The sequence below is a fragment of the Kitasatospora saccharophila genome, assembly GCF_039529925.1.
Lineage (GTDB): Bacteria > Actinomycetota > Actinomycetes > Streptomycetales > Streptomycetaceae > Kitasatospora > Kitasatospora saccharophila.
Genome location: NZ_BAAANS010000010.1, coordinates 1 through 109,663 on the forward strand (window position 1 = coordinate 1; position 109,663 = coordinate 109,663).

Annotated in this window: 114 protein-coding genes, 1 pseudogene and 1 riboswitch (1 of these 116 cut by a window edge); of the genes and pseudogenes, 48 read left to right on the forward strand and 67 right to left on the reverse strand. The window is 74.5% G+C overall.

Features of this window, described 5'->3' with window-relative positions:
* The first annotated feature begins 420 nt into the window (after window positions 1-420).
* Window positions 421-1,437, forward strand: a complete 1,017-nt coding sequence (locus ABD345_RS09510; RefSeq protein ID WP_344551505.1) for an ROK family protein — start codon at window positions 421-423, stop codon at window positions 1,435-1,437.
* 94 nt (window positions 1,438-1,531) lie between these two features.
* Here the strand turns inward: ABD345_RS09510 and ABD345_RS09515 are convergent, their stop codons facing one another.
* The 4 genes from ABD345_RS09515 to ABD345_RS09530 all read right to left on the reverse strand — a co-directional run bounded on the left by ABD345_RS09515 (window position 1,532) and on the right by ABD345_RS09530 (window position 3,617).
* Window positions 1,532-2,224 (reverse strand): hypothetical protein, encoded by a 693-nt coding sequence (locus tag ABD345_RS09515; protein ID WP_344551506.1) that lies wholly within the window; start codon window positions 2,222-2,224, stop codon window positions 1,532-1,534.
* A gap of 190 nt (window positions 2,225-2,414) precedes the next feature.
* Complete coding sequence (locus tag ABD345_RS09520; protein WP_344551507.1) at window positions 2,415-2,909, reverse strand: NUDIX domain-containing protein; 495 nt, start codon at window positions 2,907-2,909, stop codon at window positions 2,415-2,417.
* 1 nt (window position 2,910) lies between these two features.
* Window positions 2,911-3,348: a hypothetical protein gene (locus tag ABD345_RS09525; protein ID WP_344551508.1), complete on the reverse strand. Its 438-nt coding sequence runs from the start codon at window positions 3,346-3,348 to the stop codon at window positions 2,911-2,913.
* Window positions 3,345-3,617: a hypothetical protein gene (locus tag ABD345_RS09530; protein WP_344551509.1), complete on the reverse strand. Its 273-nt coding sequence runs from the start codon at window positions 3,615-3,617 to the stop codon at window positions 3,345-3,347. The genes ABD345_RS09525 and ABD345_RS09530 overlap by 4 nt, the downstream gene beginning before the upstream one ends.
* A 217-nt stretch (window positions 3,618-3,834) precedes the next feature.
* Here ABD345_RS09530 and ABD345_RS09535 point away from each other — a divergent pair, with 217 nt between their 5' ends.
* The 5 genes from ABD345_RS09535 to ABD345_RS09555 all read left to right on the forward strand — a co-directional run bounded on the left by ABD345_RS09535 (window position 3,835) and on the right by ABD345_RS09555 (window position 8,313).
* Window positions 3,835-4,626, forward strand: a complete 792-nt coding sequence (locus tag ABD345_RS09535) for a helix-turn-helix domain-containing protein (protein ID WP_344551510.1) — start codon at window positions 3,835-3,837, stop codon at window positions 4,624-4,626.
* A 6-nt stretch (window positions 4,627-4,632) separates the two neighbouring features.
* Window positions 4,633-4,851, forward strand: coding sequence for a DUF397 domain-containing protein (locus ABD345_RS09540; RefSeq protein WP_344551511.1), 219 nt, complete (start codon window positions 4,633-4,635; stop codon window positions 4,849-4,851).
* Between the two features lie 724 nt (window positions 4,852-5,575).
* Window positions 5,576-6,793 (forward strand): chymotrypsin family serine protease, encoded by a 1,218-nt coding sequence (locus tag ABD345_RS09545; RefSeq protein WP_344551512.1) that lies wholly within the window; start codon window positions 5,576-5,578, stop codon window positions 6,791-6,793.
* 104 nt (window positions 6,794-6,897) lie between these two features.
* Window positions 6,898-7,524 carry a hypothetical protein gene (locus ABD345_RS09550; protein WP_344551513.1) on the forward strand — a complete coding sequence of 209 codons (627 nt, stop codon included), beginning with the start codon at window positions 6,898-6,900 and terminating at the stop codon, window positions 7,522-7,524.
* A gap of 501 nt (window positions 7,525-8,025) precedes the next feature.
* Window positions 8,026-8,313, forward strand: coding sequence for a DUF397 domain-containing protein (locus ABD345_RS09555; RefSeq protein WP_344551514.1), 288 nt, complete (start codon window positions 8,026-8,028; stop codon window positions 8,311-8,313).
* Window positions 8,314-8,328: 15 nt separating this feature from the next.
* Here ABD345_RS09555 and ABD345_RS09560 read toward each other — a convergent pair whose 3' ends face one another.
* The 6 genes from ABD345_RS09560 to ABD345_RS09585 all read right to left on the reverse strand — a co-directional run bounded on the left by ABD345_RS09560 (window position 8,329) and on the right by ABD345_RS09585 (window position 13,288).
* Window positions 8,329-8,916, reverse strand: coding sequence for a hypothetical protein (locus tag ABD345_RS09560; protein WP_344551515.1), 588 nt, complete (start codon window positions 8,914-8,916; stop codon window positions 8,329-8,331).
* Between the two features lie 276 nt (window positions 8,917-9,192).
* Window positions 9,193-9,810, reverse strand: a complete 618-nt coding sequence (locus ABD345_RS09565; RefSeq protein WP_344551516.1) for a hypothetical protein — start codon at window positions 9,808-9,810, stop codon at window positions 9,193-9,195.
* Window positions 9,811-9,889: 79 nt separating this feature from the next.
* Complete coding sequence (locus ABD345_RS09570) at window positions 9,890-10,243, reverse strand: VOC family protein (RefSeq protein WP_344551517.1); 354 nt, start codon at window positions 10,241-10,243, stop codon at window positions 9,890-9,892.
* 99 nt (window positions 10,244-10,342) lie between these two features.
* Window positions 10,343-10,897: a nucleotidyltransferase domain-containing protein gene (locus tag ABD345_RS09575; protein ID WP_344551518.1), complete on the reverse strand. Its 555-nt coding sequence runs from the start codon at window positions 10,895-10,897 to the stop codon at window positions 10,343-10,345.
* Between the two features lie 117 nt (window positions 10,898-11,014).
* Window positions 11,015-12,193, reverse strand: a complete 1,179-nt coding sequence (locus ABD345_RS09580) for an ALF repeat-containing protein (protein WP_344551519.1) — start codon at window positions 12,191-12,193, stop codon at window positions 11,015-11,017.
* Between the two features lie 156 nt (window positions 12,194-12,349).
* Window positions 12,350-13,288 carry an AraC family transcriptional regulator gene (locus ABD345_RS09585; RefSeq protein ID WP_344551520.1) on the reverse strand — a complete coding sequence of 313 codons (939 nt, stop codon included), beginning with the start codon at window positions 13,286-13,288 and terminating at the stop codon, window positions 12,350-12,352.
* A 101-nt stretch (window positions 13,289-13,389) separates the two neighbouring features.
* On the opposite strand from ABD345_RS09585, the gene ABD345_RS09590 reads away from it, so the two are divergent.
* Complete coding sequence (locus ABD345_RS09590) at window positions 13,390-14,331, forward strand: NADP-dependent oxidoreductase (RefSeq protein WP_344551521.1); 942 nt, start codon at window positions 13,390-13,392, stop codon at window positions 14,329-14,331.
* 320 nt (window positions 14,332-14,651) lie between these two features.
* On the opposite strand, the gene ABD345_RS09595 is transcribed toward ABD345_RS09590, so the two are convergent.
* Together ABD345_RS09595 and ABD345_RS09600 are read right to left on the reverse strand one after the other, a co-directional pair.
* Window positions 14,652-15,134 carry a GNAT family N-acetyltransferase gene (locus ABD345_RS09595; RefSeq protein ID WP_344551522.1) on the reverse strand — a complete coding sequence of 161 codons (483 nt, stop codon included), beginning with the start codon at window positions 15,132-15,134 and terminating at the stop codon, window positions 14,652-14,654.
* A gap of 101 nt (window positions 15,135-15,235) precedes the next feature.
* Window positions 15,236-15,997, reverse strand: a complete 762-nt coding sequence (locus ABD345_RS09600) for a DeoR/GlpR family DNA-binding transcription regulator (RefSeq protein ID WP_344551523.1) — start codon at window positions 15,995-15,997, stop codon at window positions 15,236-15,238.
* Between the two features lie 89 nt (window positions 15,998-16,086).
* On the opposite strand from ABD345_RS09600, the gene ABD345_RS09605 reads away from it, so the two are divergent.
* The 3 genes from ABD345_RS09605 to ABD345_RS09615 all read left to right on the forward strand — a co-directional run bounded on the left by ABD345_RS09605 (window position 16,087) and on the right by ABD345_RS09615 (window position 20,054).
* Complete coding sequence (locus tag ABD345_RS09605; RefSeq protein WP_344551524.1) at window positions 16,087-17,328, forward strand: MFS transporter; 1,242 nt, start codon at window positions 16,087-16,089, stop codon at window positions 17,326-17,328.
* Window positions 17,329-17,658: 330 nt separating this feature from the next.
* Window positions 17,659-18,057: a DnaJ family domain-containing protein gene (locus ABD345_RS09610; protein ID WP_344551525.1), complete on the forward strand. Its 399-nt coding sequence runs from the start codon at window positions 17,659-17,661 to the stop codon at window positions 18,055-18,057.
* A 164-nt stretch (window positions 18,058-18,221) separates the two neighbouring features.
* The gene (locus tag ABD345_RS09615) at window positions 18,222-20,054 is read left to right on the forward strand and encodes a hypothetical protein (RefSeq protein WP_344551526.1); all 1,833 of its coding nucleotides are present in this window, start codon (window positions 18,222-18,224) and stop codon (window positions 20,052-20,054) included.
* A 21-nt stretch (window positions 20,055-20,075) separates the two neighbouring features.
* On the opposite strand, the gene ABD345_RS09620 is transcribed toward ABD345_RS09615, so the two are convergent.
* Window positions 20,076-20,516 (reverse strand): MerR family transcriptional regulator, encoded by a 441-nt coding sequence (locus ABD345_RS09620; RefSeq protein WP_344551660.1) that lies wholly within the window; start codon window positions 20,514-20,516, stop codon window positions 20,076-20,078.
* A 165-nt stretch (window positions 20,517-20,681) separates the two neighbouring features.
* On the opposite strand from ABD345_RS09620, the gene ABD345_RS09625 reads away from it, so the two are divergent.
* The 4 genes from ABD345_RS09625 to ABD345_RS09640 all read left to right on the forward strand — a co-directional run bounded on the left by ABD345_RS09625 (window position 20,682) and on the right by ABD345_RS09640 (window position 24,863).
* Window positions 20,682-22,160 (forward strand): SulP family inorganic anion transporter, encoded by a 1,479-nt coding sequence (locus ABD345_RS09625; RefSeq protein ID WP_380272250.1) that lies wholly within the window; start codon window positions 20,682-20,684, stop codon window positions 22,158-22,160.
* Between the two features lie 23 nt (window positions 22,161-22,183).
* Window positions 22,184-22,594 (forward strand): DUF6086 family protein, encoded by a 411-nt coding sequence (locus ABD345_RS09630; protein ID WP_344551528.1) that lies wholly within the window; start codon window positions 22,184-22,186, stop codon window positions 22,592-22,594.
* 268 nt (window positions 22,595-22,862) lie between these two features.
* Window positions 22,863-24,005: a Cmx/CmrA family chloramphenicol efflux MFS transporter gene (locus ABD345_RS09635; protein ID WP_344551661.1), complete on the forward strand. Its 1,143-nt coding sequence runs from the start codon at window positions 22,863-22,865 to the stop codon at window positions 24,003-24,005.
* A 129-nt stretch (window positions 24,006-24,134) separates the two neighbouring features.
* Window positions 24,135-24,863, forward strand: coding sequence for a hypothetical protein (locus tag ABD345_RS09640; protein WP_344551529.1), 729 nt, complete (start codon window positions 24,135-24,137; stop codon window positions 24,861-24,863).
* A 38-nt stretch (window positions 24,864-24,901) separates the two neighbouring features.
* Here the strand turns inward: ABD345_RS09640 and ABD345_RS09645 are convergent, their stop codons facing one another.
* From ABD345_RS09645 to ABD345_RS09660, 4 genes are all read right to left on the reverse strand, one after another.
* Window positions 24,902-25,747 carry a hypothetical protein gene (locus ABD345_RS09645; RefSeq protein WP_344551530.1) on the reverse strand — a complete coding sequence of 282 codons (846 nt, stop codon included), beginning with the start codon at window positions 25,745-25,747 and terminating at the stop codon, window positions 24,902-24,904.
* A 132-nt stretch (window positions 25,748-25,879) separates the two neighbouring features.
* Window positions 25,880-26,653 (reverse strand): SDR family oxidoreductase, encoded by a 774-nt coding sequence (locus tag ABD345_RS09650; protein ID WP_344551531.1) that lies wholly within the window; start codon window positions 26,651-26,653, stop codon window positions 25,880-25,882.
* Window positions 26,654-26,760: 107 nt separating this feature from the next.
* The gene (locus ABD345_RS09655; RefSeq protein ID WP_344551532.1) at window positions 26,761-28,041 is read right to left on the reverse strand and encodes a cytochrome P450; all 1,281 of its coding nucleotides are present in this window, start codon (window positions 28,039-28,041) and stop codon (window positions 26,761-26,763) included.
* 186 nt (window positions 28,042-28,227) lie between these two features.
* Entirely contained in the window at window positions 28,228-28,680 is a 453-nt protein-coding gene (locus tag ABD345_RS09660; RefSeq protein ID WP_380272256.1) for a DUF3224 domain-containing protein, read from the reverse strand.
* Between the two features lie 159 nt (window positions 28,681-28,839).
* Here ABD345_RS09660 and ABD345_RS09665 point away from each other — a divergent pair, with 159 nt between their 5' ends.
* Window positions 28,840-29,916 (forward strand): helix-turn-helix transcriptional regulator, encoded by a 1,077-nt coding sequence (locus ABD345_RS09665; protein WP_344551533.1) that lies wholly within the window; start codon window positions 28,840-28,842, stop codon window positions 29,914-29,916.
* On the opposite strand, the gene ABD345_RS09670 is transcribed toward ABD345_RS09665, so the two are convergent.
* Window positions 29,877-31,511: a hypothetical protein gene (locus ABD345_RS09670; protein ID WP_344551534.1), complete on the reverse strand. Its 1,635-nt coding sequence runs from the start codon at window positions 31,509-31,511 to the stop codon at window positions 29,877-29,879. The two genes, ABD345_RS09665 and ABD345_RS09670, sit on opposite strands and share 40 nt — an antisense overlap.
* Before the next feature lie 558 nt (window positions 31,512-32,069).
* Here ABD345_RS09670 and ABD345_RS09675 point away from each other — a divergent pair.
* The 3 genes from ABD345_RS09675 (at window position 32,070) to ABD345_RS09685 (ending at window position 34,297) form a co-directional block, all read left to right on the forward strand.
* Entirely contained in the window at window positions 32,070-32,708 is a 639-nt protein-coding gene (locus ABD345_RS09675) for a hypothetical protein (RefSeq protein WP_344551535.1), read from the forward strand.
* 148 nt (window positions 32,709-32,856) lie between these two features.
* Entirely contained in the window at window positions 32,857-33,690 is an 834-nt protein-coding gene (locus tag ABD345_RS09680) for a DsbA family protein (protein ID WP_344551536.1), read from the forward strand.
* Window positions 33,691-33,694: 4 nt separating this feature from the next.
* Entirely contained in the window at window positions 33,695-34,297 is a 603-nt protein-coding gene (locus tag ABD345_RS09685) for a vitamin K epoxide reductase family protein (RefSeq protein WP_344551537.1), read from the forward strand.
* A gap of 109 nt (window positions 34,298-34,406) precedes the next feature.
* Here ABD345_RS09685 and ABD345_RS09690 read toward each other — a convergent pair whose 3' ends face one another.
* The gene (locus ABD345_RS09690; protein ID WP_344551538.1) at window positions 34,407-35,399 is read right to left on the reverse strand and encodes a 4,5-dihydroxyphthalate decarboxylase; all 993 of its coding nucleotides are present in this window, start codon (window positions 35,397-35,399) and stop codon (window positions 34,407-34,409) included.
* Between the two features lie 123 nt (window positions 35,400-35,522).
* On the opposite strand from ABD345_RS09690, the gene ABD345_RS09695 reads away from it, so the two are divergent.
* The 3 genes from ABD345_RS09695 to ABD345_RS09705 all read left to right on the forward strand — a co-directional run bounded on the left by ABD345_RS09695 (window position 35,523) and on the right by ABD345_RS09705 (window position 37,402).
* On the forward strand, window positions 35,523-36,140 hold the full coding sequence (locus ABD345_RS09695) for a TetR/AcrR family transcriptional regulator (RefSeq protein ID WP_344551539.1): 618 nt from the start codon (window positions 35,523-35,525) through the stop codon (window positions 36,138-36,140).
* Between the two features lie 69 nt (window positions 36,141-36,209).
* Window positions 36,210-36,620, forward strand: coding sequence for a hypothetical protein (locus ABD345_RS09700; protein ID WP_344551540.1), 411 nt, complete (start codon window positions 36,210-36,212; stop codon window positions 36,618-36,620).
* Window positions 36,608-37,402, forward strand: a complete 795-nt coding sequence (locus ABD345_RS09705; protein WP_344551541.1) for a hypothetical protein — start codon at window positions 36,608-36,610, stop codon at window positions 37,400-37,402. The genes ABD345_RS09700 and ABD345_RS09705 overlap by 13 nt, the downstream gene beginning before the upstream one ends.
* A 5-nt stretch (window positions 37,403-37,407) precedes the next feature.
* Here ABD345_RS09705 and ABD345_RS09710 read toward each other — a convergent pair whose 3' ends face one another.
* The gene (locus ABD345_RS09710) at window positions 37,408-38,499 is read right to left on the reverse strand and encodes a polyprenyl synthetase family protein (protein ID WP_344551542.1); all 1,092 of its coding nucleotides are present in this window, start codon (window positions 38,497-38,499) and stop codon (window positions 37,408-37,410) included.
* 12 nt (window positions 38,500-38,511) lie between these two features.
* Entirely contained in the window at window positions 38,512-39,360 is an 849-nt protein-coding gene (locus ABD345_RS09715) for an SDR family NAD(P)-dependent oxidoreductase (RefSeq protein ID WP_344551543.1), read from the reverse strand.
* Window positions 39,361-39,494: 134 nt separating this feature from the next.
* Here ABD345_RS09715 and ABD345_RS09720 point away from each other — a divergent pair, with 134 nt between their 5' ends.
* Both ABD345_RS09720 and ABD345_RS09725 read left to right on the forward strand, forming a co-directional pair.
* Window positions 39,495-39,992 (forward strand): MarR family winged helix-turn-helix transcriptional regulator, encoded by a 498-nt coding sequence (locus tag ABD345_RS09720; protein WP_344551544.1) that lies wholly within the window; start codon window positions 39,495-39,497, stop codon window positions 39,990-39,992.
* Window positions 39,993-40,056: 64 nt separating this feature from the next.
* Window positions 40,057-40,845 carry an alpha/beta fold hydrolase gene (locus tag ABD345_RS09725; protein ID WP_344551545.1) on the forward strand — a complete coding sequence of 263 codons (789 nt, stop codon included), beginning with the start codon at window positions 40,057-40,059 and terminating at the stop codon, window positions 40,843-40,845.
* Between the two features lie 136 nt (window positions 40,846-40,981).
* Here the strand turns inward: ABD345_RS09725 and ABD345_RS09730 are convergent, their stop codons facing one another.
* From ABD345_RS09730 to ABD345_RS09750, 5 genes are all read right to left on the reverse strand, one after another.
* Window positions 40,982-41,206, reverse strand: coding sequence for a hypothetical protein (locus ABD345_RS09730; protein WP_344551546.1), 225 nt, complete (start codon window positions 41,204-41,206; stop codon window positions 40,982-40,984).
* 92 nt (window positions 41,207-41,298) lie between these two features.
* A complete protein-coding gene (locus tag ABD345_RS09735; RefSeq protein ID WP_344551547.1) occupies window positions 41,299-42,159 on the reverse strand; it encodes a nucleotidyltransferase domain-containing protein in 861 nt (286 codons plus the stop codon).
* 250 nt (window positions 42,160-42,409) lie between these two features.
* Window positions 42,410-43,873 carry a glycoside hydrolase family 10 protein gene (locus ABD345_RS09740; protein WP_344551548.1) on the reverse strand — a complete coding sequence of 488 codons (1,464 nt, stop codon included), beginning with the start codon at window positions 43,871-43,873 and terminating at the stop codon, window positions 42,410-42,412.
* Window positions 43,874-44,111: 238 nt separating this feature from the next.
* Complete coding sequence (locus ABD345_RS09745; protein ID WP_344551549.1) at window positions 44,112-44,624, reverse strand: GNAT family N-acetyltransferase; 513 nt, start codon at window positions 44,622-44,624, stop codon at window positions 44,112-44,114.
* A 151-nt stretch (window positions 44,625-44,775) separates the two neighbouring features.
* Entirely contained in the window at window positions 44,776-45,213 is a 438-nt protein-coding gene (locus ABD345_RS09750; protein WP_344551550.1) for an ankyrin repeat domain-containing protein, read from the reverse strand.
* Window positions 45,214-45,560: 347 nt separating this feature from the next.
* On the opposite strand from ABD345_RS09750, the gene ABD345_RS09755 reads away from it, so the two are divergent.
* From ABD345_RS09755 to ABD345_RS09765, 3 genes are all read left to right on the forward strand, one after another.
* Entirely contained in the window at window positions 45,561-45,755 is a 195-nt protein-coding gene (locus ABD345_RS09755) for a hypothetical protein (protein ID WP_014134294.1), read from the forward strand.
* A gap of 125 nt (window positions 45,756-45,880) precedes the next feature.
* Window positions 45,881-47,503: a hypothetical protein gene (locus tag ABD345_RS09760; RefSeq protein ID WP_344551551.1), complete on the forward strand. Its 1,623-nt coding sequence runs from the start codon at window positions 45,881-45,883 to the stop codon at window positions 47,501-47,503.
* 247 nt (window positions 47,504-47,750) lie between these two features.
* Window positions 47,751-48,125, forward strand: coding sequence for an RNA polymerase-binding protein RbpA (locus ABD345_RS09765; RefSeq protein WP_014134296.1), 375 nt, complete (start codon window positions 47,751-47,753; stop codon window positions 48,123-48,125).
* A 164-nt stretch (window positions 48,126-48,289) separates the two neighbouring features.
* On the opposite strand, the gene fxsA is transcribed toward ABD345_RS09765, so the two are convergent.
* The 4 genes from fxsA to ABD345_RS09785 all read right to left on the reverse strand — a co-directional run bounded on the left by fxsA (window position 48,290) and on the right by ABD345_RS09785 (window position 52,905).
* Window positions 48,290-48,868, reverse strand: coding sequence for an FxsA family membrane protein (fxsA, locus tag ABD345_RS09770; protein ID WP_344551552.1), 579 nt, complete (start codon window positions 48,866-48,868; stop codon window positions 48,290-48,292).
* Window positions 48,869-49,033: 165 nt separating this feature from the next.
* A complete protein-coding gene (lnt, locus tag ABD345_RS09775; protein WP_344551553.1) occupies window positions 49,034-50,668 on the reverse strand; it encodes an apolipoprotein N-acyltransferase in 1,635 nt (544 codons plus the stop codon).
* Between the two features lie 132 nt (window positions 50,669-50,800).
* Entirely contained in the window at window positions 50,801-52,414 is a 1,614-nt protein-coding gene (locus ABD345_RS09780; protein WP_344551554.1) for an amidohydrolase, read from the reverse strand.
* A 50-nt stretch (window positions 52,415-52,464) separates the two neighbouring features.
* Window positions 52,465-52,905, reverse strand: a complete 441-nt coding sequence (locus ABD345_RS09785) for an AsnC family transcriptional regulator (RefSeq protein ID WP_030912915.1) — start codon at window positions 52,903-52,905, stop codon at window positions 52,465-52,467.
* A gap of 209 nt (window positions 52,906-53,114) precedes the next feature.
* Between ABD345_RS09785 and ABD345_RS09790 the strand changes: the two genes are divergently transcribed.
* The 4 genes from ABD345_RS09790 (at window position 53,115) to ABD345_RS09805 (ending at window position 57,207) form a co-directional block, all read left to right on the forward strand.
* Window positions 53,115-53,519: a hypothetical protein gene (locus ABD345_RS09790; protein WP_344551555.1), complete on the forward strand. Its 405-nt coding sequence runs from the start codon at window positions 53,115-53,117 to the stop codon at window positions 53,517-53,519.
* A gap of 134 nt (window positions 53,520-53,653) precedes the next feature.
* Window positions 53,654-54,289 (forward strand): uridine kinase family protein, encoded by a 636-nt coding sequence (locus ABD345_RS09795; RefSeq protein WP_344551556.1) that lies wholly within the window; start codon window positions 53,654-53,656, stop codon window positions 54,287-54,289.
* 306 nt (window positions 54,290-54,595) lie between these two features.
* Window positions 54,596-56,434, forward strand: a complete 1,839-nt coding sequence (locus ABD345_RS09800; protein ID WP_344551557.1) for an AAA family ATPase — start codon at window positions 54,596-54,598, stop codon at window positions 56,432-56,434.
* Between the two features lie 143 nt (window positions 56,435-56,577).
* Window positions 56,578-57,207, forward strand: coding sequence for a DUF4230 domain-containing protein (locus ABD345_RS09805; protein ID WP_344551558.1), 630 nt, complete (start codon window positions 56,578-56,580; stop codon window positions 57,205-57,207).
* Between the two features lie 39 nt (window positions 57,208-57,246).
* Here ABD345_RS09805 and ABD345_RS09810 read toward each other — a convergent pair whose 3' ends face one another.
* The 9 genes from ABD345_RS09810 to ABD345_RS09850 all read right to left on the reverse strand — a co-directional run bounded on the left by ABD345_RS09810 (window position 57,247) and on the right by ABD345_RS09850 (window position 64,738).
* Window positions 57,247-58,296 (reverse strand): hemolysin family protein, encoded by a 1,050-nt coding sequence (locus tag ABD345_RS09810; RefSeq protein ID WP_344551559.1) that lies wholly within the window; start codon window positions 58,294-58,296, stop codon window positions 57,247-57,249.
* The gene (locus ABD345_RS09815) at window positions 58,293-59,630 is read right to left on the reverse strand and encodes a hemolysin family protein (protein WP_344551560.1); all 1,338 of its coding nucleotides are present in this window, start codon (window positions 59,628-59,630) and stop codon (window positions 58,293-58,295) included. The genes ABD345_RS09810 and ABD345_RS09815 overlap by 4 nt, the downstream gene beginning before the upstream one ends.
* Before the next feature lie 212 nt (window positions 59,631-59,842).
* Window positions 59,843-60,292, reverse strand: a complete 450-nt coding sequence (locus ABD345_RS09820) for a PH domain-containing protein (protein WP_344551561.1) — start codon at window positions 60,290-60,292, stop codon at window positions 59,843-59,845.
* Between the two features lie 55 nt (window positions 60,293-60,347).
* A complete protein-coding gene (gene hisG, locus ABD345_RS09825) occupies window positions 60,348-61,196 on the reverse strand; it encodes an ATP phosphoribosyltransferase (RefSeq protein ID WP_344551562.1) in 849 nt (282 codons plus the stop codon).
* 41 nt (window positions 61,197-61,237) lie between these two features.
* Window positions 61,238-61,510, reverse strand: coding sequence for a phosphoribosyl-ATP diphosphatase (locus ABD345_RS09830; protein WP_344551563.1), 273 nt, complete (start codon window positions 61,508-61,510; stop codon window positions 61,238-61,240).
* A gap of 115 nt (window positions 61,511-61,625) precedes the next feature.
* Window positions 61,626-62,123, reverse strand: coding sequence for a 6,7-dimethyl-8-ribityllumazine synthase (ribH, locus tag ABD345_RS09835; RefSeq protein WP_344551564.1), 498 nt, complete (start codon window positions 62,121-62,123; stop codon window positions 61,626-61,628).
* 55 nt (window positions 62,124-62,178) lie between these two features.
* A complete protein-coding gene (locus ABD345_RS09840) occupies window positions 62,179-63,444 on the reverse strand; it encodes a bifunctional 3,4-dihydroxy-2-butanone-4-phosphate synthase/GTP cyclohydrolase II (protein ID WP_344551565.1) in 1,266 nt (421 codons plus the stop codon).
* A complete protein-coding gene (locus ABD345_RS09845; protein WP_344551566.1) occupies window positions 63,441-64,082 on the reverse strand; it encodes a nicotinamide mononucleotide transporter family protein in 642 nt (213 codons plus the stop codon). The genes ABD345_RS09840 and ABD345_RS09845 overlap by 4 nt, the downstream gene beginning before the upstream one ends.
* Window positions 64,079-64,738 carry a riboflavin synthase gene (locus tag ABD345_RS09850; protein WP_344551567.1) on the reverse strand — a complete coding sequence of 220 codons (660 nt, stop codon included), beginning with the start codon at window positions 64,736-64,738 and terminating at the stop codon, window positions 64,079-64,081. Before ABD345_RS09850 ends, ABD345_RS09845 begins: the two co-directional genes overlap by 4 nt.
* Window positions 64,739-64,924: 186 nt before the next feature.
* Window positions 64,925-65,052, reverse strand: a riboswitch (FMN riboswitch).
* A gap of 149 nt (window positions 65,053-65,201) precedes the next feature.
* On the opposite strand from ABD345_RS09850, the gene ABD345_RS09855 reads away from it, so the two are divergent.
* Both ABD345_RS09855 and ABD345_RS09860 read left to right on the forward strand, forming a co-directional pair.
* Window positions 65,202-65,450 (forward strand): SCO4226 family nickel-binding protein, encoded by a 249-nt coding sequence (locus tag ABD345_RS09855; protein ID WP_344551568.1) that lies wholly within the window; start codon window positions 65,202-65,204, stop codon window positions 65,448-65,450.
* Between the two features lie 256 nt (window positions 65,451-65,706).
* Window positions 65,707-67,098 carry an FAD-dependent oxidoreductase gene (locus tag ABD345_RS09860; protein ID WP_344551569.1) on the forward strand — a complete coding sequence of 464 codons (1,392 nt, stop codon included), beginning with the start codon at window positions 65,707-65,709 and terminating at the stop codon, window positions 67,096-67,098.
* A 122-nt stretch (window positions 67,099-67,220) separates the two neighbouring features.
* Here the strand turns inward: ABD345_RS09860 and ABD345_RS09865 are convergent, their stop codons facing one another.
* Together ABD345_RS09865 and ABD345_RS09870 are read right to left on the reverse strand one after the other, a co-directional pair.
* Window positions 67,221-67,871: an ABC transporter ATP-binding protein gene (locus tag ABD345_RS09865; RefSeq protein WP_344551570.1), complete on the reverse strand. Its 651-nt coding sequence runs from the start codon at window positions 67,869-67,871 to the stop codon at window positions 67,221-67,223.
* On the reverse strand, window positions 67,868-68,980 hold the full coding sequence (locus tag ABD345_RS09870) for an ABC transporter permease (RefSeq protein WP_344551571.1): 1,113 nt from the start codon (window positions 68,978-68,980) through the stop codon (window positions 67,868-67,870). The genes ABD345_RS09865 and ABD345_RS09870 overlap by 4 nt, the downstream gene beginning before the upstream one ends.
* Before the next feature lie 110 nt (window positions 68,981-69,090).
* Here ABD345_RS09870 and ABD345_RS09875 point away from each other — a divergent pair, with 110 nt between their 5' ends.
* Window positions 69,091-69,681 carry a TetR/AcrR family transcriptional regulator gene (locus ABD345_RS09875; RefSeq protein ID WP_344551572.1) on the forward strand — a complete coding sequence of 197 codons (591 nt, stop codon included), beginning with the start codon at window positions 69,091-69,093 and terminating at the stop codon, window positions 69,679-69,681.
* A 59-nt stretch (window positions 69,682-69,740) separates the two neighbouring features.
* Here ABD345_RS09875 and ABD345_RS09880 read toward each other — a convergent pair whose 3' ends face one another.
* Window positions 69,741-70,364, reverse strand: coding sequence for a CGNR zinc finger domain-containing protein (locus ABD345_RS09880; protein ID WP_344551573.1), 624 nt, complete (start codon window positions 70,362-70,364; stop codon window positions 69,741-69,743).
* 127 nt (window positions 70,365-70,491) lie between these two features.
* Between ABD345_RS09880 and ABD345_RS09885 the strand changes: the two genes are divergently transcribed.
* The 5 genes from ABD345_RS09885 (at window position 70,492) to ABD345_RS09905 (ending at window position 73,922) form a co-directional block, all read left to right on the forward strand.
* Complete coding sequence (locus ABD345_RS09885; RefSeq protein ID WP_344551663.1) at window positions 70,492-71,232, forward strand: metallophosphoesterase; 741 nt, start codon at window positions 70,492-70,494, stop codon at window positions 71,230-71,232.
* A 26-nt stretch (window positions 71,233-71,258) separates the two neighbouring features.
* A complete protein-coding gene (locus ABD345_RS09890) occupies window positions 71,259-71,846 on the forward strand; it encodes a LysE family translocator (protein ID WP_344551574.1) in 588 nt (195 codons plus the stop codon).
* A 218-nt stretch (window positions 71,847-72,064) separates the two neighbouring features.
* Window positions 72,065-73,060, forward strand: coding sequence for a cytochrome c oxidase assembly protein (locus tag ABD345_RS09895; protein ID WP_344551575.1), 996 nt, complete (start codon window positions 72,065-72,067; stop codon window positions 73,058-73,060).
* Between the two features lie 180 nt (window positions 73,061-73,240).
* Complete coding sequence (locus ABD345_RS09900) at window positions 73,241-73,633, forward strand: DUF302 domain-containing protein (RefSeq protein ID WP_344551576.1); 393 nt, start codon at window positions 73,241-73,243, stop codon at window positions 73,631-73,633.
* 85 nt (window positions 73,634-73,718) lie between these two features.
* Window positions 73,719-73,922, forward strand: coding sequence for a hypothetical protein (locus ABD345_RS09905; RefSeq protein WP_344551577.1), 204 nt, complete (start codon window positions 73,719-73,721; stop codon window positions 73,920-73,922).
* Window positions 73,923-73,967: 45 nt separating this feature from the next.
* Here the strand turns inward: ABD345_RS09905 and ABD345_RS09910 are convergent, their stop codons facing one another.
* From ABD345_RS09910 to ABD345_RS09920, 3 genes and pseudogenes are all read right to left on the reverse strand, one after another.
* On the reverse strand, window positions 73,968-74,720 hold the full coding sequence (locus tag ABD345_RS09910) for an HAD family hydrolase (protein ID WP_344551578.1): 753 nt from the start codon (window positions 74,718-74,720) through the stop codon (window positions 73,968-73,970).
* 52 nt (window positions 74,721-74,772) lie between these two features.
* On the reverse strand, window positions 74,773-75,603 hold the full coding sequence (locus ABD345_RS09915; protein ID WP_344551579.1) for a DUF1963 domain-containing protein: 831 nt from the start codon (window positions 75,601-75,603) through the stop codon (window positions 74,773-74,775).
* 430 nt (window positions 75,604-76,033) lie between these two features.
* Window positions 76,034-76,915 (reverse strand): annotated as a pseudogene (locus tag ABD345_RS09920) (ADP-ribosylglycohydrolase family protein); the annotation flags it as partial.
* A 204-nt stretch (window positions 76,916-77,119) separates the two neighbouring features.
* Between ABD345_RS09920 and ABD345_RS09925 the strand changes: the two are divergent.
* On the forward strand, window positions 77,120-77,326 hold the full coding sequence (locus ABD345_RS09925) for a hypothetical protein (RefSeq protein WP_344551580.1): 207 nt from the start codon (window positions 77,120-77,122) through the stop codon (window positions 77,324-77,326).
* Between the two features lie 32 nt (window positions 77,327-77,358).
* Here the strand turns inward: ABD345_RS09925 and ABD345_RS09930 are convergent, their stop codons facing one another.
* The 4 genes from ABD345_RS09930 to ABD345_RS09945 form a co-directional block, all read right to left on the reverse strand.
* Window positions 77,359-78,102: an SOS response-associated peptidase gene (locus tag ABD345_RS09930; protein WP_344551581.1), complete on the reverse strand. Its 744-nt coding sequence runs from the start codon at window positions 78,100-78,102 to the stop codon at window positions 77,359-77,361.
* Between the two features lie 60 nt (window positions 78,103-78,162).
* Window positions 78,163-79,134 carry an aldo/keto reductase gene (locus tag ABD345_RS09935; RefSeq protein ID WP_344551582.1) on the reverse strand — a complete coding sequence of 324 codons (972 nt, stop codon included), beginning with the start codon at window positions 79,132-79,134 and terminating at the stop codon, window positions 78,163-78,165.
* A gap of 90 nt (window positions 79,135-79,224) precedes the next feature.
* Window positions 79,225-81,495: a tetratricopeptide repeat protein gene (locus tag ABD345_RS09940; RefSeq protein WP_344551583.1), complete on the reverse strand. Its 2,271-nt coding sequence runs from the start codon at window positions 81,493-81,495 to the stop codon at window positions 79,225-79,227.
* The gene (locus tag ABD345_RS09945) at window positions 81,492-81,902 is read right to left on the reverse strand and encodes a hypothetical protein (protein ID WP_344551584.1); all 411 of its coding nucleotides are present in this window, start codon (window positions 81,900-81,902) and stop codon (window positions 81,492-81,494) included. The genes ABD345_RS09940 and ABD345_RS09945 overlap by 4 nt, the downstream gene beginning before the upstream one ends.
* Before the next feature lie 102 nt (window positions 81,903-82,004).
* Between ABD345_RS09945 and ABD345_RS09950 the strand changes: the two genes are divergently transcribed.
* Window positions 82,005-82,685, forward strand: a complete 681-nt coding sequence (locus tag ABD345_RS09950) for a (2Fe-2S)-binding protein (protein WP_344551585.1) — start codon at window positions 82,005-82,007, stop codon at window positions 82,683-82,685.
* On the opposite strand, the gene dmpG is transcribed toward ABD345_RS09950, so the two are convergent.
* Genes dmpG through ABD345_RS09980 form a run of 6 tightly spaced genes read right to left on the reverse strand, consistent with a single transcriptional unit; the run spans window position 82,686 to window position 88,950 of the window.
* Window positions 82,686-83,696 carry a 4-hydroxy-2-oxovalerate aldolase gene (gene dmpG, locus ABD345_RS09955; RefSeq protein WP_344551586.1) on the reverse strand — a complete coding sequence of 337 codons (1,011 nt, stop codon included), beginning with the start codon at window positions 83,694-83,696 and terminating at the stop codon, window positions 82,686-82,688.
* Window positions 83,693-84,640: an acetaldehyde dehydrogenase (acetylating) gene (locus tag ABD345_RS09960; RefSeq protein ID WP_344551587.1), complete on the reverse strand. Its 948-nt coding sequence runs from the start codon at window positions 84,638-84,640 to the stop codon at window positions 83,693-83,695. Before ABD345_RS09960 ends, dmpG begins: the two co-directional genes overlap by 4 nt.
* Window positions 84,637-85,503 (reverse strand): 2-keto-4-pentenoate hydratase, encoded by an 867-nt coding sequence (locus tag ABD345_RS09965; protein ID WP_344551588.1) that lies wholly within the window; start codon window positions 85,501-85,503, stop codon window positions 84,637-84,639. The genes ABD345_RS09960 and ABD345_RS09965 overlap by 4 nt, the downstream gene beginning before the upstream one ends.
* 17 nt (window positions 85,504-85,520) lie before the next feature.
* Complete coding sequence (locus ABD345_RS09970) at window positions 85,521-86,363, reverse strand: alpha/beta fold hydrolase (RefSeq protein WP_344551589.1); 843 nt, start codon at window positions 86,361-86,363, stop codon at window positions 85,521-85,523.
* Window positions 86,363-87,304 carry a VOC family protein gene (locus tag ABD345_RS09975; RefSeq protein WP_344551590.1) on the reverse strand — a complete coding sequence of 314 codons (942 nt, stop codon included), beginning with the start codon at window positions 87,302-87,304 and terminating at the stop codon, window positions 86,363-86,365. Before ABD345_RS09975 ends, ABD345_RS09970 begins: the two co-directional genes overlap by 1 nt.
* Window positions 87,305-87,330: 26 nt before the next feature.
* Window positions 87,331-88,950 carry a bifunctional 3-(3-hydroxy-phenyl)propionate/3-hydroxycinnamic acid hydroxylase gene (locus tag ABD345_RS09980; protein ID WP_344551591.1) on the reverse strand — a complete coding sequence of 540 codons (1,620 nt, stop codon included), beginning with the start codon at window positions 88,948-88,950 and terminating at the stop codon, window positions 87,331-87,333.
* Window positions 88,951-89,105: 155 nt separating this feature from the next.
* On the opposite strand from ABD345_RS09980, the gene ABD345_RS09985 reads away from it, so the two are divergent.
* Together ABD345_RS09985 and ABD345_RS09990 are read left to right on the forward strand one after the other, a co-directional pair.
* Window positions 89,106-89,798 (forward strand): TetR/AcrR family transcriptional regulator, encoded by a 693-nt coding sequence (locus ABD345_RS09985; RefSeq protein ID WP_344551592.1) that lies wholly within the window; start codon window positions 89,106-89,108, stop codon window positions 89,796-89,798.
* Window positions 89,799-89,886: 88 nt separating this feature from the next.
* Window positions 89,887-90,366, forward strand: a complete 480-nt coding sequence (locus ABD345_RS09990) for a hypothetical protein (RefSeq protein ID WP_344551593.1) — start codon at window positions 89,887-89,889, stop codon at window positions 90,364-90,366.
* An 84-nt stretch (window positions 90,367-90,450) separates the two neighbouring features.
* Here ABD345_RS09990 and ABD345_RS09995 read toward each other — a convergent pair whose 3' ends face one another.
* On the reverse strand, window positions 90,451-91,002 hold the full coding sequence (locus ABD345_RS09995) for a CGNR zinc finger domain-containing protein (protein WP_344551594.1): 552 nt from the start codon (window positions 91,000-91,002) through the stop codon (window positions 90,451-90,453).
* Between the two features lie 124 nt (window positions 91,003-91,126).
* Between ABD345_RS09995 and ABD345_RS10000 the strand changes: the two genes are divergently transcribed.
* Window positions 91,127-91,990, forward strand: a complete 864-nt coding sequence (locus ABD345_RS10000; RefSeq protein ID WP_344551595.1) for an NAD(P)-dependent oxidoreductase — start codon at window positions 91,127-91,129, stop codon at window positions 91,988-91,990.
* Between the two features lie 227 nt (window positions 91,991-92,217).
* Here ABD345_RS10000 and ABD345_RS10005 read toward each other — a convergent pair whose 3' ends face one another.
* Complete coding sequence (locus ABD345_RS10005; RefSeq protein ID WP_344551596.1) at window positions 92,218-95,712, reverse strand: carbohydrate binding domain-containing protein; 3,495 nt, start codon at window positions 95,710-95,712, stop codon at window positions 92,218-92,220.
* 283 nt (window positions 95,713-95,995) lie between these two features.
* Window positions 95,996-97,219 (reverse strand): MFS transporter, encoded by a 1,224-nt coding sequence (locus tag ABD345_RS10010; RefSeq protein WP_344551597.1) that lies wholly within the window; start codon window positions 97,217-97,219, stop codon window positions 95,996-95,998.
* 96 nt (window positions 97,220-97,315) lie between these two features.
* On the opposite strand from ABD345_RS10010, the gene ABD345_RS10015 reads away from it, so the two are divergent.
* The gene (locus ABD345_RS10015) at window positions 97,316-97,789 is read left to right on the forward strand and encodes a hemerythrin domain-containing protein (RefSeq protein WP_344551598.1); all 474 of its coding nucleotides are present in this window, start codon (window positions 97,316-97,318) and stop codon (window positions 97,787-97,789) included.
* A gap of 53 nt (window positions 97,790-97,842) precedes the next feature.
* Here the strand turns inward: ABD345_RS10015 and ABD345_RS10020 are convergent, their stop codons facing one another.
* Window positions 97,843-99,063, reverse strand: a complete 1,221-nt coding sequence (locus ABD345_RS10020; protein ID WP_344551599.1) for a PucR family transcriptional regulator — start codon at window positions 99,061-99,063, stop codon at window positions 97,843-97,845.
* Between the two features lie 316 nt (window positions 99,064-99,379).
* Between ABD345_RS10020 and ABD345_RS10025 the strand changes: the two genes are divergently transcribed.
* Entirely contained in the window at window positions 99,380-99,841 is a 462-nt protein-coding gene (locus ABD345_RS10025) for an SsgA family sporulation/cell division regulator (protein WP_344551600.1), read from the forward strand.
* A 62-nt stretch (window positions 99,842-99,903) separates the two neighbouring features.
* Here the strand turns inward: ABD345_RS10025 and ABD345_RS10030 are convergent, their stop codons facing one another.
* The 5 genes from ABD345_RS10030 to ABD345_RS10050 all read right to left on the reverse strand — a co-directional run bounded on the left by ABD345_RS10030 (window position 99,904) and on the right by ABD345_RS10050 (window position 104,171).
* Complete coding sequence (locus ABD345_RS10030; protein ID WP_344551601.1) at window positions 99,904-100,767, reverse strand: ABC transporter permease; 864 nt, start codon at window positions 100,765-100,767, stop codon at window positions 99,904-99,906.
* A complete protein-coding gene (locus tag ABD345_RS10035) occupies window positions 100,727-101,584 on the reverse strand; it encodes an ABC transporter ATP-binding protein (protein ID WP_344551602.1) in 858 nt (285 codons plus the stop codon). Before ABD345_RS10035 ends, ABD345_RS10030 begins: the two co-directional genes overlap by 41 nt.
* On the reverse strand, window positions 101,581-102,069 hold the full coding sequence (locus tag ABD345_RS10040) for a MarR family winged helix-turn-helix transcriptional regulator (RefSeq protein WP_344551603.1): 489 nt from the start codon (window positions 102,067-102,069) through the stop codon (window positions 101,581-101,583). The genes ABD345_RS10035 and ABD345_RS10040 overlap by 4 nt, the downstream gene beginning before the upstream one ends.
* A gap of 147 nt (window positions 102,070-102,216) precedes the next feature.
* Window positions 102,217-103,026 (reverse strand): hypothetical protein, encoded by an 810-nt coding sequence (locus tag ABD345_RS10045; protein ID WP_344551604.1) that lies wholly within the window; start codon window positions 103,024-103,026, stop codon window positions 102,217-102,219.
* Window positions 103,027-103,169: 143 nt separating this feature from the next.
* Window positions 103,170-104,171: a hypothetical protein gene (locus tag ABD345_RS10050; RefSeq protein WP_344551605.1), complete on the reverse strand. Its 1,002-nt coding sequence runs from the start codon at window positions 104,169-104,171 to the stop codon at window positions 103,170-103,172.
* A 265-nt stretch (window positions 104,172-104,436) separates the two neighbouring features.
* Here ABD345_RS10050 and ABD345_RS10055 point away from each other — a divergent pair, with 265 nt between their 5' ends.
* Complete coding sequence (locus tag ABD345_RS10055; RefSeq protein WP_344551606.1) at window positions 104,437-104,703, forward strand: GlsB/YeaQ/YmgE family stress response membrane protein; 267 nt, start codon at window positions 104,437-104,439, stop codon at window positions 104,701-104,703.
* Between the two features lie 289 nt (window positions 104,704-104,992).
* Window positions 104,993-105,697, forward strand: a complete 705-nt coding sequence (locus ABD345_RS10060; RefSeq protein ID WP_344551607.1) for a hypothetical protein — start codon at window positions 104,993-104,995, stop codon at window positions 105,695-105,697.
* Window positions 105,698-105,866: 169 nt separating this feature from the next.
* On the opposite strand, the gene ABD345_RS10065 is transcribed toward ABD345_RS10060, so the two are convergent.
* The 3 genes from ABD345_RS10065 to ABD345_RS10075 form a co-directional block, all read right to left on the reverse strand.
* A complete protein-coding gene (locus ABD345_RS10065) occupies window positions 105,867-106,925 on the reverse strand; it encodes an EcsC family protein (RefSeq protein WP_344551608.1) in 1,059 nt (352 codons plus the stop codon).
* 306 nt (window positions 106,926-107,231) lie between these two features.
* Window positions 107,232-107,921, reverse strand: a complete 690-nt coding sequence (locus ABD345_RS10070; RefSeq protein ID WP_344551609.1) for a LuxR C-terminal-related transcriptional regulator — start codon at window positions 107,919-107,921, stop codon at window positions 107,232-107,234.
* Window positions 107,918-109,204 carry an ATP-binding protein gene (locus ABD345_RS10075; protein WP_344551610.1) on the reverse strand — a complete coding sequence of 429 codons (1,287 nt, stop codon included), beginning with the start codon at window positions 109,202-109,204 and terminating at the stop codon, window positions 107,918-107,920. The genes ABD345_RS10070 and ABD345_RS10075 overlap by 4 nt, the downstream gene beginning before the upstream one ends.
* A gap of 170 nt (window positions 109,205-109,374) precedes the next feature.
* Between ABD345_RS10075 and ABD345_RS10080 the strand changes: the two genes are divergently transcribed.
* Window positions 109,375-109,663: the 5' portion of a hypothetical protein gene (locus ABD345_RS10080; RefSeq protein ID WP_344551611.1), read on the forward strand. 260 nt of this gene lie beyond the right edge of the window; only the first 289 of its 549 coding nucleotides appear in the window; it begins with the start codon at window positions 109,375-109,377; its stop codon lies off the right edge, out of view.

A 109,663-nucleotide genomic window follows, 5' to 3' on the forward strand; every position in this document is an offset into this window, starting at 1 on the left:
CGTCCCACCGCCGCCACCACTGCTACACGCAGTGAGCACCACCATGGAAGCGGCCGCGACGGCCAGCCATCCTCTGCGCATCTCGCTCATCCTTCACGCTGATCGTTCGTGTGACACGGGGGAAGCGACAGCCGACAGGACGTGACCGACCTTCCAGGCTGCTCGGCTGCTTAACGTAGACGTCACATCCCGGCCATGTCCATAGAGCGGTCAACATTGATATCCATGAGTTTTGTTGCCGAACAAGGCTCTATTTACTAAAACTTTGCTTAACGAGATGGGCGATCAGGTTCGTTATCGGACCGCGACCGAGAATCGCTGGACAACGTTGTCAATGCGAGCCAGAATCACCGGGTACGACCCGGCAGCGCCCTGCCCAGCACCGTGGCGCTCCCCTGCCACACTTGCGGAGACGTCACAATGAGTTACGACATGGTCGGTACCGCCGTCGCATCCGGGCCCCTCGGGTCCGCCCCGGACGGCGCCCCCGGGTCCGGCCCGCTGATCGCCGCCCTCGACATCGGCGGCACCAAGATCGCCGGCGGACTGGTCGACCCCGGCGGCACCCTGCACCACCAGCTCCAGGTGCCCACCCCCGCCGACGGCGACCGGCACGAGCTGATGACCGCCGTCGACCACGTCCTGGACGACCTCGCCCGCCACCCCCGCTGGCAGCAGGTCCGCGCCCTCGGCATCGGCAGCGCCGGGCCCGTCGACACCGCGCGCGGCACGGTCAGCCCGGTCAACATCCCCGGCTGGCGCGAGTTCCCGCTCCGCGACGAGACCGCCCAGCACCCCGCCGTCGCCCGGCTGCCGATCACCCTCGGCGGCGACGCCGTCGCGATGACCGCCGCCGAACACTGGCAGGGCGCCGCCCGCCCCTACCGCAACGCCCTGTGCCTGGTCGTCTCCACCGGCGTCGGCGCCGGACTCGTCCTCGACGGCACCCTGCACACCGGCACCACCGGCAACGCCGGCCACCTCGGCCACATCACCGTCGACTACAACGGCCGCCCCTGCCCCTGCGGCTCACGCGGCTGCCTCGAAGGACTCGCCTCCGGCACCGCCATCGCCCGCACCGCCGCCGAACTCGGCTGGACCCCCGGCCCCGACGGCGACACCACCGCCGGCGCCGTCGCCCGCGCCGCCCGGGACGGCGACCCGCTCGCCCTCACCGCCTTCGACCGGGCCGCCCGCGCCCTCGCCGCCGGCATCGCCGCCACCGCCACCCTGGTCGAACTCGACGCGGCCGTCATCGGCGGCGGCGTCGCCAAGGCCGGACCCGTCCTGTTCGAACCCCTGGCCCGGCACCTCACCGACTACGCCACCCTCTCCTTCACCCGCCACCTCACCCTCCACCCCGCCCGCCTCGGCACCGACGCCGGCCTGATCGGCGCCGCCGCCCTGGCCCGCCACCACCTCCCCGCCCACCACTGACACCCGCCCCGACCCCCGGGCCGCCCACACCCGCCGGACCCTCCCGCCCGCGCGCCGGAGTCCGCCGGGGGCAGGCGGCCCGGCCGCGTTCGCTTCAGCCGGCGGGCGGGTGCTCCGGCGGACCGGGCGGGTGCTCCGGCGGACCGGGCGGGCGTTCCGGCGGACCGGGCGGGCGTTCCGGCGGGCCGGGCGGACGTTCGGGGTCGGGCGCCGGGCGGGTCCAGAGCGTGAGGTCGCTGCTGGTGGCGACGGCGAGGGTGCGCCCCGACGGGGAGAAGCCGGCGGCCCGCAGCTCCGAGTGCTCGGAGTGGAAGACGTGCCACCACTGCTCGCCGTGCGGCCCGTCGTGCGGCAGGCCGCCGTCCACGGACAGCAGGACGCGGTGGTTCGGCCACTCGGGACTGACCACCTCCAGCGTCCAGCCGTCCCGGGTGCTGGTGTGCAGGCCGCCGCCGAAGAGCCCCGCGATGCGCACCCGGGTCCCGGCGAGCGGGCCGAGCCCCGGGCAGGAGAGGTCCGGCTCCGCGTCCGGGGTGCTGCCGTCGGGATCGGGGTCGCGGTCACGGGCGATCTTCTCGCCGGTGGCGGCGTCGAAGAGCCCGTGGCCACCGGCGGAGACCACCATGACGAGGTCGCGGCCGTCGTCGGGAGCGGACGCGAAGCCGATCCCGAGCAGCCCGCCGATCGGGGTGCGCCGGTCCACCACCGGCTGCCAGGGGGCGGGCGGCGCGAGGACGGGAACGGACCGGAAACGCTCCCGCAGGCGCTGCTGGTGGTCGGAGATCAAGGTGGGCTCCTCACCTCGGCGGAACGTCGACCGACCGAAGGCGACGACGGGAATCGTGCCAGACCCGGGCGCGGACGCCGCCGACGCCCCTCACCCACCACCGCCGACGCCCTCCGCACCGCGCTCGCCCTCGTCGAAGGGCTCGCACCGCTCAGCACCGCTCAGCCCCGCCTCGGGCCGACCGCCCCGGTCACGGCGCCCGCCACCACGCACCGTCACCGTCACCGCCGCCGAGCGCCGCCGCGCACCGGTTCTCCCGGTAGTCGGCGCCCCCGGACCACGGCGGACGGGCCCGGACCCGGGCCGCCACGTCCGGGTCCAGCAGGCGCCGGGCCTCCTCCGGGGCGGCCCAGCGCCACTCCGCCCACTCCCCCGCCCGCAGGACGATCCGGTCGGTCTCGGCGCTGCTGAGCATCGGCCCGCTCCACAGGAACACCAGCCCGTCCGGCGCCCCCGGGCGGCGGGCCTGCGCCCACTCCACCCCGAGCAGGTCGTCCAGCAGCAGGTCGAACACCAGCCCCAGCCCCCTCCGGACCCCGCGCCGGACGGCGTCCAGCGGCGACTCCCCCGCCCCCGCCGCACCGCCCGGCAGCTGCCAGTCCCCGGCCCCCGGGCCGCGCACCAGCAGCAGCCGCGAACCCGGGTCGGTGCACAGGACGTACGAGGTGACCGGACGCCCGGGCACGTCACCCACCGAGCGCCCCGGACGCCTCGCCGCCCGGCAGGCCCGCCGCGCCCGCCGCGCCCGAACCGTCCGGGCCGTCCGAGGAGAGCGCGTCCAGGGCGGACCAGTCCGGGAAGGGTCGGCCCGGCCACTCACCGGACGGCTCCTCGCGGAACGGCTCCTCGCGGGGCGGCCGGACCAGCGGCGGGTGCAGCAGCCCCGGGCTGCCGGCCATCAGGTGGTCGAGGTCGCCGCTCGCCAACGCGTCGCGCAGGCCCGCGAGTTCGTCCCGGGTGAGGAAGACGACCTGCCCCCGGTCCTCGATGTGACCGAGCGCGATCCGGCCGTCCTCCGCCTCCGCCAGCACGATCCCGCGGATCTCCTCCTCCGCGTCCACCACGGTCGCCTCCCAGTGCAGGCCGTACACGCCGTGGGGGTAGTACTCCACCAACTCGCTCACCGCAGGCCCCCGTTCAGCACCGACGCGCCGCCGACCTCGGCCCACACGTACTCCCCGTGCTGCGACCGCCGGTGCCCGTACCGGTCCGCCCGCCCCAGCTCCGCCAGCACCGCCATCGCCAACTCCTCGTCGTGCAGCCCCCGCACCCGCACGGACACCCGCACCGCCCCCTCGGACTTGCCCGACGTCACCGAGGGCCGGTCCCCCGTCAGCCGGCCCAGCCGCTCCGCGATCTCGTCCACCCGCTCCGAGTCCGGTCCGGAAATCATCCTCTGATGAAGCGTCATGTTTGGTTCTCCGCACTGCTGTTCGCCCTGGGCGACTGTCACTTTCTGTGCCTCCATCCTCACCATTCGGCGCTACCCTTGGGAAGCGGAAGAGAGTTGGCCGCTGGAGTGGCAATTTCTCCGCAGGTCAGCGCAAGCACCGCGCCCGGGCACGAGACGCCACGGCGGAAGGGGAGACATGGGCTGGCCATCACGCAAGGTGAACCCGCACAAGAGCATGCGGCACTACTACGGCTCCGAAGCGCAGCTGATGCGGACGAAGCGAGGGTGGTCCCTGGCCAAACTCGCGGAGGAAGTCCACTTCTCCACCAGCACGTTGTCGCGGGTGGAGAACGGCGACATCAAGGTGCCCAACGGCCTCTCCGAACTCCTCGACCAGGTCTTCGAGACGGACGGCTTCTTCAGCCGGATCCTCCCGCTGGCCAGGCAGGAAGCGCACCCGGCGAAGTATCAGGAGATTCTGGCAACAGCTGACCAGGCCGTGCTGGATGAGTCCTACAGCCCGATCATTCACGGCCTGCTCCAGACCCCCGCGCATGCTTGGCACCTACTCCGCGCAGGCCACCCGTACCTCTCGGACGAGGAGATCAAGGAACGCGTAAAGGCCCGACTGGGACGGCAGTTGCGGCTGCGCAGCCAGGAGTGCCGGTACTCGTTCATCCTGGACGAGTCCGCCCTTCGTCGTCAGATCGGCACGCGGGAGGAGATGGCGGAGCAACTGCAGGTGCTGCTGGACGTTGCGCGGTTGCCCAACGTGGAACTCCAGGTATTGCCGTTCTCCGCTGGTGCCCACTCCGAGTACGCCTCGCTGTGGCTGCTGACGACGCCGGACGGTGAGCGGCTCGCCTACGAGGAGAGCAGTCGCACCGGCATCGTCTTCGAGGAAACGCACGAGGTCACGGAACGGCAGGCACTCTACAATCGGCTGCGGGCTCAGGCTTTGTCGTACGAGGAGACCGAGCTCTCGATCAGATCCACGCTGGAAGGATAGCCCCCGATGCAGCCCAAGGTTTCCCTCACCTCCACCGACCCGTGCTCGTGGCGGAAGAGCACCCACAGCAATGGTGACGGCGGCGGGTGTGTCGAAGTGGACGACGCCCACCCGGGCCACGTCCGCGACTCCAAAGACCCCAGCGGGCCCGTCCTCACGTTCGCCCCGGCCGCCTGGGCCGCCTTCGTCGCCGCCACCAGCACCGGCGAGTTCGGCACCGTCTGACCTTCCGCAGGCTGCTCCGGCCCCGCCCCGCCCTCACCGGCGGGCCGGGGCCGCTGTCGTCCCCGGCCCGCCCGCCCCGGCTCAACATCGGCAGAAGGCGCCCCCGAACGCTCCCGCGCACCCTACGATCTGATGGCGGCTCAGGGAGTATTGCCGCAACGCGCCCTGGCCTCCCGTCCGCTCCCGCGGGCGAAGCACGTGATTTCGCTGGTCCTTGCGGAAACACTGAGCTGGGTGACGGTCCGGCCGTCGCCGGCGCAGACCAGGCCGATGACCCGCCGGATCGTGGCGGCGCTCGGCGCGACACGTACGCCAGGTGCGCCCACGACGCGCGCCGAGGCGGGCCGGCGACCACCGCGGAGGCGGCGATCCCGCAATACCGTCCAGAACGGACGACTTGGCAAGATCACCCCGTTCAACCGGAGCTTCGATGCATTCGTGACGGCCCGGCCCGAACTCCTCGCACCGCCACGACCAGCGGACTCACATACTGATGGCAAATTTTAAACAGCCTTTGCACATCGAACCCGATATATCCGTTGACGACCATTCTGGTCCACAGTAAGGTCTGAATTATCGACTTTCTGTGCACCCTCGGCGCGCTGGGGAATAATTCAACGGGGGATGAAGCGTGAGAATTAGGCGTTCCATAACGGCGTTAACGTTCTTGGCAATGGCCGGTAGCGCGATGACAGCAGGGGCGCCTGTCGCAACTGCCAAAACCATGACCGTTGAAGAGTTTTCCAAGCTTTCGCTCGCGCAGCAAACGAAAATCCTCACTCCGTTGCGGGCTATCGCTAACGCCCTCGGCGACCAGGGGCGCGGCAAGCATGCAGACACCTATGGGAGCCTTGTGATCGACGCGCCGGCTGGATCGGTGACGCTCTTCGCTACGGACGACAGCAAGGCATCCAGCCTTATCGCCGATGCAAAGCAGGAGCACCCCGAAATCAATACCGGACTCATCAAGGTCGCCAAGGCCGCTCATACCCGAACCGAGCTGGAGTCGGCCCGCAACAAGATCCTCACCGATATCGACGCGAAGAAGATCACCTTCCCGATCTACTCGATCTCGCTCAGCGGGGATGCAAGTGGCCTGGAGGTCACTACGGGCAAGTCGAGCGCCTCCGGTTCAGGAGCGGCCGCCCTGGCCCCGAACGCCCAGACCACCTCGGCGGACCAGGTGAAGACGGCTCTTGGTGGCAGTGTCAACGTCAACCTCGTTGAAGGTGCCCCCCTGCACACCAACGAATGGCGGTGGAACGACTCCGCGCCGTACGTAGCAGGTGACTACGTCGGCGACACCTCCGGCCACCGCTGCACCACCGGTGCCGCCGTCTACAACGGCACCGGAGACTGGATCCTCACCGCATCTCACTGCTTCCCCCCAAACGACGCAGCTTGGGGGAACAGCGACCAGGACCCCAACCACGACCTGCGTTACTGGTCCCAAGGGAACTACGTGGGCCAGGTCACCAACGTGAACACCTGGTGGGACATGGAAGCACTCTGGACTCAAAAGTCCGGCGGTCAGGGCGCAGTCTCCCTGGAGGCTGACCAGCCATGGGGGCGGTACTACCCCGTAACCAGTGTCCAGTACTCCTACAAGGGCGACTGGGTCTGTCAGGACGGCGTCACCGCATACTTCACCGGTCAGGGCGTCCCCTGTGGAATCCAGGTCACCGATGACGACACCACCTGGACGCCCGATGCACCGTTCTGGTGGGACAACACCCGCCATACCTCACGAGGTGTCTGCGGCTACGCCTCCGGCTACGGAGCAGACCACGGCGACTCCGGGGCACTCGTGTTCACCGTCGAGGGCGACAACCGCCAGGCCCGCGGCAGTGTCTCCGCCGGAAGCGACGTCCATCACGTCTGTTGGACCGAGACGAAGGACTATCTCCAGGCCGTTGGCGTGTTCCTGTCCCCCTACGTCTGAACCGGCTCCACCGGCTGACCAGTGATACCCGCGGGGCCTCCACGCCGGAACCGGTGGAGGCCCGCCCGCGTCCAATCGCCCACCTGGGCACGGAGGAGCTACCCGTGAACCGCTACCGCACCGCGTTCGCCGCAGCGACCTGCATCGTCGTGCTGAGCGTACTGACCGCCTGCGCGTCCACCGGCAAGGCCGCGGGAACGGCCGCAAGCGCCACCACGGCTACAGGCCGAGTCGACGCCGTCACCTACACCACCCTTCAGAACCTCGAATCCGCTCTCGGCGAGCAGGGGCGCGGATCGTACAAGGACGTCTTCGGCGACCTCGAACTGGACGATCACGGTGGTGTCGTCAAGCTCTACGCCACCGACGATGTGCGGGCTCGCGGCATGGTCAAGGCAGCGGCGGATGCCCATCCCGGAATCGATGCCGCCAAGGTCGTCATCATCAAGTCCAAGTACGCACGGAAGGACGTCGACCCTGTCATCAAGAAGATCGGCGACGCCGCCCAGGCCAAGACCCTTCCCTACGTCGTCTACACCGCGCAGATGGCGCCCCGAGCATCCGGGATCGAGGTCACCACCGACAAGGGCGGAGCTGCGTCTACCGCACTGAAGGATGCGCTTGCTGCACTCGCCGATGGCATTCCAGTCACCGTAGCCGAAGGACCGGAGCTCCAGAACTTGCCGGCCACGACCGAGCCGCTGCCTGCCACCATGTCACCGCATAACTGAGCCATTTCAGAGCAGTCGCCGATTGGGTGACGTCCCGGCGGTCGAGATGAGGGCAGAACGAACGAGGCTCCCGGGCGGTTGAACGAGATGCCTCACGCCTCAACCAACCAGCCAGGAAGCCTCGTTGGTAACCCATCCGGACCCGTGGGCCGAGGGCTACGGCAGCGAGCCACCCTTTTGATGTTCTCCATCCTGGAAGGCGCCAAATTCGGGCCCGTCCGGCCGCACCGTGGCCCTGTCTGGCTGCCCGGCTATTCAGGCCAACGAACGCGCATGTCCCAAAGCGGCTTCCTGTCGAGCACCTGTACATGCAGGGGCGTCTCAAAGTCCCGGTGATCATGTGAGTCCGCTGGTCGTGGCGGTGCGAGGAGTTCGGGCCGGGCCGTCACGAATGCATCGAAGCTCCGGTTGAACGGGGCGACCTTCCCAAGTCGCCCGTTCTGGACGGTATTGCGGCATCGCCGCCTCCGCGGTGGTCGCCGGCCCGCCTCGGCGCGCGTCGTGGGCACACCGGGCGTACATGTCGCGCCGAGCGCCGCCACGATCCGGCGGGTCATCGGCCTGGTCTGCCCCGGCGGCCTGGCCGACCTGACCGCACCCGACCCCGCCCGTTGGCGCAAGAGCTCGTACAGCAACGGCAACGGCGGCGACTGCGTCGAGGTGGACGACGCCTGCCCCGGCCGCGTCCACGACTCCAAGGACCCCGGCGGGCCCGTCCTCACCTTCGCCCCCGCCACCTGGGCCGCCTTCGTCACCGCCACCAGCAGCGGCCGGTTCGATACCCCCTGAGCTGCCCGCGGGGCGCTACGCCCCGGCGCGCGCCAGCACATCGGTGACGACGAAGCCGGCCACGCCCAGCAGGGGCAGTGCGGTAGCGAGGAGCAGGCTCCCGCTGAGGCGGTGGAGGATCCGTCGGCGCGGCCGCGGGCCGGGGGCCAGTCCGAGGCGGGTCCGCGCGTGTTCGGTGACCTCGACCGCGAGGTGGTCGGGTCGCGACGGGGCGCTCTCGACGGCCTGGCGCACCGCGCGGTCGATCTCCTGCTGCGCTTTCCCCACCACCAGGCGCACGCCGTACGCGTCCTGCAGGCGCAGTTCGTCGATGATCCCGCCCCAGCGGTCCCTGGCCTCCAGGCGGCGGACCCTGGTCAGCCGGTTCAGGTCCAGCGTGCGCGTGCCGCTCAGCGTGCGGCTGGTCAGCGACCGTCCTTCCGGCCCGGTGGCGAGGTGGACCCGTCCGCTCGGCCCGACCCCGTACCCGTAGTGGAGGGGCAGGAGGACCGCACTCGCGAGGACCCCGACGACCAGCGACACGAACAGGTAGGACTCACCCAGCAGGTGGGTCCGCAGCAGCAGCCCGTCGGCGACCACGACGGCGGCCCACAGGCCCACCACGGTCGCGGCCGCCCGCCGCGCGCGCCGGGCACAGACCGCCGGCTCCACCAGGGCCGGTGGCCACCCGCGCCGCCGACCGCCCAGCAGCCGGCCCGGCCGTCCGCGCCCCCGCGCCGACGCCCGCCCCGCCCGTTCCCCCGCCACCCTCGATTTCGGCACGCCCGGAGGCTACTCCTGTCCGGCTCCCCGCTGAAGGGGCTACGGCCGTGACGCAGCGAACGGCCCGCGCGGCCCCGGCCGGGAGGCCCCGGCCGGCGGGGCGTCGACCGTGCGCCGCTACCGGAGGCTCTTCGCCCAGTCGCCCTTGAAGAGGTAGGCCCGGCCGTCCTCGAACCGCTTGATCCCGCCGGGAACGACGTCCCCGTGGTACGGGTACTGCTGCGTCACCGCCGCCAGCAGGAACTGCAGGAAGCCGCCCTCGAACACGTCCCACTCCCGCATCGAGTGGTACTTGGCGACGACCGGCCAGCGGTCCGGGTCCGGGCCGCGCATCAGCCAGAAGAAGTGGTCGGAGTTGTAGTTGTTGCCCCAGTACAGCAGCCCGCCCTCGGCCGGGAACAGCGGGTACGGGCACTCCTCGTGGTCCCCCTCCCGGTAGCACTCGGCCAACCAGGCGCAGTACCCGTAGGGCGTCGTCGTGCCGTACAGGAAGCCCTCGAAGCCGGGCGGTACCGAGGCGCGGAGATCGGGCGGTTCGGCCGGGGTGAAGACGTGCAGCTCGTCGCTGATGCTGACCGCCCCGTACCGGTCGACGAACGCCCGGAAGTCGGCGGGCAGTTGGAACCCGATCGCCCCGGGGCAGAGCTCCCACGGAACCGGCACCACGCCGCCCGCCGGCGGCGGCCCGATCACCGCGCCGAGCCGGTCCAGCAACTCCTCGACGCCCACGTCCACGTCCGCTCCCCTCGGTCCGTCCGTACCCGCCGGAGGGTAGCCGCCCGCAGTGACACCGCAGGCGGCCGGGCGGCCCCGCTCAGCCCTTCGGCTCGCTCAGGACGCAGAACTCGTTGCCCTCCGGGTCGAGGAGGGTCACCCAGTGCTGCCCGTCCTGCACCCCGTCGACCCGCCGGGCCCCCAGGGCGAGCAGCCGGGCGACCTCGGCCGCCTGGTCGTCGGGCCGGAAGTCGGGGTGGAGCCGGTTCTTCACCGTCTTGCCCTCGGGAACGCCCACGAAGAGCAGCCCCGGCAGCCGGTCCGGCTCGGGCCGGATCTCGATGATCTCCTCGTTCTCGTCGACCACCACCCAGCCGAGCGCCTCGGCCCACCAGTGCCCGAGCGCGATGGGGTCGGCGGAGTCGACCATGATCTGTTCCCATTCGAGTGCCATGGGCACGAGCATAAACAGCGCCGACCAGCCGCCCGACCTGGGCCGACGCCCCGGAACACCCCGCAGCAGGCGACCGGCCCCGGACCGGAACGGCGACCCTCAAGGCGATGGCAGGTAGCCCGGGGGAAGCTCGACTCCCGTGCCGGCGCGCAGCCGTTCCATGTCCCGGCGGTCCTTGTCCGTGGCCTGGTAGCCGAGATGGCACCGCACCTGCGTGGCCGCGTCGACACACAGGACCCGGCGCCCGCCGATGGTCCCGGTCACCGGCGCCGGGTAGTGGAACCGTTCACCGCCCGGGAGTTGCTGCTGTCCGCCTTCGCGGAGCGAGCCGAGCACGGGGTGCAGGTCGATCTCCCGACCCGCCCCGTCCGCGACGGCCAGCGCGGTGGGAAGCCGGTCCCGCAGCACCTCCGTGAACCCGGCTCCGGCCAGCGCGTCCCGCACCACGTCGAGCTGGTCCGACAGGACCACCAGATCGAGATCCGAATGCATCCGGGTCGTCTCCCCGACCAGGGCGTCCACACCCCAGCCGCCGTCCACCCAAGCCGCCGCCCCCGCACCCTTGAGCAGGTCCAGCACTTCGAGCACATCGGATTCATTCAGCACCAGAACATTCTGGCAGCCTGCCGGTGGCTCATGGCCGAGCAGTGCCACGGCTGGCTCCGGCGTTCTCCCGGACGATCTCGACCGGGCGCTCTACACCCCTGCTCGGTCGGGCGCGCGGCGGGGTGCCGCGCGGCCGTTCCGGGGTCCGGTGGAGGTGCCGGGGTGTCAGGACTCCTGGCGACGGCGGCGGGTGACCACCAGGGCTCCGGCGCCGAGGGCGATGGCCGCCGCGCCGGTGGCGGTGACGCCGGCGAGCGGGGTGCCGGGGCCGGTGAAGGCCAGCTGCGTGTCGGTCTCGGTGCCGGTGGTGGTGGCGGTGGTGGTGCTCGTCGTCGTACCGGACGTGGTGGTGGTCGTGGTGGTCAGACCGGCCTGGCTGACGTCGCCGCCGTCCGGGCCCGTCCCGGCGTTGCCGCCCGTACCCGCGTCCGTGCCGCCGTCCTTGCCATGGTCCGTCCCGCCGCCCGTGCCGTTCTCCTGCGCGGCCGCCCGGTCCCGCTCCTGGGCCTCCTTGAGACCCGTGGTCAGGAACGCGCGCAGTTCCTCCAGGGTGCCGTCGGTCAGCAGCTGGTTCACGACCTTGCGGACCTCGGGGCCGTTGACCGCCATCGCCTGGGTGGCCTGGATCCGGAAGTCGTCCATCAGGCGCCAGTGCGTCTCGCCCAGGAACCCGGCGATCGCCTCGTCGTCGCCGCCGTCCAGCACCGAGAGCGCCAGGGTGCGCAGCCCGCCGCTGATGAGCGGGTCCTCGGCGAACTGGGAGAGCTTGACGCGGTTGTTGTCGGCGGTCAGCGCCGGGACGGTGACGTTCAGGAAGTGCTCGATCGCCTCCGGGCTGCCGTCGTTGAGCGCCTCCTGGGCCGCCTTCCGGATCGGGCCGTCCCCGGACTCGCTCATGATCTGGGTGGCCCGGAGGTTGTCGTCGTGGATGACCACGGTCAGCTCGACGTCGAGGAAGTGCTGGATCTGCTCGGCGGTGCCGGCCTGCGCCTTCTTCACCGTCTCGTAGTAGTGGGCGTAGTGGCCCGACTCGGCGAGCGCCGCCGCCAGGCGGGCCCGCAGCGCGGCCTCGTCCAGCACCGGCGCGGCGGGGGCCTCCGGCGCGGCGGGGCTCTCCGGCGCGGCGGGGCTCTCCGGCGCGGCGGGCTGCTCGGCGGGCGCGGCGGGCTGCTCGGCGGGCGCGGCGGGGGCAACGGGCTGTTCGGCGGGCGCAGCGTCCGGCGCGGACTGGCCGGTCGGGGTGGTCGGGGCGGTCTCGGCCATCGCCTGTGCGGTGCCGAGGACGGTGGGTGCGGAGACGGCTGCGACGAAGACGGCAGCAGCGATCGACCGGCGAATGCTCAAAACTCCCCCAGAGAAGGTGGTACGCGCGGGAGCCGCCACCGTGGTCAAGCGGTCACACGGCAGCGGCGGGCGGAAGGGATCGTACCGGAACCTTACGTACAGTCATAACGTCTTGTTTTCAAACTCTTTGTCAACGAATTCCCGGTACGGAACCCGTCAGTCGACGGTCCGCCGGTAGCCGCCGGGAGGTAGCCCGTACGCGCGCTTGAACGCGTGGGCGAAGGCGAACTCGGAGGCGTGGCCGACCCGGGCGGCGACGGACCGCAGGGGTGCTTCGGTCGTCCGCAGCAGGCGGGCCGCCGTGGCCATCCGCCACCAGGTCAGGTAGCCGAGGGGCGGCCGGCCGACCGTCGCGGTGAAGCGCCGGGCGAACGCGGTCCGGGACAGGCCCGCCCGCGCGGCGAGTTCGGCCACCGTCCAGGGGGCGGCCGGGTCGCGGTGGAGGGCGTGCAGGGCGGCGGCGACCGCCGGGTCGTTCAGGGCCGCGGCCCAGCCGGGGGTGCTGCCGTCGGCGGGCTGCTCGGCGAGCCAGACCCGCAGGACGTACACCAGGAGCGCGTCGAGGAGCGCGGGGACGAGCGTGCCCGAGCCCGACCGCCGATCACCCGTCTCGGCCGCCAGGAGCCGTACCGCCGCGTGCAGTTCGGGGCGGCGGCCCGGCTCCGCCCGCAGGTGGATCAGGTCGGGCAGGGTGCGCAGCAGGGGGTGGACGCGGGTCGGGTCGAGCCGGTAGGCGCCGCAGAGCAGCACGGTGGCCGGGGAGTCGGACGTCGAGGGATCGGACGGCGGTGGGTCGGGCGGCCGGGGCGGGTGGGGGCCGTCGGGGTCGCAGGCGGGGGCGGCGGGCGCGGTCCCGGGGCTGTCGGCCAGCGTGTGCCCGGTGCCGTGCGGGAGGAACAGCACGTCGCCCGCGCCCAGTTCGACCGGTTCCGCGTGAGGGGACAGCAGCTGGCAACTGCCCGCCAGGACCACCTGGAAGCCCGCCGATCCCGGCACCGAGGCGAACTGCTGCCGCCACGGGGCGTGCAGGCGCAGCTGCGCCGACCGGGGGTCGCCGGTCCGCGCCACCGTGATCACCTCGCTGAGCACGTCCACGGGAGGAGGCTACGGGAGGAGGCCACGGGCGGGACGACCGCGCATGAACGGGGTGCTGCGGCGCATGAATCGTCCCCCCGGGCAGCCGTAGTTTTCCCGGCATGACGAAGACGACGACGATGAGAGCCGCCCGCCTGCACGCGTTCGGCGACGCCTCCGTGATCCGCCACGACGAGGTGCCGCGCCCGCGCCCCGGCGCCGGGGAGGTGCTGCTCCGGGTCGCGGCGACCTCGTTCAACCCCACCGAGGCCGCACTGCGCGCCGGACTGCTGCAGTCCTTCCTGCCCGTGCGGCTGCCGTACTCGCCGGGCTGGGACGTGGCCGGCACGGTCGAGGAACTCGGTCAGGAGGCACGGGGGTTCGCCGTCGGCGACCGGGTCGTCGGCTGGCTGGAGGAGGCCGGGGCGGCGGCCGAGTACGTCCGGGCGCCGGCGGCGCGGCTGGTCCCGGCGCCGCGGTCGGTTCCGCTCGCGCACGCCGCGGCCCTCCCGCTGGCGGGCCTGACGGCCTGGCAGGCGGTGGTCGAGCACGGGCGGGTCGCCGCCGGGCAGCGGGTGCTGGTCAACGGCGCGGGCGGCGGGATCGGCGGTTTCGTCACCCGGCTCGCCAAGCACGCCGGGGCCGAGGTGTTCGCCACGGCCTCGGCCCGCAGCGCGCGGGCCGTGCGGCGGCAGGGCGCGGACCACCTGATCGACCACACCGCCGGGCCGGTCGCCGCGGCGCTCGACCACCCGGTGGACACCCTGTTCAACCTCGTTCCGCTCGCCCCGCCCGCTGCCGCCGCGCTGACCCCCGCGGTGCGGCCGGGCGGACTGGTCGTCTCGGTCACCGGCCCGATCGAACCGCCCGCCACCACCGGAATCCGCTCGGTGCACGTCACCGCCCGCAACGACCCGGCCCAACTGGCGGCCCTGGTCCGCCTCGTCGACGCGGGCACCCTCGTCCTCGACATCAGCGCCTCGTACCCGCTGTCCGACCTCGCGGAGGTCCACCGCCGCAGCGAGGCCGGCCGCCTCCGCGGCAAGGTCCTCGTCGTCCCCTGAGCCCCGTCCCCTGAGACCGCCCGCGCCGCCGGTGCCGCCGGGACCGCCCGCGCCGCCTGGCACGGGTTCAGCTGAGGCCGGGTGCGTTCCTCCGGTCCGCCCGGCTGAGCACCTGGGGCGCACCCGCACGAACGGCGCTGGTGCTCGCCGCGAACGAGGTTCCGGGCGCCAGGCCGGAGACCAACTCGTCGAGCTCCCTGGAGGAGCGCCGGGCGAGCGCCTCGATCTTCTTGTGCAGGGCTCACCCCACCCCCTCGCGGTCGGCTCCCAGCTGCCCAACAGCCCACCGCCTCCAGCGTGTTGGCGATGCGGAACGGCACCTACAGCGCGAGCTTGAACCCTTCGTGGCTGCGCGCGAAGCCCAGGGCGGCGTAGAAGCGGTGCGCGTCCGCACGCTCCTTGTCGCTGGTCAGCTGCACCAGCGCGCAGCCGCGCGAGCGCGCCCGGGTGACGGCGTGCGCCATCAGGGTCCGGCCGAGTCCGGCGCCGCGCCGGTCCGCGCGGATCCGCACCGCCTCGACCAGGGCCCGTTCGGCGCCGCCCTTGCCCAGCCCCGGGATGTACGTCGCCTGCAGGCAGCCCACCACCGCGCCGGCGCCGTCCAGCAGGACCAGCACCTCGTTGCGCGGGTCCGCGTCGATCGCCGCGAAGGCCCGCTCGTACGCCTCCGTCACCACGACCGTCGTTGGGTCCACCACCGCCTCCTCGTCGGCGAGCAGGGCGAGCACCGCGGGCAGGTCGGCCCGGGTCGCGGGGCGCAGGACGTGGGCGGGCGCGGGCGCGGGACCGGTGGCAGCGGACATGGCACGGACCCTAACCGGCCCCGCACCGGCGGGTTCCGGGACGGTCCGGGCCGGGGTCGGCCGGACGGTCCGGGCCGGGGTCGGCCGGACGGGCGGGCGGGTCAGACGCTCGTGACGGCGGTGCCGGCCGCCTCGAACGCGGCGAGCTCCTCGGCGGGGGCGTCGGTGTCGGTGACCAGGGCGTGCAGGCTCGTGGCGGGGGCGACCCGGGCGAAGGCGGTGCGGCCGAGCTTGCCGCTGTCGGTGGCCACGACGGTGCGGCGGGCGGCGGCGATCGCGGCCTTCTTCACGGTGGCGTCGTCGAGGTCGTAGGCGGTCAGCCCGTCGGCGGCGCTCAGGCCGCAGCAGCCCAGGACGGCGGTGTCGAAGCGCAGGGCGGAGATCGAGGCGAGCGCGAGCGGGCCGGTGAGCGCGCCCTCGGTGGCGCGGGGCTGTCCGCCGGGGACGAGCAGGGTGGCCGGTCCGGGGGCGTCGCCGAGGACGTGGACGGCGGGCAGCGACAGCGGCATCACGGTGACGGGGCGCTCGCGCAGCAGCCGGGCCACCTCCAGGCAGGTGGTGCCGCTGTCGAGCAGCACGCTCTCGCCGTCGGCGATCAGCGCGCAGACCGCGGCGGCGATCCGGCGCTTGGCCTCGACGGCCTCGCGGGCGCGCAGCGCGAAGGGCGGCTCCTCGCCGCGCAGCAGCAGGGTGCTGGCCCCGCCCCGGAAGCGTTCGAGGACGCCCTGGGCGGCCAGGGCGTCCAGGTCGCGCCGGATGGTCATCTCGGAGGCCCCGGTGAGCGCGGCGAGTTCGAGGACGGTGGCGCTGCCCGCGTCCCGGACGGCCTGGGCGATCAGGGTGTGGCGCTGCCGGGTGCTCATACCGAGATTGAACCGCACCGCTCAGCGCACAATCAAGTTGTTCGATAGGCGTCTTTCGCACAACAGAAATGTTCGTTATGGTCGGCGGCATGGAAGGTTCGCTCCGGGCCGCCCGTGTGGCGACCTACGTCTACTTCGTCCTGTGCGGCACCCTGATGGGCGCCTGGGTCGTGCACATCCCCGCCGTCGAGTCCCGCGTCGGCATCGGCCACGCCGCGCTCGGCGGCCTGCTGGTGCTGCTCGGCCTCGGCGCCTTCGCGGGCATGCGGGCGGCCGGGCAGCTCACCGACCGCCTCGGCGCCCGCACCGTCGTCCCCGCCTCCGGCGCGCTGTGCGCGGCCACCCTGGTGCTGCCCGGCCTCGCCCCGAACCCGTGGACGCTGGCCGTGGCGCTGCTGCTGTTCGGCTTCGCGAACGGCTGCCTGGACGTGAGCATGAACGCCCACGCCGTCCACGTGGAGCAGGCGTACGGGCGGCCCGTGATGTCCGGCTTCCACGCCACCTTCTCGGTCGGCGGCGTGATCGCCGCGCTCGCCGCCGCCGCGGCCACCGCCACCGGCCTCGGCCCGACCGCCACCCTCACCGTCCTCGGCGCGCTCGGCCTCGCCACCGCCCTGCTGACCGCCCGCGCCCTGCTGCCCGGTGCCGCGGCCGCCGGCGGCGCCACTGACGGAGCCGCCGACGGGACGGGCGGGAGCGACGGCGCCGACGGGGGGAGCGGCACCGCGGCCACCGGGAGCGGCAGCGCCCGCCGCCGGATCCGGGTGCTCGCCGTCCTCGCGCTGATGGTGATGCTCAGCGAGGGCGCCGCCAACGACTGGAGCGCCCTGCACCTGAAGGACGTCCTCGGCGCGCCCGCGTCCACCGCCGCGTTCGCCTACGGCACCTACGCCGCCGCGATGACCACCGGGCGCCTGCTCGCCGACCGGATCTCCGCCCGGCACGGCTCGACGGCCGTCCTGCGCTACGGCGCCGCCACCGCCGCCGTCGGCATCACGGTCGCCGCGCTGACCCCCTGGGTGTGGGCCGCGTTCCTCGGCTGGGCCCTGTTCGGCCTCGGCCTGTCCGGCTGCGTCCCCCAGCTGTTCAGCGCCGCCGGACACGCCGACCCCGCCGCCGCGGGCGCCAACGTCTCCCGCGTCGCCGGCCTCGGCTACCTCGGCATGCTCGCCGGGCCCGCCGTGATCGGCTGGCTCACCCACCTCACCGCCCTCAACCACACCTTCCTGCTGCTCACCCTGCTCTGCGCCACCACCGCCGCCACCGCCGGAATCCTCCGCACCGCCCCCGCGCCCGCCCCCGCTCCCGCTCCCGCACCGGCGCCCCACTGACCACCCGTGCGGCCCGGGCCGGGGCCGCACGGGTCACCCTCCCCCGGGGAGGGGACCGCCGCGCCCGACCCCGCGCCCGACCCCGCGCCCGGCTCCCGACCGTCCTGGCCCGACCGGACCCGACACCGGACCCGCCGCCGGGAGGGCGCGGCCCGTGCCGCGCGGGTGCGGGGAGCGGCGCGCGCCCTCGGGGCGGGCGGGTGCGCCCCTCGACCTCCGGTGCTCCCCGTCCGGCGGGGCCGGGAGGGCGGGGGGCTCCCGTAGGATCGGGGGGACAGCCCCTGTCGCGCCCTGCGCCGGACGCCCCTTCTGCACGGGAGGACCCACCGCATGACGGAACGCAAGCCCCCCGGTGTGACCTTCGAGAGCTGGGTCGACCGGCAGATCCGCGAGGCCGCCGAGCGCGGCGCCTTCGACGACCTGCCCGGAGCGGGCGAGCCGCTGGCCGGTGAGGGGCAGCCGTACCACGAGACGTGGTGGATCCGGGCGAAGATGGAGCGCGAGGGCCTGTCCTACCTTCCGCCGTCGCTCGCCCTGCGGGCCGAGCTCCGCGAGGCGCTGGACACCGCGCGGCTGGCCCCGACCGAACCGCTGCTGCGCAGCCGCCTCGCCGAGGCCAACGCCCGGATCGAGGCCGCCCTGCGCCGCCCGATCGAGGGCCCGCCGCTGGGCCTGGCCCCGGTGGACGTGGAGACCGCCGCCGCCGAGTGGCGCGACGCCCGCTCCTGAGCCCCGTCCGTCCCGGCCCCCGCCCACTCCTGAGCCCCGCCCGACCGAGCCTCCGCCCGGCCCGGCCCGACCGGCCCGTCACGTTCGGAAAATGGTTCGACACGTGTGGTGACGACGGGTCAGACTGGGCGCATGTCTTCTCGAATCGAGTCCTGTTTCCTCCGGTGAGCGCCGAGTCGCGGCGCGGCGGGCCCGCGCTGTACGAGGTCCTGCTGGAGTTGTCGAGCACCTCGCCCGGTCGGCTGCCGCCGCGTTCCGGGTTCTCGGGGTTGGGTGTTGCCGCGGTCCCGCTTCCCCGGGGTGAGACGGTCCGGGAGCGCCGGGAGTCCGTGGCGGGCGCCGAGCGGGCCGTCCGCGCGGTGCTCGGGTCGTGGTCCGGTGATGTCGGCGCGCTGGTCGGCCAGTTGGAGCGGCTCGTCCTGCCGGCCGAGTGCCACCGCGTGCTCCTGTCCGGCGTCGCCGAACTGCCGGTCGCCGATCCGGTGCGCGTCCTGGCGGCGGCCCGGCGGCTGGCGCGCGGGGGCGGGTCGGTGCCGGCCGTCCTGACGGGCATCGCGCTGCTGGGGCGTTTCGGCACGTCGGCGGACGTGCCGTTGCTGTCGCTGCTCGGCACGGCCGGCGTGCTGCACGGCCCGGCCGTCGCCGCGCTGGACGGGCTGGACCGGCGGGCGGCCGCCGTCCTCGCGCTGTCGGTGCACGGCCGCCGCCCGCTGGTGGAGCCGCTGCTGGCGGCGCTGCGCAGCGCCGACCGGCGGGTGCGCCGCCGGGGCCTGGTCTCGCTCCCCCGGGACTTGTCCGCGCTGGGCCCCGCCGACGCCCGCCGCGTCGTGGAGGCGTTCGAGCTCGCCGAACTGCTGGACGGCTTCCCGCACGACACCTGCCTGGTCGAGGTCGCGGGCCGGCTGTTGACCCGACTGGCGGACTCGAACGCCGATCCGGCCGACCTGCTGGCCTGCCGCGAGGCGCCGGGCCTGTACGAGCGGGTGGTGGGCCGGGCCGGGCAGTTGACGCCCGGCTCGGACCACTACGCGCTGCTGCTCTCGCTGGCGCTCGACCTGAGCAGTGGCGGCGCCGCGCTGCTCGACCGGCCGCCGCGGTGGCGCGCGGCGCTGCTCGACGGGCTGGGCGGGGTGCTGGCCGCGCCCGCCTGGGCGGCGGTGCTCGGCTCGGCCGACCGCCGACCGGGCGCGGCCGCGCGGGTCGCCTGGATCCGCCGCACCGGGCGCCGTCCGTTCGAACTCCCGGCGCCGGCGGGCCGGTTCCGGATCGAGGTGGCGGAGCCGGATCCGCGCTCCCGGGCCTGGACGCAGGTCAGGGTGCTGGTCGACGGCTTGCCGCTGGCCCTCCGGCTGTTCCCGGCCGGGGTGGCGCCCGGCCCGGATCCGCTGCTCGACGGGGGCCTGCTGCGGGCCGGGCCGGAGCCGCACCCCGTGCGGCTGGCCGAGGCGTCCTGCACCGAGGGGTGCTGCGGCGCGCTGTGGGTGGACGTCCGGCGCGCGGCGGGCCCGGACGGGCCGGTGGTGGTGTGGGACGGCTTCCGACCGGGGCGGGACGCCGCACCACTGCCCGGGGTCGGGGCCCTGCGCTTCGACGCCGCCGCCTACGACGCGGAGGTCGCCCGGGCCGAGACGTCCGACCCGGGCCGGAGCCGGGCCCGGGCCGTCGCCCTGCTGCTGGAGCGCGAACTGCGCTCCCGCCCCGAACTGTTGGCCCGGTGGGACGCCGAGGCCGGCCGGATCGGCCCGGCCGACGACCGCCCGGACACCGCGGAGGTGGTCTTCCGGTACGTGCCGGGGCAGTCCTCCGGCGCCCCGGAGCAGCCGGAGCACCCGCTGCTGTTCCGCTGGTCGCTCCCGGACGACGGCCGGCCGCCCGAGGAGCAGGCCGCGGCGGCGCTGCACCGCCTGGCCACCGAGGACCCGACCTCGTACGCCCGGCTCACCGGCGGCAACCGGGCCCGCGCGGCCCAGCTCGGCTTCGCCCGGCCCGAGCCCTAGCCCTAGCCCTGCCTCTGAGCCCTACCCCTGCCCCTGCCCCTGCCCCTGCCCCTGCCCCTGCCCCTGCCCCTCGGCCTCTTCCCCCTCCAGGCGGGTGCGCAGGGTGTGCGCGAAGTCCTCGGCGCGGGCGAGCTGGACGCGCAGCCGGTCGACCTGTTCGGCGGCGGCGCGTTCGTAGGTGCGGACGAGAGCGAGCAGGGCGGGGCGGCCGCCGGCCTCCTGGTCGTAGGGGCCGTCGGCGTCGAGCCGGTCGGTGGCGTCGAGGAGTTCGCGCATCTGGTCGAGGGTGAAGCCGAGCGGTTTCATCCGGCGGATCACCATCAGCCGGGCGACGTCGCGTTCGGTGTAGAGGCGGAAGCCGCCCCGGGAGCGGGCGGAGGGGACGACCAGGCCGGTCTCCTCGTAGTGGCGGATGGTGCGCAGGGAGAGTTCGGTGCGGGCGGCGACCTCTCCGATCTGCATGTGCCCGTCCTCGCGCCCGCCGGTGCCCTCGTCCACGCTGTGCCTTCCCTCCGCTCCCCGGACGAACCCTACCCTCACGTTAGGGTAGAGTTCGGGTCCTCCCTCCATTCTCCCCTGCCCCATCCCCACGTCCTGACGGGTTGCCGCCTCTTGTCCTCCTCCGCCGTGTCCAGGTCCTTCCGGCTGCCCGCTTGGTGCTCCGATCCCAAGGTGTGGCGCACCGAGGTCCTGGCGGGGCTGGTGGTCGCGCTGGCGCTGATCCCGGAGGCGATCTCGTTCTCGGTGATCGCCGGGGTCGACCCGAAGATCGGCCTGTTCGCGTCGGTGACGATGGCCGTGACCATCTCGGTGGTGGGCGGCCGGCGGGCGATGATCTCGGCGGCGACCGGCGCGGTGGCGCTGGTGATCGGCCCGCTGAACCGGGAGCACGGCTTCGGCTACCTGGTCGCGGCGGTGATCCTGGCCGGGGTGTTCCAGATCGTGCTGGGCGCGCTGGGCGTGGCGAAGCTGATGCGGTTCGTGCCGCGCTCGGTGATGGTCGGCTTCGTCAACTCCCTCGCCGTCCTGATCTTCCTGGCCCAGCTGCCGGAGCTGACCCACGTCCCGTGGGCGGTCTACCCGCTGCTGGCGGGCGCCCTCGCGGTGATGGTGGGGTTCCCGAAGCTGACCCGGGCGGTCCCGGCGCCGCTGGTGTCGATCGTGGCGCTGACGCTGCTGACGGTCGGCGCGGGCATCGCGGTGCCGACCGTCGGCGACAAGGGCGAGCTGCCGTCCTCGCTGCCGGTGCCCGGCCTGCCGGACGTGCCGTTCACCCTCGACACCCTGACCACCGTCGCGCCGTACGCGCTGGCGATGGCGCTGGTGGGGCTGATGGAGTCGCTGATGACGGCGAAGCTGGTGGACGAGATCACCGACACCCGCTCCGACAAGCGGCGCGAGGCGGTCGGGCAGGGCGTCGCCAACATCGTGACCGGGTTCTTCGGCGGGATGGGCGGCTGCGCGATGATCGGCCAGACGATGATCAACGTGAAGGTGTCGGGCGCCCGCACCCGGGTGTCGACCTTCCTGGCCGGCGCGTTCCTGCTGCTGCTCTGCCTGGTCTTCGGCCCGGTGGTCTCGCACATCCCGATGGCCGTGCTGGTCGCCGTCATGGTGATGGTCTCCTTCGGCACCTTCGACTGGCACTCGATCGCCCCCGCCACCCTGCGCCGCCTCCCGGCCGGCGAACTCGCCGTCACCGCGGTGACCATGGTCGCGGTCGTCGCCACCAGCAACCTGGCGATCGGCGTCGTGATCGGCTCGCTGCTCGCGATGGCCGTCTTCGCCAAGCGCGTCGCCCACCACGCCGAGGTCACCGCCACCCCCGCCCCGGACGGCACCCGCACCGTCTACACCGTCACCGGCGCGCTCTTCTTCGCCTCCGCCAACGACCTCACCACCCGCTTCGACTACGCCGGCGACCCCGACCTGGTCGTCATCGACCTCACCGCCGCCCACATCTGGGACGCCTCCTCCGTCGCCGCCCTCGACACCGTCCGCGCCAAGTACGCCCAGCGCGGCAAGACCGTCGAGATCACCGGCCTCAACCACCCCAGCGCCACCCTGCACGACCGCCTCAGCGGCGAACTCGCCACCGCCCACTGACCGAACGCCCACGGGGGAACCGCATGAGCCAGTACTACGAACTGAACGGGAAGACCGTCTGGAACCCCTCGATGGGGGCGTCCGGCCTCTTCCTCCGGCAGGTCGAGGTGTTCGAGGAGGTACTCGGCCTCCCGTCCGGGATCCTCCCGATGGAGAACGACGAGACGGACATCGACCCGGCCGCCTTCGACGCCTTCCTGCACGCCCTGCTGACCCGCTACCGGGCGACCGCGCACGACATCATCCGTACCCTCTCCGAGGGCTTCACCGCCACCGCCCTGGCCCTCGCCCTGAAGGCGGGCCTCGACGTCCGCTGGGCCGAGACCGCCCCCACCCCCGTCCCCGCCTGGCCCGCCCTCGCGCCCCCGCACTTCGGCAGCGTGGATGAACTCCTGCGGCACGCACAGGACTTGACCCGTAAGATGCCCTCCTGAGCGGAACCTCCCCGCCCCCGGCGCGGCGGGCCGCTAGGGTGGGGGCGTGGTGAGTCCCGAGTCGGACGAGGTGGGGGCTTTCGGTCATGCCGTCAGCCCCCTGGACGTCCTGAGCGCCTGAGGCCCGGAGTGTGACCGCGCGGCTGTCGTGCCGCCGTGCGGTGGCCGGGTGCGCGCGTCCGGCGGGGTTGGCGTGGTGGCCGAGACGGAGTCCGTTCCCGTTTCCCACTTCGCCCCGGAGTCGCGTCCGATGCCAGTCCCCCCTCCGCTGCCCCTTCCCCTCTACCTGCTCGCCCTGGCCGTGTTCGCCATGGGCACTTCGGAGTTCATGCCCGCCGGCCTGCTGCCGGACCTCGCCGCCGACCTCGGCGTCTCCGTCGGGACGGCGGGCACCCTCGCGTCCGCCTTCGCGCTCGGGATGGCGGCGGGCGCGCCGCTGATGGCGGTCTGGGCCCGGTGGTGGCCGCGCCGGGCCGGGCTGTTCGGGTTCGTCGCGGTGTTCGCGCTGGCGCACGCGGTCGGCGCGCTGACCGGCTCGTTCGCGGTGCTGTTCGCCACCCGGGTGGTGGCGGCACTGGCGAACGCCGGGTTCCTGGCGCTGGCGGTGGCGACCGCGGCCGCGCTGGTGGCGCCGGACCGGAAGGGCCGGGCGCTGGGCGTGCTGCTGTCGGGGACGACGGCGGCGACGGTCGTGGGGGTTCCGGCGGGCGCGCTGCTGGGCCAACTGCTGGACTGGCGGGCCGCGTTCTGGGCGGTGGCGGCGCTCTGCGTCCCGGCCGCGGCCGGGGTGCTGCTGGGCGTCCCGGCGGGGGCGGACGGTTCCGGTGCGCCGCCGCTGCGCGCCGAACTGGCGCAACTCGGCCGCCCACGGCTGTGGTTGACGCTGCTGACGGCGGCGCTGGTGAACGCGGCGACGTTCGGCGCGTTCACCTTCCTCGCCCCGGTGGTGACCGGTCCGGCGGGGCTGGGCCGGGGCTGGGTGCCGGTGGTGCTGGTGCTGTTCGGGGCGGGCACCTTCCTGGGGGTGGGCGTGGCGGGGCGGCTGGCCGACACCCGCTCCCGGCGGGTGCTGGCCGTCGGCGGCCCGCTGCTGCTGCTCGGCTGGCCGGCGCTGGCGGCGGGCGCGGGGCGTCCGGCGGTGCTGCTGCCGCTGGTGCCGCTGCTGGGCGCGTTGTCCTTCGCGGTCGGGGCGACGCTGATCACCCGGGCGCTGTACGAGGCTTCGGGCGCGCCGACGATGGCGGGCGGGTACGCGACGGCCGCGCTGAACCTGGGCGCCGCCGCCGGCCCGCTGCTGGCCGCCGGGACGCTGCCGTCCGCGACCGGGCCGTTCCGTTCGGCGGCGCTGCTGGTCGGGGCGGCACTGCTGCTCGGGGGGCTCGGCCGCGCCTGGGTGCTGCCCCGGAACTGAACTCCCGTCGGCCGCCCGGGCCGGGACGGTTCGTGAACGCCGGGGTCGGTGTCGGCCCCGGCCGGGCCGTCAGTACAGTGCTCGAACGCAACAATCGGAAGAGCTTGTTCCACTACCCGAGGGAGACCGGTGCCGGACACCGCGCAGGAGCAGCAGGAGCAGGAAGCGCAGCCGACGGGGCCGAGAGCGCAGTCGCTGGACAGTCTGCGGTCGATCTGGGCGGCCGGCGACCAACCGCAGCCGATCCTGCCCTGGTACCGGAAGGTGACGCGCAAGCAGGTCGGCGCCGCCTCGGCCTGCCTGGCGGTGCTGCTGGCCGGGTACCTGGCGATCCGGTCGGTGGACTCCGGGGCCGCCCGGCACGAGGTCGCGCTGCCGACCGACTTCGCGGGCCTGACCCGGGTCGCCGACGACCAGGAGCTGGCCACCCTCCGGACCGGGTACGCGCAGCAGAACACCGGGCGCTACGTCCCGTGGCACACCCAGGTGCAGGGGTACGGGCAGCCGGGCGCCACCGGCCTGTGGGACAGCGAACTGGTGGCCGTGGCGATGGACACCGAGGGCTCGGTGCCGGACGCCGCCCAGGCCGCGACCAAGATGCTCGGCGGCTACTCGCCCGACGGCAGCTCGCTGGCGGACGGCACCCCGGTCAACGACATGCAGACCTACCCGCCGGGCCCGCTGAAGGGCGCGCTCGCCTGCGCGACCGTCGGCGAGCCCGGCGAGGAGTACGACGTCTGCGCCTGGGCGGACGGCAACACCATGGGCAACCTGAGCGACCTGGCCGGCACCCTCACCCGCGACCAACTGGTCGACCGCACCCGCGAGTTGCGCGCCCTGACCGAGCGGTCCGCGTAGCACCGGCCCCGCCTTCCCCCAGCCCCCGTCCCGCCCCGTCAGCCGGCGCCGCCGCCGGTCGCCGGCGCGGCTCTCTTCTCCAGGACGGGAGCACGGCCACCGTCCGCTCGGATCTGCGTGACGATCGCGGCGAGCTCGGCGAGGGTGTCCTCGCCGAGCAGGGAAGGATCCTCCTCCAGCATCGCCGCGACGCACTCACCGATGCGCTGGGGCGTGAGATCCCCCACCGCCACCGGCTCCACCTGGCCGTCCTCCCCCACGATCCGGGCGTTGCGCAGCAGCCGCAGCTGCCCGTCGCTGTAGAGCCTGGCCCGCAGGGCCGCGACGAACCGCTCCCGCGCCTCCGTGCCGCTCATGGTGACCCGCCGCTCCGCCGAGACCTCGACGACACCCTGCGGCGGCTCCGCGGCTTCTACCTGCCGTCCCTTCGAGCGGCTTCGCCCGACACTGCTCCACTTCGCCCGCACGGCCGGAAGCGCCCGGTCGTGCCACATCCTCCTCAACGCCGGGGACGCCTGTTCGTGCCACCACTTCTTGACGTGCGGCGCGGCCTTCTCGGCCAGCCTGACGCCTATCTCGAAGAGCACATCGGCGAGGAATTCCGCGTTCTCCCGACGTTCCCGTTCCCGCTCCCGTTCCCGGGCCTCCGACTCGCGGTGGCCGGCGTCGTACCCGCCCGGCGGGTAGGACGCCGCCGGATCCGGCTCCGGCTCCCGCTCCTCCTTCAGGAAGAACTCGGCATGACCCAGCTCGTTGGTCTCGGAGTCACGCGTGATGCCGCGGTAAGCACCGTCGGTCTTCTTCGACCGCACGGGACGCGCGCCCTTCGGCACTCTGACCACAGCGTCGAACTCGTCGTACTCGTCGTCTCCGGTCGCGCTCATGCTCTGCCCTCGCCCTGCTTCTTCCCGCCCTGTGCCCCCGCCCGGCCACTGTAGCCACAGCCGCCGACATCCGGCGCAAGGCGGCTCCCGGTCGGAACGGGATCGGGGAGCGGGCTCCGGCGCGAGCCGCCGCTACTTCAAGCCGCCGCTGCTCTGCAGGAGTTGGCCGTTGACCCACTGGCCCTGCGGCGAGCAGAGGAAGTCGATCAGGTGGGCGGCGTCCTGCGGGGTGCCGATCCGGGCCAGCGGGGTGTGCTCGACCATGTCGGCCTTGTGCTGCTCGCTCATCCAGCCGGTGTCGGTCGGGCCGGGGTCGACCACGTTGGCCGTCACCCCGAGGTGGGCCAGCTCGCGGGCGGCGGCCCGGGTGATCCGGTCCAGCGCGCCCTTGCTGGCCCCGTACGGGAGGTTCCCGGCGGTGTGGTCGCTGGTCAGGGCGACGATCCGGCCGGTGCCGAACGCACCGGTGAAGCGCAGGCCGAACTCGCGGATCAGCAGCCAGCTCGCCCGGGCGTTGACCGCGAAGTGCCGGTCGAAGCTCTCCACCGTGGTGTCCAGCAGCCCGGAGTCGACGGACTCCGCGTGGCTCATCACCAGTGCGCCGACCGGTCCCAGCCCGGCCTCCACCCGGTCGAACAGCCGCGCGGGGGACGCCGGGTCGGCCAGGTCTGCCGACACCGCGAGGTGCCGCGCGCCGTGCCCCTCGATCAGCGCGCCGACCGCCTCCGCCGCCCCCTCCTCCACGCCCCAGGCCATCCGGCCGTCGTACGGCGTCCAGTAGCTGTACGCCACGTCCCACCCCGAGGCGGCGAGGCGCTCGGCGATCGCGGCACCGATGCCGATCGTCCGGCCCACGCCGGTGACCAGGGCGACGGGACGTCCGGAACGGGCCTCTGCTGCGCTCATCGCGCCTGCGTTCATCACGGGCCCCGATCCTGGCGGCCCGTCAGCCCGCTCGACAAACCGTTTTCCGGGCCGCCACGCCTCGCTCCCCGCCCTCGCCTGCCCTCCCCTCACTCCCCCGCGGCGTGCAGCACCGCCCGGATCGGCCCGTCCGGGTGCACCGTGAGCCTGTACGCGGTCTCCGCCGGGGCCTGCCTGACCTGCACCCGGTACGCGGGCAGCAGCTCCTCCAGCAGCAGCACCATCTCGCGGACCGAGAACTGCGCCCCCAGGCAGGCCCGCGGCCCCAGGCCGAACGGGAAGTACGTGCCGGGAGCGGGCCGCCGCTCCGCCTCCAGGAAGCGCTGCGGCCGGAACTCCTCCGGGTCCGGCCACAGTTCGGCGTCCCGGTGGGTCAGGTAGGGGGCGAGCAGCACCGTCGTCCCGGCCTCGATCCGGTGGCCGTCCAGTACGTCGTCCTCGGCCGCGTGCCGGGGCATCAGCCACGCGACGGGGTACAGCCGCAGCGTCTCGTCCACCAGCGCCCGGATCGCGGCCGCCCGCTCCGCGGAACCGGCCGGCCCGGCGGCCAGCGCCCACTCGCGCTGCTCGGGGTGCGCGTCCAGCAGCAGGAACAGCCAGCTCAGCGCGGTGGCGGTGGTCTCGTAGCCGGCCACCACCAGTGTCATCAGCTCGTCGCGCACCAACCGCTCGGTGTAGTCCGGGAGTTCGGCCGCCGCTCGGAGCAGCACCTGCACCAGCCCCGGCTCGCGCGACTCCTCGGCGAGCGCGATGGCGTGCTCGGCGACCCGGTCGACGTGCTCGTTGGCCTCCCGGAAGTCGATCTCGGTGTCTCCGCTCGCGGGCGCGAACGCCGGGATCGCGGCGAAGCCCTCCCCCGCCGCGACCAGCCGCCGGTGCGTCTCCGGGTCGAGCGGGTGCGCGGTGAGCGAGCGCCAGATCACGTCCAGCGAGAAGTGCCGCAGGTCCGCGTCGACCTCCCGGACCTCCCCGGCCGCCGCCGCGACCCGCCACCGCTCGGCGGTGTCCGCCACCGCGGCCCGGATCTGCGGCTCGTACACCTTGATCCCCTGCCCGGTGAACTGCGGCTGCAGCAGCTTGCGTTGGCGCCGCCACGGCTCACCCGCCGCACACAGCAGCCCGCCCCCGAGCAGCGGCTTCACCCGGTGGCCCCGCTTGACGTACACCTCGGTCCGCTTCGCCAGCACCTGCTGCACCGCGCTCGCGCCGGTCACCAGCACGACCCGCCGGTCGCCCAGCCGGAACCCCGCGACCGGACCCAACTCCCGTACCACGGAGAGCAGATCGACCACCCGGCCGCCGCCGGCCCGCCAGCGGGCGAACGCCTCGGCGTCGAGTTCGGGAAGGACACTGGTGGCGGCCGTGGTCAAGGCGGTCTCCTGCCGTGCTGAACTGCGCGGTACGGACACCGACCACCCTAACCACCGCCCCCGCCCCGCTCCCCCGGTTCGCGCGACTTCCGGCCACCGGTCCCCCCGGGCCGCCGGGCCGCCGGAGCCGTTGGAGCCACCGGTCCCCCGGGCCGCCGGAGCCGCCCGGGCCGGACCGTCGCTCCGTCAGAGACGGAACGCGAAGGTGTAGGGGATGGCCGTCGTCCCCGCCCGGCAGGTGTACTCGCCGCTGCCGCTCAGCCCCGCCAGCTCGCCCGTCGCACTGCCGGGCACCACGGTGAAGGTGCAGTGGATGGTGCCGTCCGCCGCGAAGGTGCCGCGCTCCTCCAGGACGAAGGTGCCCGCCCGGCCGTCGACGCTGCCGGTGACCAACTCCATGCCGGTGAAGGCGCCCTGGTGGCCGACGGTGTAGGCGATGCTGTAGTCGCAGGCGGTGCGGGCGGCCTCGATGCCCCCGGTGAAGGTGTTGACGACCGAGGCCCGGGCCAGCCGGGGCCCCGCCTCGCTGCCGCTCACCTCCTGCTCCTCCCAGTTCGCGAAGCCGATGCTGCCGACGACCGTGGTGCTGTCGGTCGCAGCCTCGGTCTCGGTCATGGTCATGGTCATGGTCTCGGTCATGGCGCCGTCCTTCCGTCCGGTGCGCGGCCGGTCCGCGCACTCCCAGGGCGCGCGCCGCCGCCGCGGACGCGCTTCGTGCCGTCACCGAGTCTGGCGGCGATACTTGACACCTCCTGTCAGGTATTGCGGCACGTTCCGGCCGGTCGCGATGATGGGACGGTGCGCGCCGACCGTCTCCTCGCCCTGCTCCTGCTGCTCCAGAACCGGGGGCGCTGCACGGCCCCCGAACTGGCCGCCGCGCTGGAGGTCTCGGTCCGCACCGTCCACCGGGACGTGGAGGCGCTGGGCGCGGCGGGCGTGCCCGTCCTCGCCGAGCGGGGCCGGACCGGCGGCTACCGGCTGGTGGACGGCTACCGCACCCGGCTGACCGGACTGACCGGGGACGAGGCCGGGGCCCTGTTCCTCGCCGGAGTACCGGACGCTGCACGGGAGTTGGGCCTCGGCGCGGTGCTCGCCACCGCCCAGCTGAAGGTCCGGGCCGCGCTGCCCGCCGAACTCGCCGAACGGACCCGGACCCTGCAGGACCGCTTCCACCTCGACCCGGCCTCCTGGTTCCGGGACGCCGAGCCCGTCCCCCGACTGGCCGAGGTCGCCGCGGCGGTCTGGGAGCAGCGGGTGCTGCGGATGCACTACCGGCGCTGGCGCGGCGAGGTGCACCGCGAACTGCGACCGCTGGGGCTCGTGTTGAAGAGCGCCCTCTGGTACCTGGTGGCCCTCCCGGACGACCCCGACCCCGATACCGGCCCCGACACCGCCCCCTCCTCCCCCGCGCCCCGCACCTACCGGGTCTCCCGGATCCTGGCCGCCGAGCCCACCGGCCGGGGCTTCGAGCGGCCGCCGGGCTTCGACCTCGCGGCCCACTGGGCCACGGTCACCCGCGAGTTGACGGACATGCTGCACCAGGACACGGCCGTGCTCCGGGTCTCCCCGGGCGCGCTGGCCCTGCTGCCCGCGCAGTTCGGCGCGGCCGGAGCCGAAGCGGCCCGCCGGGCGGGACCGCCGGACGGGGAGGGCTGGCAGCGGGTCGAACTACCGGTGGAGTCAACGCCGGTGGCGGTGCACGACCTGCTCCGCCTCGGCGCGGGGGCGGAGGTCCTCGGACCGCCCGCACTGCGCCGGGCCCTCGCCGACGAGGTCGCCGCACTGGCCCACCGCTACGCCCACCCCTCCCCGGGTACCCCGCTCTCCCCGGGCGCTCACCCCTCCCCGGACGCCCCGCCCGCCGCCGGACGGTGAGCCGCCGCCCGGCCCAGCACCCCGTCCAGCAGGGCGTGCAGCCGCTCCTCGCCCAACTGCGGGTTGGCGGCGGCCCCTTCGCCCAAATCCGAGTCGGCGAGCAGCGCGGCGACCCGGTCCGGGCCGAGCCGCGGGTTGGCCGCGGCGGCCAGCCGGACGCGCCGTTCCGGGTCGGCCAGCAGTGCCTCCAGGTCGCCTTCGAACTCCGGGTCGGCGGCGGCGAGTTCACGCACCTCGGGGTCGTCGTGGCGGGCGAGCCCGGACGGCAGGCCGGTGCGCGGGAAGGCGGGGCGTGCCCGGAGCCGGTCGCGGTGGTGCGGGTGGCGCAGGTGGGCGTCCAGGAGCAGCGCGGCCGGGGCGCCGGGGTGGTGCAGGGCGAGCAGGTCGCGCACCTCCTCGTCCTCGTCCCCGGCGAGCAGGCGGACCGTCGGTTCGTCGAGGTGCGGGCAGCTGGCGGCGGCGCGGCGCAGCAGGAGCAGGGGCGAGCGGGCGCAGGCGCGGTACCAGGCGGGGTCGGGCGCGTCGAGGAGCTCGTCGGCGATCCCGAAGTCGATCAACCTGAACTGGTGGGACCGCTCCCGGAGGTCGGCCCCGTCGATGGCCCCGGTGCGGGCGCGCTCGCGCGGCGCGGGGTCGGCGGCGGCGCGGGCGGCCACCCCGGGGTCCGGGTCGGCGGCGAGGGCGTCGATCAGGGCGGGGGTGAGGTCGGGGTGCCCGGCCAAGCGGTGGCGGACGACCGGGTCGGGGTCGGCGGCGAGGGCGGCCATCGACTCGGGGGTGAGCGCGGGGTGGCGGGCCATCCGGCGGCGGACGTCCGGGTCGGGGTCGGCGGCGAGGGTGCGGACGGCGTCCGGCGGCAGGTGCCGGTTACCGGCGAGCGCGTCGAGGTGCTCGCGGGCGGTGAGCGCCTCCGCGAGCAGGTCGGGCGGCAGGAGGCGGACCTGGTACAGGTGGTAGCGCGTGCGCGGGAGGTCGGCGGCTGCCAGCTCCTCCGGGGTCAACTGCCTCGGCACGGCCACCCGTCGGGCTTCGGCGCGGACGTCCGGGTCGGGGTCGTCGAGCAGCGCGGCGCGGTCCGCCGGGGGCATCCAGTCGATGAACAGGCATGCCTGGCGGCGCAGTTCGGGTTCGGGGTGGCGGGCCATCCGGCGGCGGAAGGCGTTGCGGACCCTCCCGGGCGCGGTCAGCTCGGAGCGGACCTCGTCCTGGGTGACCAGCTTCGACTCGCGCGGCCAGGTGCCGAGCAGCACCAGTTCGACCGCGGCGTCGGGCATCGGCGTGGGGCGCAGTGGGGCACCGGAGCCCGCGACCGTCTGGAGGGCGACCAGGAGTTCGGGGTCGCGGGCCAGCCGCAGGCAGTGGTCGTCGGAGAGCCAGGGGTTGGCCGCGACGGCGCTGCGGACGCGGCGGACGGGGTGGCCGATCGCGGTGTCGGCGAAGTCGGCGGGAAGCGGGCGGCGGCGCAGGGCGGGCCAGGCGGGGGCGCCCTCGGGAGCGAGCAGCCGGACGAGGACGGCGGTGCCGGCGTTGGGGTTGGCGGCGATGCCGCGCAGCAGGGGGGCGTGCGGTTCTGCCGGGGCGGCGGGGGCGGTCACCGCGTCATGGTGGCACGGCGGCCGCCCCCGGGCCCCGGACATTCGGGTGCCGCCGGGTGCCGGGGCGGCTGCGATGGCGGGCACGAAGCGTGCCGCGACGCCGACGCCGACGCCGACGCCGACGCCGACGCCGACGACGGAGAGTGTCCCGGCGCGCTGACTGCCGTGTACGAGCCCCGGGGCCGAGTGTTCCGGGCCTTTCGCGTGCGCACGCCCCCGCCCACGGCCCCCTGTCGCTGCGGCTGCGGGACGGCCGGCGGCTCGGTCCGCGTCCACCCTGCGAGGTGCTCGCCGATCTCGCCGGGCGGGTCCGGGCGGGTCCGGGCGGGTCCGGGCGCACGCCGTCGAACTGTGGTGAGCGCCACCCGGGTCGGGTGACCCTCCCCACCCCCGGGCCGTCCGCCGCCCCTCCCCCGGCCCGCTCCCGAACCCTCCGCCGCCCGTGTCCCGTCCGCCCCACACCCCCTTTATCCAGGGCTTATTCACAGATCGGGCGTTCGCGGCGGGGGCTGTCCGGCCCTCGTCGCCGGGACGTTCGGCGTGCCATACTCCAACACCATGACCGGCATTCACGCGACCAAGGCCCTGCGGGGCGCGGTGTTCACCGCGCTCGCCGTGCCGCTGGCCGCGTTCGGCCAGGTGGCGATCACCGGGCGCGCCCTGCCGCTCACCCTGGTCGCGGCGGCGAGCGTCGCGGTCTTCCTGCTGGCGGTGGTCCTCGACGGGGCGCGCCGCCGTTTCCTGCTGCTGTCCTCCGTGCTGGTGCCGGTGGAGCTGCTGCTGAACACCGCGTTCAACCTCGGCCAGGACGCCTGTGCGCGCCCCGCCCGGGGCGTGGACCTGCTGGTCTGCGGCGGCGACTCGGTGAGCGGCTCGGAGCTGTTCGCGCAGTGGACGCACAACTCGGCGGGCCTGACCCGCCTGCTGGTGCTGGCCGTGCACCTGGCGCTGGCGCTGGCCGCCGCGGCCTGGCTGCGGTTGGCGGACGCCGCGCTCTGCGGCGTCGCCGAGGCGCTGGACGCCCTGGCCCGCCTGCTGCCCGCGCCGTGGCGCGCCCTGCTGCTGGCCGCCCGCCCGGGCTGCCCGGCCGCGCTGCTGCCGCCCCCGGGCACCGAACCCGCACCGCGCCGTCCGCAGGTGCTCGTCCTCTCCCCGGCTCCGCGCCGCGGTCCCCCGCAGCTGGCCCTCGCCAGCTGACGGACCGTCACCCGGACGCGTTCCGTCCCGGGCGCCCACCGCGCGCCCCTCCCCTTCCTTAGACCAGCACCCCGGGCCGCGCCCTTCCCCCGTACGCCTCGCTACGGGCGGCGGGCCGCCGCCGGGTGCCGAGGAGACGACGGACACCATGACCAGCAAGAACCAGCACCCGAAGACCGGCAAGCACCAGACCCCGAAGCCGGACCGGAGCCCGAACACCACCGCCCGCGCGCGCCTCAAGCAGGCCCGGCAGGCCGAGGCCCGCGCCGCCAAGCGCCGCCGCGGCCTGACCGTCGCCGTCTCGGTCGCCGCCGCGGTGGCCGTGCTCGCCGGCGGCACCGCCCTCGCCGTCTCCACCGCCGCCAAGGACGACGGCAGCGCGACGGCCGCCGTCGCGCCCGCCAACGCCTCGGGCGGCGACGACACCGTGGTCGTCTACGGCAAGGCCGACGCCGCGCACACCCTGTCGGTGTACGAGGACTTCCGCTGCCCGGTCTGCCGGGCGTTCGAGACCTCGGCGGGCCAGGCCGTCCAGCAGCTCGCCGACCAGGGCGACTACAAGATCGAGTACCACCTGGCCACGTTCCTCGACAACAACCTGGGCGGCAAGGGCTCGAAGACCGCGCTGGCCGCGGCGGGCGCCGCGCTGAACGAGGGCGCCGACAAGTTCAAGGCGTTCCACGACGTGCTGTACGCCAACCAGCCGTCCGAATCCGAGGACGGCTTCGGCGACGTCAACCACCTGCTCGACCTGGCCGGCCAGGTCCCCGGCCTGAAGACCGAGGCGTTCACCAAGGCCGTCACCGAGGGCACCTACCAGGGCTGGGCGGCGAAGGTCTCCACCGCCTTCAACAAGAGCGGCGTCTCCGGCACCCCCACCGTCGAGTTGGACGGCAAGACCCTCGCCGTCATCGGCCAGGACGGCAAGCCGGTCACCGGCGAGCAGTTCACCGCCCTGGTCCAGCAGACCATCGGCGGGTGACCCGGTGACCACCGCCCGCACCCCGGTCCCGGCCTCCCGCGGCTACTCCTGGCTGCTCCTGGTCACCGGCCTGATCGGCCTGGCCGCCTCCGCCGTCCTCACCCTCGACAAGCTCAAGCTGATCGAGAACCCGGCGTACCAGCCCAGCTGCAACATCAACCCGATCATCAGCTGCGGCTCGGTCATGCGCACCGCCCAGGCCGAGGCGTTCGGCTTCCCCAACCCGCTGATCGGCCTGGCCGCGTTCGGGGCGCTCGCCGCCATCGGTGCCGGTCTGGTCGCCGGCGCCGCCTACCGCCGCTGGTTCTGGCTCTCCCTCCAGGCGGGCACCCTGCTCGGCCTCGGCTTCGTCGCCTGGCTGATCGACCAGGCCCTGTACGAGATCGGCGCCCTCTGCCCCTACTGCATGGTCGTCTGGGCCGTGGTCATCACCGCCTTCTGGTACACCACCGTCCACAACCTCCGCACCGGCACCCTCCCCGCCCCGGCCGCCCTGCGCCGCCTGGCCGCCCTCCGCTTCCAGTGGCTCGTCCCGACCGCCGCCTACCTGGTGATCCTCCTGCTGATCCTCAACCGCTTCTGGTACTACTGGTCCACCCTGCTCTGACCCGGCACGCACGACGGCCCCCACCTGCGGTTTCGCAGCCGGGGGCCGTCGGCGCAGCGTTCCCCGGCCCCGCGTCGCACGTTGTCCGACCACGCTCCGCGCCCCGCCCTCAGGTGTCGAGGAGTTCCGGCACGAAGATGTCCTCGCACGTCAGCCGGCGCTTCGACAGGCCCTGCTCGTGGTGGTAGCGCAGGAAGGTGTCGACGGCCCTGCGGTTCGCGGCGACCCCGTAGGGCCACCAGTCGTCGCCGAGCAGCCGGCGGTTCTCTTCGAACAGCGCGCTGAACCAGGGCGTGATGAGGCCCATGTGCTGCTTCACGGCACCGTCGAGGTACCTCCGCTCGGCGAGTTCCTTGGCTCGGCCGAAGGCGTCGTAGACGGCGCGCGCGAGGCCCCGGCGGCGTACGAGTTCCCGGCGGATCACGACGACGTGCATCGGGGGGAAGATCCCGGTGCGGCGGTAGTAGTCGCGCTCCACGGCCTCGTAGTCGGGGAACAGCCGGGCGACCCGCGGGGAGCCGTCCAGCACCGCCTGCGGCACGTCGACGGAGATCAGCGCGTCGATCTCGCCGGATTCGAGCATGGCCCCCAGGGTCCGGCCGTCCTCCGCGCGACGCACGTCGACGCCGTCGGGGACGGGCTGCGGGACCCAGTCGAAGGCGGGCAGGGGGTGGTTGGTGCCGCCGATGACCCAGCGGCACTGGTCGGGGGTCACGCCGTACTCGTCGGCGAGGATGCCCTTCGGCCAGATCCCGGCGTCGTGGCCGTAGAGGGCGAACTCGCCCACGGTCCGGCCGGCGAGGTCCTGCGGCCCCTCGATCCCGCTGGCGGTGTTCACGAAGATCGCCGAGTGGCGGAAGTTGCGGTTGGGCAGGACCGGCAGCGCCAGGAACGGCGGATCGTCGAGGTCGAAGGTGCGCAGGAAGTAGGTGAGGCCGAACTCGGCGACGTCGTAGTGCCCCTCGGTGGCGCGACGGAAGACGTCCGACACGAGGGGTGCCGTCTCGAACACCGCGTCGACCCCGTCGACCCCGACCCGGCCGTCGAACAGCGCCTGGGTGTGCTCGTAGGCGTACACACCGACGCTCAGCTCCGTGCTCATCAGCGCCCCCTCCTCGGATGGCTCGCGGGGAGCCCGCTTCCGTAAATGACCGTTCACTTTTATGGTGGTCCCGGACTGGCCGAGCCGTCAAGGTGAATGCTCATTCACGGTGAAAGGAACCCCATGCCGCGTCTCACAGCCGAACGTCGCGAGGCCAAGCGCGCCGAGATCCTCGCGGCGGCCCGCCGCTGCTTCTCCCGCGACGGGTTCCACCAGACCTCGATGTCGGACATCGCCGCCGAGGCAGCCGTCTCGGCCGGCGCCCCCTACCGCTACTTCACGAGCAAGGACGAGATCGTCCTCGCCCTCGCGGGCGAGGCGTTCCGGCTGATCTTCGAACCGGTCGAGCGGCTGGCCGACAGCACGGACGCGCCGACCGTCGCGGGACTGGTGGCCGCCGCGCTCGACACGATCAGCGGTGAGACGGTGCGGGACGCGGCGGGGCGCCCGGTCCCGGTGGACGAGTTGCTGCGCTGCGCCGTGCAGGCGTGGTCGGAGGTGCTCCGCAACGACGAGGTGCGCGGCCCGGCCGCGGAGGGCTTCGAGCGGGTCCGCGCCGGCATCGCCGACGCGCTGCGCCGCGGCCGGGTCGCGGGTGCGGTGCCCGCCGCCGCGGACCCGGACCGCGCAGCCCGCGTGGTGATGGGGCTGCTGCACGGACTCCTGCTCCAGCGCGTGGCCTTCGGACTCACGGACCCGGCCGCCCTCGCGGACGACCTCCGCACCGGGCTGATCCCGTGACGGACGACGACCGCGCCGGGCCGCCCCCGCACGCTCCCGGGCGGGGGCCGGCAGCGGTAACCTGCGGCCGTGAACGGGACTTGGGACGAGGCGCGGCTGGTCGCGGACGGCTTCGAGCGCGTGCTGGTCGAACTGGAGTGGTACGACGGGCCGCGGGCCGGGGTGGTGGGGGTCGGGGGCGCGCCGCACTACTTCGACGGCTTCGGGCAGTACACCGGGGACGGGGCCGGCGGGTACCGGGTCTGGCCGGTGGCCGCGGAGGCGGCGGCGTGGGAGCGCGAGCAGTGGGCGATCCAGGCCCGGTGGGGGGCGCGGCCGGGACCGGACGGGGTGGACCCCCGGTACGACGAGTTGACGGCCCTGCTGGCGGAGCACCGCCGGGAGCCGGAGGACGCCCGCCTGCTGGTGGGCGAGCTGCGCAACACCGGCGCCGGGAACGACGCGGAGGGGACGGGCCACTGGTTCCGGTGGCAACTGTGAGCCGGACCGTCCCGCCCGGGCCCCGCGGGGCGGAGCCGGCCGCGGAGGCGGCGCGGCGTTGGCTGGCCGACCGGGGCGTCAGCCGGGTGCGGGACGGCTGGGTGAGCGACGGGGAGCCGGGCGCGGTGCTCACCGCCGACCAGGTGGCGCACGCCTGGGCCGGCGAGGTGTTCGCCGAGGACCTGGAGCCGGCCGACCGGTTGCGCCTGGCCTTCGGACTGCTGGACCTCCTCGACGCCCACTGGGTCACCTGCGAGATCCGGTTCGCGCACGAGGGCGCGGACGGCCCGCTGCCGGCCGACGTGCTGTGGGACGGCTACCGTCGGCGGCTGGAGGCGGACCGGGACGCCGAGGCCGTCGGCCACTCGCTGTGGGTGGACTGGTTCGAGCACCCCGCCACTTCCGCGACGGCCTTCGCCGAGGTGCTCGGCAACGACCTGGCCCGGCTGCCGGCCGAGCCCCCGCCGGCCCTGCTCCGCCGGGCCCGCCGGGTGCTGGAGTGCTCGGGCCCGGTCCGCTGGCCGGTGAAGGAGCCCGCGTACCGCACCGCCGCCCGGCTCCCCGCCCTGCACCCGGCCCTCTTCCGCGGCCTCCTGACGAGCTTCCACGACATCCACGGCGACCTGGAGCCGGCCGCCGCACTCGCCCTCCTCGACCGGCTGGACCTCCCCGCGACCACCCGGCACCTCCCCGCCCTGCGCCGCGTGCTCGCCGCGGGACACCGGAACCACCACCACAACCCCGGCGCCTGGGAGGACGCGCTCCGCGCCTGCTCGGCCTGAAAGATCTAGTGGTCGCGGGTGACGGACCAGGCCGGGAGGTGGGTGAAGAAGGCGACGGCCCCGGGGCGCCAGCGGGTGTGCCAGGTGGCGGCCAGGGCGGCGGCGCGGTGGGCGTGCCGGAGGGCTTCGGCGTGCAGGGTGCGGTCGAGGCCGTGGGTGCGGGCGAGGTCGCGGACGGGGGCGAGGGCGTCGGGGTCGGGGTTGCCCAGGGCGGCCTCCAGGGTCCGGCGTCCGCTCTCGTCGGCGGCGGTGGCGGCCAGCAGGGCCCGGACGAGGTAGCTGCGGCGGCCCGCGCGGAGGTCGGTGCCGAGCGGTTTGCCGAGGACGGCCGGGTCGCCGAAGAGGTCGAGCCAGTCGTCGTGGATCTGGTTGGCGATGCCGACCGCGGTGGCGTACGCGCGCAGTTCGGCGTCGTGCGGGGCGGGGTCGGCGCCGGCGGCGAGCAGGCCGAGGCGCAGCGGGGCGAGCACCGAGTAGCGGGTGGACTTGTACTCGGTGACGGCGTGCAGGAACGCGGTGTCGGGTTCGGGGTGGAAGTCCCGTTCCAGGTCGAGGAGTTGGCCGTTGACGGCGTCGGCCCCGGCCTCGATCGGGACGGCGGCCATGGCCACGGCGCGGTCGGGCGGCAGGTCGCCGGTGAGCAGGACCCGGACGGCGAGGAAGGCGGCCAGGTCCCCGGCCAGGACGGCGAGCGCGAGGGCGGTGTCGGGCCGGTCGGGGAACTCGTCCCGGTAGGCGTAGTAGGTGGAGGGGCCGCCCCGGCGCACGGGTGCGTCGTCGATGACGTCGTCGTGGATCAGGCCGTGGGTGTGCAGCAGTTCGATGCTGATCGCGGCCTCGTCCAGGCCGGGCACCGGGCGGTCGGTGACCAGGGCGGCGGCCTCGTGCAGCAGCACGACCCGCAGGCGCTTGCCGCCGCGCAGGGACAGCTCCCGCACCAGGTCGAGGGCGCGGGCCGGGAACCTGCCGGGCGGGGGCGGTTGCGGGGCGCCGGCCGCCGGGTCGGCCAGGGCGTCGAAGTAGGCCGCGAAGCGGGTTTCGAACCGGCGCTGGTGGTCGGCGGCGCGGTGCAGGGCCGCGCTGAGGGCGTCGTTCACCCCGTCAGGTTGTCACGCCGGACGGCCGGACGGTCCGGCGGCGGCCGGCAGTTCGGCGAGGAGCCGTTCGGTGGCGGTGTGCAGGCGGAGGGCGGCGGCGGGGTCGAAGGCGGGGGTGTCGGTGCGGACCCGGCGGCCTTCCAGGACGGCGGTGAGCGGGGCGGCGGGCGCGTCGAGGTGCGGGAGGATCTGGGCGACCGCCTCGGTGACGGGTCTGCCCTGGACGCGCAGGCGGTCGACGTGGGCGGCGGTGGCGCGGTCGTACTCGCCGGCGAAGCTGGTGGCGACCACGCCGGGGTGGTTGACCACCTGGGGGACGTCGGGGTGCAGGTGGGCGAGGTGGGCGGCGAGCAGGTCGCACAGGGCCCCGCCGTGGCCGAGCGCGCCGGTGCCGGGGTAGTCGCGGCGCAGTTGGAGGTCGTCCCAGCGGACGGGGCCGGCCAGTCCGGCGCCGCCGAAGTTGAGCACCACGGGGCTTGCGGTGCGCCGCAGTTGGGGCAGCAGGCCGTGCGAGAGCAGGTGGCGGCTGAGGTAGTAGAGGGCGAAGTTGCTCTCCAGGCCGTCGGCGGTCTCGGCCCGGGTGGAGCGGTGGTAGCGGGCGCCCAGCACCAGGACGTCCACCGCCGGGTGGTGGGCGGCGACGTGGGCGATCAGGCGGCGGTTCTCGGCGACCAGGCCGAGGTCGGCGGCGAGGAAGTGCGCCCGTTCGCCCGCGCCGCGCCGGTGGGCGTCGGCCCGGAACGCCTCGCCCTTGGCCGGGTTGGTGCCGACCACCAGGACGTGGTGCCCGCGCTCCAGGTAGGCGGTGGCGAGGGCGCGGCCGATGCCGTCCGTTCCGCCCGTGATCACTGCGGTGGCCATGGTTCGTTCCCCTCCCCGGTCGCGAATGCTTTGGCGCATCAAACCATTCGCGACTGGCAAGGGCAACTGACGAGCTCAGGGCCCGAGTTACCGACCCGTCAGTTGGGGGCGGACCGGCCCGGTAGGCTGGCCGGGTGACCGCGACCCCCACCCCACCGACCGCCGCCACCCCCGAACTGGCCCGGCTGGAACTGGCGTTGTCCGCACTGGTCCGGTGGAGCGAGAGCAAGCACATCCGCACCGAGGTGGCCCGCCGCTCCGGATGCGACATGCCGTCCAGCGCGCTGCGACTGCTGGAGCACTTCGAGGCGGCGGGCCCGATGCGGGTCTCCGACATCGCCGAGTGCCTGCGCATCGACATCTCGACGGCCTCCCTGCAGCTGCGCCGACTGCGCGCCGACGCGCTGGTCAGCCGCCGCACCGACCCGGCCGACGGCCGCTCCGGCCTCATCGCGATCACCCCGGAGGGCAGCCGGGCGCTGGCTAGGGTCCGGGCCGCCCGCTGCGACCTGCTCGCCGAGACCTTCGGCGCCACCCCGCCGGACCAACTCGGCCGCGCGGCAGACGTGTTGGGCCTGGTACAGGAGCACATGCTCGCGGCCGCGGCGCAGTACGCCACCACCCCGGAGTAGCCACCCCGAACACCGCCCCGGCCCCCGCCCCCGCCCCCGCCCCCGCCCGATCGGAGCACGCCGCGTGACGACACGTCAGGTCGAACCCGGACTGACGGTGTTCGGCCCGGACACCGCTCCCCCGCTGGTCCTGGTGCACGGCATCCGGCTGTCCGCGACCATGTGGCGCCCGCACGCCCACCGCCTCGCCCCGGACTTCCGGGTCAGCACGCCGGACCTGCCCTGCCACGGCGCCCTCGCCGCGCAGCGGTTCACCCTGGACGCGGCCGTCGACACCGTCCGCCGGGCCGTCCGGGAGGCCCGCGCGGCGACCGGACGGCGCCCGCTGCTGGTCGGCCTGTCCCTGGGCGGGTACGTCTCGCTGGCGCACACCGCCCGCCACCCCGAGGACGTCGCCGCGGTCCTGCTGCACGGCTGCACCGCCCGCACCACCGGCCCGCTACCGGCCGTGTACGCCGCCGCCGGGCGGCTGGGCGAGCGGCTGGGGCCGGAGCTCGCGGCCCGGCTGCAGGCCCGGGCGATGCGCCGGATGCTCCCGCCGGAGTCCGCCGAGGCGGTCCTGGCGGGGGGCTTCCACCTGCCCGCCCTCACCCGGGGCGTGGCCGAACTGCGCCGGCACGACTTCCTCGCCATGGCGGCCCGGCTGACCACCCCGACCCTCTACCTGAACGGCCGCGCCGACCTGCCGTTCCGGGGCGACGAGCGGCGCTTCCTGGCCGCCACCCGGGCCGCGGGCACGCCCGCCCGGCTCTTCCACACCTCCGGCGGCCACCTGCTCAGCCTCGCCGACCCGGACCGCTTCACCACCCTGCTGCGCCGGGCCCACCGCCAACTCCTGCCGCAGGAAGGCTGATCCGCCCCGGCCCGGCGGGCACGCCCGGGTCGGGGAAGTCCGCCGCCGGGTCGTGCACCACGCCCAGCCGCCGGGCCACGGCCCGCGAGGGCGCGTTCTCCGCCGCGAACACCGCCCCCGGTCGCAACCGCACGATTCAGTCCCCGACGAACAGCAGCCAACTGCCGGACGTGGCCGCGCGGTCGGCGAGCATCCGGCCCAGGTCCCGGACCGCGTCCCGCTGCCCGGGCGATTCGGCCAGCGCCTCCGGCCGGGGCAGTTCGGCGAGCGCCGCGCCCGCGTCCTGCTCGTTCAGCGCGGTGTCCCGGTACGGGTCGATCCGCCCCGACCGGCCTTCCCCGGGCCCCGGTCGGGCCGGCACCGGGGCCGGCGCGCCGCCGTGCCCGTACGGGCCGCGCAGCGGTCGGGACCGGCGGTTCGGGCGCTCCGGGTACGGCTCGGTCTCGATGCCCGTCAGTGGCCCGCCGCCCCGGCCAGCACCTCGGCGGTCAGGGCGTCCGCCGCGTCCAGTGCGGCGGCCAGGCTTACCGGGTCGGTGCCGGCGAACCGGAACAGCTGCTGGGCGCGGCGCTCGAACTCCGGTGGCGCGCAGGGCAGTCGGCCGGCCGAGGCGACCGCGCCCTTCTCGTTGACGACCCACTGCCCGGCCCGGGCGTGCAGCGCGTGCACCAGCAGGCCGACGGCCCGGAACAGGCACCCGGCGACGTAGGCGGCGTCCCCGCGCTTGGCCCCCTTGCGGGCGTTGACCAGCGCGAACGGCGCCTCCCAGGCGGCGTCCGCCTCCAGCCGCCGGGTCAACTCGGCCGGGAAGCAGTGGACTTCGTCCCGCAGCGCGGTCAACTCCCCGGTCGGGTCGGCCAGTACCCGGGCGAGTGCGAGTTCGCCGAGGTAGGAGTAGGAGGGCACGCCGTACGGGTGGCCGGGCTGCTGGCCGCTCTCGTACCGGCCGAGGCGGGCCTCGGCGGCGTAGTGGCGCACCCGCCGGACGTCCCGGTACAGCCAGTCGACCCGGGCGGGGCCGATGTCCAGCCAGGCGCCGCCGTCCACCCAGGGGCCCCAGTCGCCGGGCTCGGCGACCTCGACCGGGGCGCCGCACAGCTCGGCGGCCAGTTCGCGCAGGGCCCCGGTGTCGAGTTCGCCGGGGCGGTAGTACAGGCCGAGGTCGTAGTCGGACTCGGGGGTGTGCGCGCCGCGGGCCCGGCTGCCGCCCAGGCAGACGCCGACGATCCCGCCGATCCGCGCCAACCTCCCGGCGATCCGCCGGAGTCCGTCCGCGTCCAGTTCCGCCGCCGCACCGCTGTCGTGTCCAGTCATCGCCCGCCACGATGCCGCACCGCACGGCCCCCCGCCAACGCTTTTCCCCGACCGGGGAAGCCCCCGCCCGGGGAAGCCCCCGCCCGGCCGGCGGCCCGCCCGGTCCGCGGCCGGACGCGGAAGTGCGCGGTGGGGGCGCCGCACCGCCCCCACCGCGCTACCGGCCGCCACCCGCGAGGCGCCCGGCACGGAGCCGGACGGTCCCGGACCGCCCCCGTTCGACCCGGTCCTGGTCCCGTCCGCCCCTGGATCAACCCGCCGCGCAGGCAACCCCGTTGAGGGTGAAGCCGGTCGCGGCGGCGGCGTTGCCGGTGTGGTTGGCCTGGAAGCCGAAGCTGGTCGAGCCGCCAGCCGGGATCGCCGCGTTGTACGCCAGGTTGCTCGCGCCGACCTGGCCGGTGGCCGGGCTGACGGTCGCGTTCCAGGCGTTGGTGACGCTCTGCCCGCCGGGCAGCGTGAAGGCCAGCGTCCAGCCGTTCACGGCGCTGCCGCCGGTGTTGGTGACCGTCACGTTCTCGGTCAGGCCGGTGTTCCAGGCGCTGACCTGGGTGCTGACCTTGCAGGCCGCCCCGGTCGGCGGCACCGACGGCGAGGAGGAGGCCGAGGGGGACGGCGAGGCCGAGGCGGAGGAGGACGGGGACGGCGAGGAGGTGCTGCCGCCGAGCGCCGTCACCACCGCGTTGTACGCGGCCTTCGGCTGGTAGTTGGCGTCGTACATGGTGGCCGCGCCGTAGCCGGAGAAGAAGTCCGGGATCCAGGAGTCCGGGTCGCCGACGCCCCACTGCGAGACGCCCACGCAACCGGTCACCGCGAGGCAGGAGTTGACCACGTTGGCGTAGTCGGTGGCCTGCTGGGCGAGGTTGGCGGCGCTGGCCGGGACGGGCATCCGGTCGTCCAGCTCGGTGATGGCGACGTTGACGCCGAGCGCGGTGAAGCGCTGGATGTTGGCCTTCAGGGTGCTGGGCACCTGGCCGACGATGAAGTGGCTCTCGAAGCCGACGCCGTCGATCGGCACGCCCTGCTGCTTGAGCGTGGACACCAGCTGGTACATGGCGTCGCTCTTGGCGCCCAGGCCCTCGATGTTGTAGTCGTTCAGGTACAGCTTGGCGTTCGGGTCGGCGGCGTGCGCGGTGCGCAGCGCGTCGGCGATGTAGCCGGAGCCCATGGCGTTGGTGAAGGCGTCGGTGCGCAGCGTGCCGTCCTCGTTGAACGGCTCGTTGACGACGTCCCAGGAGTAGACCTGGCCCTTGTAGTGGGTGGCCTCGGTGGTGATGTGGTTCTCCATCGCGGCCTGCACCTGGGCGGTGGGAAGGCTGCTGACCCAGTTGGGCAGCTGGCTGTGCCAGACCAGGGTGTGGCCGCGCACCCGCATGCTGTGGGCCTTGGCGAAGGAGACGATCTGGTCGCCGGGGCCGAAGTTGAAGTTCCCGGCGGAGGGTTCGGTGGTGTCCCACTTCATCTCGTTGCCGGGGGTGACCATGTCGAACTGGGTGCCCGCGATGGCGGTGATGGTGGAGCTGTTCAGGTTGGACTGGGTCAGGGCGGTGCCGAAGTAGCTGCCTTTGGCCTCGGCGAGGTCGCGCAGCGTGGTGCCCGCGGCGCCGGCCGGGCCGCTGCCGATGGTGGCGGCGGCCAGCAGTCCACCGGCGGCCGCGAGGGCGAGCGCCGCGAGGGCGCGCCCGGGCCGGTGCGCTGCGTGCGACGGTGCAGCCATGGTTCGTCCTTCCGGGGGTGGGTGGGGTGCACGGACCGTACGGCGGCCCGCGCGGCCCCGGCAACGGAGGCCCGGCCGCCCTCCGCCACCCACCGGGGTGCGAAATTTTCGACCCGCGTTCGACTGCCCTTCGACACCCACCGCTCCGACCTGCGGCGGGATCCCGAAACGACACGGCGGCCGCGGTCCCGGCACCCCGGGTCCGCGGCCGCCCCGGTCGGCCGGACGGACGAGAAAGTTACAGCTGGCGCAGGTCGGCGCCCGGTGCCGCGGCGGCGGGGACGAGCTCCTTGCCCATGCACACGCTCTGCTCGTGGTCCTTGTAGTAGCCGAACTTGCGGATCTCGGCGTAGCCCTCGGAGGTGTAGAGCGCGATCGCCTCGGGCTGCAGGGTGCCGGTCTCCAGCACCAGCCGGGTCCGCCCGGCGGCGACGGCGGTGTCCTCCAGGTGGCGCAGCACGGCGCGGGCGTGGCCCTGGCCGCGGGCCTCCGGGACGACGTACATCCGCTTGAGTTCGGCGTCCCCGTCGCGCAGCCCGTCCGCGTCCCGCTCCTTGGCCCGCCATCCGCCGCAGGCCACCGGCCGCCCGTCCTGGTAGCCGATCACGAACAGCCCGGCGGGCGGGTCGAAGTGGTCGGTGCGGATGGCGGTCTGGTCGCCGTCGCCGTACCTGCGGACGTACTCCTGCTGGACGTCGGCGGCGAGCTGCTGGGCGTCGGGGTGTCCGAAGCCGGTGGTGCGGATCTCCATGGCGCCCAGGGTACGGGCCCGCCTCCCGCCCCCGACCCCGCCCCTGGCCCCCGACCCGAACCCGCGGTCCGGGCCCGGCCCGGTCCGGTCCGAGCACCCGGGCCGAGCACCCGGCCCCGGGCGCGAGCGCGCGGGCCGGGCCCGGACCGGCTCAGCCCCGGGTGAGGCGGGCGACCAGCTCGTCCTTGCCGAACATCAGGGCCGCGTCCAGCGCGGAGGGCGTCCCGGCCCGCGGGTCGGCGCCGTGGGCGAGCAGCGCCTCGACGACCTCGGTGGCGCCCTTGAAGACGGCGCCGGCCAGCGGGGTCTGACCCCGGTCGTTGGCCCGGTCGGCTTCGGCGCCGTGCTCCAGCAGCGCGGTGACGGCGGCGGCGTGGCCGTGGTACGCGGCGAGCATCAGCAGGGTGTCGCCGCGGTCGTTGGTCAGATCGGCGGGGGTGCCCGCGGCGAGGTAGGCGGCCAGCAGCGCGGCGTCGCCGGTGCGGGCGGCGTCGAAGAGCCGCCCGGCCAGGGCGATCACCTCGGCGTCCGGCTGCCCGGCGGGTCCGTCGGTCGCGGGGGTGCCGGTCTGCGCGGTGGGGTCGGTCATGGGGTGTTCCGCCTTCCGGGTGGGCGGCCGTGCGGGCCGCGACTCGTCCTGCTGGTGCCACCGCGAACGCTAGCGGACGCCCCGGCGGGCCCGCCGGGGTGCGGTGCGGCAGCGCCGTTCGGGCGAATTCCGGGTGCGCGGGGCGCGGGCGCGCCCCGCGCGGGGACGCCTGACTGCGCCGGTGCGATCCACTGGCCCCGTGCGTCGCCGAACCGCGGGACGTATACCGCCGATCCGGGTGCCCGGGTGAGATCCACCCGTTTGCCGCACCCCATCATCTATTACTTCTTGTCACCATTGAGGCACTTTCCGTCACACCGTCCCCGCCCCTCGTGAGGAGCAATCCCGTGATTCTCTCCATCTCCGGCATCGTCCTGTTCGGCGTCATCGCCTTCCTGTTCTTCCGCCGGGACGGGTTGAAGATCTCGCACGCCCTGGTGTGCGCGCTGTTCGGCTTCTACGTCGCGGGCTCCTCGATCGCCCCGAGCATCCAGGCGGGCGGCGCGAGCCTGGCCAGCCTGATCGGCGGCCTGAAGTTCTGAGCGGTCCCTGCTCCTCACGGCCCGGGCGCGGACATCCCCACCGCCCCGGGCCTTCTGCCAACCTCCCCCGGCCGGTTCCCCGCCGTCCCCCCGCTCCCGTCCCCTCCCTGCCCTCCGGAGCCCGCATGTCCCTCACCCGCCACTTCACCCGGGGCCGCGACCTCGCCCGCAGCGCCGGCGACCACGCCGCCGACGTGTTCGCGCCGCTGGCCCTGATCGGCCGCGGCCTGCGCCGCCACGCCGACTGGGCCAAGGCCCGCTGGGCGGCCACCCCGAAGGAGCGGCGCGGCCCGACGCTGCTGGTCGGCGCGGCCGTGCTGCTCGGCGTCTTCCTGCTGCCGCACGGGCCGCTGCTGGCGATCGTCGCCCTGGTCGCCTCGGCGGCCTGGGTCGGACGCTCCCCCAAGACCCCGTCGGAGCCCGTGCCGGACGCCGCGGACGTCAAGCTGCCCGCCCTGTACGCGGCGCTCACCCCGTACTTCGGCGGCTACGACGACCCGGGCGCGCTGTACCGGGTGGACGGCGAGTGGAAGTCGGCGTTCAGCGAGTGGGCCTTCGACCAGGACGGCCGGCTGGCCGCGCTGGAGATCGCCTACCCGGCGTACTTCACCGACACCGAGCCGGCCGCCCGGGCCCGGATCGAGCAGGTGGTGCAGGGCAAGGCGGGGCGCTCGCGGGAGTACCGCTTCGACTGGGACGAGGAGTCCAACCGGCTGCGGGTGGCGGCGCTGGCCCCGCTGCCCGCCGACGTCGCCGCGCAGCGCTTCGTCACCGCGCCGGGCGAGATCGTGCTCGGCTTCACCGACGAGGCGGGCAGCCACCGCACCATCCCGGTCGAGCAGGGCGGCGTCACCGAGCAGCAGCCGCCGGTGATCTGGCGGGTCGGCCCGCGCTCGGCCGAACCGCACCTGCTGGCGCTGGGCGCGCCCGGCCACGGCACCTCGACGCTGCTGCGCTCGATCGCGCTGCAGGCGCTCCCGCACGGCGACCTGGTGGTGGTGGACGGGGCGAGCACCGGCGAGCACGCCTGCCTGGTGAACCGTCCGGGCGTGCACACCGTGGAGACCAGCCTGCACGGGGCGCTGGCCGCGCTGGAGTGGTGCGCGCGGGAGACCGAGCGGCGGCTGGTGGCGCTGAACGCGGCCCGGCACCACGGGCTGTCGGCGCCGGCCGACGTGACCCGTCCGCTGTGGATCCTGCTGGACCGCCTCACCGAGCTGTCCGAACTGGCCCGCGCCGAGGGCCGCACCGACCCGCAGGAGCTGCTGGAGGTGCCGCTGCGGCACGGCCGGGCGGCCCGGGTGACGGTGGTGTTCGCGGACGTGCTGGAGGCCCGGGAGCGGATCTCCCCGACCGTCCGGACCTGCACCCGCACCCGGGTGGTGCTCGGCCCGGTGAACGCCGAGTCCGGCCCGGCCGCGCTCGGCGGCCCGCTGGACATCGCGCCCGCCGCGCACACCCCGCCCGGGCGCGGCTACGCCCGGATCGGCGCCGCGGCCCCGGTCCGGCTGCAGGTCCCGGTCACCGTCGACCCGCTGGACGAGGACGCCCCGGCCCCGCTGCGGGAGGCGGTGGCGGCGCTGCTGCCGCACCGCGACGCCCGCGCCGGGGCGGCCGCCCCGGCCCCGGTGCTCGCCGAGGTGGTGGCGGAGCCGGCCCCGGCGAACCTGGTGAAGGACCTGACCGGCGAGCCGGTCGGTGAGCCGGCCGGGGGAACCCCGCCGGTGCGCCCCCGTCCGCTCTGGTAAGAAGGTCCGGCGGAAGTGCCGGTCGCCCCGGCGGGCTTCGGCGGACCATAAGTGCACAAAATGTGACACGCCGGGTGATAACACCGCGCAGATGTGACAAAACGGGCCACCATGGGTACAAACAGGGGCGGCACGACAGGCGACGTATGTCCCGGACGGGAATCTTCGTCGGAGGTCGAGCGTTGGACCCAGCGACGAAGACAGCGACCACTAGTCCTGTGGGCAAGAAGCCCGGGAGGCACGATTCATGAGCGAGCGAGCTCTCCGCGGCACGCGACTCGGGGCGACCAGCTACGAGACCGACCGCGGCATTGACCTGGCACCGCGCCAGACCGTCGAGTACGCATGTCAGAACGGACACCGCTTCGAGGTCCCGTTCTCGGTCGAGGCGGAGATCCCCGTGGTGTGGGAGTGCCGCTTCTGCGGCCAGGAGGCCGCCCTCCTCGACGGCGAGGAGCCGGAGGAGAAGAAGACCAAGCCCACCCGCACCCACTGGGACATGCTGATGGAGCGCCGTACCCGTGAGGAGCTGGAGGAGGTCCTGGCCGAGCGCCTGGCCGTCCTGCGCTCCGGCGGGATGAACCTGGCGATCCACCCGCGCGACTCGCGCAAGTCCGCCTGACAGCCGGACGCCGCACCACGCCGAAGGGCCCCCGGTTCCCCCCGGGGGCCCTTCGGCGTTCCCGCCCGTCCTCGGCGTCCGCGACCGTCGGGCGTCAGGCCGGGCTCGTGATCGCGCCGGGCGTCGGGTCGGGACCGCGGTCGCGGCCCGGCCGGGCCGGGCCGTCAGGGCGTGATCGGCGGGCGGTACCCGGTGTCCGGACCGGCCGGGCCGCGCGGGCCGGCCGGCGGGTCGACGACCTCGCCCTGGACGACCTTGCCGTCGGGGCGGTGGATCCGCAGCTGCTCCTGCAGGCGCATCGCGTCGGCGAACCGGTCCGCGCCGACCGGGGAGGTGGAGCGCAGCGCCGAGCCGGTGATCCGGCGGCCGACGGCGCGCCACAGCGCGCGGGTCGGCGGCAGCAGGAGGGTCAGTGCCAGCAGGTCGGACAGGAAGCCGGGGATCATCAGCAGGACGCCCGCCAGCACCGTCATCGAGGTGCCGGTCTGCGGCTGCGCGGACTGCGGGTCCTTGGACAGCTCGACCGCGGCGCGGAAGGCCCGCGCCCCGGCCCGCTTGATCACCGTGCCGCCGAGGAACACCCCGCCGACCAGCAGCACGAGCGTCAGGAACCAGCCGATCCAGCCGGCCACCACCGTGAGCAGCCAGATCTCCAGCACCAGCCAGGCGGCGACCAGCAGCGGCACGGTTCGGGCGAGCCTGCCTCGGCGGGCCGGGCGGGCCGGGGTTGCTTGCTGGGACACGGTACGGATCCACTCCATCGCGGTGCTCTCCGCGGCGGCCGGCCTCTCCGGCCGCGTCCACGGCACCACCCAGCACAACGGCCCCGGGGCCCGCCGTGTTCCTGGTCCGACGGGGTCGGAGGGGTCACGGCGCGGTTCCCGGGGCCGTCGGCGGCCGGCCGCGGCTCAGGCCGCGGCGTCGGCCTCCCGCTCGGCGGCGGCGCGGCCCTGCGCCCTGCGCCGGCGCACCGCGCCGGTCGCCGCGAACGCGCAGACCAGCACGCCGCCCACGGCCAGCACCCACTCGGGCGCCGCGCCGACCCGGTCCGCGACGGTGGTGCCGTCGCGCAGCGGCACCACCGCGTTCAGCACGGCCTGCTCCATCTCGCCGGTGCGCTGCTCCACCGTGCCGTCCGGGGCGATCACCGCGGAGACGCCGCTGGTCGCCGCGATCAGCACCGCCCGGCCGTGCTCGACGGCCCGCAGCCGGGACATCGCGAGCTGCTGCTCGGTCTGCCCGGTCCGGTTGTAGGTGGCGTTGTTGGTCTGCACGACGATGACCCGGCCGCCCTGGTTGACGGCGTCCCGGACGATCTCGTCGTACGCGACCTCGAAGCAGATCACGTCGCCGATCCGGGCCGGGCCGAGCTGCATCACGCCGTTGTGGTCGCCGGGGTAGAAGTCCCGGGCGACCCGCTGCAGGCGGCTGATCACCTTGGACAGCTCGGTGCGGAACGGCACGTACTCGCCGAACGGCACCGGGTGCTGCTTGGTGTAGGAGGCGCCGGGGCCGGTGGCCGGGTCCCAGACGATGCCCTCGTTCTGCACGTGCTGCTCGTCGGGGCCGTCGACCAGGGCGCCGACCAGGGTGGGCACGCCGACCGCCTTGACCGCCTCGTCGATCCGGGCGTACGCGGCCGGGTCGGTGAACGGGTCCAGGTCGGAGGCGTTCTCCGGCCAGATCACCACGTCGGGCCTGGCGGCCCGGCCGGCCGCGATGTCGGCGGCGAGCCGCTCGGTGGCGGTGGCGTGGTTGTCCAGCACCTCCATCGGGCGGCCCAGGAAGTCCATGCCGGGGCGGTCCACGTTGCCCTGGACCAGGGCGACCTTGACGGTGTCGTCGGCCGAGGTGGGCACCGGCACCGCGTAGCCGACCAGCACCAGCGCGAGCGCGCCCACCGCGCCCACCGCGGTGCGCCAGGGCATCTCGGTGTCGGTGCGGCGGGCCCGGGCGGCGCTGAGCACGGCCCAGGCCAGCAGGGTGCCGGCGGCGGCGACCGCGAAGGTCACCAGCGGGGCGCCGCCGAGCGCGGCCAGCGGGGTGAGCGGGCTGGCGGTGTTGGCGAACGCCAGCCGGCCCCACGGGAAGCCGCCGAACGGCAGCCGGTCGCGCATCCACTCCTGGGTGACCCAGAGCACCGCGCCCCACAGCGGCCAGCCGCGCAGCTTCGAGGTGAGCGCCGCGCCGGCGCCCATCAGCGACAGGAACAGCGCCTCGATCAGCGACAGGCCGACCGTGGCGTCCCAGCCGACCGGGCGCAGCCAGGACAGCAGCACCACGAAGAACGGCACGCCGAACGCGAAGCCGATCCAGGCGCCGTGCCGGGCGGTGCGGCCGCGGGTGAGCAGCGCCAGGGCGGCGACCGCGAGGATCGACAGCGGCCACGCGTCGAACGGCGGGAACGCGAACGCCAGCGCCAGGCCGGACAGCGCGGCCAGCCCCGTCCGGGCCCACCACGCCTTGCGGGTGCCCCGCGCGGGCGCCGGCGGCTCCGGGTCCTGCGCGGCCACCGGCTGCTCCTGCGAAACGGGCAGTGCCACCTGTGCGCACCACCTCTCTACCTCGGGATCGTCTCCGCCGGGAGGGGGCGCACACGCGTTCCACCTCGTTCGACGTCCCAGGAAAGGTACCTCACTCCCCCGAGGGCCCCGCGCCGTGCGCCCGACGGCCCGTCAGGCGGTGCGCCGGTGGACGGTGCGGCCGCGGACCACGGTGCGCAGGCAGACCGGGAGCGGCTCGCCGGGGGTGAGGTCGGGCAGGCCGGGGGTGCCGGAGCGGGGGTCGGTGGACCAGCCGGCGACCCGGCTGTCGGGGGCCTGCACGACCAGGTCGCCGGTGGCCCAGACCGCGTAGGAGGCGACCGCGCCGGGGACCAGCACGCCGTCGGCGTCGTGGCCGAGCGCCCGGTGGCCGCCGCGGGTGTGCGCGGTGAAGGCGGCGCGGACCGAGATCCGGTGCTCGGGGGTGCGGTGGAAGGCGGCGGCCCGGACGGTGCCCCACGGGTCGAGCGGGGTGACCGGCGCGTCCGAGCCGAAGGCCAGCGGGACGCCGGTGCGCAGCATCGCCGCGAAGGGGTTGAGGGCGGCGGCGCGGTCGGCGCCGAGGCGCTCGGCGTACATGCCGTCGGGGCCGCCCCAGGCGGCGTCGAAGGCGGGCTGGACGGAGGCGGTGAGGCCGAGTTCGGCGAACGCGGCGAGGGTCTCGTAGTTGAGCGCCTCGGCGTGCTCGACCCGGTGCCGGGCGGCCTTGACCCGGTCGAGGCCGAGCTTGTCGGCGGCGGCCCGGACGCCCTCCACCACGGCGGCGATCGCGGCGTCGCCGATGGCGTGGAACCCGGCCTGCAGGCCGGCCTCGGTGCAGGCGGTGACGTGCTCGGCGATCTCGGCGGCGCTCAGGTAGGCGGTGCCGGTGTGGTCGGCGTCGGTGTAGGGGTCGTGCAGGCAGGCGGTGTGCGAGCCGAGGGCGCCGTCGACGAACAGGTCGCCGCCGGCGCCGACCGCGCCGAGGCGGCGGGCGGTCTCGATGCCCTCGGGGCCGAGTTCGCCCCAGTAGCCGTACACCTCGGGGCCGTCGGTCTCGGCGGCGAGGGCGAGCAGCGCGGCGAGGTCCTCGGCGGAGGAGATCTGCGGGCCGGCGCACTCGTGCAGGGTGCCGATGCCGAGTTCGGCGGCCCGGCGCAGGGTGGCGTGCTGGGCGGCGCGGCGCTGGGCGGGGGTGAGGTGGGCGAGCGCGGCCTGCCGGACGGCGTGGTGGGCGTCCCGGGTGAGCGGGCCGGTGGCGTCGTACCCGGGGAGCGCGTCCAGGCCGGGGACGAGGGCGCGCAGCGCGCTGGTGGCGAGGCCGGAGTGGACGTCGGTGCGGGAGAGGTAGAGCGGGACGTCCCCGGCGGCGGCGTCGAGTTCGGCGAGCGCGGGGGCGCGGTGCTCGGGCCAGCGGGTCTCGTCCCAGCCGTGGCCGATCAGGGCGCCGCCGGCGAAGGAGGCGCCGAACGCGGCGGTGCGGTCCAGGGCTTCGGCGAGCGAGCGGTAGTCGGTGAGGTCGAGGCCGGTGAGGGCGAGGCCGGTGGAGGTGGCGTGCACGTGGGCGTCGACGAAGGCGGGGGTGACCAGGGCGCCGTCCAGTTCGACGATCTCGTCGACGGTGTCGGCGTACGCCTCGGCGGCTCCGTCGCTGCCGACCCAGGCGACGTGCCGGCCCTCGACCAGCATGGCGGTGGCGAAGGGGTCGGCGGGGCTGTAGACGTTGCCGCCGCGCAGCAGCACGGTCCGGTCGGTGCGTTCGGTCATGGCGTCCAGTCTCGCACCGCGGACAGCGGCGGCCGGACCGGGGCGGCGGGTCAGAGCTTGGGCGGGCGGGCCTCGTAGGGGGTGGAGAGGACGACGGTGGTGCGGGTGGAGACGCCGGCGGCGGTGCGGATCCGGGCGAGCAGGTCCTCCAGGTCGCCGGGGCCGGGGACGCGGACCTTGAGGATGTAGTTCTCGTCGCCGGCGACGCTGTGGCACGCCTCGATCTCGGGCAGGCCGACCAGGCGCTCGGGGGTGTCGTCGGGCGCGCTGGGGTCGAAGGGCTTGACCGAGATGAACGCGGTCAGCGCCAGGTCGACCGCCTCGGGGTCGACGATGGCGGTGTAGCCGCGGATCACCCCGCGCTGTTCGAGGCGGCGCACCCGCTGGTGCACGGCCGAGGTGGACAGGCCGGTGGCCTTGCCCAGGTCGGTGTAGCTCATCCGTCCGTCCTGCAGCAGCAGCTGGACGATGCGCTGGTCGAGTTCCTCCACAAGGCGTCAACCTACTCGATCGCGGCCGGGCCCGTGCGGGCAGCTCTCCGGGGGCGCATGTGGGGGGCACATGCCAACGGAATGTGGCGAGGAACACAAGGAATGCATCACCGTGCGCCGGAGTGCAGGGTTATGACGTGCCGTCAATGGGAAGTGCTGCTGGTGGCCCGGACCACGAGAGGCTCCGGCCCGATCCTAGGGGGATCACGATGCGTTCCACCGACCAGCGCCCCGACGTCGAGGACGAACCCGGCGCGCCCGAGGCGTCCTTCGGGACGGACCCGGGCGCGGCCGACACCTGGGAGATCGTCCGGGTGCACTGCCCGGAGTGCGACCGCCCGATCGCGTTGATCGGGGACGAGGAGCGGCTGCCCCAGCACGCGGTGCTGACCTCCGCGTGGAACCCCTTCCAGCCCGCGATCTGCCGGGGCACCGGCGCGCCGACCGCCGACCTGCCGGAGTGCGAGGAGCAGCCCGAGCGCGAGGGCCTGGGCGACCTGGTCATGCTGCCGACCGCGCTGGACTGGCGCACCCAGCCGTTCTCGCACGCCGGGGCCCACCGCGCGGTGCGCGCGTCCGTCCCCGCGCAGCGCGAGCACCGCCGCGCGGCCTGAGTCCGCGCACGACCCGAGAAGCCGGACCGCCCCGGGCGGTCCGACGTCCTGGCGAGGGCGCCGCACGCGGTGCCCTCCGGGATCACCCCGCCTCGCCCTGCGGGCGACGGCCCCGGCCCCCGTACCCTGGCCGGATGGACACCCCCTCCCCCGACGCGTCCGGCCTGTCCGCGCTGGCCGCGGACCTGCTCGCGCTGCCGCCCGTGCCGGGCGGCCCGGTGCGGCTGGTCGCGGTGGACGGGCACGCGGGCTCCGGCAAGACCACTTTCGCCGGGCGGCTGTCGGCCGCGCTCGGCGGCGCCCCGGTGGTGCACCTGGACGACCTGGCGACCCACCGGGAGCCGTTCGGCTGGACGGAGCGGCTGCGCGCGGGCGTGCTGGAGCCGCTGTCCCGCGGCGCGGTGGGCCGGCACCCGGTGTACGACTGGACGGCCCGGGAGTTCGGCGCCGTGCGGGAGGTGCCGGTGGCGCCGGTGGTGCTGCTGGAGGGGGTGGGCGCGGGCCGGCGGGCGGTGCGCCCGCACCTGGCGGCGCTGCTGTGGATGGAGCTGGACCAGGCCGCGGCGCGGGCCCGCGGGGAGCTGCGGGACGGTCCGGAACTGGCCGAGTTCTGGGCGGGCTGGTCGTGTGCGGAACAGGCGCACTTCGCGGCCGACCCGAGCCGTCCGCACGCGGACGCGCTGGTCGACGGGGTCACCGGGCGAATCCTCCGGAGCACCCTGAGTGATTCGCGTAGACCCCTCTTGACCTGCGACGTCAGCAGGATCTAAGTTCTGCGTGTCGCGGAAATCAGTTGAATCCGCAACCACAGACACGGCGTCTCCGGCTTGTTCCCCCGTGAGCCGGAGGCGCCGTCCCGCCCTCCCGCGCGCCCCCCGCCGAGCGATCGTCTCGCGCCATTCGAGCCGCGCGCCACCCTTACGGATCAGCGCCGCGCCGGTACCATGCCACGCAGGCGCGCAGAGGAGCGCCCCGAGGTCTGGCGGGGGGCGTCAGTGACGGTGGAGAGTTCCGGCGGCAAGGGTCCCGCCGCGGCGGGTCCGGATCCGGACGCCGACCGCGCCTGGTCGCGTGCCATGGACGCCTACACGGCCGGCTCGTACGCCCGCGCCGAGGAGGAGTTCCGCGCCGCGGTCTACGTCGACCCCGGCATGGCCGACGCCTGGCTCGGCCTGCACGCGCTGCGCAGCGACACCGCGGGCGCCCTGCTGGCGATGCAGCGGCACCGGGACCGCTTCGGCGAGCAGCGCGAGCGCCACCGCCGCCCGCTCAGCTCCTGGTACTGGCTGGGCTGGTGGGTGCAGCCGGTGCTGGAGACCCCGCGCGACCTCGCCCTGGCGCACGCCTCGCACTGGCTGGACGGCCGTCACCTGGCCGAGCTGGAACAGGCGCTGACCCAGTGTCCGCCGCCCGAGCAGGAGCCCGCGGTGCGCTTCCTGCACGCCTGCCGCTCCTACCTGCTCAAGGACTGGGAGCAGCTGATCCGGGACACCGACCGGCTGCTGGACGACCCGGTGCTGGGCATCGAGGCCGGCCTGTTCGCGGGCATGGCCCGGGTCCGGCTCGACATGTGCGCGCAGGCCCAGCGCCCGCTCGCCGCCTCGCTCACCCGCTGCCGCTCCGAGCAGCCGCAGCGCAAGGAGCTGCGCTACTGGCTGGCCCGGGCGTACGAGGGCGCGGGGCGCAGCGCGGCGGCGCTGCCGCTGTACCGGGCGGTGCACCGGGCCGACCCGGCGTTCATGGACACCGAGCAGCGGCTCGCCGCGATCGCCGCCGAGGACGGGCTGCTGGACGGCGAGGTGTTCGGCGAGTACCGGGGCGCGGCGACCGCCCTGGGCGCCCTGGAGGAGTTGGAGGAGCTGGAGCCGGCGGAGTACCGCGGCGGCTCCGGCGGGGTGAGCGAGGAGGCCTGCGCCGAGGAGGACCCGGCCCCGGCCGAGTCGGGCCGGGCGCAGCTGGCCGAGCGGGCCGTCGGCCCGCCCGCCGCGCCGCCGCGGCCGGGCAACTGGCCCGCCGCGCTGGCGGTCCCGGCCGCCGGGCCGAACCCGGCGCCGGCCGCCCGGCTGGAGCTGGACCAGGCGCTGGCCGAGCTGGAGGCGATGGTCGGGCTGGACCCGGTCAAGCGCCAGGTGCGGGCGCTGTCCGCGCAGTTGCGGATGGCCCGGCTGCGCGCCGACCGCGGGCTGCCGGTGCAGCCGCCCAAGCGGCACTTCGTGTTCTCCGGCCCGTCCGGCACCGGCAAGACCACGGTGGCGCGGATCCTCGGCCGGGTCTTCCACGCCCTCGGGCTGCTCTCCGGCGACCACCTGGTGGAGGCCCAACGGGCCGACCTGGTGGGCGAGTTCCTCGGCCAGACCGCGGTGAAGGCGAACGAGCTGATCGACTCGGCGCTGGACGGCGTGCTGTTCATAGACGAGGCGTACTCGCTGGCCAACTCCGGCTACAGCAAGGGCGACGCGTACGGCGACGAGGCGCTGCAGGTGCTCCTGAAACGGGCGGAGGACAATCGGGACAGGTTGGTTGTCATCCTCGCGGGGTACCCGGACGGCATGAATCGACTACTGGCAACGAACCCGGGCCTGAACTCCCGATTCACCACCCGGGTCGACTTCCCCTCCTACCGGCCCGCCGAACTGACCGACATCGGGCTGAAGTTGGCGCAGACCGACGGTGACGGATGGGACGTGGACGCGACCGAGGAACTGTCCTCGATCTGCGGGCACGTCGTCACCGAGGGCTGGATCGACCAGCTCGGCAACGGCCGCTTCGTCCGCACCCTGTACGAGAAGTCCTGCGCCTACCGCGACCTGCGGCTGTCCGGCCAGCGCGGCGCCCCCTCCCGGGAGGACCTGGCGACGCTGCGCCTGCCGGACCTGCTGCAGGCGTACGGAGAGCTGATCGACGGCTACCGGTGAAGGGCCTGCGCAGGTCCCGGCCGGAGCGGTCGGAGGACGTCCCGGCGCCGAGCGCCGGGGACGGGCGGAAGTCCGGTGTGCAGCGGTCGGGGGACGCTCCCGCGCCGCGCCGGACGGATGAGCGGACGGCCGGGCGCCGCGGGGTGCCCTGGTACGTCTCCCTGCCGGTCACGCTGGCCGTGATCCTGGCACTGTTCCTGGGGATGGCGAACCTCGGCTGGCTGCCCGGGGTGCCCAACCCCTTCGCCGAGAAGACCGTCGACCGCAGCCAGCCGGTGGTGCTCAAGTCCATCCAGAACATGAGCCGTTACAACGCGGCCACCGGCGACTTCCAGGTCATCGTGGACCTCGCCAACGAGGCCAAGTTCCTGCCCTCGGCGATCCTGGGCACCCGCAGCCTGTACGTGGGTGCGGGCAGCGTCGAGGCGTACGTGGACCTCGGCAAGCTCGGGGCGGACTCGGTGAAGGTCTCCGAGGACCGGCGGACGGCGACCATCACCGTCCCGCACGCGCAGCTCGCCGGGGCGGCGCTGGACGTCAAGCGCTCCTACATGTACTCGCACGAGCGCGGCCTGTTCGACCGGCTCGGCGACCTGTTCTCGGACAGCACCGCGGAGGACCAGCACAAGGTGGAGATGCTCGCCGTCGAGAAGATCGACAAGGCGGCGAAGGACACCGAACTGACGGCGACCGCGGAGACCAACACCAAGACGATGCTCACGGGTCTGCTGACCTCGCTGGGCTTCACCCAGGTCACGGTCACCGTGGCCTGACCGGACGGCCGCGACGGCCGGGGCCGACCCCCGAGGCCGTCAGCGCTGGGCGGCGGCGGGGGGCCGGTGGTCGGGGTCGTGCACCTCGCCGACCAGTTCCTCCAGCACGTCCTCCAGGGCGACCAGGCCGAGCTGGCGCCCGTCCGGGTCGACCACGGCCGCCAGGTGGGCGGCGGCGCGGCGCATCGCGGCGAGCGCGTCGTCCAGCGGCAGGCCGGAGCGCAGCACGGTGATCGGCCGCCACAGCCGGGCCGGGATCGGCGCGGTGAGGTCGTCGGCCTCCAGCGAGTCCTTGAGGTGCAGGTAGCCGAGGACGGTGCCGTGCTCGTCGGCGACCGGGAAGCGGGAGAAGCCGGTGCGCACGGCGAGGCGCTGGATCTCCTCGCCGGTGACCTCGCGGCCCACGGTGACCAGCTGCTCGGGGGCGAGCAGCACCTCGGTGACCGGGCGGCTGCCCATCTCCAGGGCGTCCTCCAGGCGTTCGCGGCGGCTGTCGTCGAGCAGTCCGGCCTCGCCGGAGTCGGTGAGCATCAGCAGCAGCTGCTCGCTGGTGGCGACCGAGTCGACCTCGTCCTTGGGCTCGACCCGGAACATCCGCAGCACGCCGTTGGCGAAGGCGTTCAGGAAGGCGATGAACGGGGCGAGCAGGCGGGCCAGCCGGTCCAGCGGCGGGCCGAGCCAGAGCGCGGCCCTCTCCGGTCCGGCCAGCGCGAGGTTCTTCGGGACCATCTCGCCGATCACCATGTGCAGGAAGACCACGAGGCTCAGCGCGATGGCGTAGCTCAGCAGGTGCATCGCCGAGTCGGGCACGCCGAGGGCGTGGAAGGCGGGCTCCAGCAGGTGCGCGATGGTGGGTTCGGCGAGCGCGCCGAGCAGCAGCGAGCAGACGGTGATGCCGAGCTGGGCGGCGGCCAGCATCGCGGAGACGTTGGACAGCGCGTGCAGCACGGTGCGGGCGCGCTTGTCGCCGGCCTCGGCGAGCGGTTCGATCTGGCTGCGGCGCACCGAGATGACGGCGAACTCGGCGCCGACGAAGAAGGCGTTGCCGAGCAGCAGGAGCAGCGAGAAGGCGAGTTGCAGGGCGCTCATCGGGTGCCGTCCTGATCGTGCCGGTCGTCCTCGGGAACCCGGCGGACCTCCACCCGGCTGGTGCGGTGCCGGTCGACGGCGGTCACGGTCAGCTCCCAGCCGGGCAGCTGGGCGCGTTCGCCGACGGCGGGGAGCTTGCCGAGCAGGTCGGCGAGCAGGCCGCCGAGCGTCTCGTACGGGCCGTCGGGGGCGTTCAGGCCGATCTTGGCGAGCTGGTCGAGCCGGGCCCGGCCGTCGGCGTCCCAGACCGGCAGTCCGTCGCGCGGGGCGAGCGGGCGCAGGTCGGGGGTGTCGGCGGGGTCGTGCTCGTCCTGGACCTCGCCGACCACCTCCTCGACGATGTCCTCGATGGTGGCGACGCCGGCGGTGCCGCCGTACTCGTCGACCACCACGGCCATCGGTTCGCGGCCGCGCAGCAGGTCCAGCAGCCGCTCGGCGGGCATGGTCTCGGGGACCAGCAGCGGCGGGGCGCACAGGTGGCGGACCCTGGTGTGGTCGCGCCGGGCGGCGGGGACGGCCAGGGCGTCCTTGAGGGTGACGGTGCCGGTGACCTCGTCGAGGCTGTCGGCGTACACCGGGAAGCGGCTCAGCCCGGTGGCCCGGGTGAGGTTGAGCACGTCGGTGGCGGTGGCGTCCTCCTGGAGGGCGGCCACGTCGATCCGCGGGGTCATCACGGACTCGGCGGTCAGCTCGCGCAGGCCCAGGGTGCGGACGAACAGCGTCGCGGACTGCTCGTCCATCACGCCGGCCTGGAAGGAGTGCCGGGCCAGCGCGACGAGTTCGTCGGCGGTGCGGGCGTGGCCGAGCTCCTCCTGCGGTTCGACGCCGAACATCCGGACGATCCGGTCGGCGGAGCCGTTGAGGAAGGCGATCAGCGGGCGGCAGGCGGCGGAGAACACCCGCTGCGGGCCGACCACGGCGTGCGCGACCTGCATCGGGCGGGAGATCGCCCAGTTCTTCGGGACGAGTTCGCCGATCACCATCTGGATCACGGTGGCCAGCACCAGGCCGACGACCACCGCGGTGCCGCGGGCCGCCGACTCGGGCAGGCCGACGGCGGTGAACACCGGGCCGAGCAGGGTGGAGAGCGCCGGTTCGGCGAGCATGCCGACCACCAGCGAGGTGATGGTGATGCCGAGCTGGGCGCCGGAGAGCTGGAAGGACAGCTGGTGCAGGGCCTTGGACAGGCTCCTGGCCTTGCGGTCGCCCTGGGCCGCGGCGCGTTCCACGGTGCCGCGGTCGGCGGTCACGAACGCGAACTCGGCGGCCACGAACAGGCCGTTGGCGAGGATGAGCAGGAGGGCCGCGAGCAGCATGAGCCAGGCGGTGGTCATCGGGCCGCCCGCCTTTCCCGGCTGGAAACGTGCGCGGCGGCGCGGGTACTACCGGACGGATCGTCCATCGAGGGGAGGTGTCACTCCTCTGGTCGCGGGTGGACGCGGGCGGCCCGGAACTGCGGGGGCTTTGCCGCGGTTTTACCAGCGTAGACGATACCCGAACGCTTCTTTGGGCCCGTTCGACCCGTCCGTCCGGGGGCGTGTCAGGCTCATGCCCGCGCGGCGCCGCGCTGCTCGACCAGGTCGCGCAGCGCGCGGGCGGCGGCGATGGCCTGCTCGCGCCCGCCGCCGGGCTGGATGCCGACGGCGGCCAGCGCGGTGCCGTCCGCGAGGTCGAGCATCACCCAGGGGTCGCCGGCCTTGAAGTTCACCCGGACCACCTCGGCCCAGGACAGCCGGCGGCTGCGGACGAAGTTGACCACCGTCAGGCCCGCCTCGTCGGCGACCACCTTGGGGCGGGCCAGCATCAGGCCGACCGCGGCGAACAGCAGGCCGGAACCGACCATCATCGCCCGGTCGTTGAACTGCCAGCTCTCCGGCAGCGCGACGGCGAGCACCGAGAACAGCACCACCATCACCACGCACAGCGTGTAGAGCACGGCGCGGTTGCGGCGGGGCGCCCAGGTGACGGGCAGGGCGGCGGCGGTGGCGGTGGACACGGGTGGCTCCAGGGGGGACGGGGGCCAGGGGTGGCGGCCCCCGTCCGGTGGCGGGTCAGATGCGGCAGGCGTGGATGTTGGTGACCAGGATGGCGCGGGCGCCGAGCGACCAGAGGTCGTCCATGATCCGCTGGGCCTCCTTGCGGAGCACCATCGAGCGGACCGCGACCCAGCCCTCGGTGTGCAGCGGCGAGACGGTCGGCGACTCCAGGCCCGGGGTGAGGGCGACGGCCTCGCCGACCTTCTCGGCGCGGATGTCGTAGTCCATCAGCACGTAGCGGCGGGCCACCAGCACGCCCTGCAGGCGGCGCAGGAACTGCTCGACCGCGGCGTCCTCGCCGGCGCCCTTGGAGCGGATCACCACGGCGTCGGAGACCAGGATCGGGTCGCCGAACACCTCCAGGCCCGCGTTGCGCAGGCTGGTGCCGGTCTCCACCACGTCGGCGATCACGTCGGCGACGCCCAGGTGCACCGCGGTCTCGACCGCGCCGTCCAGCTTGGTGACGGTGGCCTTCACGCCGTGCTCGGCGAGGTGCTGCTCGACCAGGCCGGTGTACGAGGTGGCGATCCGCAGGCCGTCGAGGTCCTGGACGCCCGCGATCTCGGTGCCGACCGGCTTGGCGAACCGGAAGGTCGAGCCGGCGAAGCCGAGCGCGAGCACCTCCTCGGCCTCGGAGGCCGAGTCCAGCAGCAGGTCGCGGCCGGTGATGCCGACGTCGAGGCGGCCGGAGCCGACGTAGACGGCGATGTCGCGCGGGCGCAGGAAGAAGAACTCGACCTGGTTGTCCGGGTCGACCAGGACGAGTTCCTTGGCCTCCTTGCGCTGCCGGTAACCGGCCTCATGGAGCATCTCCGCCGCGGGACCCGAGAGCGAACCCTTGTTGGGGACGGCGATGCGGAGCATGAGAGGCGAACCCTTCGCGTTGGCGATCAATGTGGTGGGACTCAGAGGTACTTGTAGACGTCTTCGAGCGTCAGCCCGCGGGCGAGCATCATCACCTGGACGTGGTAGAGGAGCTGCGAGATCTCCTCCGCCGCCTCCTCGGGCGACTGGTACTCGGCGGCCATCCAGACCTCGGCGGCCTCCTCGACGACCTTCTTGCCGATCGCGTGGACGCCCTGCTGCACGAGCTGGGCGGTGCGGGAGGTCGCGGGGTCGCCGGTGGCGGCCTTCTGCTGGAGCTCGACGAAGAGCTCCTCGAATGTCTTGGAAGCCATGATGGGCTCACCTTACGGGGTGCGGGCTGACGTACGGTAAACGGTTTCGCACCGTGGACAGTCGGATGGACGACCGGACGGGCGGCCGGGGCCCCGGCCGCCGGTGTCCGTCCGGTCAGTCCCGGGCCTTGGCGAGCGCGCGCAGCGCGGCCGCGGTGGCCACCGCGGCGGTGACCGCCTCGTGGCCCTTGTCCTCGGCGGAGCCGGGCAGCCCGGCCCGGTCGAGCGCCTGCTGCTCGGTGTCGCAGGTGAGCACGCCGAAGCCGACCGGGACGCCGGTGTCCACCGACACCCGGGTCAGGCCGAGGGTGGCGCCCTGGCAGACGTAGTCGAAGTGCGGGGTGCCGCCGCGGATCACCACGCCCAGCGCCACCACCGCGTCGTAGCCCGCGTCGGCCAGCCGCTTGGCGGCGACCGGCAGCTCGAAGGTGCCGGGCACGCGCAGCACGGTGGCGCCGTCGGCCGCGCCGAGCTCCTCCAGGGCGCGCCGGGCGCCGTCCAGCAGGCCGTTCATCACCTGCTCGTGCCACTGCGCGGCGACCACCGCGACCCGCAGGTCGGCGGTGTTCTCCAGGCTCTCCGGGGACAGGACGGGGGCTCCGTGGCCGGCCATGTGCGTCTTCCTCTGTTCGGTTGCTGACGGTGGGTCAGGCTGCTTGCTGGGGCGCTTACTTGCCGTCGTCGTCGAGCCACGGCAGGTCGTGGCCCATCCGGTCGCGCTTGGTGCGCAGGTAGCGCAGGTTGTGCTCGCTCGCGGTGGTGGGCAGCGGGCGGCGGGCGGCGACCTTGAGGCCGTGCTCGGTGAGCGCGGTCTGCTTGGCCGGGTTGTTGCTGAGCAGGGTCAGCGAGCGCACGCCGAGGTCGGTGAGCATCTGCGCGGCGATCGAGTAGTCGCGGGCGTCGGCGGGCAGGCCCTGGTCGAGGTTGGCGTCGACGGTGTCCAGGCCCTGCTCCTGGAGCTGGTAGGCGCGCAGCTTGTGGGCCAGGCCGATGCCGCGGCCCTCGTGGCCGCGCAGGTAGAGCACCACGCCGCGGCCGGCCGCGGCGACGGCGGCCAGCGAGGTCTGCAACTGGGGGCCGCAGTCGCAGCGCAGCGAGCCGAACACGTCGCCGGTCAGGCACTCGGAGTGCAGCCGGACGAGCACGTCCTCGCCGTCGGGGAGCCGGCCGTCCGCGTCCAGGCCGCCGGCCACCAGGGCCAGGTGCTCGGTGCCGTCGATCGTGCCGCGGTAGCCGACGGCGGTGAACTCGCCGTGCTCGGTGGGCAGTTGAGTGACGGCGGCGCGGTCGACGTGCAGTTCGGTGCGGCGGCGGTAGGCGATCAGGTCCTCGATCGAGATGATCGCCAGGCCGTGCGCGCGGGCGAAGGCGTGCAGTTCGGGCAGCCGGGCCATGGTGCCGTCGTCGTTGACCACCTCGGCGATGCCGCCCGCCGGGGCGAGCCCGGCCAGCCGGGCCAGGTCGACGGCGGCCTCGGTGTGGCCGGGGCGGACCAGCACGCCGCCGTCGACGGCGCGCAGCGGGAAGACGTGCCCCGGGCGGGTCAGGTCGGCGGGCTCGGTGCCCGGGCTGGCCAGCAGCTTGACGGTGCGGGCCCGGTCGGCGGCCGAGATGCCGGTGGAGACGCCGTCGCGGGCGTCCACCGAGACGGCGTACGCGGTGCCCTTGCGGTCCTCGTTGACCCGGGTCATCGGGGGCAGCTTGAGCCGGTCGAGCTCCTCGCCGGTCATCGGGACGCAGATCACGCCGGAGGAGTACCGGACGGTGAAGGCCAGCAGCTCGGGGGTGGCCGCGGAGGCGGCGAAGACGATGTCGCCCTCGTTCTCGCGGTCCTCGTCGTCGACCACGATCACGGCGCGGCCGAGGGCGATGTCGGCGACGGCGCGCTCGACCGGGTCGAGGGCGAGCGGCTGTTCGGCGGGCTCGGTGCTCATGCGGCGGCTCCGGTGGGGATCGGGGCGGTGCGGGCCGCCCGGGCCTTCGTCCACCAGCTGGCCAGGCCGGCCACCACCAGGACGAAGTAGACGGTGAAGGTGAGGGCGGAGAAGACGTAGCCGTGGGCGTACGAGTACGGGACGCTGATCAGGTCCACGGCGATCCAGGCGAACCAGAACTCGACCCAGCCGCGGGCCTGGGCGTACATCGCGGCGAGCGTGCCGACGAAGATGTACGCGTCCAGCAGCGGGTTCCAGGACAGCTGCGGGTTGGCGTGGAAGAGCGCGGCGACGGCGGCGGTGCCGGCCGCGGTGGCGGCCACCAGCACGGCCCGCTCGGTCCAGTTCGCGAAGCGGACCTCGACCTCGCCGGTGTCGCGGCGGCCGCGCTGCCACTGCGTCCAGCCCCAGACCGAGGCGACCACGACGATCGCCTGCTTGCCGATCAGGCCGGGCATCTGGCTGTTCCAGAAGGCGGTGATCAGCACCGCGCCGGCCAGCAGCTGGACGGGCCAGGTCAGCACCGAGCGGCGCCAGCCGAGGACCAGGCCGGTCAGGCCTATCAGGTTGCCGACCATGTCGGCGACCTTCACCTGCTCGCCGAAGGCGGTGAAGGTCAGTTCGGCGAAGGAGCTCACTTGGTACCCCCCAGGGTGTCGGGCAGCGCACGGGAGTCGAGCAGCCGCTCGACGTACTTGGCGAGGACGTCCACTTCGAGGTTGACGGGCTCGCCGACCTGCTTGGCGCCCAGCGTGGTGAGGGCGAGGGTGGCGGGGATCAGCGAGACGGTGAACGAGTCGGCGGCCGCCTCGACGACGGTCAGGCTCACTCCGTCCACGGTGATCGACCCCTTCTCCACCAGGTAGCGCGAGATCGGCTGCGGAAGGCTGAAACGCAGTACCTCCCAGCGCGGATTCCCGTCCGCGTCGAGGTCGCCGGGCGCGCGGGAGAGCAGCGTGCCGGTGCCGTCGACGTGCCCCTGCACCAGGTGGCCGCCGAGCCGGGCGCCGAGCGCCATCGCCCTCTCCAGGTTGACCCGGGAGCCGGGGCGCAGCACGCCGAGGCTGGAGCGCCGCAGCGTCTCGCGCATCACGTCGGCGCTGAACTCGCCGTCGCGGTCGGCCAGTTGCTCGTTGCCGTCGAGGACGGTCAGACAGACGCCGTTGACCGCGATCGAGTCGCCGTGCCGGGCGTCGGCCGTCACGACCGGACCGCGCAGGCGGATGCGCGAGGATTCGCCGATCTCCTCGATGGAGACGACCTCGCCGAGCTCTTCGATGATGCCGGTGAACACCCGGGTTCTCCTCGCGCTACTAGGGGCGCGGACTCCGGGGCGGCTCGTGGGAGTTGACTGCGGACGCATGCCGGACGGGGCGCACCCGGGGCGCCTGGGCTTCCTCGCCGAGGCACGGGTTCGCTGCCGTCCTGCTCCTCGCACCCCGGCCTCGGGTGGGCCGCGGTGCTGACACGCTTCGTCCGCCGCGCACGCCTCCCATCCGGACTTTAACCGTCGGTCCAGGAATTTCACCTGGTCAACCGGCCGCTGGCTGCGGACGGGTCGCGGACTGTAACCGCCGGTTCGGATTTTCACCGACCCCGGAGTGCGCTGAACGTCACTGCTACTGCACCCACATTCTTGCACGCGCGGGCGGTCCGGCCGCAAGGACGTGCCCTGTGGCCTGCTTCACGTCGGCGGCGCACCGTGGAAGGGAATAGCCCTCCGCACGGAGGGCTCCCGGCCGAGGAGTTGAGCCGCCATGGCGATGTTCATGGACGTCCACCACGGGATGGCGGGCATCACCGCCGAGCAGTTGAAGGCCGCGCACGAGGCGGACCTCGCGGCGCAGGGCGCCGAGGGCGTCGAGTTCCGGCAGGCCTGGGCCGACCCGGACTCGGGCACCGTGTACTGCCTGTCCTCCGCCCCGTCCCGGGAGGCCGTGCAGCGCGTGCACGAGCGCACCGGGCACCCGGCGGACGAGGTGCACCCGGTGCCGCTGCAGGTCTGAGCCCCCGCCCCTCCCGGCCCCGCCCCCGGCCCCTCCCGACCCGCCCCGCCCCGCTCCCGGCAGTCCGGGGCGGGGGCCGGGAGGGGTTCGGCGCGGGCTGGTGCATGCTGGAGGGCACGGGGTCTCCGCATAGGCGGAACTTTGGGGGGCCATAGCTCCGGCTTATGACGGCATAAGCCGGAGCCCGGTACCGGGCGCGTCCGGCGGCCGTCAGGCTGGGCGGTACGCGCCCCGAGTCGAACAGGAGTACCTGCCCATGCCCCGCCCCGTCCGGGTGGCCATCGTCGGTTCCGGCCCCGCCGGGATCTACGCCGCCGACGCGCTGCTGAAGTCCGAACTGGCCGCCGCCCCCGGCGTCTCGATCGACCTGATCGAGCGCCTGCCCGCCCCCTTCGGCCTGATCCGCTACGGCGTCGCGCCCGACCACCCCCGGATCAAGGGCATCATCACCGCCCTGCACCAGGTCCTCGACAAGCCCCAGGTCCGCCTGCTCGGCAACGTCGACTACCCCGGCGACCTCTCGCTCGACGAGCTCCACCGCTTCTACGACGCCCTGGTCTTCGCCACCGGCGCCGAGGCCGACCGCGACATGGACATCCCCGGCATCGAGCTGGACGGCTCGTACGGCGCCGCCGACTTCGTCTCCTGGTACGACGGCCACCCCGAGGTCCCGCGCAGCTGGCCGCTGGAGGCCGAGCAGGTCGCCGTCCTCGGCGTCGGCAACGTCGCGCTCGACGTCGCCCGGGTGCTCGCCAAGACCGCGGACGAGCTGCTGCCCACCGAGATCCCGCCGAACGTGTACCAGGGCCTGGCCGCGAACCGGGCCGTCGAGGTGCACGTGTTCGGGCGGCGCGGCCCCGCGCAGGCCAAGTTCTCCCCGATGGAACTGCGCGAGCTCGACCACTCCCCCACCATCGAGGTCATCGTCGACCCCGAGGACATCGACTACGACGAGGCCTCGATCGCCACCCGGCGCGCCAACAAGCAGGCCGACATGGTCGCCTCCACGCTGGAGAACTGGGCCATCCGCGACGTCGGCGACCGGCCGCACCGCATCCACCTGCACTTCTTCGAGAACCCGGTCGAGGTGCTCGGCGCGGACGGCAAGGTCGTCGCGCTGCGCACCGAGCGCACCGAACTCGACGGCACCGGCAACACGGTGGGCACCGGCACCTTCCGCGAGTGGCCCGTCCAGGCCGTCTACCGGGCCGTCGGCTACCGCTCCGACGAACTCGCCAAGCTGCCCTTCGACCCCCTCAGCTCGACCGTCCCGCACGAGGCCGGCCGGGTCCAGGAGAACGGCGCCCACCTGCCCTCGGTGTACGTCACCGGCTGGGTCAAGCGCGGCCCGGTCGGCCTGATCGGCCACACCAAGGGCGACGCCAACGAGACGGTCGCCTGCCTGGTCGCCGACCACGGGGCGGGCCTGCTGCGACCCGCCGCCGAGCCGTCCGAGGACGCCGTCGTCGACTTCCTGCGCGGCCGCGGCGTCGACTTCACCACCTGGGAGGGCTGGCACCACCTGGACGCCCACGAGAAGGCCCTCGGCGCGGCCGAGGGCCGCGAGCGGGTGAAGGTCGTCGAGCGGGTCGGGATGCTGGACGCGTCGCGCAGCGAGAGGTCCGCGGAGCGCAACAACCTGCGGTAGCGCGGGTGGACGCACAGCAGGATCGCGGGGCGGTGCAGGTTCGTGTCCTGCTTCGCGATCCTGCCGGCGTGCTCGTACCGCTGCGCGCGGCTTCCCGCGCCCCGGTCGGGGCGTTCGTCGGCCTACATCGCGACGGTCGCTCCGGCGGCCTCCACCACGACCGGGTCGTGGGTGGCCACCAGGGCCGCGCAGTCGCGCTGCCGGGCGGTGGTGGCGATGAGGGTGGTGAGGGCGGCGGCCTGGGTGCGGTCGACGGCGGCGGTGGGTTCGTCGATCAGCAGGAGGTCGGGTTCGAGGAACAGGGCCCGGGCGAGGGCGACGCGTTGGCGCTCGCCGCCGGAGAGCCGGTCGGCGCGGTGGTGCAGGCGGTGGGCGAGGCCGACTTCGGCGAGGGCGGACTCCGCGGCGGCGCGCAGCCGCCGGGCGGGGCGGCCGGCCACCGAGGCGGCGGCGAGGAGCTGCTCGACGGCGGTGAGGCCGCCGAGCAGGTTGCCGCTCTGGAACATGTAGCCGATCCGTTCGCGCCGGGTCCGGGCCCGTTCGGTGTCGTTCAGGGCGGCCAGGTCGGTGTCGCCGAGCAGCACCCGGCCCTCGTCGGGGCGCAGCAGGGCGCCCGCGACGGCGAGCAGGGTGGACTTGCCGGAGCCGGAGGGGCCGACCAGGGCGGTCAGGACGCCTGGGGCGCAGACGGCGTCGACGGCGCGCAGAACGGGGGTGCGGGCGTCGCCGTGGCCGAGGGAGACGCTCACGCCGCGCAGGGTCAGTTCGGTCATCGTCCGGCTCCGAGCATGGTCATCGGGTCGGCCTTGGCGACCCGGCGGAGGGTGAGCGCGGCCCCGGCGAGGGCGGCGAGGGCGACGGTGCCCATGGTGGCGGTGAGGGCCGGCGCGGGGAGGCTGAACGGGACCTCGGTGCCGACCAGGAGTCCGACCGCGGAGGCGAGGGCGGCGCCCGCCAGGGTGCCGCCGAGGACGACGGCGGCGGCCTGGGTCAGGGTGTGGCCGAGCAGGCGGCGGCGGGAGGCGCCCATCGCGCGCAGCAGGGCGAGTTCGGGCTGGCGCTGCACCGTCCAGACGCCGAAGAACGCGCCGACCACCAGCGGGGCGATCAGGTAGAGGAAGAACTGGATCGAGGTCATGGTGACGCGTTCGCCGGTGTAGCCGGGGGCGGCCGCGTAGGCCGCGTCGAGGGTGACCGTCCGGGTGCCGAACTGCTGGTCGGCGTCCGCGAGTCGGGCTCCGCCGGTGCTGCGCAGCGCGATCGCGCTGTACTGCTGGGGGAGTTCGGCGGCGGGGGTGGCCGCGCCCGGGGTGGTGAAGCGGATCCGCTGCCAGGTGGCGGTGGTGACGTACCCGGCGGGGACGTGGCCGTAGGAGGAGCGGGCGGTGATGCCGGTGACCTCCAGGACGATGCCGAGGCGGTCGACGGTGAGGGTGTCGCCGATCCGGACGCCCTCGTCGGCGAGCTTGCGGGAGATCACCAACTGGCCGTCGCCGCCGAGGGGTCGTCCGTCCTCGGCGCCGGGGTCGAGGAAGGAGCCGGGCTCGACGCCGAACGCGGCGAGGTCGACCTCGGTGTGCCGGTCGGTGGTGCCGCGGGTGATGGAGACGCCGAGCGGGGTGGCCCGGACGCCGGGCTGCTGCCGCCAGCGGTCGAGGGTTCCGGCGGGGACGAGGCTGCGGGCGAACTGGTCGGACTTGGCGTCCGGGGAGCACGCCAGGTGGGTGGCGGGCAGGCGGCGCAGGGCGGAGACCGTGTCGTCGCCGAGGCCGGTGGTGAACCCGGAGACGATCCCGACCAGGGCGGCGACCAGCAGGACGACGCAGCCCATGAGCAGGAATCGGCCGCGGGCGGCCTTGAGTTCGAGCAGGGCGAGGTACACCGTGCTCCTTCCAGGATGGGGACGGGGTGTCCTCAACATAGAGCATGGCGACACCACGTCCCCAAACCGGGGGTGGCCGGGGCGGCACCGCGGCCTCCTAGACTGGGCGGGTGCCGAAGATCAGTGCCGCCACCGTCGCCGACCACCGCGCCCAGCAGCACCGGGCGCTGATCGCGGCCGCCCGCGAACTGCTGGAGTCCGAGGGCGACGCCGCCGCCGTGACCTTCACCGCCGTCGCCCGGCGCACCGGCCTGGCCCGCAACAGCGTGTACAAGTACTTCCCGGACCGGTCGGCGCTGCTGGCCGCCGTCGTGCACGACTCCACCCCGGTGTGGACCGAGCGGATCACCACCGCGATGGCCGCCGCCGACGGCCCCGAGCAGCAGGTCGCCGCGTACGTGCGGGCCCAGTGCGAACTGGTGCGCGACGGCGAGCACCGGATCGCCCGCGCGCTGGCCGGCGACCGGGACGCGGCGGCGCTCCGCGAGGCCGCCGGGGAGGCGCACCGCAAGCTGCTGTCCCCCCTGGTCAGCGCCCTGTCCGACCTCGGCGACCGGACGCCGCTGCGCACCGCCCAACTGCTCCAGGGCCTGGTGAACGCCGCCGTCACCGCCCTGGAGTCCGGCGCCCCGTTCCGCCCGACCACCGAACGGGCCGCCGCCCTGGCGGTGGCCTCACTGGCGGCCCTGCGCGAGGCGTAGACCCCCGCCGGCTCGGGCTTCCGCCGGGTCCGGGCCCCGTCGGCCGGGCCCCTACCGGCTCAGGTCTCCGCGCCGGTGCGCTGGCGGTCGTAGTGCCGGGCGACCCGGGCGCGGTTGCCGCAGGAGGTCTTGCACCACTCCTGGCGGCCGTGGGCCTTGACGAAGTACCGGACGCAGCGCGGGGCCTGGCAGGCTCTCAGGTGTTCGCGCTGGGGGCCGGAGAGGAAGTCGATCACGGCGCGGGCCAGGGCGGCGAGCAGGCGGGCCCGGGGGTCGGGGGTCGAGGAGAGCGGGCGGACCAGGGGCGGGGCGTCGGGGGCGGCGGGCCAGTCGAGTTGCGGGGTGACCGGGTCGAGCGCGGCGGCGGCGTTCAGCCGGGCCAGCGCCTCGTCGACGGGCATCAGGCGGTGCGCGTCGGCGCGGCTGGCCGGGCCGGGGCTGACGGCCCGGGCGAACAGGGCGCGGGCGGCGCGGCGCAGCGCGATCACCTCGGCGTGCAGGTCGGCGTCCGGGGCCGGCGGTTCGGCGGGGCCGGTGAAGCGTTCGGCGTGCTCGGCCAGCCAGGCGGCCGTGGCGTCGGGCCCGGCCAGGTCGTCGAGCACGCCGCCGTTGCCGTCGTGCCGGACGGTGCCGACCAAGTCCAGCACGGGCCAGTGCTGTTGCGTGTCGTCCTGGTTCGCCATCGGGTGCTCCTCGTCTCCGCCGCCGGTGGACATTCTCCCTTGCCGAGCGGATCACCCCTACCCTAAAGTCCCTAACGCCAAAGCGGAAGACAACCATTAGGACGATGGCGAAGGAGCCCCCGTGACCCTGCTGCTGGCCCAGATCAGCGACCTGCACCTCGACGGCACCGAGCGCGCCACCGAGCGCGCCGAACGCACCGTGCGCCACCTGCGCGGACTGCTCCGGCCCGTCGACGCGCTGCTGGTCACCGGCGACATCGCCGACCACGGCGCCGAGGACGAGTACCGGGAGGCGGCCGAGCTGCTCGCCGGCCTCCCCTTTCCCGTCCTGTACTGCCCGGGCAACCACGACGCCCGGCCCGCCTACCGCAAGGCCCTGCTCGGCGAGGAGCCCGGCACCGCCCCGGCCAACCGGGCGCACCTGGTCGGCGGCACCGCGATCCTGATGATCGACTCGACCGTCCCGGGCCGGGACGAGGGCCTGCTGGAGCCCGCCACGCTCGGCTGGATCGACCGCACGCTCACCGAACTCCCGCCCGGCACGCCCGCGTTGCTCGCCTTCCACCAGCCGCCGGTGGCCCTGCACCACCCGCTGCCCGACGCGTACAGCCTGCAACGGCCGGAGGAGTTGGCCGAGTTGCTCGACGCCCACCCCGAGGTGGTCGCCGTCCTCACCGGCCACGCCCACACCGCCGCCGCCTCGACCTTCGCCGGACGGCCGCTGATCGTCGGCCCCGCCGTCACCTGGACGCTGCAACTCCCCTGGGAGACCGAGGACTTCATCGGCCGCGACCAGCCGCCCGCGCTCGCCTACCACGTCCTGGACGACGACCGGCGGCTCACCACGCACTACCGCGTCGTGCTCTGACCGCCTCCGCCCAGGAGGCGCCCACCATGGCCACTTCCCGTGCCGTCGCCGGGTTCCTGCTCGCGCTGCTCCCGCTGATCGCCACCCCCGGCGCGAGCCTGGCCCTGCTGGTCCGGCAGATCACCGAGCACGGCCGCCGCCGCGCACTGCCCGTGGTGCTCGGCACCGTCAGCGGCCTGGCCGTCCACGCCGGCCTCGCCCTCGCCGGGCTGGCCGGCCTCACCGCCCACCACCCCGGCGCCCTCACCGCCGTCCGGATCGCCGGCGGGGCCTACCTGATCGGCCTCGCCGCCTGGACCTGGCGCTCCGCCGGCCGCCCTCCGGCCCGCCGCCCGCGCCACGACAGCCCCGCCCTCGTCCAGGCCCTGCTGGCCAACGTCCTCAACCCCAAGGCCGCCTCCATCTACCTCACCGTGGTCCCCCAGTTCCTCGACCCCGCCCGCCCGCTGCCCGCCCAGGTCCTCACCCTCGCCGCCGCGCACGCCGCGCTGCTCGCCGCCTGGCTGCTCGGCTGGACCGTCCTGCTGGCCCGCACCGCCCCCCGCCCCCGGCCGTGGACCACCCGCGCCACCGCCGCGGTCCTGCTCGCCCTGGGCCTGCACGCCCTCGCCTGAGCCCCGCGGCGCCTGAGCCCCGCCACGGCCCTGCCGCCGGCGCCGGGGGCGCGGCCGCCACCGCTCGGGGTGGTGCCGCACGGGGCGGTTTCCCCCCGGGCTCTCCCGGTCGGTAGATTCTACAGCGGTGTAGACGCCGGGGCCGGTCCCGCGGCCCGCGTCCGTCCCTGCGCCGACGCCCGGCCGGGGCCGGGCCCGTTCGAAGGAGATCCGCCGGCATGACCCATCCCGCGGCCGTCGCGCCCTGGCACTGGTCGGCGCTGGCCGACACCTGGACCCTGGAACCGGCGGTCGCCGCGCTGTCCGCCGTGCTCGCGGCCGGCTACCTGCTGGGGGCGCGCCGGTACCGCGCGGGCAGGGGCGGCCGCTGGCCCTGGTACCGCGGCGCGGCGTTCCTGGGCGGGCTGGCGGTCTGGGTCTGGACCACCTGCTCGGGCCTGGGCGTGTACGAGCGGGTGCTGTTCACCGACCGGGCGGTGCAGCTGGTGCTGCTGCTGATGCTGGTCCCGATGCTGCTGGCGCTCGGCGCGCCGGTCTCGCTGCTGGCCGCCGCGCTGCCGGAGGAGGGCCGGGAACGGCTGCGCGCGGCGCTGTCCGGCCGGGTCTCGCGGGTGCTGATGTTCCCGCTGGTGTCGACCGTGCTGCTGGTGGCGCCGCCCTGGCTGCTGTACTTCACGCCCTGGTACGCGCACACCCTGACCGACCCGCTCTGGAACACCGGCTTCCACCTGGTGCTGGTGCTGCTGGGCCTGCTCTACTTCTGGCCGCGGCTGCAGCTGGACCCGGTCGCGCACGAGTACCCGCTGCTGATCGGCGTGGTGATCACCTTCGTCGAGGTGGTCTTCGACGCGGCCCTGGCGCTCGTCCTGCTGTACGGCGGCCACGTGGTCGCCGAGCCGTACTACGCGGAGCTGGGCCGCACCTGGGGGCCGACGCCCGCCCGGGACCAGTTCGTCGGCGGCAACGCGATCTGGATCCTCGGCGACCTGGTCGGCCTGCCCTTCCTGTGCGCGCTGGTCCGGCAGTTGATCGTCACCGGGCGGGCCGAGACGGCGGCGGTCGACGCGGCCCTGGACGCGGCGGCGGAGGTGAAGGCATCGGCGGTGCCGGTCGGGACGGCGGGGACGGACGGGGGCGCCGGGGCGGCGGAACCCGCCGGGGACCGGCCGTGGTGGCTGGACGACCCCCACCTGCGGCACCGCTACGGCGGCTGAGCGGAACGGGGACGGGGACAAACAGGGACGGGGACAGGGACAGGGGCGCGGACGGGACGCGGGTGGGGCGCGGATCACAGCGGGTCGCGCCGCGCCGGGGAATGCGCCTGCGGGCGGCCGGGTTGCACCGGACGTACGGTTGAATACCCAGGGGGGTATGAACGAGAGAGGTTCGACGACATGGCGAACGGCATCACCGCCACGCTGACCGGCACCCCCTTCGCGGAGGCCGCCGACCGGGTCCGCGCGGCCCTGGCCGGGCAGGGCTTCGGCGTGCTCACCGAGATCGACCTGACGGCCACCCTGCGCGCCAAGCTCGGCGTCGAACTGGAGGACTACCTGGTCCTCGGCGCCTGCAACCCCCCGATCGCCCACCGCGCCCTGGAGGCCGACCGCCGGATCGGCCTGCTGCTGCCCTGCAACGTGGTGCTGCGCGCCGTCCCCGAGGGCGTCCTGGTCGAGGCCATGGACCCGCAGTTGATGGTGCGGTTCACCGGACGGCCCGAGCTCGCCGAGGTCGCGGACGAGGCGGCCGTCCGCCTGCGCGCGGCGCTCGCCTCGCTGGGCGACTGACCGGCCGAACGGCCACCCGCCCGGGCCCTTGGACACCCCCGGGGCCTCCCCCGTCCCCGTTCTCCGATCGGAAGGAACCACCACCATGTGTCGTCGCGTCAGCTGCAAGTCCTGCGGCAAGCCGAGTTTCGCCGGGTGCGGCATGCACGTCGAACAGGTCCTGACCGGAGTCCCGAAGGCGCAGCGCTGCTCGTGCGCGGCGGATGCGAAGACGGCGAAGGCGAGCGGGGCCGCGAGGGCGGGCGGGGAGGCCGGGTCCTGGTTCTCCCGGCTGTGGCGCCGGAACTGACGCCGACCGGCGAGGACGCATGAGCGACCGCCGCGACCGGACGGTTCAGCCCTCGCGGAGCAGGGCAGGGAGTTCGGCGAGGGAGCGCACCCGGGGGACGTCGGCGGGGAGTTCGGCGGGCGGTTCGGCGCCCGGGGCGGACGGGCGGTCGAGCCAGATGCCGAGCAGTCCGGCGGCGGTGGCGGCGCGGGCGTCCAGGTCGAGGCGGTCGCCGACGTACGCGGTGCGTTCGGGGGCGGTGCCGAGGGCGCGGCAGGCCAGGTGGAAGATCTCCGGGTCGGGCTTGGCGCGGCCCGCCTCGCCCGAGGCGGTGGTGTGCGGGGCGAGGGCGGCCAGGCCGATGGCGCGCAGTTTGTCGCGCTGGGTGCCGCCCTCGCCGTTGGTGATCACGCCGAGCCGCCGGGAGACACCCAACTCCCTTATCGTGTCGGTCACTTCGGGGTAGGCCCGCCAGGACTCGCGGTAGCGCCGCAGGTAGCCGGCGAACCAGTCGTCGGCCCGTTCGGCGGACCACCGGCCGAGGCCGAGGTACGCGGCCAGCGCGAGCGCCCGGGTGCGGCGCTGCTCCTGGACGGTCAACTCGCCCGCCAGGTAGCGGTCGTACTCGGTGCGCTCGATCCGGCGCCAGAACCGCAGCACCTCGTCCCGGTCGAAGTCCGTTGGGACGGTGGCGGGTTCGCCGTCGGGGGCGGGCCCGGACAGTTCCGCCGCGACCCCGGCCAGGACGGCCGCCTCGGCCGCCGCGTCGTGGTCCATCAGCGTGCCGTCGAGGTCGAAGAGCACCGTGTCGATCACCATCGCCCCAGCCTATGCGGCGCCGCCGCCGGTCGTGACCGGTCGGTCGGTGCGGCTACTCGGTGAACGACGTGAAGGAGAGGGCCTCGTCGAACCTGCGGGCGGCGAGGTGGTCGTTGCGGATCATGAAAGACGTCTCGTAGAGCCCGTCCTGCCTGCTGAACCGGGCGAGCTGCGTCCACTCGCGCCGGTCCACGCCCAGCCTCTGCTCCGGGGTGCCCTCCGGGGAGCCGGCGTCCCTGGTGTATCCGCCGACGGTCAGGTAGGAGAAGCCTCCGGGCGTCGGCCAGAGCTCCGCGACCAGGGCGCGGAGCTCCTCCTTGTGCGGCAGGGCGCACTCCTCGTACTCCTGGCTGTCCGACACCCGGGGCTCGTGCCCGGACCAGGGCAGGACCGGCACCACGGTGGCGAAGAGCTCGGTCCGCTCCGCGGTGAAGGGGGCCTCGGTGGTCCCGACGGGTTCGGCGTCCTCGGGTTCCTCCACCACCACGGTCCCGGCTCCGGCCGGCACGTACACGACCCGCGCGTGCTTCTGCTCCTCGGCGATGTTGGTGGCCTCGTCGTCGGACCAGGAGCTCGCCTCGTACGCCGGCTCGTGGTCCAGGAAGAAGAGCAGCGACCCGTCCGCGGGCAGGGCGAGGCCGTCGACCCGGGGCAGCGCCGCGCAGTCGTACGAGGTGACGAACGGCAGTGGCGCCCACTCGGTGGACGGCCACCGCGTGCCCACCGCCAGCCGGGGCAGCCCGCGGAACTGCCCGACCGGGACGCCGTCGAAGCGCGGGCCCGTCCGGATCTCGAAGCGCAGCAACTCGGCGAACTCGCCGATCTCGTCCGGCGGCAGGCCCCGCTCGATCGCCGCCTGCCGGAACCGTCGTTGGTAGTCCATGGCGCGATGGTGCCAGAGCCCTGCGACACCGCGGCCCCGGTGCTCAGCCGACGGAACGCGCTTGCGGGGGAACGCCGTTCGCCGGGTCTCCGGCGGGGCCCTCCCGGCCCTCGATCTCCAGCAGGACGTCGATCAGGTGCTCGGGGCCGGCCCGGTGGGCGGGGTGGGCCTCGGTGCGGACGGCGACCGGGCGCCAGTGGCCGGCGGGGGCGGGGGCGAAGTCCAGCGCCCAGAGTTCGCGGCCGGTGTCGGCGCGGTGCAGGTGCAGGGTCCCCTCGGCGGTCCGGGTGAGCCAGTGGTCGGTGCGCAGGCCGCGGCGGTAGCGGTGCCACTGCCGGTCGGACCAGCGCAGGTCCGGGACGGGGTGGGGGCGCGGCAGGCTCATCGGGGCGAGGCCGGCGGGGGCGGGGCCCAGCGGCGGCGGGAACGTCCAGTCGGGCAGCGGTTCGCGGGCGGCCAGCCAGTGCGCGGGGATGCCCGCGCCGCCGGTGCGGGCGGCGACCACGCCGCCGGTGATCGCGGCGACCGTGTCGACGTCGCCGCCCGCGCCGATCGCGGCCCACACCGCGGCCGGGTAGTCGGTGAGCCAGTGGGCGGCGCACCACAGCGCGTACGGGACGGTGTCGGCGGCGCTGGTGCGGCTGCCGTTGCCGAGCACGGCGGCCGCCGCGCCCGGGTCGGAGCGGTCGGTGAGTCCGGCGGCCTCGGTCAGGCCCCGGCGGACGGGGCCGGCCGGGGTCAGGTCGGCGACGGCCCGCAAGTAGCCCGCCGGCGTGGTGGGTTCGGTGCGGGCCCGGACGGCGAGGGCGGCGGCGACGGCCACCGCGATCGCGCCGTCCACGGCCTGCGGGTGGGTGTGCGTGGTGACGGCGGTGTCGGCGGCCGGGCGGACGGCGGCGGCCGGGTCGGCGGCGTGGCCGGCGCCGAGCGGGGCCACCCGCATCGCCGCGCCGTTGCCGAACGAGCCCTGGCCGTCGAAGAGTTCGGCGGCCAGTCGGCGGGCGTCGCCGCCCTCCCGGATCAGCCGGAGCATCCGGTTGGCGGCCGGGCCGTAGCCCCGGTCGAAGTCGTGCCGGCGGGCGAAGGCGTGGGTGAGATCGAAGGTGTCGATGCTGCCGCGCTCGCGCAGGGCGGCGTACACCGAGCAGGCCATCTCGGTGTCGTCGGTCCACGGCCACGGGCCGGGCGGTTCGGTGCGGGCGTCGAGGTGGGTGCGGGCGGTGGCGGGCACGAAGAACTGGGCGCCGAGCGCGTCGCCGACAGAGAGGCCCTGGAGGGCGTCGAACGCGGGGTCACGGGAGGAGTCGGTCATACGTACCCCATCGGAGCGCGCGGGCGGGGCGGCTGTCAAGTCCCGGGCCGATCGGGCAGGTTCGGAGGGGTCGGCCCCTGGCCGATCGGGCAGGCTCGGGGCGCTCGGGCAGGTTCGGGGCGCTCGGGCGGGTTCGGGCCGGTTCGGGCGGGCGAGCTGCGATGATCGGTCGGTACGGCCGTCGTACCCGAAAGGTGGTTCCCCGTGGTCGGTGCGGTGCTGATCGTCGTCCTGCTGCTGGTGCTCGGCGGGTGCGGCTGCGTGGTGTGGGCCGAGCGCGGCGGCCCCGGCTGGGTGCGGGGCGTCGCCCGGGTCACCCTCGGCGCGGGCCGGGTGGCCCGCTGGGCGCACCGGAACCGGAACCGGCGGCTGGTCTCCGGAAGCTCCGGCAGCACCGACGGGGATTCCTGACCGTTCGTCGGTTCGCCTGGCGGGACGGGTCGTCAGCCGGTCAGGCCCAGCGGGTCGGGGGCGTCGGCGAGCAGTTCGGGCCCGTTCGCGGAGACCCGGTTGACGGCCGTCGGGACGGCCCGGACCAGCAGGTCGCCGTCGGCCGGGCGGTGCAGCAGTCCGTGCAGGTCGGCCCGGTCGGTGTTCGCCGGGTCGAGCCAGTCGGCGAGTTCCGCGCGGGTGACCAGCATCGGCATCCGGTCGTGCACCCGCCCCGCCCGGTCGGTGGCGTCGGTGGTGAGGATCGTCGCGGTGGCCAGCCAGGCCGCCGGGTCGTCCTCCGGGACGCTCGCGTCCCGCCAGAACTCGTACAGGCCGGCCATCAGCATCACCTCGCCGGTGGCGAGGAAGTACGGCTGCTTGTACGCCTTGCGGCCGTCGGCGGCGGGCACCGGGCGCCACTCGTAGTAGCCGTCGGCCGGGATCACGCAGCGCCGCTTGGCGAACGCCCGGCGGAACGAGGGCTTCTGGTCGGCGGTCTCCGAGCGGGCGTTGATCAGTCGGGCCGCGCCCGAGCGGTCCTTCGCCCAGGACGGCACCAACCCCCAGCGCAGCAACCGCAGTTGGCGCTCCACCTCGCCGGTTTCGGCGTCCACCCGCTCCAGCACGGCGGAGACCGGGTCGGTCGGGGCGACGTTCCAGCTCGGCGCCAGCGCCTCGGTTGGCTCCCAGCTGGTCACGCCGAGCAGCGGGACCAGCTCGGCGGAGGGGGTGGTGGAGACGAAACGGCCGCACATGCGTCCCAGCCTGCCACCGACCCCCGACAACCGCACCCGCCGACACCCGGCGCGGAGGGATCAGGAGTAGAAGTTGCGCTCCCAGCGGTGCCCGGCCAGCACCTTCAGCCGCTCCTCCGCCAGCGGGACGCCGTCGCCGACCGCCGCGTTGCGCTCGACGTTGCGCACCGAGCGCATGCCCGGGATGACCGTCGACACGGCGGGCGCGCCGAGCACGAACCGCAGCGCGGTCTCGGCGAGCTGCTCCTCGGCGATGCCCAGGTCGGCGGTGAGCGCGGCGACCCGGCGGGCCACCTGGGCGGGCCGGTCGCCGCGGAAGTACCGGCGCCGGAAGTCGCCCTCCGGGAAGGTGGTGTCGGCGGTGATCCGGCCGGTCAGGCCGCCCTCGTCCAGCGCGACCCGGACGACCACCCCGACGCCGTGCTCCTGGCAGGCCGGGAACAGCTCGTCCAGCGGCGACTGGTCGAACACGTTGAAGATCACCTGGACCGCGTCCACCTCGCCGCTGCGCACCAACTCGACGGCGGTGTGCGGCTCGTGGTCGTTGATCGAGACGCCGAACAGGCCGATCAGGCCCTCCCGCTTCAGCTCCCGGACGGTCTCCAGCCAGTCGCCGCGCCCCAGCCACTCGTCGCTCCACACGTGGAACTGCAGCAGGTCGAAGCGCTCCAGGCCGCTGGCGGCCAGCGAGGTCTCCAGGCTCGCCCGGATGTGCGCGCCGGGGAAGGTCTCCACCGGGTCGACCCCGCGCCGGGCCGGCCACTGCCCGTTCAGCGGCGGCACCTTGGTCGCCACCAGCACCCGCTCGCCGTTGGCCGCCCGCTCCCGCACCACCCGCCCGACCAGCCGCTCGCTCTCCCCGTAACCCCGGGCCGTGTCAACGAAGTTGACCCCGAGGTCGATCGCCCGGTGCAGCGCCGCCAGCGAGTCCTCCTCCCGCGCCCCCACCCAGCTGGACGCCCCGATCCCCCACGCCCCGTACCCGATCTCCGACACCTCGACGCCACTGCGCCCGAGCGCGCGGTACTTCATCCGTGGTCCTCCTGGTTCGAACCGACCGTTCCGGGAGGTGACCCTAGGCGGCGCAGCGGGCGGCCGCCAGGGGGCGCGGGATAGGGGTCCTCACCACTCGGCGATCCGTGCGAGAACGGCCTCCGCCTCCTCGTGGCGACCCAAGCAGTCCAGTGCACGCGCCTGGTTCCGCAGGGCCCTGGCCAGGCGGGGAGCGTCCCCCAGCTCCTGGAATATCGCAGTGGCCGTACGAGTGGCCTCCAACCCCTCCTCGACACGACCGGACGACACGAGCGTCGCCGCACGGTTCTGCACGGCAATCGCCACGCTCTGCGGGTGACCGTACGCCCGCGCCACTTCGACCGCCCTGTCCGCGTTCTCCAGCGCCTCGATGTACCGGCCCGCATTGCACAGCGTCTCTCCCAGAGCCGACCTCACGTGCGCCAGGAGACCGTCGCTGCCGCTCTCCTGGCAGATCTCCATCGCCTCGTGGTGCAGGGCGAGCGCCCGATCGACCTCGCCGGTCCGACCGAGGTACCCGCCCAACTGGCAGAGGGCCATCACCTGCCCTGGCCGGTCACCTGACTCCGCATAGAGCCGGATGCTCTCCGCGCTCGCCACCATGCCTTCCTGTGTACGCCCGAGACTCATGAGACAAGTCCACTGACGGTGCAGCACCTCCGCCAGACCCGGCCCGTCGTCAACCGCCCGGCAGTCCTCCTCGATACCGCGGAGGGCAGCCAGCACGTCCGCGTGTCTGCCCTTCCCACTCAGCACGGCGACCATCTGATCCGCGATCCCCGAAAACAGTTCGGGTTCTTCGAGCGCCTCCGCATGCTGGAGGGCCTGCTCGGCCTCGTGATACCGCTCGCAGTCGTTCAACAGGCCCCCGAGCGACACCAGCGCCATCGCCTCTCCGGTCCGATCGCCGAGACGGGCAGCAACATCGGCCGCCTTCCTGAGGTCGGCCTCGGCCTTCCCGTAGTACCCGAGGTAGCACAGCAAGGTGCCGCGCACACCGAGCAGGTAGGCCGCTGCCTCGTGGTCCTTCGGTCTCCGTGCCAGGTCGAGCCCCGAGTTCAGTAGGGCCAGGCTGTCGTCGTAATGACCGTCGAACGCCATCAGCGCAGTGAAGCGCAGAGCCAGTTCCATCGTCGTTCCGGGACGCCCGAGCGGCGGTTCGGCGACGGCCAGCGCGACCAGGTTGCGGCGCTCGGGCTGCCACGGGCCGTCCAGCAGGCCCAGGTAGTGGGCGTGCAGGCGGTCCTGCGCCTGCCGGTCGGGTTGCTGTTCGGCGGCGAACAGGCGCATCAGGTCGTGCATCCGCCAGCGGCCCCACTGTTCGCCGGCCTCCACCAGGTGGGCTTGGACGAGTTCTCCCAACAGCTCTTCGGCGTCCGGCTCGTCCGCTTCGACGGCTGCCGCGACGGTCGAAGTGGCCAGGTCCGGGCCGGGGTTGAGGGCGAAGAGGGCGAACACCCGTGCGGCGTCGGGGCTCAGGTGGGCGTGGGAGAGGGCGAAGGCGGCGCGGACGGCGAGTTCGCGGTGGCGCAGGCGCTGGAGGCGGGTGCGTTCGTCGCGGAGGGCGGCGACCAGGGAGGACGGCGGGCGGGTGGGGGTGTCGGCGAGCAGGGCGGCGGCGATCCGCAGGGCGAGCGGGAGGCCCTCGCAGAGGTGGGCCAACTCGGCGGCGTCGGCGGGGTGTCGGGTGAGCCGGTCGTCCTCGGGGCGGGCCGTGCGCAGGACGGAGTCGAGCAGGCGGACGGCGAACGGCTGTTCCAGGACGGCGAGTTCGAGGAGGCGGGCGTCGACGGCGAGGGTGTGCCGGGAGGTGATCAGGGTGCTCGCCCGGGTGCCGCCGGGGAGCAGCGGGGCGACCTGTTCGGCGCTGAACGCGTTGTCGAGCACCACCAGGACGGGCGGGCCGGGTTCGGCGAGCAGGCTGCGGTAGGCGCGGGACTTGTCCTGGGGGGCGGGCGGGACGTCCTCGGGGGGCAGGCCGAGGGCGCGCAGGAAGCCGTCGAGGGCTTCGGCGGGGTCGAGGCGGCGTTCGGGGTCGTAGCCGGCCAGGTCGACGAAGAGCACCTGGCCGGCGGTGCGCCGGGCGGCCTGCACGACCAGTTCGGTCTTGCCGACGCCCGGCGGGCCGACCACGGCGACCACCGTGCCGCCGCCCGGCGCCAACGCGGCGTCCAGCAGCGCGGATTCGGCTTCGCGTCCGACGAACTGCCGTGCGCCGGGCGGGAGTCCGGCGAGCGCGGGGCGCGGGGTGCGCGGGGCGGCGAAGTTGATCGTCCCGGCATGGTTGATCGTCCCGGCCTGGTAGACGGAACTGTGGAACGAACCGCCGCCGATCCCGTTGCGGTTCTGCGACCAGGTCATTCCCGGGGCTGCGCACCGTGGTAGTGGGTGTGGTTGCCGCCGTTGACGGTGCCGGCCTGGAGGGTGACGCCTTGGTGCAGGCCGCCGCTCATCGTGTTGTTGTTGTTGATGATGGTAGTGGTGCCCGCCACTGCCGCCCGGGCCTGGCCGTGCCAGTCCTCCAGCGCGACTTCGAACTCCGGGTCCGCCGCGGCCCGGTTGTCCAGCACCCGTTCGAGCCGGACGGCCAGTTCGGCGTTCTGCGGGTCGGCTTCCAGGGCCGCCAGTTCGGCTTCCCCGCTGCTGCGTCCCGCGCGCTGGAACGGGCGCCGGACGAGGGCGACCAGCGCGTTCCAGCTCTGCTTGCCGAGTTCTCCGCCCGCGCCTGTGGCCATCGCCGCCAGCGATCCCAGCAGAATCGGGTCCATCGTCCGCCCCTCCCCCTCCGGCTGCCGCCCCGGTCGGGCGGGCTGCCAGATTACACTCCGCGTTGTGTCCCTCACCCGTGCTTCGCAAGCTCCCGCCCGCCGATGACGGCCGCCGGTCCGCCGGCCGCGCTCGGCCCGTACTTCGCGGTGCGCTCCGATCCGTCTCCGCCGCCGGGGTTCCGTCCGCTGGCCGAACTGTACGGGGGGCGGGGCCCGTTGGCGGCGCGGGTCGCCGAGGTGGCCCGGGTGCTGGGGACGGCGGAGGTCCGGGTGGCGGCGTCGACGGCGCACCTGGGGCTGGCGGCGCGGCTGTGGTCGGTGGCGCTGGGGGCGGCGGCGGTGACGGGCCGGATGCCGGAGTGGGGCGGGGCGTGGTTCGCGCTGCCGCCGCAGGGGCCGTTCGACCTGTGGATGCCCGCGGGGGCGGCCGGTCCGGCGGCCGGCGTCGAGGTGCTGGAGCGGACCGTGCTGGACGGGCAGTTGGCGCCGTTGGCGGCGGCGGTGCGGGCCGTCGCGCCGCTGGCGCCGGGGCTGCTGGCGGGCAACGCGGCGTCCGCGCTGGTGGGCGCGGCCCGGCAGTTGGGGTCGGTGCCGCGGTTGCGCGGACCGGCCGCCGCGCTGACGAGGGAGTTGCTGGCCCGTCCGGCGCTGGCGGGCGCGGGTGCGGTGACGGCGCCCGGCGGTCCGCTGGGGTTCCGCCGGACGTCGTGCTGCCTGTACTACCGGACGCCGGGCGGCGGCCTGTGCGGTGACTGCGTGTTCACCCGGGCTCCGGGACGGTGATCAGTCGCGGGCGGCCAGGTCGAGCGCGATGTCGATGATCATGTCTTCCTGGCCGCCGACCAGGCGGCGGCGTCCGCACTCCATCAGGATGTCGCGGATGTCGACGCCGTACTGCCCGGCGGCCCGTTCGGCGTGCCGCAGGAAGGAGGAGTAGACGCCGGCGTAGCCGAGGGTGAGGGTCTCCCGGTCGACCCGGACCGGGCGGTCCTGGAGCGGGCGGACCAGGTCGTCGGCGGCGTCCTGGAGCTTGAACAGGTCGCAGCCGTGCTCCAGTTCGGACAGGTCGGCGACGGCGATGAACGCCTCCAGCGGGCAGTTCCCCGCGCCGGCGCCGTGGCCGGCCAGCGAGGCGTCGACCCGGACGGCGCCGTGCTCGACGGCGGTGAGCGAGTTGGCGACCGAGAGCGAGAGGTTCTCGTGGGCGTGGATGCCGATCTCGGTGCCGGGGTCGAGGACGTCCCGGTAGGCGCGGACCCGGGCGGCGACGTCCTTCATGGTGAGCCGGCCGCCGGAGTCGGTGACGTAGACGCAGTGCGCGCCGTAGCCCTCCATCAGCTTGGCCTGCCGGGCGAGTTCCTCGGGCGGCGCCAGGTGGGAGAGCATCAGGAAGCCGGAGACGTCCATGCCGATCTCGCGGGCGGCGGCGATGTGCTGCGCGGAGATGTCGGCCTCGGTGCAGTGGGTGGCGACCCGGACCGAGCGCACGCCCAACTCGTGGGCCCGCTCCAGCTCGTGGATGGTGCCGACGCCGGGCAGCAGCAGGGTGGTCAGCCGGGCCCGCTTGAGCACCGAGGCGGCGGCCTCGATCCACTCCCAGTCGCTGTGCGAGCCGGGCCCGTAGGTGAGCGAGCCGCCCGCGAGGCCGTCGCCGTGCGCGACCTCGACGGCGTCGACGCCCGCCTCGTCGAGCGCGGCGACGATCCGCTTGACGTCGGCGGGGGTGATCCGGTGCCGGACGGCGTGCATGCCGTCGCGCAGGGTGACGTCCTGGACGAAGATCGGGGTGCTCACGGCTGGTCCGCCTTCCGGGCTGCGATGCGCTCGGCCACCCGCAGGGCGGCGGAGGTCATGATGTCGAGGTTGCCCGCGTACGCCGGGAGGTAGTGCGCGGCGCCCTCGACCTCCAGGAACACCGACACCTGGTGGGTGGGGCGCGGGGCGCCGTCGGCCAGCAGGGTGTGCACGGGCTGGTCGGCGTCGACGGGGGTGATCTGCACCCGCTGCTTGAGCCGGTAGCCGGGGACGTAGCCGGCCACCTCGCCGACCATCCGCTCGACGCTGCGCCGGATCTCCCCGTGCTGTTCCCCGTCCGGGGCGTCGACCAGGGCGAAGACGGTGTCGCGCATGATCAGCGGGGGTTCGGCCGGGTTGAGGACGATGATCGCCTTGCCGCGTTCGGCGCCGCCGACCTCGACGATCGCGGCCGAGGTGGTCTCGGTGAACTCGTCGATGTTGGCCCGGGTGCCGGGGCCGGCGGAGCGGCTGGCGATCGAGGCGACGATCTCGGCGTAGCGCACCGGGGCGACCCGGGAGATCGCGGCGACCACCGGGATGGTGGCCTGGCCACCGCAGGTGACCATGTTGACGTCGGGCGCGTCGAGGTGGTCGTCCAGGTTGACGGCGGGGACGACGTACGGGCCGGTGGCGGCCGGGGTGAGGTCGATCAGCCGCTTGCCGTGCGGCAGCAGCCGGGCCGCGTGGTGCTGGTGGGCCTTGGCGGAGGTGGCGTCGAAGACGATGCCGATCTCGTCGAACTCCGGGAGGGCGATGAGTCCTTCGACGCCTTCGGCGGTGGTGGTGAAGCCGAGGCGGCGGGCCCGGGCCAGGCCGTCGGAGTCGGGGTCGATGCCGACCACGGCGCCCATGGCGAGGTGCTGCGAGGTCCGCATCACCTTGATCATCAGGTCGGTGCCGATGTTGCCCGACCCGATGATCGCGACCTTCGTCCTGGTCATCGCTGTGCTCCTTCGGTAGGTCCGCTGAGGGTGAACCGGACGGTGCCGAGCGGGGCGACGACCGCCTCGACGGTGCTGCCGGGTGTGATGGCGCGCATCGGGCCGAGCGCGCCGGAGAGCACGACCTGCCCGGCCCGCAGCGGGTCGCCGAGGTCGCGGGCCTGCCGGGCCAGCCACTGCAGGGCGAGCAGCGGGTCGCCCAGGCAGGCGGCGCCGTCCCCGGTGGAGACCTGCCGGCCGTCGACGCTCATGGTCATCACGGCCTCGCGCGGTTCGAAGGCGTCCGGGCCCTCCAGCCGGCGCCGTTCGGTGCCGAGCACGTAGGCGCCGGCGGAGGCGTTGTCGGCGACGGTGTCGGCGAAGCTGATGTCCCAGCCGGCGATCCGGCTGCCGCAGACCTCGATCGCGGCGACGGCGTGGTCGACGGCGGCGCGGACCTGTTCGAGCGTGAGGTCGCCGTCGGCGAGGTCGGCGCCGAGGACGAAGGCGATCTCCGCCTCGGCGCGCGGCTGGAGGATCGATCCGGCCGGGACGGCGGCCCCGTCCGGGTACTGCATGTCGGCGAACAGGACGCCGAAGTCGGGCCGGTCGACGCCGAGTTGGGCCTGGACGGCGGGCGAGGTGAGGCCGATCTTGCGCCCCGCCACCCGGCCGCCGCCGGCGGTGCGGGCCCGGACGACGCGCTGCTGCACGGCGTAGGCGGCCTGCACGTCGGTGCGGCCGATCAGGTCCCGCACGGGCGGGCACGGGACGCCGGTGGCCTGGGCCGCCAGCAGGCGGTCGGCGGCGGCGGTGACGGCGTCCGGCTCAGTGGCGTCCGGCTCGGTGGCGTCCGGGGCGGCGGCCCGGGGGTCGGTGGTCATCTGGTGCTCCGGTGGCCTCAGTTGTGGGTGACGAAGTCGGTCACCAGGCGGTTGAACTCGTCGGCGTGCTCCAGCTGGGCCCAGTGGCCGCAGCGGTTGATCAGGTGCGCGCGGGAGTTCGGGATGTTGGCGGCCAGGAAGAGCGAGGACTCGAAGGAGACCACCCGGTCGTCGCGGCCGTGGATCAGCAGCGCGGGCGCGGTGATCCCGGAGACCTTCGCCAGGTCGAGCCAGATCGGGATCGGCGCCTTCGGGGCGACGGCGGCGATGTTGGCCAGGTGCTCGGGGCGGCGCAGCGCGGCCTCGGAGCGCAGTTCGCACAGTTCGGGGGTGGCGAACCGGGCCTTGTCGTACACCATGATCTCGACCAGTCGGCGCATGCCCTCGGGGGAGGCGTCCGAGTAGGTCCGGTACATGGTCTTCAGGCCCTCGGTGGGGCCGCCGCCCGCGCCGAACAGGAAGGGCTTCATCTGGATCGGCGGACCCATGGTGATCAGGTGGGAGACCCGTTCGGGGCGCTCGACGGCGAGGCGCAGCGCGGTGTGGCCGCCCATCGAGTTGCCGACGAACGCGGCCCGCTCGACGCCCATCGCGTCGAGCAGCTGGCAGACGGCGTCGACGTGGTCGTAGGTGGCGAAGTCGACCGGGTCGGAGTCGCCCCAGCCGGGCAGGTCGGGGGCGATCACCCGGAAGTGCCGGGACAGCGCCTCGATGTTGGGCGAGTAGTTGCTCCAGCCGGTGGCGCCGGGACCGCCGCCGTGCAGCAGCACCACCGGGTGGCCCTGCCCGGCCTCGTGGACCCGGATGTTCCAGTCCTTCGTGCGGACGTACTTCGCGATGTCGTGCGACTGGAGTGCCATCAGTGCTCGCTCCCGGGGAGGTGGTTGGTGCGGGGGGCCTGGCCGAGGAGCTCGTGGACCAGCTCCGGCGGGCGGTGGCCCCAGCTGTGCAGGCGGTCGAGGGTGGTGACCTGCCAGGTGGCGTCGTCGATCAGCAGGCCGCCCCAGCCGTACTCGACCGAGAAGCCGGACGGGGTGCGGACGTAGAAGCTGAACATGTGGTCGTTGGGGTGCATGCCGAGCGTCATCTCGAACGGCTGCTTGGCGTCCATGCACCGGTCGTAGGCGCGGCCGACGTCGCGGATGTCGGTGACCTCGACCATGAAGTGGTGGGTCTTCCTGGGGTGCGGCATGTCGCCGAACGCGACGCTGTGGTGGCGCGGGTTGCAGTGCAGGAAGATCAGGTCGGCGAAGACGCCGGGGGCCAGCTCCTCGACGATCAGGTCGCTGATCCGGAAGCCGAGCAGGTCCTGGTAGAAGGCCAGGTACTCCGCGCGCTCGACGCCCTTGGAGAGCAGCACGTGGTGGCCCGCGCCGCCGGTGCCGGTGACGAAGGAGCCGAGCAGGGCCTCCGAGCGGAACGGGGTGCCGGCGTCGGCGAGGCCGGTGACCAGCTCGACCGGGTTGCCCATCGGGTCGGTGACCTTGACCAGGCGCTCGACCCGGCGGGCCGCGGCCTCGGCGGCGTTGCCCTCGGCGACCGGGACGCCGGCCGCGGCGAGCCTGCCGACCAGCGCGTCCAGCGCCTCGGCGGACTCGACCTGGTAGCCGCTGGCGACCAGGTCGTCGGCGGGGCCCTCGGTGACGATCCAGCGGTGCGCCTTCTCGTCGGTGCGCAGCGTGAAGCCGTCGGCGGTGCGCTCGCCGATCTGCATGCCGAGCAGCGTCACGCCGAAGTGCTCCCAGTCGGCGAGGTCGCCGACCTCGTAGACGACGTACGCGAGTTCCTGCACTCCGGTCACGGGTGCCTCCTTCTTCGGTGGCCGCGTCACAGCGCGGGGACGGTCAGGTCGGGGACGGTCAGGTCGGGGACGGTCAGGTCGGTGCGGTCGGCGGCGGCGACGAACTTGTCGGGGCGGACGGCGACCGCGCGGGCGCCGTAGCGGGCCAGCCAGGGCAGCAGGGTGTCCTCCAGGTCGACCAGCTCGTCGGGGCCCCGGGTGTGGGCGGTGCGCGGGCGGACGGCGAGGTAGCGGGCACCGAGGGCGTCCCACTGGGCCTTCTGCCCGGGGGTGAGCAGGGTGGCGGGGTCGAGGTCGGCGCCGAGCAGCACGAAGCCGTCGGGCAGCAGGTCGTCCAGCCGGGCCATCCGGCCGACGGTGTCGCCGCAGACGGGCTGCGGGAGCATCCGGCCGACGGCGCTGGCGTCGCCCCGTTCGCCGCGCAGCCAGCCGGCGGCGAGGACGGGCGGGGCGGTCAGCGGGGGCTCCCAGGGGGTGACGGTGTTCGCGGGGACGGCGTTCATCGCCGCCACCTCCTCCTCGGTGGCCTCCTGCTTGATGACCCGGCCGAGGCCGACCGCGAGGTGGGTGTAGAAGTCGGCGCTTGGGCGGCGTTCGGCCTCGTAGGTGTCGAGCCAGCGCTCGTCGAGGGTGCCGTCGACCACCCGGGCGAGCTTCCAGCCCAGGTTGTGGGCGTCGCGCATGCCGGTCTGCATGCCGGCGCCGGCCCACGGCGGCATCAGGTGGCAGGCGTCCCCGGCGAGGAAGACCCGGCCGCGGCGCCAGGTCTCGGCGGCGCGGACGTGGTGGCGGTAGAAGGCGTACTGGTGGATGTCGACGTCCTCGGGGGTGACGCCGAGGGCCCGCAGCAGCGGCCAGACCTGTTCGTCGGTGGCGAAGTCGGCCTCGGTCTCGTCGGCCTTGAGCGGGATCTCCCAGCGGTGGTTGCCCGCGGAGAGCGCGATGTCGACGACGGGGCGCTCGCGGTCGGTCCAGAAGGTGAGGAAGTCGCGGTCGGGCCACCAGCGCTTGACCTTGCAGTCGATGACGATCCACAGCGTCTCGACGGTGTCGCCGAGCATCGGGATGCCGAGCGTCTTGCGGGTGGCGCTGGAGCCGCCGTCGGCGGCGATCGCGTACCGGGCGCGGGTGGTGGTCTCGGCGCCGCTCTCCCGGTCGCGGGCGGTGATCGTCACGCCGTGGGCGTCCTGCTCGACGGCGGTGACCTCGGTGCCGTAGCGCACGTCCAGCCCGGGCAGTTCCTCGCCGCAGCGGCGGAGCTCGGCCTCCATGGCGGGCTGGTAGATGTTGTAGAACCGCGGGCGGGTGTTGCGGGTGCCGAGGGTGGACGGCGGGTGCTCGACCCGCATGACCTCCTGGCCGCCGTAGGTGACCCAGCGCAGGGCGCGCTGCGGCTCGATCACCTTCTCGATCCGCTCGTCGAGGCCGAGCTCCTGGAAGATCCGCATGGTCCAGTCGTTGACGGTCACCGCGCGGGCCCGGGCGTAGATGTCCCGGTCGCGTTCGAAGGCGGTGACGCGGGCGCCCTTGGCGGCCAGGGTGAGTGCGCCGACGAGGCCGGTGGGGCCGTAGCCGATGACTGCCACGTCCGTGTCGCAACCGTGCGGTTCGTCTACGTCGCATCCGGCTGGTCTGTCGTTGGTCATGCCGACCTCCAGTGATCGTGCCGAACTTTTGGACCGATCGTTCCGTCCAGAACTGGAGGCTGGCACGACCCGGGCGGCGCGTCAAGAGGTCGCTCACCTGCCGTTCACCACGGCGGGGGGACCCGGACGCCCGCCGCGGGCCCTAAAATCACCGGGTGAAGAGTGGGACGAAGGCAGGCACCGGGGAATCGCCCGAACCGCCGACCGGCAACCGGCGCGGGCGGCGCTCCAAGGAGGAGATCCTCGACGCGACGGCCCGGGTGATGGCCCTGCGCGGCTACGCGGGCACCACCATCTCGACCATCACCGCCGAGACCGGCCTGCCGCGCAGCGCGATCTACCACCACTTCCACTCCAAGGGCGGCCTGCTCTCCGCCGTGATGGCCCGCGGCGCCGGGGAGTTCTTCGCCGCCATGCGCGCCGCGCACAGCGATCCCCCGGCGGGCGGCACACACCGCGACCGGATGGCCTGGTACCTCGACCGGACCGCCCAAGTGTTCACCGCGAACCCGGAGTTCATGCGGCTGCACTTCCTGCTGATGCTCAGCGACGAGGCCGCCGAGGCCGAAGTCGCCGAGATGAACCGGCAGGTGCGCGACGAGGGCCGGGCCTACATGCGGGTGATGATCGCCTCCGCCTTCGCCGACCAGGGCCCCGAGACCGCCCGGGCCGTCGCCGAGGAACTCGACTACTTCACCATCGCCGGCTTCGACGGCGCCTTCATCGCCTCCCAGGCCGACCCCGGACGCACCATCGCCGCCCAGATGGCCCACCTCACCGACGCCATGGTCGCCCTCGGCGAAGCCGCCGCCGCCCGCCACAAGTCCCCCGGCCCGCAAGCGGGTTGACCTGCGGGAACCGGTCGGGGCCCCGGGCCGTCGAAGCCCCGGAGACCGACCCCGCCGGGGCCGGACCGGGAGCACGAGAGGCACCACCATGCACCGAACGGGCCGGACGCCCCTGCTGGCCGGGGCAGCCCTCGCCCTCGCCGCCGCCGCGACGGGCTGCACGGCGGACGCACCGAAGCAGCAGGCCGCCGAAGTCCGCACCGACGCCCAGCAGTTGGCCAGGTGCGCGACCCTTCCGGCCGAAGCCGACAGCGTCCACTGGACGTACCGCGCCCTCGGCACCCCGGACTCCCGCGTCCCCGGCCCCACCGACTACGGGCTCGACGGCCTCGCCCGGCTGGCCGCCGGCGAGGCCGCCCGCCTGCGCGGGAGCGCCACCTGGACGCCCGCCCCCGACGGCCGGCAGCCGCCCGCCGAACTGGCCGCCCTGCTCGACCACCCGGTCTCCGGCTGGCTCCGCACCCCGGCCCTGGACGACGAGTCCTCCTCCGGCACACCGCACTTCCTGCTGGACCCGGACACCGGCACCCTCTACTTCTGGGCGGTCAACCCGCACTGCCAGAGCTGACCGCGGGGACGGAACCGGGCCGCACGGACGCCGACTGCTGTCTCCGGCACGGGATGTGACGGAACGTCAGTTGGGCGGCGGTTGCTACCGGTCGGCGAGCCGGGCCTTCTTGACCCTGTTGCCGCAGGTGTTCATCGAGCACCAACGGCGGTTCGCGCCACGGCTGGTGTCCAGGAAGAGGCCGGCGCAGCCGGGGCCCTCGCAGGCTTTGACCCGGTCGCGCTCGGAGCCGCCGAGCACCCGGACGGCGTCGGCGGCGAGCACGGCGAGCGCGTCCGCCACCGGGTGCTCCGCGCCCAGGCGCCAGAGCGCGAGCCCGTCCTCGCCGAGGGCGGGCTCCGGCCGCCCGGCGGCCGCGGCCGCGTTCAGGACCGCCGCGTCCCCGGGGTCGGGGCGCCGGGCGGCGGCGACGGCCAGCCCCGCCCGGTAGAGCGCCTCGCGCAGGACGAGCGCGGCGCGGAGCTCGGCGGGCGAGACCCCGGGCACGTCGAGCCCCGCCGCGTGCAGCCAGAGCGCGAGCCGGTCGGGGCCGGTGAGCCGCTCCAGGGGCGCCGCGCCGGCCCGGTCGCTCACCGTGGCGGTGAAGCGGAACGCCAGCACCTCGTTGTCCAGCCGGAACAGCCGACGGGCCTCCACGGCCGCTCCTTCCTGCGGGTACCACCACCGATCCGACTGAACCATCTTAGCCGGTTCGACAAACGGGTCGGCCTGCGCCACCATGTGAACCGTCTCAGCCGGTTCATGTGGAGGAGGTCGTGCGATGGGCGAGGTCGCGGTCATCGGTCTGGGCGGAATGGGGCGGGCGATCGCGCGCAACCTGCTGCGGGCGGGCCACCGGACCGTGGTGTGGAACCGGTCGGAGGGGCCCGCGGAGGAACTCGAACGGGACGGCGCCCACCGGGCCGGCTCCGTGGCGGAGGCCCTGCGGTGCCCGGTGGTGTTCTCGGTGCTGTCCGACGACGCCGCCTTCACCGAGACCTTCCTGGACTCCGGCGTCCTGGCGCAGGCCGGCCCCGGCACGGTCCACGTCAACGTGGCCACGGTCAGCGTCGAACTGTGCCGCCGGGCCGCGGCGGCGCACGCCGGGCACGGGCTCGGCTACGTCGCCGCCCCGGTGTTCGGCCGGGTGGCCGTCGCGGAGGCCGGCACGCTGAACGTCCTGGCGGCGGGCGAGCCCGAACTCGTCGACCGGGCACAGCCGTTCTTCGACGCGATCGGCTCGCGCACCTGGCGCCTGGGCGCGCGGCCCGAGCAGGCCAACACCGTCAAGATCCTGGGCAACTACCTGATCGCCTGCACGATCCAGTCGCTCGGCGAGGCGGTCAGCGTCGCCGACGCGGCCGGCGCCGACCCGGAGCAGTTCGTCGAACTGCTGACCTCGACGCTCTTCCCCGGCCCCGTCCACGCCGGCTACGGATCGATGATCGCCCGGCGGACGTACCGGCCGGCCGGGTTCAGCACCGTGCTCGGCCGCAAGGACCTGCACCTCGCCCTGGACGCGGCGGCCGGCCAGGGCGTCCCGCTGCCGTTCGGCGACCTGCTCGCGGGCGTGTTCGACCGGGCGATCGCCGACGGCCGCGCGGCGGACGACTGGGCCGTGATCGCCGAACAGCAACCGCGATGAGCGGCCCGGCCCCCCTCGCCGCCACCCGGCACCCGGCACCTGGGCGGGCGGTCCGGGCGCGGGCCGGAGCGAGAGTCGAGGCGGAGGCTGGCGCGCGAGCGAAGGTGGGGGCCGGGGCGCGGGCCTCAGCGGCGGCCGGCGCCCCGGGGGACGCCGACCGCCGCTGACGCGTACTGCCGTGGTACTTCCTAGGTACTGCCTTGGTGCAGCCGCCTCCTGACGGTGCGTTACTTCAGGTACGGGCCGTCGGTGCCGATCTTGCCCGGGGCGGCGTTCTTGCCGCCCAGGTCGAGGACGTAGACCCGCAGGTTGCCCTTGCCGGGGGCGGCGACGGACAGGGTGCCGTTGGTGACGGTGCGGACGTCGCCGGAGACGGCGTCCTTGTAGGTGCCGTTCGGGACGCCGGTGAAGGTGGCGGCGTCCGTGACGGTGACCAGGGCGAAGGAGTCGACGCCGCTGGCGGCGTCGGTGTAGCGGCGCTTGAAGGACATGCCGCCAGTGACGCCCTCGGTGGAGTACTGGCCCATCTGCAGGGCGGGGATCGCCCGGCGGATCTGGTTGAGCCGCTGCACCTGCTTGACCAGCGGCTGCTGGAGCGTGGTGGCGACGGCCCCGCTGGCGGAGGAGACCACCGAGAAGTCGGAGGCGGTGACGGTGCCCTCGACGTGGTCGCCGTAGTAGGCGCGGCCGGTGGTGGCGAGCGGGCAGGACGGGCCGCAGTCGATCTGCTTCCCGGCCTGGAACTCGATCTCGGAGCCGTAGTACAGGGTGGGGATGCCGCGGAAGGTCCACATCAGGGCCATGTTCTCGGCCCAGGCGTCGGTGCCGCCGGTGTAGCGGACGCTGGACTTGTTGGGCCCGTAGTCGTGGCTGTCCACGTACACCACGTTGTAGGTGGCGTCGTTGGTGGAGTCGTCGGAGTCCTTGCCGTTGTTGTACGCGTTGTGGGCGTCACCGAAGTTCATGTGCATCCGCATGTCGATGATGTTCATGCCGGAGAACTTCGAGTGGTCGGGCGCGTGGTAGGTGTTGCCGTCGAGGAAGGCGTTGGTGGACGTCGGCTGGTTGCCGGTGCCCAGCTGCTCCTCGTAGTTGTACTGGTCGAGGGCGGCCTGCACGTCGTCGGCGGTGTAGTCCTTGCGCTCCTTCCAGGTGTAGAACTGCGCCGAGTGGTTGACCGAGCCGCGGTTCCACTTGTCGTTGACGAACGCGGCGACCTCGCCGAAGACGAAGAAGTTCTGCGCCTTGGCCGGCCCCCAGTCCTGGGTGACCCGCTGCTGGATCGCGGGCAGGAAGCGCCGGTTCCAGGTGACCCGCGGGACGTGCACGGCGGTGTCGACCCGGAAGCCGTCCACGCCCATGTCGATGTACTTGTTGTAGGCGCCGATCAGGTAGTTCTGCACCTCGGCGTTCTCGGTGTTGAAGTCGGCCAGGTCGTCGGCCAGCCAGCAGGAGCGCGAGTCCTCGCCCTCCCAGTTCCCGATCCAGCACTGGTGGTAGTACTTGGACGGGAACATGCCCGAAGTGGGGCTCGGCCACTGGCAGTTGTAGATGGTGTAGCCCTCTGGGCTCTTGTACTGGGTCGGGGTGCCCCAGCCGACGCAGGTCTGGCCGGTGGGCTGGGTGGTCGACCACAGGTCGCCGTTGTAGTACGACTTGCCGCTCTTCGGCTCGACGGTCAGGCCGTCGTACTCGAAGCCGGGCTGCTTCTCGTCGTAGTACCAGGACCACTGGGCGTCCCGGACGCCGTACACGGTGGGCACGTACAGACCCTTGGCGCCCCAGCGGGAGCTGTGGTTGTAGACCACGTCCTGGTAGATCTTGATGCCCTTGGCGTGGGCGGCGTTGATCAGGTCCTGGTAGGAGGCGCCGGCCGACTCCAGCCGCGGGTCGACCTTGTAGAAGTCGTAGCCGTGGTAGCCGTGGTAGTCGTAGTCGGAGCGGTTCAGCACCACCGGGGTGATCCAGATCGCCGAGAAGCCCAGGCCCTTGATGTAGTCGAGCTTCTGCACCAGGCCCTTGAAGTCGCCGCGGAACATCGGGTCGTTGTTGGCCGCGTTGCCGGACTTCACGTCCTGGTTGCCGCCCCGGTCGTTGGACGTGTCGCCGTCGTAGAACCGGGCGGTGAGCACGAAGTAGATCGGGTCCTTGCGCGGGTCGGTGCCGATCATCTCGCCGGGCTTGGCGGCCGGCGGGGCGTCACCGGTGGTGGCGACCGCGGCGGCGGAGGCCGCGGAGACGTTCCCGGCCGCGTCCAGCGCCTTCACGGTGTAGGTGTAGACGGTGCGCGTCTCCAGGCCGCTGTCCGAGTACACCGTCGAGCCGACGTTGATCACCGAGGTGCCCTTGGTGCCGCCGCTGCGGGTGACCTGGTAGCCCGTCACCCCGGTGTCGTCGGTGGACGGCTCCCAGGTCAGCACGATCGAGGTGTCGGTCGCGTTGGCCGCCACCCCGCCCGGCACGCTCGGCGCGGTGGTGTCGGGGACGACCGCCGCGCACGGGTCGGCGGCGTTCGCGGTGACCTTGCCGTTCTGCACGGTGCTGACGCCCGCCGGGACGACGTAGTTGGCGCCGTTGTTGTTGTCCCAGGTGCCGTTGCCGTTGTTGAACGTCGCCGCCATGGTGGCCGCGGAGCCCAGGTCGACGGTCCGCTTGTACCAACCGGGGCAGGCGAGTTGCATGCCGATGCCCGGCACCGCCGTCCACGACCCGCCCGCCGGGGCGTAGTGCAGGTTGACGATGCTCCAGCCGACCACCGCGGTCGAGTAGAACACCGTGGCGCTCTTCCCGGCCGGGGTGCTGCCGCTCGCGGACGGCGACGGACTGGCGGACGCGGACGCGGACGCACTCGCACTCGCGCTCGCCGATGCGGACGCGCTCGCCGATGCGGACGGGGACGCGGACGGGGATGCGGAGGCGCTCGGGCTCGGGCTGGTGGTCGTGGCGCACGGGGCGGTGCTGCCGAGCACGCCGTCCTTGACCGTCACCACGCCCGTCCCGAGGGCGTAGTTCTTGCCGCCGTTGTTGTCCCAGGTGCCGGAGCCGTTGTTGAACGTCGCCTGCAGCCCGGTGGCCGTGCCCAGGTCGACGGTCTTCTTCACCCAGTCCGTGCAGGCCGCCTCCATCGCGACGCCCGGCGCGGTGGTCCAGGCGCCGCCGTTGGGGGCGTAGTGCAGGTCGTAGGCCGACCAGTTGCGGGTCTTCGTGTAGTAGTAGACGGTCGCGCTCGCGCCGGTCGAGGACTGGCTCGGGCTGGGGCTCGAACTCGGGCTGGCGGTACCGCCGTTGTCGGTGCCGCACGGGTCGCTGTGGGCGATCACGCCGTCCTTGACCACCACGGTGCCGGTGCCCAGGGCGTAGTTCTTTCCGCCGTTGTTGTCCCAGGTGCCGGAGCCGTTGTTGAACGTCGCCTGCAGCCCGGTCGCGCTGCCCAGGTCGACGGTCTTCTTCACCCAGTCCGTGCAGGCCGCCTCCATCGCGACGCCCGGCGCGGTGGTCCAGGCGCCGCCGTCCGGGGCCCAGTGGAGGTCGTACGAGGACCAGTTGCGGGTCTTGGTGTAGTAGAAGACGGTGGCCGTGTTGCTGCCGCTCGCCGTGGTACCGGTCGCCGCGCTGGCGGTGACGCCGAGCGGGGCGCTGGAGAGCAGACCGGCGGTGAGTGCCGCCGCCGCTGTCAGCACGGCGGCAGTGGGGCGCCGCCGGTGCCGGGTTCGTCTGGTCAAGGGGGTGTCCCTCGGTGCTGGGCCGCGGGCCTGGGGAACTGCCTCGCGGCAGGGGGTGGGTGGGGGAGCTTGCGCAAGAACTTGCAAGAGCTTCCAGGAGGTTACTGAGGCATGACCTGCCTGTAAAGACTCCTTGACGCTGCTCATTGACGGACGATCCGGCCGAAATCCACCCCACTCACCGAAAGATCTTTCCGCAACCACCAGCGGCAGGACGGGAACTGGCACCCCCCTCGGCCCCTCGACGACGCGGACCTCCGCCACGGGCTCCCCGGCCCCGCCCTCACCGCCGCCCGACCGCCGCCAGCACCGCCGCCCCGCCCGCGACCCCCGTCAGCAGCGCGCACCCCAGCAGCGCCACCGGCGCACCGGCCCGGGTCGCGAGGGCGCCCCAGGCCGGGTTCGCCAGCGCCAGGGCCGCGCTCTGCCCGAGCGTCAACAGTGCCTGGACGCGCGCCAGGTGGGTCGCCGGGGCCCCACCCAGCACGACCGGTCCCAGGTGCACGGCGAAGGCGCTCGAACCGGCCCCGACCGCGACGGCCGCCGTGGCCGCCCCGACGGGGGTGCCCGCGACCGCGAGCCCGGCCGTGCCGAGGGCAGCGGCGAGCAGACCCGCTCCCGCGCCCAGCGCCGGACGGGACAGCGTGCCGCGGCGGGCGGCGCACAGCGCCGCGGCCAGCATCCCGACCGCCTGACCGGCCGCGGTCAGCCCGGCCGCCCCGGCGTCCCAGCCCCGCTCGCGCACCAGCAGCGGGCCGAGCAGCGCGACCACCGGCAGCACCCCCGCCGCCGCGACCGCGGCCAGCGCCAGCGCGGACCGCAGCGCCCGGCCCCGCCAGGCCACCCGCAGCCCGTCGACCGCCCCCGCGAACAGCCCGCCCGGACCGGGGCCGGGGCCGTCGTCGGCGGCGGGCGGGCACCGCACCGCGGCCGCGGTGCGGATCCGGAGCGTCACGGCCAGCACGGCGGCGAAGGTCACCGCGTCGGCCAGCGCGGTGGCGGCCAGTCCGGCCGCCCCGACCAGCACCGCCCCCAGCGGCGCCCCGAGCAGGACCGCCGCCTGGCCGCCCGCCTGCCGGAGCGCCAGCGCCCGCGGCAACTGGGCGGGGGCCACCAGCAGGCGCGGCAGGGCGCCGCTCGCGGGCAGTTGGAAGGCGTCGACGGTGCCGATCAACAGGGCGAAGCCCAGCAGCGTCCACGCGGTGCTGCCCGCGGTGCGGTCGACCACGGCCAGCGCCAGGACGACGGCCAGCATCGCCCCGTCCCCGGCCAGCGCCGTCCGCCGGGCCCCGAACCGGTCGGCGACCGCCCCGCCGAACAGCAGCAGCACGGTGCGCGGCACGGTGACCGCGGTCAGCACCAGCCCGGCGGTCGTCCCGCCCAGCCCGGCGGCGGTCCAGCCGAGGGCGGTGGCGAGGGCGGCGTCCCCGACGGTGGAGGCGCGGGTGCCCGCGAGCCACCAGAGGTACGTGCGGGGCAGCGGGGCGGGAGCGGCGAGGGTGTTCACGGCGGCCGACGCTAGGGGCCTCGACCGGGTCGAGGGCAAGGCCGGTCCCGGCGTGCCGCCGGGGTGGGGGCGGGGGGCGGCGGCGAGACTGGCGGGATGTGCCACTACTGCGGGTGCCGCGAGATTCCGTTGATCAAGGACTTCATCCGGGAGCACGAGGCGGCCACCGACCTGACCGGGGAGATCGCCCGGCTGCTGGCGGCGGGCGACCTGGCGGCGGCGGGGGCGCTGCTGCCGCCGCTGGCGGCCGAGTTGGCCTCGCACTGGCGGGGCGAGGAGGACGGGCTGTTCCGGGTGATGCGCGGGGATCCGGAGTTCGCGGCGTACATCGACGCGCTGGAGGCCGAGCACCGCGAACTGGCCGCGCTGCTCGCCACCGTGGACCTCGCCTCGCCGGCCGACCGGGCGGTGCTGCTGACCGCGTTCCAGGAACTGCACGAGCACATCGCCAAGGAGGAGGACGGCCTGTTCCCGGCCTCGCTGATCGCGCTGACCGCCGCCGACTGGAACGACTCGATGGCGGCCTGGCAGCGGGCCCACCCGGGGCGGCAGCCCTCCCGACCGGGCTGAGCGGCCGGGCCGGGTGGCCGTCGCGGGGCGACTCCAGCGGGGCGTCCGGCGGGTCACTCCAGCGGATCGCGGACCACGCCGGGCAGGTGCAGCACCGCCTGCAGCGCGATGTACAACTCGGCGGAGTCCAGGCGGCGTTCGAAGGACCGGCCGGAGAGCTGCTCGATCCGGCGCAGCCGGTAGCGGATGGTGTTGGGGTGGCAGTACAGCAGCTTGGCGGCCTTGTCGGCGGAGCCGTCCACGGCGAACCAGGTGGACAGGGTGGTGAGCAGCTGTTCGCGCTGGCCGTCGGGGAGTTCCATGACGGGGCCGAGCACCTGGTTGCCGATCCGGGAGGCGGTGGAGGGGGCGGAGGCGACCAGCATCGGCAGCGGGTTGGCGTCGAACAGGGTGACCGTCTCGTCCGGGCGGGCCGAGCTGGCGAGGGCGACCTGGGCCAGGTGCAGGGCCTGCGGGGTCTGGTCGAGGCGGGTGTAGCAGGGGCTGACCCCGGCCCGGCGGACGGTCTGGCTGCGCAGGGTGTCGACCAGCAGGTCGATGGCGGCGGCGGCGCGCATCGAGACGATGCCGATGTGCGCGTCGGGGGTGAGCCGCCAGGCGGAGCCCATGTCGTGCTCGCGCAGGGTGGGTTCGATGTCGGGCAGGGCCTGCCGGGCGAGTCCGGGGGCGTGCGCGACGACCACCGCGAAGGTGCCGTCGTACGGGAGGGTGAGCATGTCGGCGGCCTCCAGGACGGAGCCGGGGTTGCCCATGCCGCCGCGCAGCACCACGTCGACCAGGGCGGAGCGCTCCTGGTCGCGGCGGACCATCAGCAGCGCGGTGGTCTCGTTGAAGGCGTTCATCATGGCGGTGGTGGACTCCTCGTTGAACCGCCAGACGTCGGTGGCCATCTGCACCAGCTCCGCGCTGGTGGCCAGGCCGTGGCGCAGCGACTCGGCGGCCATGGTCTCCCACAGGTGGGCGAAGCCGATCCGGAACGCGGACTGCACGGTGGCGACGGGGACGCCCTGTTCGGCGCGGAGCCGTCCGGTGCGGCGGGGGGCCTCCAGGCAGAGGTCGTCCTCGTGGGCGAGCCGGCGCAGGGTGAACTCGATGTTGCTGCGGACGGATTCGGCGAGGTCCCCGGCGGGCAGCGGTCCGGCGCTGCGGTAGACGGCCATGGTGTCGCGGATCCGGCGGACGGTCTCCTCGGTGAGCCCGGTGAGCCGGTCCAGCAGGTGGCCGGCCAGTCGCGCGGCCGAGTCGACCGGCGCCGCGGGGAGTCGGGTGCCCATGCGGCGAGCCTATGCGGCGGTGGCGGCGCGTCCGGTCGGTGCGGGGGCGCGGGGCGGTTCGGGCACGCCGTGGGGGTGCCCGGACGGGCGGTGGCCGCACGGGCGTTCCACGGGTGAGGTGCCGGGCGGGTGTTGACGGTGCGTCGGGCCACCCGGGGGATCGTTTTGTCGCGGCCCACAGGCGGGGGCGGGGCGGGGCTGTTCGTCCGGACAGCGTTGGCGCCCGGTGGGGCCGGGGGTGCGCCGGGCGGCTCTAGTCTCCTGCTCAGACCGCTCCGGATCCGCCGGGCCGGACCGAGTGGAGAAGACGCCCGTGATGGAGAGCCCCGCCGAGCTGCGCCTGGACCTGGTGATGGATCTGCTGCTGTCGCCGGAGGAGGCATTCCCGGTCCCGGCGCGGCTGGTGTACTCCCCCGACGACCCGTACGCGGTGCACGTCGCCTTCCACGTCGACTCGGCGGTGCCGATCGGCTGGTTCTTCGCCCGGGACCTGCTGCTGCAGGGGCTGCTGCGGCCGACCGGGCTGGGGGACGTGCGGGTCTGGCCGGCGGTGGTGGACGGGCGGCGGATGGTCACCCTGATGCTCTGCTCGCCGGAGGGGGACGCCTTCCTGCAGGCCCCGGCGGCCCGGGTGGCGGCCTGGGTGCGGCAGACGCTGCGCCTGGTGCCGCCGGGCGGGGAGGCCGAGCGGGCCCGGGTGGACCGGGCGCTGACGGCGCTGCTCGCGGCGGGCGGGGCGGCCGGTCCGGAGGTCCGGCCCACCCTCAACGACATGTGATGTTCCACCGAGCGCCCCCGGAGCGCCCCGGGCGGGCCCGCGGCCCGCACCCCCGCGGACCCTCAGCGGGCCAGCCGGCCCAGCAGCGCGGAGGCGGCGGTGATCCCGGCCGCGGTGGACAGCGCGAGCACCCCGAAGTCCAGCCCGAGGTGGGACGGGGTGCCGATGAGCAGCCCGCGCAGCGCGTCCACCTGGTAGCTGAGCGGGTTGGCCCGGCTGACGGCCCGCAGCCAGCCCGGCATCAGGTCGACGGGGTACAGCGCGTTCGAGCCGAAGAACAGCGGCATGGTGATGGCCTGCCCGATGCCCATCAGCCGGTCCCGGGTCAGCACGATGCCCGCGATGGTCATCGACAGGCAGGAGAAGAACGCCGAGCCGAGCACCACCGCCACCGCCACGCCCAGCAGCCGCAGCGGGTTCGCGGTCATCCCGACGCCCAGCACGGCGGCCAGCAGCACCACCACGGCGGCCTGGACCACCGCCTTGACGCCCGCGGCGAACGCCTTGCCGGTGACCAGCGCGGCCCGCGGCGTCGGGGTGACCAGCAGCTTGGTGAGCACCCCGGAGTCCCGCTCCCAGATGATCATGATGCCGTAGAAGATCGCGATGAACATCGCGGACTGCGCGATGATGCCGGGCGCCAGGTAGTCCAGGTACGGGATGCCGCCGGTCGGGATCGCCTTCAGCCGGGTGAAGGTCTCGCCGAAGATCAGCAGCCAGAGCGCGGGCTGCACCGCCCGGGTGTACAGCTCGGTGCGGTCGTGCCGGAGCTTCTGCAGCTCGACGGTGCACATCGCGAGCACCCGGGCCGGGACCACCCGCCAGCCCGTGCGGGCCCTCGGCGGGACCAGCAGCAGCCCCAACTCGGGCCCGGAGCCGTGGTGTTCAGCCGACTCGGCTTGCGGTGCGACGGGTGCGGCGGACATCCGAGAACTCCCCTTCCTTGGCGTCGTCGGCCAGCGCGCGGCCGGAGAAGTGCCGGAACACGTCGTCCAGGGTGGGCGCGTCCTGGGCCGGGTCCTCGGCCCGGACCCGCGCCTTGAGCTCCTCGGGGGTGCCCAGCGCCCGGATCCGGCCGCGGTCCATCAGGGCGATCCGGTCGCAGTGCCGGTCCGCCTCGTCCATGTAGTGGGTGGTGACCAGCACCGTCATGCCGGTGGCCCGGCGCACCGCGTCCACCCGCTCCCAGACGCCGGCCCGGGCGATCGGGTCCAGGCCGATGGTGGGCTCGTCCAGCACCAGCAGCCGGGGCGCGCTGACCAGCGCCTGGGCCAGCTCCAGCCGGCGCACCATGCCGCCCGAGTACGTGCCGGCCATCCGGTCGGCGGCCTCGGTCAGGTCGACGGCGGCCAGCGCCTGGGCGACCCGCTCGGCCCGCTCGGAGCGGGCCACGTCGAAGACCCGGGCGAACAGCGCGACGTTCTCCCGCCCGGTCAGCCCGGCGTCCGCGGACAGCGCCTGCGGGACGTAGCCGAGCAGCCGCCGCACCTCGGTGCGCCCGGCGGCGCAGTCGTGGCCGAACACCTCGACCATGCCGCGCGCCGTCGGCAGCAGGGTGGTGATCGCCCGGATCGTGGTGGTCTTGCCCGCGCCGTTCGGGCCCAGCAGCCCGAACACCTCGCCCGGGCGCACCTCCAGGTCGACCCCGTCCACCGCCCGGACCACCGGGCCCTTGCCCCGGCCGCGGTGGAAGCTGTACGCCAACTCCCGGCACCGGACGGCCGGTCGCTCCTGCTCGCTCATGCCTCCGCCTTCCCCTCGCCGCTCCCCCGGGCCCGCAGCCCGGCCGCGACCGCCCGCAGCGCGGGCAGCGCCGCCGCCAGCGCGGCCCGGTCCGGCCCGTCCAGTTCCGCCAGCACCTCGCCGAGCAGGGCGGTGCGCCGCAGCCGCCAGTCGGCCAGCAGTTCGACGGCCTCCCCGGTGGCGTGCAGCAGGGCCGCCCGCCGGTCCGCCGGATCGGTCTCGCGGCGCAGCAGCCCCTGCCCGACCAGTTGGTTGACCAGGGTGGAGACCGAGTTCCCGGCCAGCGACAGCTCCTCGGCCGCCTCCGAGACCCGCATCCCCGGCGCGGCGGCGACCAGCCGCAGCAGTTCGGCCTGGGCGCCGCGCAGCCGCGGCCGGTCCAGCCCGGCCCGCAGGTGGCGGCGGGTCAGCCGCTGGATGCCGACCAGCAGGGCGGCGAACTCCTCGGCGTCCGGCTCGCGGTCCCGTTCCGTCCGTTCTTCCACGCCTCCGATTTTAGCTCTGCGTGAGAGGTATCCGTCGAGGGTCCGCAGGTCAAGAACTCCCCAACTGTCGGTCACGGAAAGGCCCGTGCACGACCGCGGGCCGGCCCGCGGGTGCGCGGACCGGCCCGGCGGAGCGGGGGGATCGGGTCAGCAGTCGCCGAAGGCGGTGCAGACCGTCCTGCCCAGGGTGTCGAGCACGCCCTGGTCGGCCGGGGCGGACCAGGCGGTCTTCGGACGGCCGCCCTTGGGGAGCTCGGCGTGCAGGGTGAGTTCGGCGACCGAGCCGTCCTGCACGGACAGGTACTCGTGCACCTCGACGGTGCCGCCACCCGCCCGCGGGAGGGTCAGGGTGGCCGCGGCGAAGGTGCTGTCCTCGGAGCTGACCTTCACGCTCGCGCCCGGCACGGTGCTGCCGCAGTCCTTCAGGCCCTGCACGACGGAGCCCAGCAGCAGGAAGCCGCTCTGGGCCCGGCCGCTGCTGTCCTTCGCCGAGCCGAAGCTGGCGATGGTCTCGTCCGCCGCCCAGTCACCGGCCGAGCCGCCCAGCGAGGCGGTCTCCACCATCGGCACCTCGGTGAAGGAGTCGTCGCGCGGGGCCTTGCACAGCTCCTCGATCCGGAGCCTGCCCTTCTCGCCGAGCGCCTTGGCGGCGGGGCCGGGCGCCTTCCAGTGCAGCGCGGCGTTCAGCGGCACCGCCTTCGGGTCGATCCACACCCCGGCGGGCAGCCGCCCGGCCTGGCCGGCCGCGCCGCCGTCGGAGGCGGCCGAGGTCTTCGCCGCCCCGGGGGACTTCGCCCCGGCGGTGCCCGGCGCGGTGCTGCTCGGCGCGGTGGCGGCCGGTGCGGCGGCACCGGTGGCGGCGTCACCGGTGTCGGTGCCGTCGGGGTCGCACGCCGACAGGACGGCGACAGCGGACAGGAGGGCCGCCGTGGCGGCGGCGAGGCGGAGCGAACGCACGTGTATCCCTGGGAATTCGGAGGTGACGGTGGATAAACGGTGGATCCCGGACGCGCCCGCCGGTCGGCGGACCCGGCGAGGGCCGGGGCGTCGGGGGCGGGCGCGCCGGAGGCCGGTGCGGCGGGAGCCGGCGCGGCGGCGGATCAGTACCAGTGCGGCGGACGGGACGGGTCGGCCTGCTGCACCTTGGCCGCCAGGTCGTGGCCGTCCGGCGAGACCTTGTAGGTCCTCATGACGTACCGCATGGACGCGGCGCAGTTGGCCACCGGGTCGTAGATGTCCGTCGAGGTGCCCGCGACGTGGTTCGCGGCGAACGTCCCCGGCACGGTCTGCCAGCCGCCGCGCGAGCAGTTCAGCGGGGCGCCGTCCGACTGGATCGGCCCGTTGACGTTGACGTCGTGCTTCGCGTCCTGGTTGACCTGCCAGTCCGGCGAGTTGTACGCGGACTCGCGCCCGGCGATGGTCAGCATGCCCTTGGTCCACGCCTCGCGGGCCTTCGGGTCGGTGATGCCCATCGCGTCCAGCGCCTGGGAGACGTACTCCCGGCAGGCCGCCTCGCCGCCCCGGTACTTGCCCTTGCCGTGGAAGGTGACGTCGCCCTTGTCGATCCTGCCCTCGTTCGACACGGCCGGCGCGGGGTCGCTGCCGCCGGTGCCCCCGCCGCCGGCGGGCTTCTTCGGGGCGGCCGGCGTCGCCACCGGCTTCCCGGGGGTGGTCGGCGCGGGGGCGGGCTTGCCGCCGCCGGGCTTCTTCGGGGCGGCCGGCTGCCCGGGGTGCGCGCCCCGGCCGGGCTTGGCGACGCCCTCGCGGGCGCGCCGCTCGGCCTCCGCGTACTGCTTGGCGACGGTGCCGAGCTTGCCGACGTCGCTGCCGAGGTTCTTGGCGAGCTCGTCCTTGGTGCGCTCCAGGGCGGCCAGCTGCCGCTGGACGGCGCCGACCCGCTCGCGGACCCGGGCGACCACCGCGCCGAAGCCGAGGACGCCGCTGAGGGCGCCGGCCGCGAGGTCGGTGGTGACGGCCTTGGTCATCACCGCCTTGATCCGGCCGGTCCGCTCGGACAATTCCCCCATACGCCGCTGGATCGACTGGAATTCCTGCTGGATCTTCGCCAGTTCACCCGGTTCGTAGCCGAAACCCGCTGCCATCTCCGCGTCCCCCCGTAGGACTTGACGTCCGCTCAGCCCGTTTATCCCACCACACGGTGCGGCGGCGCAATCGTCGGGGCCCCCGGTTCGGGGCACCCCGCTACCCTTTGCCGAGCCTTTGCAAACCTGCCGGTCGGAGGTTCGCCGAGATGCCCCGACCGGCCGGGCGAGCGATCATGGCTGGGACGGACCGCTCCGCCGGCGGGCCCCCGCACGACGCACCGCCGTCGACCGTCCGGCGGCCGACCGGAAGGGCTGGGTTTCGATGTTCCAAATCATCTGGATTCTGCTGATCGGCCTCGTACTGGGCCTCCTCGCCAAACTGATCCTGCGCGGCCCGCAGTCCATCCCGTGGTGGCTGACCATGCTGCTCGGCGCGGCCGGCGCCCTGATCGGCAACCTGGTGTCCGGCTGGATCGGCGTCCGGCACACCGGGGGGATCGACTGGATCAGGCACCTGCTGCAGATCGGGTTCGCCGTCCTCCTGGTGGCCCTCGTCTCCCCCGCCTGGGGCAAGTCCCGCAGCAGGTAGCCCGCCGCCCGCGCACCCCGCCACCGCCCGCCCGGCGCCGGCCCGGCGGGCGGCGGCACGCCCGGCCGGGGCACCGCCGGGGCCGGGGCCGGGGCCGGGGTGCGGCCGCCCGTTCACCCGGTCGGACCATTGCCCGCGTCGTCACCGTGTCACCGTCCGGTCCCGAATCGACGTTTTCGCCCGCTCCCGGCGGCGGGCGCCCGTAGCGTCCTGCCCCGTACCGCCGCGCGGGCCCGGTCGTCCGGGTGCGCGACGCGCCCACCCACCCACACCGGGAGCAGCCACCACCATGACCGGACGCCAGCCGTTCGCCGCCCGCGCCCTGTTCGCCACCGCGGCGCTGGGCATCGCGCTCACCCTCGCCGCCTGCGACCCGGACGGGACGGAGGACGCCGCCGCGTCCCCGTCCGCGGCCCCGAGCACCGCGCGGCCGACCGCGAGTGCGCACCCCGGTGCCCCGAAGTCCTCGCCCGCCGTGCCCGCGCCCCCCTCCACGGACGCCCCGCCCTCCCGTTCGGCCTCCCCGCGCGACCCCGGCGCCAAGCACACCCTGACCGAGGCCCGCACCGCCGGCGCACTGACCCTGGGCACCGGGACGGCGCAGCTGAGCGACGTGCCGGTGGACCCGGGCGAGATGCGCGACGGGATGCACCTGGTGGAGGCCAACTACGTGAACGCCGACGGGGGCTCCGGCCGTCCGGTGCTGTTCGTCGGGGTCGACAACGTGCCGGAGGAGCCGAGCGTCCGCCGCGAGCACCTCTGGCGGGGCCTGCTCCAGTACGCGGTGGGCGAGGGCTCGACCGGCAACTACGGCCCCTCCGCCACCTACCCGGCCGGTCCGCTGGGCGGCAACCTGGAGTGCGTCCCGCTCGACTCCGGCGCCATGTGCGGGTGGGTCGACTCCTGGACCGCGGCCGTCGCGCTGTTCCCGACCACCGCCCCCGCGGACGCCGCCGAGCAGTTCCTCGCGATGCGCGAGGCCATCGAGCACTGATGCCGGGGAATTCGGCCGGGGTCCGGGATGGCGTCAATTTCCCTTTGGCGCAGGAGAATTGATTGGCCATCGACCGGTCGGCGCGGGAATGCGGCGCGCTTTTCCGGAATTCCCCGGACCTGCTCCGGTTCCGAGGCCGCCGCCGGGGTCCGCCGGGGTGCCCCCGGGCTCACCCGGCCGCGTCCTGCAGCACCCCGTCCTCGTCCGGCTCCCCGTCCGCGTCCGCGTCCAGGTCCGGATCGGCCAGCAGCGCGGCGGGCAGCGGCAGGCCGTACTTGTCGCACAGGAACCTGGTCTGGCAGTACCGCTGGGCGTCCTCGGCCACCCCGCCGAGGACGACGGCGTTCGTGCCCGCGCCGAGGACGATGCCCACGAAGGGCACCACCTTGGCGACGTTCTTGACCGACACCTTGGAACCGGCCGGGCCCAGCTGGTTCATCAGCTTCTCCAGGGCGGCGATCAGGCGGTGGTCCTGCCGGAGCTTCTCCGACCACCGCACCCGGCCCTGGATCGCCCGCGCCGCCTGCGCGGCCTCGTTCATCGGCTTGATCTTGGCCGCCTGCGCCACGAAGGAGCGCTGCACCAGCCGCTGGATGAACGCCTGCTCGTCCGGGTCCTTCGCGTCGTAGCCGTAGGAGTAGGCGATCCGCGCCGCGATCGACGCGCTCAGCACCTGGACGACCAGGATGTCCGCCGTCATGGCGACCGGGATGCCCGCGACGGGGACCATCGCCAGCAGCCCCATCGCGCCGCCCTCCAGCGCGCCGGCGGTGCGCCAGGTGAGCTTGTTGTGGGCGAGCAGGCGGTCGCACGCCTTGAGGTCCTGCTCCCGCAGCTCGGTGAAGCTGTCGATCTCGAAGCCCTGCTTGCGGGCCAGCTTCTCCACGTTCGCCGGGTCGTTGAGCTCCAGCGCCCAGTCGTTGACCAGCTCGATCAGCGAGGCCGCGGCCCCCAGCACCGGCCGCAGCGCCTTGTCCGCGACCACGTCGCCAGCCCGGCGGATCGGCTCCTTGACCACCTCCGGCACCGCACCCACCACCCGGCCCACCGCACCCCCGGCGGCCGCCCCGGTCCGCTCGGCCGCCCGGCTCGCCCACCCCGGCAGACCGCGACGCTTGCTGCGGCGCTCCCAGTGTCCGGCGAGGTCGCGCCAGACCTTGGCCTCGTACTCGCTCATCGGGCTCTCGCCGCCGACGGACGGCACGGCGGGGACGGGGGCAGCACTCACGCGGACTCTCCACATCGCTTGCGGCCGTAGCCCGTCGGAGGTCTCCCGCGGCTTCCGGCGCCTGAAACTACCGCAGTCCGAACGCCGAGAACGGCGAGAAGCGAAATCAGGGGCTCGGGGAACGGCGAGGCCGTGGCTGCGGGCGGTTCACTGCCGTGGCGCGCGTCTGCTTCCGGTTCTGTTCACTACACGCAGCAGCACGGACCTTCGATGGGCTCCGACCGTCAGCAGCATCGACCCGCCGTTCCCCGGGCCCCTGAATGCGCGCTCTGCCGGGCCCCTGGATGCGCGCTCTGGCGGGGTTCTTCAGTTCAGCCGCCGGTGGTCGAGCAAGTCGCCCGGGCCGAGGCCGAGTTCGCGTTCCAGGTCGGCCGGGGAGTGGTCGCGCAGGAAGTCCGCGAACTTCGCGGTGACCACCGCCATGTGCTCCTCGGCGGTCTTCTTGCCGATGAAGAGCCGTTCGGCGATGCTGCGGAACGCTTCGCCGCGGGCCCGGGCGGAGAGGATCTCGCGCTGGCGGGGCGTCAGGCTGGGCAGGCCGCCGCGGCGTTCGGCGAGTTCGGCCAGGCCGACCAGGGCCTGGGTGATCACCACCCGGTCGGCGGCGACCTCGGCGACGGCCGCGGCCAGCGCGGCGAGCGGTTCGGCCTTGTGCACGACGCCGCGCGCCCCGGCGGCCATGCAGCCGACCAGCACCTCGCGGCGGCGCTCGTTGGTGTAGATCAGCGTCCGGTGCCCGGCCCGGGCGACCGCCTCCACCGCGGCGGCGCCCTGCCGCACCCCCGTCCGGCCGGTGCCGGTCAGCACCAGGTCGAGCAGGACCGCGTCCGTCTCCGGCCGGGCGGCGAGCAGTTCCTCGACGCTGCTGACCGCCAGCACCACCCGGACCCCGGGGAGCAGGTGCGGCAGCCCCTCCCGGATGACCGTGTCGTCGTCCACCACGGCCACCCGGGTCCCGGGCTGCGCGCCCGGGTCGCGTCCTCGACGGTCCCTCACCGCTCCTCCAGCCTTCCGCGCAGCAGCACGACCGTCCCCGCGCCGGGCGCGGAGCGGATCTCGGACTCGACGCCGACCTCGGCCAGCGCCCGGCTCACCTGCACCCGCAGCCCGAAGCCGAGCGGGCGGCGGGCCTGGTCGAAGCCGCGCCCGTCGTCGCGGACGCTGACCTCCCAGTGCCCGAGCCCGGGCGGGGCGTCGGCGTGCACCACCACCTGCCCGGCCGCGGCGTGCGCCCGCACGTTGTGCAGCACCGTCGCCAGCGCCTCGTGCAGCGGCCCGGCGGCGGCGGGCGGGACGGGCACGTCGGCGGCCAGGTCGACGGCGTAGTCGATCGGCAGGTCGGTGAAGCCCTCCCCGGCCCGCCGCACCAGGGCCGCCAGGGTGGCCGTCCCCGCGGCGGGGTCGTCCGGGCCGCCGCCGTCCGGCTGCTCCAGGAAGTGCCGCACCCGGGCCGCCCCGGCGGCGGCCTGCCGGCGCAGCACCTCCACCAGGCCCGGCTCCAGGCCGGGTTCGGAGAGCAGCCGCATGATGGTGATCTGGTCGTGCAGCAGCAGCCGGTGCCGGTCGCGCTCGGCCTCGGCCGCCGAGAGCGCGGCCTGCCGCCGGGCCTCGTCGGCGTCCCGGCCCAGGCGGCGGATGAACGTCGCGGACGAGCGGGCGGCCACCGCGAACACCAGGTAGCCGATCAGGTTGCTGGCCGCGGTGGGGGCGTGCGCGTGCGACAGGACGACGCCGGGCAGCGCGTACGCGGCGGCGACCAGGGCCGTCGCGGCGACGGTCTGCCGGCGGGCCGGGAAGCCGATCGCCGCGCCGAACACCGCGTTGACGCTGAGCGCGCCGCCCCAGGCCGTCCAGGTGCCGACCCAGTCCTCGGGGAGCAGGTACCAGGGCTCGCCCAGCAGCACGACCGCCGCCACCGCCACGTCGGCCCGGGCCCACCCGCCCGCCGGGTACTGCCGGCGGCGCACCGCGACCGCGCACATGGCGAGCGACTGGGCGAGCGCGACGGCCATCAGCGCCGCGTCCAGCGCCGGGGCGGTGGCCCGGGCCAGGCCGTGCGGGGCGGCCGGGAGGATCTCCAGCAGGGTCCCGACCCGCATCAGCACGAACGCGATCACCACGGCGAGTTCGGCCCCGGCTGCCGTCGTCGACAGCCCCCCGGAGCCGGGCCACGGCCGCCAGGGCCGCCACCCGCGCAGCGCGCGCAGCGCCCCGCGCACGGTCCGGTCGTCCGGCGGGGGCGCCGGTCGCGCGACGGGCGGTGGGGGCAGCGGTGGCACCCGCCCATCCTGCCGCAGCGGCGGGCGGCGCGGACCCCGGATTCGTCCGGGTTCCGCCCGTAGCTGACGGTCCGTCATCCTTCCCCCACCGCAGCACCGGTCGGAACGGGGCCGACCGGCGCGCACCACCCTCCGCAGCGACGGACCAGCACAGACCGGGAGCCTTTTCCGTGGGACCACTCGACACCTGGAGGGCGGCCACCTCCGTCCTCCCCCGCCGCACCGCGCTGCGCCTGCTCGGCGCCTCCGCCCTCAGCGTCGCCGTCGCCGCCTGCAGCAGCGGCAAGGTCGGCCCGGGGCTGGGCGCGGTCGCCCTGGGCAAGTTCGCGGCGGGCCGCTGGCAGGTCTCCGCCCCCGAGGCCCACTACAAGCACGGCACCGTCGACGTCACCGAGACCGGCACCTGGACGGCGAGCTTCGACGACGAGGAGGGCCAGGACCCCACCGTCATGTCCGGCA

What these genes read in the sequence shown, in the direction of transcription:
- ABD345_RS09510 (WP_344551505.1), top strand. Translation starts at nt 421, where the DNA reads ATGAGTTACGACATGGTCGGTACCGCCGTCGCATCCGGGCCCCTCGGG.
- ABD345_RS09530 (WP_344551509.1), bottom strand. Translation starts at nt 3,617, where the DNA reads ATGATTTCCGGACCGGACTCGGAGCGGGTGGACGAGATCGCGGAGCGG.
- ABD345_RS09540 (WP_344551511.1), top strand. Translation starts at nt 4,633, where the DNA reads ATGCAGCCCAAGGTTTCCCTCACCTCCACCGACCCGTGCTCGTGGCGG.
- ABD345_RS09545 (WP_344551512.1), top strand. Translation starts at nt 5,576, where the DNA reads ATGACCGTTGAAGAGTTTTCCAAGCTTTCGCTCGCGCAGCAAACGAAA.
- ABD345_RS09570 (WP_344551517.1), bottom strand. Translation starts at nt 10,243, where the DNA reads ATGGCACTCGAATGGGAACAGATCATGGTCGACTCCGCCGACCCCATC.
- ABD345_RS09590 (WP_344551521.1), top strand. Translation starts at nt 13,390, where the DNA reads ATGACGAAGACGACGACGATGAGAGCCGCCCGCCTGCACGCGTTCGGC.
- ABD345_RS09595 (WP_344551522.1), bottom strand. Translation starts at nt 15,134, where the DNA reads ATGTCCGCTGCCACCGGTCCCGCGCCCGCGCCCGCCCACGTCCTGCGC.
- ABD345_RS09600 (WP_344551523.1), bottom strand. Translation starts at nt 15,997, where the DNA reads ATGAGCACCCGGCAGCGCCACACCCTGATCGCCCAGGCCGTCCGGGAC.
- ABD345_RS09605 (WP_344551524.1), top strand. Translation starts at nt 16,087, where the DNA reads ATGGAAGGTTCGCTCCGGGCCGCCCGTGTGGCGACCTACGTCTACTTC.
- ABD345_RS09610 (WP_344551525.1), top strand. Translation starts at nt 17,659, where the DNA reads ATGACGGAACGCAAGCCCCCCGGTGTGACCTTCGAGAGCTGGGTCGAC.
- ABD345_RS09620 (WP_344551660.1), bottom strand. Translation starts at nt 20,516, where the DNA reads ATGCAGATCGGAGAGGTCGCCGCCCGCACCGAACTCTCCCTGCGCACC.
- ABD345_RS09630 (WP_344551528.1), top strand. Translation starts at nt 22,184, where the DNA reads ATGAGCCAGTACTACGAACTGAACGGGAAGACCGTCTGGAACCCCTCG.
- ABD345_RS09645 (WP_344551530.1), bottom strand. Translation starts at nt 25,747, where the DNA reads ATGAGCGCGACCGGAGACGACGAGTACGACGAGTTCGACGCTGTGGTC.
- ABD345_RS09650 (WP_344551531.1), bottom strand. Translation starts at nt 26,653, where the DNA reads ATGAGCGCAGCAGAGGCCCGTTCCGGACGTCCCGTCGCCCTGGTCACC.
- ABD345_RS09660 (WP_380272256.1), bottom strand. Translation starts at nt 28,680, where the DNA reads ATGACCGAGACCATGACCATGACCATGACCGAGACCGAGGCTGCGACC.
- ABD345_RS09675 (WP_344551535.1), top strand. Translation starts at nt 32,070, where the DNA reads ATGACCGGCATTCACGCGACCAAGGCCCTGCGGGGCGCGGTGTTCACC.
- ABD345_RS09680 (WP_344551536.1), top strand. Translation starts at nt 32,857, where the DNA reads ATGACCAGCAAGAACCAGCACCCGAAGACCGGCAAGCACCAGACCCCG.
- ABD345_RS09690 (WP_344551538.1), bottom strand. Translation starts at nt 35,399, where the DNA reads ATGAGCACGGAGCTGAGCGTCGGTGTGTACGCCTACGAGCACACCCAG.
- ABD345_RS09695 (WP_344551539.1), top strand. Translation starts at nt 35,523, where the DNA reads ATGCCGCGTCTCACAGCCGAACGTCGCGAGGCCAAGCGCGCCGAGATC.
- ABD345_RS09715 (WP_344551543.1), bottom strand. Translation starts at nt 39,360, where the DNA reads ATGGCCACCGCAGTGATCACGGGCGGAACGGACGGCATCGGCCGCGCC.
- ABD345_RS09735 (WP_344551547.1), bottom strand. Translation starts at nt 42,159, where the DNA reads ATGACTGGACACGACAGCGGTGCGGCGGCGGAACTGGACGCGGACGGA.
- ABD345_RS09740 (WP_344551548.1), bottom strand. Translation starts at nt 43,873, where the DNA reads ATGGCTGCACCGTCGCACGCAGCGCACCGGCCCGGGCGCGCCCTCGCG.
- ABD345_RS09745 (WP_344551549.1), bottom strand. Translation starts at nt 44,624, where the DNA reads ATGGAGATCCGCACCACCGGCTTCGGACACCCCGACGCCCAGCAGCTC.
- ABD345_RS09750 (WP_344551550.1), bottom strand. Translation starts at nt 45,213, where the DNA reads ATGACCGACCCCACCGCGCAGACCGGCACCCCCGCGACCGACGGACCC.
- ABD345_RS09760 (WP_344551551.1), top strand. Translation starts at nt 45,881, where the DNA reads ATGTCCCTCACCCGCCACTTCACCCGGGGCCGCGACCTCGCCCGCAGC.
- ABD345_RS09765 (WP_014134296.1), top strand. Translation starts at nt 47,751, where the DNA reads ATGAGCGAGCGAGCTCTCCGCGGCACGCGACTCGGGGCGACCAGCTAC.
- ABD345_RS09780 (WP_344551554.1), bottom strand. Translation starts at nt 52,414, where the DNA reads ATGACCGAACGCACCGACCGGACCGTGCTGCTGCGCGGCGGCAACGTC.
- ABD345_RS09790 (WP_344551555.1), top strand. Translation starts at nt 53,115, where the DNA reads ATGCGTTCCACCGACCAGCGCCCCGACGTCGAGGACGAACCCGGCGCG.
- ABD345_RS09795 (WP_344551556.1), top strand. Translation starts at nt 53,654, where the DNA reads ATGGACACCCCCTCCCCCGACGCGTCCGGCCTGTCCGCGCTGGCCGCG.
- ABD345_RS09800 (WP_344551557.1), top strand. Translation starts at nt 54,596, where the DNA reads ATGGACGCCTACACGGCCGGCTCGTACGCCCGCGCCGAGGAGGAGTTC.
- ABD345_RS09810 (WP_344551559.1), bottom strand. Translation starts at nt 58,296, where the DNA reads ATGAGCGCCCTGCAACTCGCCTTCTCGCTGCTCCTGCTGCTCGGCAAC.
- ABD345_RS09815 (WP_344551560.1), bottom strand. Translation starts at nt 59,630, where the DNA reads ATGACCACCGCCTGGCTCATGCTGCTCGCGGCCCTCCTGCTCATCCTC.
- hisG (WP_344551562.1), bottom strand. Translation starts at nt 61,196, where the DNA reads ATGCTCCGCATCGCCGTCCCCAACAAGGGTTCGCTCTCGGGTCCCGCG.
- ABD345_RS09830 (WP_344551563.1), bottom strand. Translation starts at nt 61,510, where the DNA reads ATGGCTTCCAAGACATTCGAGGAGCTCTTCGTCGAGCTCCAGCAGAAG.
- ribH (WP_344551564.1), bottom strand. Translation starts at nt 62,123, where the DNA reads ATGGCCGGCCACGGAGCCCCCGTCCTGTCCCCGGAGAGCCTGGAGAAC.
- ABD345_RS09840 (WP_344551565.1), bottom strand. Translation starts at nt 63,444, where the DNA reads ATGAGCACCGAGCCCGCCGAACAGCCGCTCGCCCTCGACCCGGTCGAG.
- ABD345_RS09855 (WP_344551568.1), top strand. Translation starts at nt 65,202, where the DNA reads ATGGCGATGTTCATGGACGTCCACCACGGGATGGCGGGCATCACCGCC.
- ABD345_RS09860 (WP_344551569.1), top strand. Translation starts at nt 65,707, where the DNA reads ATGCCCCGCCCCGTCCGGGTGGCCATCGTCGGTTCCGGCCCCGCCGGG.
- ABD345_RS09865 (WP_344551570.1), bottom strand. Translation starts at nt 67,871, where the DNA reads ATGACCGAACTGACCCTGCGCGGCGTGAGCGTCTCCCTCGGCCACGGC.
- ABD345_RS09880 (WP_344551573.1), bottom strand. Translation starts at nt 70,364, where the DNA reads ATGGCGAACCAGGACGACACGCAACAGCACTGGCCCGTGCTGGACTTG.
- ABD345_RS09890 (WP_344551574.1), top strand. Translation starts at nt 71,259, where the DNA reads ATGGCCACTTCCCGTGCCGTCGCCGGGTTCCTGCTCGCGCTGCTCCCG.
- ABD345_RS09895 (WP_344551575.1), top strand. Translation starts at nt 72,065, where the DNA reads ATGACCCATCCCGCGGCCGTCGCGCCCTGGCACTGGTCGGCGCTGGCC.
- ABD345_RS09900 (WP_344551576.1), top strand. Translation starts at nt 73,241, where the DNA reads ATGGCGAACGGCATCACCGCCACGCTGACCGGCACCCCCTTCGCGGAG.
- ABD345_RS09905 (WP_344551577.1), top strand. Translation starts at nt 73,719, where the DNA reads ATGTGTCGTCGCGTCAGCTGCAAGTCCTGCGGCAAGCCGAGTTTCGCC.
- ABD345_RS09910 (WP_344551578.1), bottom strand. Translation starts at nt 74,720, where the DNA reads ATGGTGATCGACACGGTGCTCTTCGACCTCGACGGCACGCTGATGGAC.
- ABD345_RS09915 (WP_344551579.1), bottom strand. Translation starts at nt 75,603, where the DNA reads ATGGACTACCAACGACGGTTCCGGCAGGCGGCGATCGAGCGGGGCCTG.
- ABD345_RS09930 (WP_344551581.1), bottom strand. Translation starts at nt 78,102, where the DNA reads ATGTGCGGCCGTTTCGTCTCCACCACCCCCTCCGCCGAGCTGGTCCCG.
- ABD345_RS09935 (WP_344551582.1), bottom strand. Translation starts at nt 79,134, where the DNA reads ATGAAGTACCGCGCGCTCGGGCGCAGTGGCGTCGAGGTGTCGGAGATC.
- ABD345_RS09940 (WP_344551583.1), bottom strand. Translation starts at nt 81,495, where the DNA reads ATGACCTGGTCGCAGAACCGCAACGGGATCGGCGGCGGTTCGTTCCAC.
- ABD345_RS09945 (WP_344551584.1), bottom strand. Translation starts at nt 81,902, where the DNA reads ATGGACCCGATTCTGCTGGGATCGCTGGCGGCGATGGCCACAGGCGCG.
- ABD345_RS09950 (WP_344551585.1), top strand. Translation starts at nt 82,005, where the DNA reads ATGACGGCCGCCGGTCCGCCGGCCGCGCTCGGCCCGTACTTCGCGGTG.
- ABD345_RS09960 (WP_344551587.1), bottom strand. Translation starts at nt 84,640, where the DNA reads ATGACCAGGACGAAGGTCGCGATCATCGGGTCGGGCAACATCGGCACC.
- ABD345_RS09965 (WP_344551588.1), bottom strand. Translation starts at nt 85,503, where the DNA reads ATGACCACCGACCCCCGGGCCGCCGCCCCGGACGCCACCGAGCCGGAC.
- ABD345_RS09970 (WP_344551589.1), bottom strand. Translation starts at nt 86,363, where the DNA reads ATGGCACTCCAGTCGCACGACATCGCGAAGTACGTCCGCACGAAGGAC.
- ABD345_RS09980 (WP_344551591.1), bottom strand. Translation starts at nt 88,950, where the DNA reads ATGACCAACGACAGACCAGCCGGATGCGACGTAGACGAACCGCACGGT.
- ABD345_RS09990 (WP_344551593.1), top strand. Translation starts at nt 89,887, where the DNA reads ATGCACCGAACGGGCCGGACGCCCCTGCTGGCCGGGGCAGCCCTCGCC.
- ABD345_RS10000 (WP_344551595.1), top strand. Translation starts at nt 91,127, where the DNA reads ATGGGCGAGGTCGCGGTCATCGGTCTGGGCGGAATGGGGCGGGCGATC.
- ABD345_RS10015 (WP_344551598.1), top strand. Translation starts at nt 97,316, where the DNA reads ATGTGCCACTACTGCGGGTGCCGCGAGATTCCGTTGATCAAGGACTTC.
- ABD345_RS10020 (WP_344551599.1), bottom strand. Translation starts at nt 99,063, where the DNA reads ATGGGCACCCGACTCCCCGCGGCGCCGGTCGACTCGGCCGCGCGACTG.
- ABD345_RS10025 (WP_344551600.1), top strand. Translation starts at nt 99,380, where the DNA reads ATGGAGAGCCCCGCCGAGCTGCGCCTGGACCTGGTGATGGATCTGCTG.
- ABD345_RS10030 (WP_344551601.1), bottom strand. Translation starts at nt 100,767, where the DNA reads ATGTCCGCCGCACCCGTCGCACCGCAAGCCGAGTCGGCTGAACACCAC.
- ABD345_RS10035 (WP_344551602.1), bottom strand. Translation starts at nt 101,584, where the DNA reads ATGAGCGAGCAGGAGCGACCGGCCGTCCGGTGCCGGGAGTTGGCGTAC.
- ABD345_RS10050 (WP_344551605.1), bottom strand. Translation starts at nt 104,171, where the DNA reads ATGGCAGCGGGTTTCGGCTACGAACCGGGTGAACTGGCGAAGATCCAG.
- ABD345_RS10055 (WP_344551606.1), top strand. Translation starts at nt 104,437, where the DNA reads ATGTTCCAAATCATCTGGATTCTGCTGATCGGCCTCGTACTGGGCCTC.
- ABD345_RS10060 (WP_344551607.1), top strand. Translation starts at nt 104,993, where the DNA reads ATGACCGGACGCCAGCCGTTCGCCGCCCGCGCCCTGTTCGCCACCGCG.